This window comes from Serratia sp. CY47280, assembly GCF_052168655.1.
Taxonomy (GTDB): Bacteria; Pseudomonadota; Gammaproteobacteria; order Enterobacterales; family Enterobacteriaceae; genus Serratia; species Serratia bockelmannii.
On record NZ_JBJNMG010000007.1, the window covers coordinates 1 to 115,343 of the forward strand.

The following is a 115,343-nucleotide window of genomic DNA, read 5'->3' on the forward strand; positions in this document are numbered from 1 at the left end:
GCGGCAATAGCGCGGTGGTCCCACCTGACCCCATGCCGAACTCAGAAGTGAAACGCCGTAGCGCCGATGGTAGTGTGGGGTCTCCCCATGCGAGAGTAGGACACTGCCAGGCATCAAATTAAGCGTGCTGATATGGCTCAGTTGGTAGAGCGCACCCTTGGTAAGGGTGAGGTCCCCAGTTCGACTCTGGGTATCAGCACCACTTTATTTAAAGTGGGTTTAGAAGTTCGGCAGAAAAAAGAATTTGCTTGGCGGCAATAGCGCGGTGGTCCCACCTGACCCCATGCCGAACTCAGAAGTGAAACGCCGTAGCGCCGATGGTAGTGTGGGGTCTCCCCATGCGAGAGTAGGACACTGCCAAGCATCAAATAAAACAACAAGCCTCATGCGAAAGCATGGGGCTTTTTGTTTTGTCTGTTATTTGGTGTTCTGCTCGAACATGGGCATGCGAAAGGCCCGTCGGGAACGGGCCTTAACGCCGCTTGCGGCGGCCCCGCAGGGGAGAGTCTCAGGATGAGACGAATACTGTAGGACACTGCCAAGCACCAAATAAGCCAAGAGGCCATCCGAAAGGATGGCCTTTTTGCTTTCAGCGCCTTTCATCCCCCTGCCATACCCTGGCGCCGCTCGTGCAATGAAACATTTTCACCTTTCCGCCGAATGCTCGACATCGACGGAAAAAAACGCTATCTTCGGGCATCTAGAAGTCTAAACGTATAAATGGATGTGTGAGGGTTAAGCAATGCCGATTCGTGTTCCTGATGAGTTACCTGCGGTCAATTTCTTGCGCGGTGAGAATGTCTTCGTGATGACATCCTCGCGGGCAAAAACACAGGAAATCAGGCCGCTGAAAGTGCTGATCCTCAACCTGATGCCAAAGAAGATCGAAACGGAAAACCAGTTTTTGCGCCTGCTGTCCAACTCGCCGCTGCAGATTGATATCCAGCTGCTGCGTATCGATAGCCGCGAATCGAAGAACACGCCGGCCGAGCATCTGAATAACTTCTATTGTGACTTCGAGGATATCCAGAACGAGAACTTCGATGGTTTGATCGTCACCGGCGCGCCGCTGGGGTTGGTCGATTTCTGCGATGTTGCCTACTGGCCGCAGATCGAGCGCGTGATCGACTGGGCTAAGAACCACGTTACCTCCACGCTGTTCGTGTGCTGGGCGGTACAGGCGGCGTTGAATATTCTGTACGGCATTCCCAAGATGACGCGCGAGGTGAAGCTCTCGGGCGTTTATCCGCACCAAACGCTGCAGCAGCATGCGTTGCTGACGCGCGGCTTCGACGAAAGCTTCCTGGCGCCGCATTCGCGCTATGCCGATTTCCCGACCGAGGTGATTCGCCAATATACCGACTTGGACATCCTGGCCGAATCCGAACAGGCCGGAGCCTACCTATTCGCCAGCAGGGATAAGCGCCTGGCGTTCGTCACCGGCCATCCGGAATACGATACGTTGACCCTGGCAGGAGAGTATTGTCGCGACAACGATGCCGGCCTCGATCCTGCCGTACCGCTCAACTATTTCCCCGATGACAACCCCGCACTGACACCGAAAGCCACCTGGCGCAGCCATGGTCACCTCCTGTTTTCCAACTGGCTCAACTATTACGTCTACCAGATCACACCTTACGATCTGCGCCATATGAATCCGACGCTCGACTGATCTTTTCTGCCTGCCGGCGGCTGAATCGAGGCCGCCGCACTGCTCACCCTCTGCACGATCTTCTTTTTACTCGTCAATTCTCCCAAAAAACCATTGCTTAACAACGCGTTAGTCCGTCTTTGCAATTTTATTGGAACCGATTTCCTTACCTGTTGACCGTGTTGTTTATCCTAACCAATTGATAATAAAGTGTTAATAAAATATTTAATAATAAAATGGAAATGGTTTTTGATTTTTATTTTTTGTTGGGTATTCTTAACGCTATCGGGATGAGATCTGACCAGTTTAGGATCGTTCCATCCGCCCTGATCCACAGTGATTTCTGATGAAAATGCGCCGGTCGCTCGGGCGCAACGATGGGAAGGAGCAAGGTCATGACGCAACAGATAGCAGGCACGGAGTTAAGGTTTACGCAGGGTTTCGCCGCTGCGGAGCGCCAGGTGTTAACGGATGAAGCGGTTGAATTTCTGGCGGAACTGGTGGGGAAATTCACGCCGCGTCGCAATGAGCTGTTGGCGGCGCGTGCCCGCTGGCAACAAAATATCGATCGCGGCGAATTGCCTGGGTTTATTTCGGAAACCAATTCCATTCGTGAAGGAAATTGGCAGATCCGCGGCATTCCGCAAGACCTGCGCGATCGCCGGGTAGAGATCACCGGGCCGGTCGAGCGCAAGATGGTGATCAATGCGTTGAACGCCAACGTAAAAGTGTTTATGGCGGACTTCGAAGACTCGCTGGCGCCAAGCTGGGACAAAGTCATCGACGGTCAAATCAACCTGCACGATGCGGTTAACGGCACCATCTCCTACACCAATGAAGCCGGCAAGATCTACCAGCTGAAACCGAATCCGGCGGTGTTGATCGCTCGCGTGCGCGGCTTGCACCTGCCGGAGAAGCACGTACTGTGGCGTGATGAAGCCATCCCCGGCGGCCTGTTCGATTTCGCGCTGTACTTCTACCACAACTATCGCCAGCTGTTGGCCAAGGGCAGCGGCCCGTATTTCTACCTGCCGAAAACCCAGTCCTGGGAGGAAGCGGCCTGGTGGAGCGATGTCTTCAGCTTTACCGAGGATCGTTTCGATCTGCCGCGCGGCACCATCAAGGCGACCGTGCTGATCGAAACTCTGCCGGCGGTGTTCCAGATGGACGAGATCCTGTATCACCTGCGCGATCACATCGTCGGTCTGAACTGCGGCCGCTGGGATTACATCTTCAGCTACATCAAAACGCTGAAGAACCACGGCGATCGCGTGCTGCCGGATCGTCAGTCGGTAACCATGGAAAAACCTTTCCTCAGCGCCTATTCGCGCCTGTTGATCAAAACCTGTCATAAGCGCGGCGCGTTCGCCATGGGCGGCATGGCGGCGTTTATCCCGAGCAAAGACGCCGAGAAAAATGCCTGGGTGCTGAACAAGGTGCGGGCGGACAAAGAGCTGGAAGCCAACAATGGCCACGACGGCACCTGGGTGGCGCACCCGGGCTTGGCGGACACGGTGATGGAGGTGTTCGGCAACGCATTGGGCGATCGTCAAAACCAGCTGGACGTGCTGCGTGAGCAGGATGCGCCGATCAGCGCCGCACAGCTGCTGGAACCGTGCGACGGCGAACGCACCGAAGCGGGGATGCGCGCCAATATCCGCGTGGCGGTGCAGTACATTGAAGCCTGGATCTCCGGCAACGGCTGCGTACCGATTTACGGTTTGATGGAGGATGCGGCGACGGCGGAGATCTCCCGCACGTCTATCTGGCAGTGGATCCACCACGAGAAGAGCCTGAACGACGGGCGCCCGGTCACCAAGGCGCTGTTCCGCCAGATGCTGCAAGAAGAGATGTTGGTGGTGCGTGAAGAAGTAGGGGAAGCGCGCTTTAACGCCGGCCGGTTCGAAGAGGCGGCGCGCCTGATGGAGCGCATCACCACGCAAGATGAATTAATCGATTTCCTGACGCTGCCCGGCTATGAGCTGCTGGCCTGAATTTTCCCAATCAACCCTACATGACTGAAAGGATAAAAATTATGTCTACCTCTCGCTCTCAACAGATCCAGCAGCTGGAACAGGAATGGAAATCGGCCCGTTGGGAAGGCATTACCCGCCCCTATAGCGCCGAAGACGTGATCAACCTGCGCGGTTCGGTCAACCCGGAATGCACCCTGGCGCAAAACGGCGCCGCCAAACTGTGGGCATTGTTGAACGGCAAGGCGCGCAAAGGCTACGTGAACTGCCTGGGCGCGCTGACCGGCGGCCAGGCGCTGCAGCAGGCCAAAGCCGGCGTCGAGGCCATCTACTTGTCCGGTTGGCAGGTGGCGGCCGACGCCAACAGCGCGGCGGCCATGTACCCTGACCAATCGCTGTATCCGGTGGACTCGGTGCCGAAGGTGGTCGAGCGCATCAACAACACCTTCCGCCGTGCCGATCAGATCCAATGGGCGAACCAGATTGAGCCGGGCAGCAAAGGGTACACCGATTATTTCCTGCCGATCGTCGCCGATGCGGAAGCCGGCTTCGGCGGCGTGTTGAACGCCTTTGAGCTGATGAAAGCGATGATTACCGCCGGCGCCGCCGGGGTGCACTTCGAAGATCAGCTGGCGGCGGTGAAGAAATGCGGCCATATGGGCGGCAAAGTGCTGGTGCCGACGCAAGAAGCGATCCAGAAACTGGTCGCCGCGCGCCTGGCGGCCGACGTGCTCGGCGTGCCGACGCTGGTGATCGCCCGTACCGACGCCGATGCGGCCGACCTGCTGACCTCTGACTGCGATCCGTATGACAGCGCCTTCGTCACTGGCGAGCGTACGGCGGAAGGCTTCTTCCGCACCCATGCCGGCGTCGAACAGGCGATCAGCCGCGGCCTGGCCTATGCCCCTTACGCCGATATGGTGTGGTGCGAAACCTCAACGCCGGATCTGGATGCCGCCCAGCGCTTCGCCGACGCCATCCACGCCAAATATCCAGGCAAGCTGTTGGCCTACAACTGCTCGCCATCGTTCAACTGGAAGAAGAACCTCGACGACCAGACCATCGCCCGCTTCCAGCAGGCGCTGTCGGACATGGGCTACAAGTATCAGTTCATCACGCTGGCGGGCATCCACAGCATGTGGTTCAACATGTTCGACCTGGCGCACGCCTATGCGCAGGGCGAGGGGATGAAACACTACGTCGAGAAGGTGCAGCAGGCGGAGTTCGCCGCGGTGGATCGCGGTTACACCTTCGCGTCGCACCAGCAGGAGGTGGGTACCGGCTACTTCGACAAGGTCACCACCGTCATTCAGGGCGGCGCCTCTTCGGTCACCGCGCTGACCGGTTCGACGGAAGAACAGCAGTTCTGATGCGGCAAGCTTGAAGACGTTTCACCCGGAGCCTGCATGCGCAGGCTTCTTTTTCTGGCGGGGGTAAGGATGGCGGCAAAACTGGAGTTGTTGATCGCACAGACGATCCTGCAGGGCTTCGATGCGCAGTACGGCCGCTTTCTGGAAGTGACCGCCGGCGCGCAGCAGCGCTTCGAGCAGGCGGACTGGCCGGCGGTGCAGCAGGCGATGAAAAAGCGCATCCATCTGTATGACCATCACGTCGGCCTGGTGGTGGAGCAGCTCAAATGCATCACCGGGCAGAAATACTTCGATGCCGACTTCCCCAGCCGGGTTAAAGCGGTTTATATCGACCTGCTGCCGGACTATCCGCGTTTCGAGATCGCCGAAAGCTTCTTTAACTCGGTCTATTGCCGGCTGTTCAAGCACCGCGATCTGACGCCGGACAAGCTGTTCGTCTTCAGTTCGCAGCCGGAACGGCGCTTTCGCGACATACCGCGTCCGCTGGCGCGCGATTTTACCCCCAATGGCGATCTGCCGGCGATGCTGCGCAGCGTGCTGAGCGATCTGCCGCTGCGGCTGCCGTGGGAGGACTTGGCACGCGATATTCGCGACATCACTCAGGCGCTGCAACGCGCCTTCAGCGCACCGCAGCTGGCGGGCGCAACCTTCCAGATAGCCAACGAACTGTTCTATCGCAACAAGGCCGCCTGGCTGGTCGGCAAGCTGCGCCTGGCCGACGGTGTTTATCCGTTCTTGCTCCCGATCCACCACAGCGAGTCGGGCGCGCTGTTTATCGATGCCTGCCTGACCGGCAAGGCCGAGGCCAGCATTGTCTTCGGCTTCGCCCGCTCTTATTTCATGGTCTACGCGCCGCTGCCGGCGGCGATGGTGGAGTGGCTGCGCGAGATCCTGCCGGGCAAAACCACCGCCGAGCTGTACATGGCGATCGGCTGCCAAAAACACGGCAAAACCGAATGCTATCGCGAATACCTGACCTTTATGGCGCAGTCGCAGGAGCAATTTATCATCGCACCGGGGGTGAAGGGCATGGTGATGCTGGTGTTCACCCTGCCATCCTTCGATCGGGTGTTTAAAGTGATCAAAGACGAATTCGCCCCGCAAAAAGAGGTGACGCAGGCGCAGGTGATGGCTTGCTATCAGCTGGTGAAAGAGCACGATCGCGTCGGGCGCATGGCGGATACCCAGGAGTACGAGAATTTCGTCGTCGACAAGGCGCGTCTCAGCCCTGAGCTGTTGGCGGAGCTTCGGCGCGAAGTGCCGGACAAGCTGGAAGATCTCGGCGATCGCATCGTGATCAAACACCTGTATATGGAACGGCGCATGACGCCGCTGAACCTGTATCTGGAGCAGGCCAACGACCAGCAAATGCGCGATGCGATTGAAGAGTACGGCAACGCGATCAAGCAGTTGGCCGCCGCCAATATTTTCCCCGGCGATATGCTGTTCAAGAACTTCGGCGTGACGCGCCACGGGCGGGTGGTGTTCTACGACTACGACGAAATTTGCTACATGACCGAGGTCAACTTCCGCGACATTCCGCCGCCGCGTTATCCGGAGGACGAGCTGGCCAGCGAGCCGTGGTACAGCATCGCGCCCAACGATGTGTTCCCGGAAGAGTTCCGCCACTTCCTGTGCGGCGATCGGCGCATTCGGCAGGTGTTTGAAGAGTTGCACAGCGATCTGTTTACCGCGGAGTATTGGCGCGGGTTGCAGCAGCGCATCCGCGAAGGGCATGTGGAAGACGTATTTGCTTATCGCAAGAAGCAGCGGTTCAGCCAGCGCAGCGGGGCGGCGCTGCCGGCCGCCACCGCTGCGATGTAAATCAGGCCTGGGCGCCCGCGACGGCGGCGCGCGCCAGTTCGGTAATGCGCGCGTAGTCGCCGCTTTCGAGTGCGTCCGCCGGCACCAGCCAGGAGCCGCCGATGCACAGCACGCTTTTCAGCGCCAGATAGCTGCGGTAATTGTCCGGCGAGATGCCGCCGGTCGGGCAGAAACGCACCTGCGGGAACGGGCCGCCGATCGCCTGCAGCGCTTTTACGCCGCCGTTGGCTTCCGCCGGGAAGAATTTAAATTCGCGCAGGCCGTAATCCATGCCCTGCATCAGTTCGGAAACGGTGCTGATGCCCGGAATCAGCGGAATGGACCCGGCGGTGGCCGCCTTGAGCAGCTCGTCGGTCAATCCTGGGCTGATGGCGAACTGCGCGCCGGCCTCGGTCACTTCCCGCAGCTGCTGCGGATTGATCACCGTACCGGCGCCGATGATCGCTTCCGGCACCTCTTGGGCGATGGCGCGAATGGCGTCCATGGCGCAGGCGGTGCGCAGCGTCACCTCCAGCACCCGCACGCCGCCGGCGACCAGCGCTTTCGCCAACGGCACCGCATGTTCCAGCTTGTTGATCACGATGACCGGCACCACCGGCCCCGCCGTCAGGATCTGCTCGGCGCTTGTTGTCCACTTGTTCATGCTGACGTTCTCCTCTGTGGCCGCCGCCAGGCGGCGATGCGGCCAGGCTATCGATTAAAATTTGATGCAGCAGGCGCCCTGCTCGGCGCCTGACAGCTGGCTGCGCAGCGCGCCGAACAGCTCGCGGCCGCAGCCGATGTGTTCCGCGCTCAGATCGGGTTGGCATGGCGTGCGCCGCGCCAGCTCGTCGGCGTCGACCAGCACCTGCAGCTCGCCGCTGCGGCCGTTGACGCGGATCGGATCGCCGTCGCGCACTTTCGCCAGCAGGCCGCCGCTATAGGCTTCCGGGGTGACGTGGATGGCGGAAGGCACCTTGCCGGAGGCGCCGGACAGGCGGCCGTCGGTCACCAGCGCCACTTTGAAACCGCGATCCATCAGCACACCCAGCGGCGGCATCAGCTTGTGCAGCTCCGGCATGCCGTTGGCCTGCGGCCCCTGGAAGCGCACCACCACCACGCAATCGCGATCCAGCTTGCCGGCTTCGAACGCCGGCACGATATCGTGCTGGCTGTCGAACACCACCGCCGGCGCTTCGATGATCTGGTTATCGGCGGGCACCGCCGAGGTTTTCATCACCGCGCGGCCCAGATTGCCGGCCATCACTTTGGTGCCGCCATGATGTTCGAACGGCTGGGCCACGCTGGCGATCACGCTGGCGTCGAGCGAGCCGGCCACGCCTTCGCGCCATACCAATTGGCCGTTGTCCAGCCACGGTTCCTGGGTGTAGCGGTGCAGGCCGAAACCGGCCACGGTGTGCACGTCTTCGTGCAGCAGGCCGTGTTGCAGCAGCTCGCGCACCACCAGCGGCACGCCGCCGGCGGCCTGGAATTGGTTGATGTCGGCCGGGCCGTTCGGGTAGATGCGGCACAGCAGCGGCACCGCCTCCGACAGCTCCGAGAAATCGTCCCAGGTGATGATGATGCCCGCCGCCCGCGCCATCGCCACCAGATGCATGGTCAGGTTGGTGGAGCCGCCGGTGGCCAGCAGCGAGACGATGCCGTTCACCACCACTTTCTCGTCCACCAGGCAGCCGATCGGCAGGTAGTTGCCGGCGGTATCGGTCAGTCGGGTCACCTGGCGCGCGGCGGCGTCGTTCAGCGCGTCGCGCAGCGGCGTGTCCGGATGGACGAAGGAGGCGCCCGGCAGATGCAGACCCATCACTTCCATCACCATCTGGTTGGTGTTGGCGGTGCCATAGAAGGTGCAGGTGCCGATGCCGTGATAAGAGGCCGCCTCGGCCTCCAGCAGCGCCAAACGGTCGGCCTTGCCCTCGGCGTACAGCTGGCGCACGCGCACTTTTTCCTTGTTCGGCAGGCCGCTGCTCATCGGGCCGGCCGGCACGAACAGCGCGGGCAGGTGGCCGAAGGAGAGGGCGGCCATCACCAGCCCCGGCACGATCTTGTCGCAGATGCCGAGGAACAGCGCGCCGTCGAACATATTGTGCGACAGGCCGACGGCGGCCGACATGGCGATCACGTCACGGCTCATCAGCGACAGCTCCATGCCGTCCTGCCCCTGCGTCACGCCGTCGCACATCGCCGGCACGCCGCCGGCCACCTGGCCCACGGCGCCGACCGCTTTCAGCGCCTGCTTCAGCCGCTGCGGGTAGTGTTCGTACGGCTGGTGGGCCGACAGCATGTCGTTATAGGCGGTGATGATGGCGATATCGCTGCGCACCATGTTTTTCAGCGACGCCTTGTCATCAGGCTGACAGGCGGCGAAGCCGTGGGCCAGGTTGCCGCAGGCGAGCTGCGCGCGGTGGACGGTTTGGGCGCGGGCCGCCTCGATACGCGCCAGATAGGCGGCGCGGCTGGCCTGGGAACGGTCGATGATGCGCTGTGTGACACGGGACAAGGTTGGATTAATCATGCCTTCCTCACATTGCTGTTGTTATAGTCGCCGCCTGTGGCGGTGCCCCCGGGGGTGATTTGCAGCCCTGGTGTGCAAGGCCGGGGGCGATTCAGGATTTAAAACATCGTGAATGCAATCATGCCGATGGCGCCGCCGACGCTGCCCAGAAGGGTTTCCATCACCGTCCAGGTTTTCAGCGTTTGCAGTTCGTTGGCGCCGGTGAATTTGCCGAACAGCCAGAAACCGGCGTCGTTGACGTGGCTCAGCACGATGGAGCCACCGGCGATGCAGATGGCCAGCGCGGCCAACTGCCCGCCGTTCAGCCCGAGCTGGCTGGTGACCGGCAGCACCAGACCGACGGTGGTCAGGCAGGCGACGGTGGCCGAGCCCTGGATCACCCGCACCATGGCGGACAACGCAAAAGCGGCCACGGCGATGGGCAGGCCGGCGCCGATCATGGCGTCACCGAGCGCCGGCCCTACACCGGAATCCACCAGGATCTGCTTGAACACCCCGCCGGCGCCGGTCATCAGCAGGATGATCCCGGCCGGCTGCACCGCGGCGGAGCAGATGGCCAGGGTCTGTTCGTTGCTCATGCCGCGCGGTTTCGCCAGACCGTAAATCACGATCAGGCAGGCCAGCAGAATGGCGGTGAACGGGTGACCGATAAACTCCAGCCACTGCTGCAGCTGCGAGCCGGGAGTGACCAGCCGCGCGCCGATAGTCTTCATGCCGACCAGTACCAGCGGGCACAGCACCAGCGCCAGGCTGAAGCCGAACGACGGCAGATTGCCCTTGGTCAGCGTCGGCTCGTTCTCTTCCGGCGGCATTGGCCAGTTGACGAAGCGGCTGATAAAGCTGCCGTAAAGCGGGCCGGCGATCAGCATGCCGAGCACGGCCGCCACCAGGCCGATGGCGATCATCCAGCCGAAATCGGCCTTCATCTGCGATGCCAGCAGCATCGGCACCGGCCCCGGCAGCAGGAAGGAGGCGGCAGCGGCCACACCGGCGAACAGCGGGATGGCCAGCTTGACGATATTGCCGTCGGTGCGGCGCGCCACGGCGAACACGATGCCGATCAGCAGCACCACCGCCACGTCGAAGAACAGCGGCAGCGCGCAGATCAGGCCGGCGATGCCGAGCGCGTAGTGCGCCTTGCTTTGTCCGAATCGTTTCAGCAATTGCGCCGCAATTTGATCGAGCGCGCCGACCTCATGCAGGATCTTGCCGAACATCGCCCCGAGCGCCACCACGATCGCCAGGAAGCCCAGCGTGTCGCCCATGCCTTTTTGCATGGTGTCGGCGATGTGTTCCAGCGGCATGCCGGAGAAAATGCCGGCGGCGATGGACACCAGCATCAGCGCGACGAAGGCGTGCATGCGCGCTTTCATCACCAGGAATAACAGCAGTAAAACCGAGCCGACTGCGGTACCGACCAGCGTTACGGTACTCACGCGCACACGTCCTGCGGCAGGAAGCTCTGGATATGGCGCACGGTATCGGCGATCACCGCGTCCAGCGGCTGATTGATGTCGATCGCCATCACGTCGTTCTCGTCGGCGCCCGGTTGCTCCAGCGCGGCGAACTGGGTGACCAGCATCTGCGGCTTGAAGAAGTGGCCGTTGCGCGCCGCCAGGCGGGATTCGATCACCGGGAACTCACCGTGCAGATAGATGAATGACAGGTTGCCGTTGCCGGCGCGCAGGCGGTCGCGATACTGCTTTTTCAACGCCGAACAGACGATGATCGACACGTTGTTGGTGCGCTGCATGGCGAAGGCGGCGTCGTTGAGCGCGGCCAGCCACGGCGCGCGATCGTCGTCGTTCAACGCCTCGCCGGCGGCCATCTTCAGGATATTGCTGCGCGGGTGCAGGAAGTCGCCGTCGAGGAAGCCGGCGGAGAGTTGGCGGGCCGCGGCGGCGGCGACGGCGGACTTGCCGCTGCCGGAAACGCCCATAACGACGTAAATGCGATTTTGATTGTTGGTCATGGTTTGGCTCCAAAACACCGGGTGACGTTACCTTCGTTCAGTCTGATTGTTACCGGTAACATGTTATCGGTAACATTGTCGAAGGAAGTTTGAGCGGTTGCAATGGGCTTTCGCCGTGAGGATCGTTAACTGTGATCGGCTTCAAGCTTTTTGCCTGTGCGCTAAACAGGATGCCGACAGCCTGTTACATGCTGACAACAGAGCATGGCAGGGGAGCAGGGGCGCGCTGGGGCGCCCCTCGGATGGGCGGGATTAGCGCACGCCGCCGTAGGCCAGGCTGATCTCTTTCGCCGCGTGGATCACCAGCGCGCCCAGCTCGATCACGCGATCGTCGGTGATGCGCGACACCGGGCCGGAGATGGAAATGGCGGCGAAGGCTTCGCGGTGCTCGTCGAAGATGCAGGCCGCCACGCAGCGCAGGCCGAGCGCGTGCTCTTCGTCGTCAAAGGAGAAGCCCTGTTTGCGGATCTGCGCCAGCCCCTCTTTCAGGTTGTGTGGCGTCAGGGTATGCGGCGTGTAGGTGTGCATGCCTTTCTTGTGCAGCAGTTTGGTCACCTGATCGTCCGGCAGGGTGGCGAGGAACGCTTTGCCGGCGCCGGAGGCGTGCATCGGCAGTTTGCCGCCGATCGGCGCCGACATGCGCATCAGCGCCGTGCACTGCACCTGATCGATGATGATCGCCTGGTACTCGCTGGTATCCAGCACCGCCAGGTTGACGGTTTCGCCGGACTCCTCCATCAGGTGGCGCAGAGTCGGATGCACCATCGCCAGCAGGTTGCGGCTTTGCAGGAAGCTGCTGCCGACCACAAAGGCGTGCGAGCCGATGGTCCACAGGCCGAGATCGCCGACCTGGCGCACGAATCCCTGCTGCTGCATGGTGGTGAGCAGGCGGTGAGTGGTGGAGTTCGGCAGGCCGGCCTGCTGGGCCAGATCGGTCAGCGCCACGTTGCCCTGGGCTTCCGAAATGTATTCCAACAGTTTCAGGCCACGGGTCAACGATTGTACCTGACCGGTCGCCGCACTGGCGGCGGGGGCTGCTGCGCGGGGCTTCTTGCCGCGCTTGGCGGGAGCAGGGGTGGCCATGGGTGAGATTCCTTTTTCCGTATGATGGAATTCATTTTCGTTTTTTGTCGATGAATTGCAAGCCGCCGTCAGCTCATCGGAGGTGTTGGCGCACAACCTGAAAAACTCTCAATTGTCGCCTGGCCCTTTGTCCTTACAAGCTGTGCTAGGATGACTCGTTGGTTTTTGCGGCAGTTGAGCAATGGGCTGGATGGCAATGGAAGGGGTTACAGTGACGAATCGAGTAGAACAACTGCGCCGCCAGTTAGCGCAGCGCATTTTGGTGTTGGACGGCGGCATGGGCACCATGATCCAGAGCTACCGTCTGGATGAGCGCGATTTCCGCGGTGAGCGTTTCGCCGACTGGCGCAGCGATCTGAAAGGCAATAACGATCTGCTGGTGCTGACCAAGCCGGAAGTGATCACCGCCATTCATTACGCCTATCTTGAGGCGGGCGCCGATATCCTTGAGACCAATACCTTCAACTCCACCTCCATCGCCATGGCCGACTACCACATGGAGTCGCTGTCCGCCGAGATTAACTATCAGGCCGCCTGTCTGGCGCGCGCCTGCGCCGACGAATGGACGGCGCGCACGCCGGAAAAACCGCGCTACGTCGCCGGGGTGTTGGGGCCGACCAACCGCACTGCGTCCATCTCGCCGAACGTCAACGATCCGGCGTTCCGCAACATCTCGTTCGATGAACTGGTGGCGGCTTACCGCGAATCGACTCGCGCGCTGGTGGAAGGCGGCGTCGATCTGATCATGATCGAAACCATCTTCGACACCCTGAACGCCAAGGCCGCTGCTTTTGCGGTGGAAACCGAATTCGAAGCGCTGGGGGTGGAACTGCCGATCATGATTTCCGGCACCATCACCGACGCCTCCGGCCGCACCCTGTCCGGCCAGACCACCGAAGCGTTTTACAATTCGCTGCGCCACGTCAAGCCGCTGACCTTCGGCCTGAACTGCGCCCTGGGCCCGGACGAGCTGCGCCAGTACGTCGCCGAGCTGGCGCGCATCTCGGAGACCTACGTCACCGCGCACCCGAACGCCGGTTTGCCGAACGCCTTCGGCGAATACGATCTGGATGCGGCCGAGATGGCGCGCCAGGTCGGGGAGTGGGCGCAGGCCGGCTTTCTCAATATCATCGGCGGATGCTGCGGCACCACGCCGGAACATATCGCCGCGATGGCCAAGGCGGTCGAGGGCGTGCCGCCGCGCCGGCTGCCGGAGCTCCCGGTCGCCTGCCGCCTGGCCGGTCTGGAGCCGCTGACCATCGACGCCAACACCCTGTTCGTCAACGTCGGCGAGCGCACCAACGTCACCGGTTCGGCGCGCTTCAAGCGCCTGATCAAAGAAGAGAAATACAACGAGGCGCTCGACGTGGCGCGTCAGCAGGTCGAGAGCGGCGCGCAGATCATCGACATCAACATGGACGAGGGGATGCTCGAAGCCGAAGCGGCGATGGTGCGCTTCCTCAACCTGATCGCCGGCGAGCCGGATATCGCTCGGGTGCCGATCATGATCGACTCCTCCAAGTGGTCCGTTATCGAGAAAGGCCTGAAGTGCATTCAGGGCAAGGGCATCGTCAACTCGATCTCGATGAAGGAGGGCGAAGAAGCCTTTATCCATCACGCCAAACTGGTGCGCCGCTACGGCGCCGCGGTGGTGGTGATGGCGTTCGACGAAGTGGGCCAGGCGGACACCCGCGAGCGCAAGTTCGAGATCTGCCGCCGCGCCTATAAAATTTTGACCGAACGCGTTGGCTTCCCGCCGGAAGACATCATTTTCGACCCGAACATCTTCGCCGTCGCCACCGGCATCGAAGAGCACAACAACTACGCCGTCGACTTTATCGAAGCCTGCGCCGACATCAAAACCCACCTGCCGCACGCGATGATCTCCGGCGGGGTGTCCAACGTGTCGTTCTCGTTCCGCGGCAACGATCCGGTGCGTGAAGCGATCCATGCGGTGTTCCTGTATCACGCCATTCGCAACGGCATGGACATGGGCATCGTCAACGCCGGGCAGTTGGCGATTTACGACGATCTGCCTACTGAGCTGCGCGAGGCGGTAGAAGACGTGATCCTCAACCGTCGCGAGGACGGCACCGAACGCCTGCTGGAGCTGGCGGAAAAGTACCGCGGCAGCAAAGACGGCGAAGCGGCGGTGCAGCAGGCGGAGTGGCGCGGCTGGCCGGTGGAGAAGCGGCTGGAATACTCGCTGGTGAAGGGCATCACCGAGTTTATCGAGCTGGACACCGAAGAAGCGCGGCAGCAGGCCGAACGCCCAATCGAAGTGATCGAAGGGCCGCTGATGGCCGGGATGAACGTGGTCGGCGATCTGTTTGGCGAGGGCAAGATGTTCCTGCCGCAGGTGGTGAAATCCGCCCGCGTGATGAAGCAGGCGGTGGCCTACCTGGAACCGTACATCGAGGCCAGCAAGCAGCAAGGCACCTCCGCGGGGAAAATCCTGTTGGCGACGGTGAAGGGCGACGTGCACGACATCGGCAAGAACATCGTCGGCGTGGTGCTGCAGTGCAACAATTATGAAATCGTCGATCTTGGCGTGATGGTACCGACGGAGAAAATCCTGCGCACCGCGCGCGAGGAGAACGTCGACATCATCGGCCTGTCGGGGCTGATCACGCCGTCGCTCGACGAGATGGTCAACGTGGCCAAAGAGATGGAGCGCCAGGGCTTTACGCTGCCGCTGCTGATCGGCGGCGCCACCACCTCCAAGGCGCACACCGCGGTGAAAATCGAGCAGAACTACAGCGGCCCGACCACCTACGTGCAGAACGCCTCGCGCACCGTGGGCGTGGTGTCGGCACTGCTGTCCGCCACCCAGCGCGACGAGTTTGTGGCGCGCACCCGCAAAGAATATGAAACGGTGCGCATCCAGCACGCGCGCAAAAAACCGCGCACGCCGCCGGTCGATTTGCAGAAGGCGCGCGCCAACGCCATGGCGCTGGACTGGGTAGATTATCAGCCGCCGGCGCCGCGGCAGCTCGGCGTGTTTCCGGTGGCGGCCGGCATCGAGACGCTGCGCCACTACATCGACTGGACGCCGTTCTTCATGACCTGGTCGCTGGCGGGCAAATACCCGCGCATCCTGGAGGATGAGGTGGTGGGGGAAGAGGCCAAGCGCCTGTTCCACGACGCCAATCAGATGCTGGATCGGCTGGCCGCCGAGCGCAGCCTCAACCCGCGTGGCGTTTACGGCCTGTTCCCGGCCAACCGCGTCGGCGACGACGTGGAAGTGTACCGCGACGAACGGCGCGGCGAGGTGCTGGCGGTGAGCCGCCATCTGCGTCAGCAGACGGAAAAAACCGACTTCCCGAACTACTGCCTGGCGGACTTCGTGGCGCCGAAAAGCAGCGGCAAGGCCGACTACTTCGGCGCCTTCGCGGTGACCGGCGGGCTGGAGGAAGACGCGCTGGCGGCGGCGTACGACGCGCAGCACGACGATTACAACAAAATCATGGTCAAGGCGTTGGCGGATCGTTTGGCGGAGGCCTTCGCCGAATACCTGCATGAGCAGGTGCGCAAGTTGCACTGGGGCTATGCCGCCGACGAGAGCCTGAGCAACGAGGAACTGATCCGCGAGAACTATCAGGGCATCCGGCCGGCGCCGGGCTACCCGGCCTGCCCGGAGCACACCGAAAAAGCGACCATCTGGCAGCTGCTGGACGTCAACCGCCACACCGGCATGGAACTGACGGAGTCCTTCGCTATGTGGCCGGGAGCGGCGGTATCCGGCTGGTACTTCAGCCATCCTGAGAGCAAGTACTTCGCGGTGGCGCAGATCCAGCGCGATCAGGTGGAAGACTACGCGGCGCGTAAAGGGATGAGCGTGAGCGAGGTCGAGCGCTGGCTGGCGCCAAACCTCGGCTACGACGCCGACTGACTTTCCTCTTCAAGGGCGCAGCGATGCGCCCTTGTCATTTACAGCGCTTCCACGTCGATGTGCAGCGCGTCGTACCGCCAATATTCCAGGTCGCAATCGATCACTCTGTCGTGCTGATCGCGATTCACCCGCGTAATGAACAGCGCCGGGCTGCCGTAGGTCACCTTCAGCATGGCGGCGGCCTGCTGCGGCAGCAGGGTGGGCAGCATGTCGAAACGCACCCGCCCGTAGTGAATGCCGTAGCGCGCGGCGTACAGCGCGGTCAGCGACTGGGTCAGATCTTCGTCCAGAATGCCGGGGAAATAGGCCGGATTGAGGTAGTGCTCGCAGTACAGCACCGCACGTCCGTCGATGTAGCGCAGCCGGCGAATGCGATAGGCCTGCGCGCCGGGAGGCAGCGCCAGACGGCCGGCCAGCGGCGCGTCGAGTGTGACAACCGCGCTGTCGATCGCTTCGGTATGCGCGGCGCGCCCCTGCTGCTGCGCCATGGCGTGAAAATGGCTGCGCTGCAGCGGGTTGTAGATCAAACGTGGCGGCGAGATGAACCAGCCGCGCCGCACCTGGCGGTAGATGACGCCCTGCGCCTCCAACTGGCCGAGCGCCTCCTGCAAGGTAATGCGGGTGGTGGCGAATTGCTCGCTCAGGGCGCGTTCGGAGGGCAGCTTGCCGTCCACGGCGAACTCGCCGGCGGTGATGCGGGCGCTCAGCGTTTGGCAGATGGTGGCGACGGTCGTCGGTGCTTCACTCATACAGCGGGTGTCCCGTTTCAGTGCGTTTGGCCTTCCTTAAGGTAGACCAGCGTCGCGTTTTCGCCGTTGCAATGGGTGATAAAACTGTCGCTTTTTTAAGCTGACATATAATTATCACATTCGTCCGTTAGATTGGTTTGGTCCTTGCTGGACTAGTCCAGCCATCCCCACACTACCACCTGGAGCATCAGTTATGAAACGTTTGTGCGCTTCTGTGTTAACCAGTGCCATCGTGTTATCCAGCCAGATGAGCTGGGCCGCGGATACCGATCTGGCGGCGCTGGAGCAGGCCGCGAAGAAAGAAGGCGAAGTCAACAGCGTCGGCATGCCGGACAGCTGGGCCAACTGGAAAGGCACCTGGCAAGATCTGTTGAGCAAGTACGGCCTGAAGCATGTCGATACCGACATGAGCTCCGCGCAGGAGATCGCCAAATTCGATGCGGAAAAGAACAACGCTACGGCGGACATCGGTGACGTCGGCGCGGCCTTTGGCCCGGTGGCGGTGCAGAAGGGCGTAACGCAGCCCTACAAACCCTCTACCTGGGATCAGGTGCCGGACTGGGCGAAAGACAAAGACGGCCACTGGGCGCTGGCTTACACCGGCACCATCGCCTTTATCATCAATAAACAGCAGGTGAAAGACATCCCGCACAGCTGGGCCGATCTGCTCAAGGGCAGCTATCAGGTCACCATCGGCGACGTCGGCACCGCGTCGCAGGCGGCCAGCGGCGTGCTGGCCGCCACCTACGCCATGGGCGGCAACGAGAAAAACCTCAAGCCGGGCCTGGAATTCTTCGGCAAGCTGGCCAAGGCCGGCCGCCTGAGCCTGAGTAACCCGGTGATCGCATCGCTGGAGAAAGGGGAAGTGCAGGTTGGCGTGGTGTGGGACTTCAACGGCCTGAACTACCGCGATCAGATCGACAAAACCCGCTTTGAAGTGCTGATCCCGTCGGACGGCTCGATCACCTCCGGCTACACCACCATCATCAACAAATACGCCAAGCACCCGAACGCCGCCAAGCTGGCGCGCGAATACATCTTCTCCGACGCCGGCCAGATCAACCTGGCGCGCGGCTATGCCCGCCCGATCCGCGCCGAACATCTGACGCTGCCGGACGACGTCAAGGCCAAGCTGCTGCCGGCCGAGCAGTACAAGAATGCGCACCCGATCGCCGATCCGGCGGCCTGGGAACAGAGCGCCAAAGCGCTGCCGCGCCTGTGGCAGGAAAACGTCATTATGTTTATGCAGCAGTGAGTTAACGCACCATGAAAACGATCCTCGTGCTGCTGGACGGCCTCAACTACCGGGTGGCGCATGACGCCATGGGGTATCTGCAGGCCGAATGTGCGGCGGGACGCGGGCGGTTGTACCTGCTGGAGAGCGAGTTGCCCTCGCTCTCCCGGCCGCTGTATGAATGCATCCTCACCGGCGTCACGCCGGTGGAGAGCGGCGTGGTGCACAACCACGTCTCGCGCCTTTCTCATCAACAAAGCGTGTTTCATTACGCGCGCGCCGCCGGGCTGACCACCGCCGCCGCCGCGTATCATTGGTTCAGCGAATTGTATAACCGCACGCCGTTCGACGCCGCGCGCGACCGCCACACCGACGCTCCCGAGCTGCCGATTCAGCACGGCCATTTCTATTACGACGACGGCTATCCCGATAGCCATCTGTTCGACGACGCCGAAAGCCTGCGCCAGCGTCATCAGCCGGATTTCCTGCTGATCCACCCGATGAACATCGACGACGCCGGGCACCGCTTCGGCCTCTCTTCGCCGCAGTACCGCAACGCGGCGCGGCGCGCCGACGGCTCGCTGTCGCGCTACCTGCCCGAGTGGCTGGCGGCCGGTTATCAGGTGCTGGTCACCGCCGACCACGGCATGAACGACGATCGCAGCCACGGCGGGGTGTTGCCGGAAGAGCGCCAGGTGCCGCTGTTCGTGTTCGGCGCGGGCTTCAGCCTGGACGACGCCGATCCGCAGCAAACCGAGCTGTGCGGCACGATCTGCGATCTGCTGCAGGCGGCGCATGACAAGCCGCGCTGCCGGGCGCTGCTGGCGCAGGATGCGCGATGAACAGCAAAACCAAATGGATCGCCGCACTGTGCCTGCTGCCGTTTATCGTGCTGTTCGGCGCGTTTCAGATCGCCCCGCTGGTGTGGATCGCGGTTCACAGCTTTTTCAGCGAGAGCAGCGGCTGGGGATGGGGCAACTATGTCGATATCCTCACGTCGCCGTTCTACCTGCAGGCCTTTCAGTTCTCGCTGGAGATCTCGCTGTGGTCGAGCGTCTACGGCTTGCTGATTGCATTAGTGGGCAGTTACTCACTTCGCCAGCTCGGCCAGACCCGCTTTCATGACTTCGTGATGTCGTTCACCAACATGACCAGCAACTTCGCCGGGGTGCCGCTGGCGTTCGCCTTCGTCATTCTGTTGGGGTTGAACGGCTGCCTGACGCTGCTGCTGCGCAAATACGGTTTGATGGAGAGCTTCAACCTCTATTCGAAGAGCGGCCTGATCGTGCTGTATACCTACTTCCAGATCCCGTTGGGCGTGCTGTTGCTGTATCCGGCGTTCGATGCGCTGCGCGCCGATTGGCGTGAGTCGGCGGCGCTGCTCGGCGCCGGCCCCTGGCGCTACTGGCGGCATATCGGCCTGCCGGTGCTGGCGCCGGCGCTGATGGGCACCTTCGTCATCCTGCTGGCCAACGCGCTGGGCGCCTACGCCACGGTGTACGCGCTGACCACCGGCAACTTCAACGTGATCCCGATCCGCATCTCGGCGTTGGTGGCGGGGGACATCTCCCTCGATCCGAACCTGGCCAGCGCGCTGGCGATGCTGCTGGTGGTGATGATGGCGTTTATCACGGTAATCCACCAATGGATGCTGCGCAGGAGCTACCTCAATGCGCGCTCATAATCGGATGGAGAATGCGCATGTCGCGTGCTGAACGCCTCTATCACCGCACGGTGACCGGCCTGCTGCTGCTGATCCTGCTGCTGCCGCTGGCGGCGACGCTGATTTATGCGCTGGCCACCCAGTGGGGCGCCACCATTTTACCGGACGGTTTTACCCTGAAGTGGCTGACGGCGCTGTGGAGCGACCCGCGCTTTTTGCAGGCGCTGTGGCACTCGCTGCTGATCTGCTTCGGCACGCTGCTGCTGTCGGTGGTGGTGATCCTGCCGGCGATGTTTGTGATCGCTTACTACTTTCCCAAACTGGACGCGGTGATGAACGTGCTGATCCTGCTGCCGTTCGCCGTGCCGCCGGTGGTGTCGGCGGTGGGGCTGATGCAGCTGTTCGCCGCCGATCCGCTGCCGCTGCTCGGCACCCCCTGGATTTTGGTGGGCTGCTATTTCACCATCGCGCTGCCGTTTATCTACCGCGCCATCAGCAACAACATGCAGGCGATCAACCTGCGCGATCTGATGGACGCCGCGCACCTGCTCGGCGCCAGCACTTGGCAGGCGGCGCTGTGGGTGGTGCTGCCGAACCTGCGCAAGGGCGGAACAATTGCCGTGCTGCTGTCGTTCTCGTTCCTGATCGGCGAGTTCGTGTTCGCCAACCTGCTGGTAGGCAGCCAGTATGAAACGCTGCAGGTCTACCTGTTTAATATGCGCAACGGCAGCGGGCATTTCACCAGCGCGCTGGTCATCTCCTATTTCGCCGTGGTGCTGCTCGTCACCTGGCTGGCGAACTTGCTGAATAAAAACAAGGGCTAACCCGATGGCTTATCTCAACGTCACCCGCCTGAACAAACACTATGGCCAGACCCAGGTGTTTCAGGATATCGATTTCACCGCCGAAGAGGGGGAGTTCGTCACCCTGCTGGGGCCGAGCGGCTGCGGCAAATCGACGCTGCTGCGCTGCCTGGCCGGCCTGACACCGGTCGACAGCGGGCAAATTTTATTGCAGGGCCAGGATCTGGTATCGCTGGCGCCGCAAAAGCGCGGCATCGGCATGGTGTTCCAAAGTTATGCGCTGTTCCCCAATATGACGGTGGAAGGCAACGTGGCATTCGGCCTGAAAATGCAGAAGCTGGCGGCCGGGCAGATCGGCCAGCGGGTGCAGGAGGTGCTGGCGCTGGTGGAGCTGAGCGATCTGGCGAAGCGCTATCCGCATCAGCTGTCGGGCGGCCAGTGTCAGCGCGTGGCGCTGGCGCGATCGCTGGTCACTCGCCCGCGTCTGCTGCTGCTCGACGAACCGCTGTCGGCGCTGGATGCGCGTATTCGCAAACACCTGCGCGAGCAGATCCGGCGCATTCAGCGCGAGCTGAACCTGACGGCGATCTTCGTCACCCACGATCAGGAAGAGGCGCTGACCTTGTCGGATCGCATCGTGCTGATGAACAAGGGGCAGATCGTGCAGAGCGGCGATGCGGAAACCCTGTATACCCAGCCGGCGGATGCCTTCGCCGCCGGTTTTATCGGCAACTACAACCTGCTGAGCGCCGAACAGGCCGGCCGCTTGACCGGGCGCAGCTATGTCGGCAAGGTGGCGATCCGCCCCGAGTCGATCGGCCTGTTGCCGGCCGGACAGGGGATCGGCGGGGTGATCCTGGGTCACAGTTTGCTCGGGAATGTGGTACGGTATCGGATTCAGGTTTGCGAGGTAGAATTGCTGGTTGACGTGCTCAACCGTTCGGTGGCCGACCTGCGGCCCGACGGCGCGGAAATTGGGCTACACTTGGAACCTGTTGTATTGCGGGAAGTTGCATGACTTCGCAGCGCGGCGCCGGGGCCTTCCCGCCGCCGCATTAACCCTTCTCTTCTGCGGTCTGCCGCCCGCCCGCTGTCCTGCCAGACCCACGCCCGGCAGGCGGGACCGCGCACTGTACCCGTCATCCTTTGGCTCGCCTCTCTGCGTCGCGTGACAAGCATCGGGTATCAGCCTCCTTTGGCCGGGCGTTAATGGAGCGTATCTTCCGTGCTGACCCTTCTTCACCTGCTTTCGTCCGTGGCGCTGTTGGTGTGGGGCACCCACATCGTGCGCACCGGGATCATGCGGGTTTACGGCGCCAATCTGCGGCGCGTGTTGAGCGACAGCGTTGAGAAAAAACCGCTGGCGTTCGTTTCCGGCATCGGCGTGACCGCGCTGGTGCAAAGCAGCAACGCCACCGCGCTGCTGGTGACCTCTTTCGTCGCGCAGGGGCTGGTGGGGCTGGCGCCTGCGCTGGTGATCATGCTGGGCGCCGACGTCGGCACCGCGCTGATGGCGCGCGTGCTGACCTTCGATCTTTCCTGGCTGTCGCCGCTGCTGATCCTGGTCGGCGTCTTCCTGTTCCTCAGCCGCAAGCAAATGCGGATCGGCCAGATCGGACGCGTCCTGATCGGCCTTGGGCTGATCGTGCTGGCGCTGGAGCTGATCGTCGCCGCCGCCACGCCGATCACCCAGGCGGCCGGGGTGAAAGTGCTGTTCTCGTCGCTGACCGGCGACGTGATGCTGGACGCCCTGACCGGCGCGCTGTTCGCCATCGTCAGCTATTCCAGCCTGGCGGCGGTGCTGCTGACCGCCACCCTGACCGCCACCGGCGTGATTTCGCTGAAGGTGGCGCTCTGTCTGGTGATCGGCGCCAACCTCGGCAGCGGCCTGCTGGCGATGATCAACGCCAGCGGGCAGAACGCCGCCGGGCGGCGCGTAGCGCTCGGCAGCCTGCTGTTCAAGCTGGTGGGCTGCATACTGGTGCTGCCGTTCGTCTCCTATCTGGCGGATTTGATGGCTCAGCTGCCGGGCGGCAGCGAAGAGCTGGTGATCTATTTCCACGTGTTCTACAACCTGATCCGCTGCCTGGTGATGATCCCACTGGCCGGGCCGATGGCGACGCTGTGCGAGCGGCTGATCGTCGACGAAGCGGCTGACGATCCGCGCATGCGGCCGCGCCATCTGGACGCCAGCGCGCTGGATACGCCGACGCTGGCGCTGGCCAATGCGGCGCGTGAAACGCTGCGCATGGGCGACGTGGTGGAACACATGATGATCCTGCAACGTGAAGTGCTGCACGGTAAGCAGGGGGTCGATAAAGAGGTGCGGCGCCTCGACGATGACGTCGACGTGCTGTACACCGCCATCAAGCTGTATCTGGCGCAGATCCAGAAGGAAGATCTGGGCGAGGAAGACTCGCGCCGCTGGGCGGAGATCATCGAAATGGCGCTCAACCTGGAACAGGCGGGCGACATCATCGAGCGCATGGCCGGCGACGTGGGCGCCAAGTCGCACGCCGCGCGCCGCGCCTTCTCGGCGGAAGGGTTGGCGGAGCTGGACGGGCTGCACGAACGGCTGATCGGCAACCTGCGCCTGGGGCTGTCGGTGTTCCTGTCCGGCGACGTCACCAGCGCCAAACGCCTGCGCCGTTCCAAGCACCGCTTCCGCATTCTGGATCGCCGCTACGCGCACGCGCACGTCGATCGTTTGCACCAGCAAAACGTGCAGAGCATCGAGACCAGTTCGTTGCATTTGGGATTGTTGGGGGACATGAAGCGCCTGAACTCGCTGTTCTGCGCGGTGGCTTACAACGTGTTGGATCAGGATGCCAAGGACGACGATCGCGACTGGGAAGACACCCCGAGCACGCTGTAAAAAAACGCCCCCGGTTTTAACCGGGGGCGTTGTGCAGGAAAGGCGCGTTATTTGCCGCTGAACACGCCGGCTTTGGCATCCGCCTGTTTTGTTGAGGCATGGCCGCTGACGAACGGCACGTTGCCGTCAACGCCCTGTTTCGCCGCACCGGCGGCCAGGCCGCCAACCGTGGCCGCCGCATCGACGCGGCCGCCGCCCTGATAGCGTTGGCCGTTGACGTCCTGCTGGCTGACCTGGCTACCGCCCAGTTCCACCTTGCCTTGCTGGCTGCGGATCTCGCCGCCGGTCAGTTGGGTTTGGCCGCCGACCTGCAGCGCCACGCCGTTCTTACCGGTGATCGCCGATTGCTCGCCGACCGCGTTGTTGTTCACCACGTCGGCATTGACCTTGAGGTGCCCCTGGCGACCGGCCGGCCCGGTGATGCTGTCTTTCACCGCGCCGCCGACGGTGCGTGCGCCGCGATCCCACAGCGGGCCTTGCGGTTTTTCGCCGGTCGGCGTTGCCGGCAGCGTGACTTTGCCTTCGGCCTTGCTGAAGCTGACCGCGCCGGTGGTGTCCTGCTGCGGATCGAGGCGACGCGCCACGCTGTTGTACTTGTCGGTGGTGGCGTCGGCCACTTTGTTCACTCCGGCCTCCAGTTTCTCTTTCACCTTACCGGCGTAACGTGGTGTGCCGACCTTCGACAGCTTGGAGGTGATGCTGCTGCCCGGATCGTTGCTGTGGCTCAGGCCGGCATCCACATCGACCTTCACACCGTTCTCAACGTCTTTGCGGCTTTCAACGTGCAGATTGCCGCCCACCTTGCCTTGTACGCTGTCGGCATCGACACGCGCGCCGGCGAGACGGGTGTCTTTGCCGCTGTTGATCGCCACGTCGCCCGCGGTGATGCCGGTGTTGGCGTGGGTGGTTTTATCCTGCTGTTCCACGCCGACCTTCAGACCGGCACCCAGCGTGTGGGTATCTTTGCCGGTGTTCGGGTCGACCTTGCCGCCGGCGTCCTTGTTGAAGGTTTGGCCGCCTTTGGCGTTGGCTTTGATGCCCAGGCTCCAGTTGTCCTTATGCTGCTCGTTTTTGGCGGACTCCAGCAGGATGCCGCCGTTTTTCGCCTCGAGCGCGGCGCTGCCGCCGCTGACTTTGGCCCCCTGCAGATGCAGTGCGTCATCGCCTTTGCCGTTGGCGGACAGGGTGACCTTGCCGTCTGAGGCGATAGTGGCGCCCTGACGCTCGGTTGTGGACTCATTCACCTTGGCGATGTCGAAGGCGCCGCCGGCGGAGAGGTTGCCGCCGGTTTTTTCCTTGCTGTCGCTGCTGCCGGCGCCCAGATCGATATTGCCGGACAGCTTGCTTTCCTTACGCGTTTGGGTCGATTCCGCCGCCTGCAGTGCGACCTTGTTACCCGCGCTCAGGCTGACGTCGCCCTGGCTCTTGACGTTGGTGCCCTGCAGCGTCAGATCGCGGCCCGCCTTCAGCTCAACGCCCTGTTGGCCACTGACGTTGCCGACCTGCGCGGTGCTGCTGCTGCTTTCGCCGTTGTGGGTGCCGCCGCCGAACCCGGCGCCGAAGTTTTTACTGTCGGCGGTGAAACCGCCCTTGGCGGAGGCTTTGACGTTAAAGCCGCTGTGGCTTTCGCTCTGCTTGTCGCTGGCCTGATCAAGGCGGATATCGCCGCCGGCGTTGACGGCGGTTTTTCCGCTGCCGCCGTTCAGCGCGGTGCCCTGATAGACCGCGTCTTTTTTCACGTTGACGTTGATGCCGTTGGCCGCGTCGATCGAGCCGGTCACCGCCTGGCTGGCGCTGCTGTTGCTGCGCTGGGTGCCGCCTTCGCCCTTGGCGTCCACGGTCAGATCGCTGCCGGTGGAGGTGTAGACGCGCACGCCGGCGCTGCCGCGGGTATCGCGGCTCTGCTCTTCCTGACGATTTGTCGCAGCTTCGCTGCGGTGGCTGTCCGCCGTCAGCGTGACCGCGCCTTTGTTGGCTTGATATTGCGTGCCCTGATCGCGCACTTTGCCTTTGGCGTTGATGTCGATGCTGCCGGCTTTCACCGAGCTGACGACCGCCTGCGAGCTGCTGCTGCGTTTTTCGCTGCTGCCGCCCTGTGCGCCGATATCCAGGCCGACGTTAGGCGCGCCGATGCCGCCGATGTCGTTGATGACGCCGGTGGCGTCCAGCTTGGCCGCCTTGCCGACCGCACGCTCGACCGGACGGGTCACGGCGCTGTAATCGACGTTGGCACCGATGTTCACGCCGACGTCGGTTTTGGTGGTGTTGCTGCTGGTGGTGTCGGCAGCGGCCAGGTGATCGACGTCCGCGGCGTTTTCTTGATAGGTGCCGCCGACGCTGTGCTGCGCACCTTGCTGGGTCAGCTTGTCACGGGCGTTGACAGTCAGGTTGCCTTTGACGTCGCTGCCGGAGGTGACGGCCTTGCTGCTCTGCGCCTGTGTTTTGCTGTTCTCGTAGCCGGCCTCCACACCGCTGCCGAGCTTGTCGATGCCGCCGGTGTAGTAGAAACCACCGCCGACCTTGGTCTGCTCGGTATTCGAGGTGGTTTTGTCGTCCGCCGCCAGGAACGAAACCTTATTGCCGCTGACGCTGGCGTCGCCTTTGTCGGCGACCAATTTGGATCCGCTGAAGGTCACGTTCTTATCCGCGTCGAGTTTCACGCTGCCGCCGCTGAGGGTGGCGCCGCGGTTCTCGGTGCGGGTGGTTTTCTCGCTGTCGCGGGTGTGTTCGATGCGTAAACCGGCGCGGTATTGCTTGTCGCCGGCTTCTTTGGCGTAGCCGTTGACGGTGAGCGCGGTTTTCTGCTCGTCGATGTTCTGCTGCTGCTCGGCGGCCTTGACGTTGATATTGCCGGTCTGCGACGTGACGCTCAGCTCGCCGCCGCTGGCGACCTGGCTGCCGATCACGTCGGTGTCCTTACGGCTGACCAGCTTCAGGTTGGTGTCGGACTTCAGCTCGCTGGCGGTGCTGCTCTGATAACTGTTATCGGCCTTGTGCGAACTGCTGGTGATGTTGAAGGCGGTGCCGGTACGCGCGTCGATTTTGTCCACGGTGGTGCTCAGCGCGTTGTCGATGCGCAGGCCGCCGTGGGTGGCGGTGACTTCGCCGCCTTTCTGGCCGCGCGCCTTGCTGCCGGTAATGGTGACGCCTTGCTGACCGTTCAGGCGCAGGGTGCCGCCGCTGGTCAATTCGGAAGCGTGGCTGACTTCGCGGCGATTGCTGTTGTTCTTGTTGTCGCCGCCGCCGATGCCGCCCCAGGAGGTTTTGTCATCGCGCACCGCTTTGGCGTTGGCGGTTTTCTGCACCCCGACCTGGATTTGGTTATCTGCGTCGATCGTCAGATCGCGCTGGGCGTGGACCTTGGCACCCTGAGTCGAGACATTGCGGCCGGCTTTCACCGTCAGTTCGCCCTGGCTGCGCAGTTCACTGGCCTTCAGGCTTTCGCTTTCGTCGCTGCTGCTCCAACTGCCGGTGCGCAGGCTGGAGGTGTGGTTGCGCTGATAGCCGCGTTCGCTGGACTTATCTTTCTCCACCAGCCCGGCGAGGTGCACATCGCGCGCTGCTTTGACGCTCAACGCCCGGTCGGCGCTGACGCTGGCGCCCAACAGGTTCACGTCTTCCCGAGTACTGACGAGTTTGGCGTTGCCGCTGGCGGCGACGGTGCTGCCCGCCTGCTGCAGTTGCTCGCGTTCGCGGGTGACGTCGTATTGCCAGGAATAGAACCAGCGGTCGTCGGTGTGACCTTGAGTTTGCTTCAACTGCTGGCCGTCGAGCGTCAGCTTGCCGCCCTGCAGGGTGATGTCTTCGCCGCGAATATCGGTGGCGGTGAGGTGCGCGTGGTTATCCGCCACCAGGCTGATGTTCTTGCCTTTCAGCTCGGTGCGGGTCAGCTTCTGGCTGCTGCTGCGATCGTTGACGTAGATGCCGCCACGGTAATTTTGATAGTTATCGCCGCCGTTTTTGTTGCTGCTGGCATCTTCAATGCGGCTTTCGCTGCGAATATCGTAGGCTTTCACCTTGAGTTCGTCGCCGGCAGCCAGCATGCCGGCCAGCTTCACGCCGCTGCCTTGCGCGGTGTTGATGATGTTGATGCGCCCGGCCTGCATGCTGCCGAGGTAGTAGCTGTCCAGCGCGGTCGTCGGCTGTTCGCTGGCCAGCACCTTGCCGTCGCGCGCCACGCGGTTAAGGCCGCTGATGGCGTTGATCGCCGCCGGCGTCACTTTGCCGTTGCGGTGGGTGAAGTCTTGTACGATCACGTCGCCGCGGCTGTCTATCTTCGGTGCGATCAGATCCAGCACGCCGCTGGCGTTCAGGGTGCCGCTGAGGCTCAGGGTATTGCGGTTGCCCAGGGTGCTGTAGCCCTGCAACAGGCCGTTTTCCACCAGCGGGTTGCCGACCACCAGCGAGGAGCGGCTGGTGTTGATGAACCCGCAGCCCTGGCAGCTGATGCCGTTCGGGTTGGCCAGCACGTAGTCGGCCGCCATGCCGAAGATCTCTTGCTGGCCGTGCAGCAGCGACGGGTTGCGGCCGATCACTTCATTAAGGATCACACTGGCTTCGCGTCCGCCCAGATTCGGGTTGGCACCCAGTTGCCCGGCCAGCTGCGACAGCCCCGCCTCGCGGGAGTTGTTCAGCACCGCGCCGGGTTGGTTGACGTTGAAGTCCTGGTATTGGTTATGCGACAGCCCGCTGCCGTTCGGCGCGACGATGTCGACCACCTGGGCGCCGGTGGCGGCGGTGGAAACGCCGGGGCCGTTGGCGCCGTTGGCCGCGACGATCTCTCCGGCGTAGGCGCCGGCGGAAGCGGCGAGAATTATCGCCAGCGCGGCGGCCAGTTTGCCTGCCGCCGAAAGTCTGAAGTTATTATTTTTCATCCATGTATCTCCGTATATTGCCGTGGGGTCCTGCAAAACTGCTGATTAAAAGGTGTAAGAAAAGCGCGCCAGCACCTGAACGGGATCCTCGGGCGTGGCGTGGTTCGACAAGATCCAGCCGCGGCTGACCTCCAGATCGACCAGCGCCTGGCGGTAGCGTAACGTGGCGCCGCTGCTCAGCCCGGCGCTGCTGCGCCAGCCCGAGTTATCCTGACGCGGCAAAATGCGGCCGACGTCGGCGCCAAGGCGCGGCGTCAGCGTGGCGGCGCCTAAATTGAAGCTGCGCGACAGCGTATTCTGCAGATACCAGCCGTTGTCGCCGGACTGGGTACTGCGGCTGAAGCCGCGTACGGCGCTGCGATCGGTGAGGCTCAGCCATTCCACGCCGGGCAGCGGGTCGCGGCTGTACTGGCCATAGAACAGGTTGTTGAGCTGATAGGTGGCGTCACCCAGCTTGAGACGCTGGCTGAGGTTGGCGAACAGCTTGCCTTTGGTGAACTGGCTGTCGAGGTGCACCGAGCTCGGGTGGCGATCGGCGCCCAGCCATGGCAGGCCCTGTTCGACGCTGAGGTTGGCGCTGAACACCCCGTTGGGCAGAATCTGCAGGTGGCTGGCGCTCAGCTCGGCCAGGGTCAGCGTGGGGCTGCTGACCTCGAGGCGCACGCTTTCGAAGTAGTTATCGATGCGCTTGTAGGTCAGCTGTCCGCTCAGGCTGTCTATCTGATCGTGATCGCGGTAAAACACGTAGTCGCTGCGCAGACCGTACTGTTGGGTCTGGCCGTGCAGTTTGACCACGTTGTGCGGCAGTTGCTGGTGGTTCTCATAGGACGAGAAGCTGGCGAACCCGCTGAAGGTGAACGCGCCGTACGGCAGCGAATAGAGCAGGGTATAGGCGCGATTATAGCGGTGGGCCGGGTTTTCCAGCGTGCTGTTGGCGTTCAGGCTGACGAAGTCCGACAGGCCGAACGGGCTGTCCAGCGTGGCGGTGGCACGTGCCAGCCACTGGCCGGTGCTTTTTTGGCCGTAATTATCCGTGCCGGCGGTAATCAGCCAGGGCTTGGCATGCTGATTGCGCAAACGAATGACCGAACCGCCAACCTGATGGCCGGGCAATATATCCAGCTTGGTGGTATTCGATTGCAAACGGTTAGCCTGATCCAATCCCTGGTCGAGATCGGTTAATTTCAACGGCTTGCCTTCCAGCCCCGGAAATAATAAACGGCTGTTGACCCAGCGATCGCCGCCTTCTATTTTCTCGATAAATCCTTCGGTGACGCTTAACCCCAATTCTCCTTGTGAATTAGGGCGAACAATTTGCACGCGCGCGGTGATATAGCCCTTTTGCACATAAAGACGCGTTAATTCACGGGTCAGGCGATTGATATCGTTGCTGCTGATGCACTGTTCCGGCAACGCGCTCAGGGCGGATAAATCGCTCGGCGAGAGCAGGGTGACGCCCTGCAGATAAACGCCGGCGATCGGCAGGCACTGCGCGGACTGCGGCAGGGCGGGCGCGGCCGGCTCCGGCTCCGCCAGCAGGCGCTGCTGCTTCAGCTGCTGGTAACGGCGTTGCTCAATCAACTGGTTGACTTCACGCGTGCTGTCTTGCAGCGCGCGGCGCGACTCGCCCATCGACATATCCCGCATCATGTGGGCATCCGGCAGGGTTTCGGCGGAAAGGGCCGTGCTGACCAACAGCGTCAAGGCGGTGATTTTTTTTATCATTGTAATCCATTATGAGAGGCCGCCGGGGCAGCCAGCCCAATCCATGAGGTTAACCACGGGCGGCCGAGGGCCGGCCCGAAATAATGAGCGACATGCACATTGCGAGGTATCTTGATTTGCCGCAGCAAATAAGACGGTGGGTATATATCTAAATAATAATTAGGCTGCTTCTTTTATGGCGGGCAACCCTGGTGACTTAATTAATTAAAAAAAGTAGAACGTCTCTTCCTCTTGCCAACATTATCGGCATGGATAGGAAGAATCTGAATTTTTATTTTTCACGGATGATAGGGGATGAGGGAAATTATGACAATCCGACCAGTGGGAAATACGAAATTTCGCAGGGAAGAAACGGGACGCAATTGTTTGCGTCCCGACAGGCGGTTTATTTTTTCTTGATAGGGCGGCCGGACCAATACCCTGCCAGCAGCGAACCGGAGAGGTTGTGCCAGACCGAGAACAGCGCGCCCGGCAGCGCGGCCAGCGGCGAGAAATAGATTTTGCCCAACGTGGCTGCCAGCCCGGAGTTCTGCATCCCGACTTCGATCGCCAGCGTGCGGCAGGTGGACTCGTCGAAGCCGAACAGTTTGCCGCCCCAGTAGCCGCTCAGCAGGCCGATGCCGTTGTGCAGGATCACCGCGACGATCACCACCAGACCGACCGAGGCGATATGGCTTTGGCTGCCCGCCACCACCGCGCTGATGATGGCCAGAATGCACACCATCGACAGCGCCGGCAGCAGCGGCTCGATGCGCTTCACCGTTTTGGTCAGGGTATGGTGGACGATCAGGCCCAGGCCGATCGGGATCACCACGATCTGCAGAATGCTTAACAGCATGCCCATGATATCGACGCTGATCTCGGCGTCGACGTACAGGCGGGTCAGCAGCGGCGTGGCGAACACCCCCACCAGCGTTGAGACCGCCGAGATGGTCACCGACAGCGCCACGTCGCCCTTGGCCAGATAGATCATCACGTTGGAGGCGGTGCCGCTGGCCACGCTGCCCACCAGCACCATGCCGGCGGACAGATCCGGCGGCATGCGAAACAGCATCGCCAGGATCCAGGCCGCCAGCGGCATGATCAGATAGTGCAGGAAGATGCCGGCCGCCACCGGGCCGGGGCGCGCCAGCACGCGTTTGAAGTCGTCCAGTCGCAGCGTGACGCCCATGGCGAACATGATCAGCATCAGCAGCGGGCTGACGTAGGGGCCGATGCCGGTAAAGGTGGTCGGGGTGTAATAGGCGGCGACGGACAGCAGTATCGCCCACAGGGGGAAGAGACGCGTGAGTAGAGCCAACATGCAGGTTTTCCTTAGCCAGATTGAGAACGATGGGTGTGGTTGTGTTTTTTGCGGGTTCAGCAGGCTGAACCCCTGCAGGTTTTGAACGGATTTTTTAGACGCAGGGGCGCAGCATGCTGCGCCCGCAATCAGGGATAATGACTTATTCGAACAGGTTGTGATGCAGGGTACGCACCACCTGTTCGGCTTCTTCGCCCGGCACCAGGAAGCACAGGTTATAGCTGCTGGCGCCGTAGCAGATCAGGCGGATATTGAACGGATCGAGCACGCCGAACACCTCTTTGCCCACGCCGCAGGCGCGCGACAGCTGGTTACCGATGATCGCCACCAGCGCCAGGTTTTCTTCCACTTCCACCCGGCACAGCGACGACAGTTCGGTCAGCAGTGAGGTGGTCAGCAGGCTGCCGCCGACGGAGGTGGCGCCGGTGGTGTCCATGGTCAGCGCGATGCTGACTTCCGAAGTGGTGATCAGATCGACGGAGATGTTGTGACGCGCCAGAATGTTGAACACCTCGGCCAGGAAACCGCGCGCGTGCAACATGTTCAGGCTGTGCAGCGTCAGCAGCGTTTGCTTGCGGCGCAGCGCCAGCGCGCGGAACAGCGGCGGATTCTCGGTGGTGTTGCACACCAGCGTGCCGCCGGCCGCCGGATCCTTGCTGGAGCCGACGAACACTGGAATGTCGCTGCGCACCGCCGGCAGCAGGGTGGCCGGATGCAGCACTTTGGCGCCGAAGGTGGCCATTTCCGCCGCCTCTTCGAAACCGATTTTGTCGATGCGCTTGGCCGCCGGCACCACGCGCGGATCGGTGGTGTAGATGCCCGGCACGTCGGTCCAGATATCTACCCGGCCAACGCCGAGCGCCTCGCCGAGCAGCGCGGCGGTATAGTCGCTGCCGCCGCGGCCGAGCGTGGTAGTGCGGCCTTTCGGCTCGCTGCCGATAAAGCCCTGGGTGACCACCAGCGCTTCCTGCAGGCGCGGCTGCAACTGCGTCCGGGCCAGTTCGCTGAGCGCGGCGCTGTCCGGCACGGCGCGGCCAAAGTGATCGTCGGTGCGCATCACTTTACGCACGTCGAACCATTCGGCCTGCACGTTGCGGGCGCGCAGGATTTCCACGAACAGCAGGGTGGACATCAGCTCCCCATGGCTGACCAGCTCGTCGGTCAACGCCGTCGAGGTGGCCAGCGACGCGGCCTCCGACAGCATGGCGATGTTTTCCAGCAGGCGGTCTATCTCGTCGCGGATCACCGCAGGCGCCGCGAGGCGATCGAGGATGGCGTACTGGATGCGACGAATTTCATCAAGCTGGTAGTTGCGCTTGTCGGCCTCGCAGCCTTCGGCCAGGGCGACCAACAGGTTGGTGACGCCCGCCGAGGCGGACAACACCACCAGGCGGACCTGCGGGTTGGCCAGCACGACGTCGGCGCTGCGGTTCATGGCTTCAAAGTCGGCGACGCTGGTGCCGCCGAACTTGGCTACCACGGTGGAATTCTGGGGTACTGCTTGGTTCATGTAGAAACCTCGTGTCAGGGATGCCCGTTTGGGGGCACTGTAATTCCATAGCCTTGGCACAAGGGGAGAGCGGTAAACAGGGGGCAGGCGTAGAGGTCAGGCTACGATACACCCAGAAGCGCCCCACCTTGTCGATCGCCCTGTGGGCGATCCCCTGGTGACAACCCAGGGGATTCAGCCCCTGTAGTCGATACGATAATGGCCGGCCATTATCGTACCTCGGCGTCGCTCCCCCTCGGGTGCCGTCAACGGAGAAACGGCTCCTCTGACACTCTACCTGGGCGACGCGCCTCTTCTGGCTTGCGCACCGGGTGCGCAAGTAGGCTGTTAGGAATAGCCGGTTATTGCCATTCTGTCAACGTACGGACGGTGAGGGATTTTCATCTTGTACCAGCGCGATAAGCGTACAGGGCATCGCGGGCGTGGAACCGGCGCCAATCGGTTGCAGAGAACCGTCTTCCTTTTGGCTGAATAGCGGGATAACGCCCTGATGTTTCTCCAAATACTCCAGCCAACCGAAATTTTCGTTCAATTTGGTCGCTTTGATGGTGGCCCCCCTGGCGAGCAGGCTGCTCAGGCGGCCGTAGGTGGCTTCCTGATTAAATAAAATTTCATGCCGGCGGAAACGCGAACTTTCCGCGCTGGCGCCGCGCCCTTTCAGCGGCGCCCCCGAACGGATGGCAAACACGTGATCCTCGCCGAAGAGATGGCTGAAGTGGTAGACCGCCAGCGCGTTCTGGTGGCGATTGGGCGACAGCGCCAACACCTGGGCGATATTGCTCAGATCGAGGTAGTTCTCGGCGTGTTCGGAGTAGGCGTGGCCATAATAGGCCGGAATGCCGTCCATACGCGCCTGACGGTAGTATTCCCAACTGCTGTCGGTGACGATCACCGGCACGTTCAGCTTGATCAGCGCCTGCGCCAGCATGCGCGCCACGCTGTTGGCGCCGACGATCAGTACGCCGCGCGGCTTTTGCTGCTGCACCCGCAGCCAGCGCGCCATCATGCCGCTGGTCAGGCTTTGCAACACCACGGTACCGATGATGATGGCGAACACCACGGTCACCAGCCGGTCGGCGCCCTGATAGCCGCTGCGCTGCAGCGTCAGCGCGAACAGCGAGCTGACCGCCGCGGCCACGATGCCGCGCGGGGCGATCCAGCACAGCAGCAGCCGATCGCGCCAATGCAGGGAAGAGCGCCAGGTCGAGACCGCGATGCACAGCGGCCGGGCGATAAACTGCACCGCCAGCAGCAGCAGCAGCAGCGGCCAGCCCATGTTCCACAGCGCCTGGATGTCGAGCCGCGCCGCCAGAATGATGAACAGCGCCGAGATCAGGATCGCCGACAGTTCTTCTTTGAACGCCAGAATATCGCTGGTATCGACGTCGCGCATGTTGGCCAGCCAGATGCCCATCACCGTGACGGTCAACAGGCCGGATTCGTCGGCGATGGCGTTGGAAACGCCGAAGGCGGTCAGCATGATCGCCAGCACCGCCAGGTTCTGCAGGTAGCGTGGCAGCCAGACGCGGCGCAGCGCCAGGCCGAGCAGGTAGCCGAACAGCGCGCCGGCGATAAGGCCGACGGCGGCAGTCACGCCCAGCGTCCAAAACAGGTGGGTATAGGACTCCGCATTCTGCTTCAGTACGATGAACTCGAACACCAGCAGGGTGAAGATGGCGCCAACCGGATCGATGACGATCCCTTCCCAGCGCAACACCTGGTTAATGTTGGCGTTCGGTCGCACCACGCGCATCAGCGGAGCGATCACCGTCGGCCCGGTCACCACCGTCACCGCGCCGATCAGCGCCGCAAGCTCCGGCGGGAAATCCAGCAACCACCAGCTGGCGAGGCTGATGACCAGAAAGGTGACCAGCATGCCGACGGTGACCAGATTACGCACCACGCCGCCGAGGCCGCGTATCTCCTCGAAGCGCAGCGTCAGCGCCCCCTCGAACAGGATGATCGCCACCGACAGCGACACCAGTGGAAACAGCAGATCGCCGAACAGCAGATCCGGCTGCACCAGATGCACCGTCGGGCCGAGCACGATGCCGAACAGCAGCAGCGGCAAAATGGCCGGCAGACGCAGCAGCCAGGCCAGCCACTGCGCCAGCAGCGACGCCAGGCCGATAAGCACCAACATAAGTGGGGCGGATAATTCCATAAGCGAGATCCCTTTCAAATGACGAAATAAGTAACGATGACACAGCCTGATGACAATTCGGCAACCCCGATAACAGGCCGTTAGCCAAAAGTATAGAGTGAAAGCTGAAACGAGGCGGCAATGCGTTGACAGTTAGCGCCTATCGCAAGAAAAGCGATCATAATCACAGTCGAACAGGCTACAATCGGACAAACGCGTCATTTTTATTCTCAAGCCTAAGAGTGTTGCTATGAAAAATATCAATCCTAGTCAAACCGCTGCTTGGCAAGCCCTGCAGCAACATTATGCACAGATGAAAGACGTACGGATCGCCGACCTGTTCGCCGAGGACAGCGATCGTTTCTCCAGGTTCTCCGCGACCTTCAACGATCAAATGTTGGTGGACTATTCCAAGAATCGCATCACGCAGGAAACCCTGGAGAAGCTGCAGGCGCTGGCGAAAGAAACCGATCTGCAAGGCGCCATCAAATCGATGTTCGCCGGTGAGAAGATCAACCGCACCGAAGATCGCGCGGTGCTGCATATTGCCCTGCGCAATCGCAGCAACAGCCCGATCCTGGTCGACGGCAAAGACGTGATGCCGGAAGTGAACGCGGTGCTGGCCAAGATCAAACAGTTCTGCGCGCGCGTCATCGGCGGCGAGTGGAAAGGCTACACCGGCAAGCCGATTACCGACGTGGTGAACATCGGCATCGGCGGTTCGGATCTCGGCCCTTACATGGTGACCGAAGCGCTGCGCCCGTATAAAAACCACCTGAACATGCACTTCGTCTCCAACGTTGACGGTACCCACATCGCCGAAACGCTGCAGCCGCTGAATCCGGAAACTACGCTGTTCCTGGTGGCTTCCAAAACCTTCACTACTCAGGAAACCATGACCAACGCCCACAGCGCGCGCGACTGGTTCCTGAGCAGCGCCGCCGATCAACAGCACGTGGCCAAGCACTTCGCTGCGTTGTCCACCAACGGCAAAGCGGTGGCCGAGTTCGGCATCGATACCGACAACATGTTCGAGTTCTGGGACTGGGTAGGGGGCCGTTACTCCCTGTGGTCGGCGATCGGTCTGTCGATCGCGCTGTCCATCGGTTACGACAACTTCGAGCAGCTGCTGAGCGGCGCGCACGCCATGGATAAGCACTTCGCCGAAACGCCGGCGGAGAAAAACCTGCCGGTGCTGCTGGCGCTGATCGGTATTTGGTACAACAACTTCTTCGGCGCCGAAACCGAAGCCATTCTGCCGTACGATCAGTACATGCACCGTTTTGCCGCTTACTTCCAGCAGGGCAACATGGAATCCAACGGCAAGTACGTCGACCGCAACGGCAATCCGGTGGATTACCAGACCGGCCCTATCATCTGGGGCGAGCCGGGCACCAACGGCCAGCATGCGTTCTACCAGTTGATCCACCAGGGCACCAAGCTGGTGCCGTGCGATTTCATCGCGCCGGCCATCAGCCATAACCCGCTGGGCGATCACCACGCCAAACTGCTGTCCAACTTCTTCGCGCAGACCGAAGCCCTGGCGTTCGGCAAGTCGCTGGAGACGGTGGAAGCCGAGTTCGCGGCACAGGGTAAAACCCCTGAACAGGTCAAACACGTGGCGCCGTTCAAAGTGTTTGAAGGCAACCGTCCGACCAACTCGATCCTGCTGCGTGAAATCACTCCGTTCAGCCTGGGCAGCCTGATTGCGCTGTACGAGCACAAGATATTCACCCAGGGCGCAATCCTGAACATCTTCACCTTCGATCAGTGGGGCGTGGAGTTGGGAAAACAGCTGGCCAACCGCATCCTGCCGGAACTGGCGGGCAGCGAGAAAATCAGCAGTCACGACAGCTCGACCAATGCGCTGATCAACCGCTTCAAGGAATGGCGCTAATCGCCTGATCTGAAGCCAATAAAAAACCCGCCGCGGCGGGTTTTTTTACGTCTGCGAAAGTTACAGATTGATTGGCACTTCGAAGCTGACGCCCGCGCCCACGTCATCGGCGGTGCTGTGATCGTTGTCGGTGTACCACAGGCTGGTATCAAACTTAACCTGAGACGGGAAGGTGTAACCCCAGCCGACCTGAATGCCCTTCAGCGTATCGGATTTCGGGAAGGCCTGGTTAATGCTTTGGCTCAGCGGGTTCACCTTGGCGTAAACTACGCGGGTGCTCCAACGCTGGCTGTCGTCCAGCACTAGCTCGACGCGGCCGGACAACATCTGGCCGTCGCCGCCCATCGCATGCCCCAGCGGGTAACCCTGTTGGTAGTAGCCGCCTTTGTAAGTGTAGTGAGTGTACACATAGTTTTTACGGCTCATATCCGAACGGGTGTCTGACCCTTCGATATACCAGTTGATGGTGGTCGGGCCCCATTCCGGGTGGCCTTCCAGACCGAGCAGATAGGTATTTTGCGACGGCAGATAGCCCGCCTCATCTTCACCCACCAACTGACCGTACAGGCTAACCGGCAGGCCGATCAGCGGCTGCATTTTCAGCTTGAAGTCGAAACCGGCGAGCTGGTTGCCCGGATCGTTGCCTTTACCTGAATCATCGTTATCTTTGCCGGTAAATCCATCCCAGAACGAGCTCCATGACTGCGGACGGCCTTCACCACCCCACATCATGATACGCGACGCCCCCAATTCCAGGAAGTCGGTCGGCATCATGGTGAAACGGCCGCCGATCAGTTTGGTGTGCGGTACAGAACTGTACTGCGACAGCTGGCCGGCGGACAATTGATATTGCCAGCGGCCGATCCACGACAGCCACGGGGTTTCAAACGGTGATTGGTCGGCGCGCTGCAGCATAAAGCCGGCCACCGGGCGCGCGGCGTCGGAGCGGATCAGGCTGCCGTCGTAACCCGGGCCCCACCACTGGGAAACCTCGCCGAAGGAGAGCCACTGATTCCAGATTTTCACCGCGCCGTAGGAGCCGTTCATATTGAATTTGGAACCGTCGCTGACGCGCTGATCGCCTTCCACCGAGCCCTGCAGACGCACGTCCCAGAACTCGCCGTTGGCGCCGGCGCCGATGGTCAGGCGATCGTCGGCGTACTCGTTTTGGCCGAAGCCCTGCGGGGTGCCGGGTTTATCGGTCGACGCGTAACCGCTGACGCGGATGTTGGCTTTCAGGGCATCGACACGACGTTGTACGCGGTCAATGACGTTTTTCTCGGTGTTGGTCACCGGCTTGGCCTGCGCGATAACGGAACTGATCTCTTCTTGACTCAGCGGCCAGGTGGACAGGCTGACGTTGATAACGCCGCGGTCAGACAACCAGGCGAGATCGTTACGCAGATCGTTGTCAGGGGCTACAAGGCCGGCGGCGTGGCCGGACAATGCACAGGTAAACAGGCCCGCAGCGACCAGTCCGTTAAGTTTAGCGCGCATAAAGAATTCCCTTGTTAATTCGAGGTTATTGGTTTTATGTAAAGATCTCTGTGACCCATGATAGTTGACATTTCGATTTGCTACAAATCTATAAGCCAGAAACATCTTATTATAACTTTATGAATTAAATGGGGTTTAAAGTGCTTTCGCGCGGGGCATAATTTTTAAGACAATGCCTATATTGGCACGGTTGAATCATATAAGCGGTATTCAGAGAGAGGTTTTATGGCAAAAACGTCGCGTTCGATAATGATAGCGAAAGGACTGCAGCGAGTGCTGAACGTGGGCTTGTTGCTGCTGGCGGCAATTCTGGTGGTGTTTCTGGTCAAGGAAACCATCCATCTGGCGAAGGTGTTATTTATCAACAGCGAAGAGTCGTCTTCTTACCTGTTGATTGAAGGTATCGTGATTTATTTCCTGTACTTTGAATTTATCGCCTTGATCGTCAAGTATTTTGAGTCGGGTTATCATTTCCCGTTGCGCTATTTTATTTACATTGGCATTACCGCGATTATTCGTTTGATTATCGTGGACCACAAAAACCCCATCGATACCCTGATCTACGCCGCGGCGATATTGGTGCTGGTGGTGACGCTCTATCTGGCCAATACCGACCGGCTGAAACGGGAGTAGCGATAAAAATGGCGGCCAAAGGCCGCCAAAGACACAGGATATAATTACCCGTCGTCTTTCAAGCGACAGCGTTGTTGACTGCACTCGCTAACCCCAGTTACTTACTGAAGTAAGCGCCTGGGCTTAGCGAGCTGGTTGCCTAGCTGTAACTTGAAATCCATAGGGTAAAAGATAAGGAAAAACATCAAACGCACTGCAGTGGCACAAATTACCCCTTCACGCCGCCGGCCGTCAGGCCGCCCACCAGCCAGCGCTGCGCCAGCAGGAACACGGCGGTAATCGGTATCGCCGACAGCACCGCGGCGGCGGCGAAATCGCCCCACAGGTAGTTCTGCGGGTTGAGATATTGCTGCATCCCCACCGCCAGCGTGTAGCTGTTCACATCGCGCAGCAGCAGCGACGCGACCGGCACTTCGGTGATGGCGGCGATAAACGACAGAATGAACACCACCGCCAGAATCGGTACCGACAGCGGCAGCAGCACCAGACGGAATGCCTGCCACGGCGTGGCGCCGTCCAGCGCTGCCGCTTCTTCCAGCGAGTTGTCGATGGTTTCGAAATAGCCCTTGATGGTCCAGACGTGCAGCGCGATGCCGCCCATGTAGGCGAAGATCACGCCGCCGTGGGTGTTGAGGCCGATAAACGGAATGTACTGGCCCAGGCGATCGAACAGGGCGTACAGCGCCACCAGCGACAACACTGCCGGGAACATCTGGAAGATCAGCATGCTTTTCAGCAACGTGCTCTTGCCGCGAAAGCGCATACGGGCGAAGGCGTAGGCGCAGGTGGTGGACAGCGTCACGATGCCGATGGCGGTGATCGCCGCGATCTTGATGGAGTTCCACAGCCACAGCAGCACCGGGAACGGCGGCGGCGTCACGCTGCCGTCGGCGTGGGTGACGCTGAAGCCGAGCGCCAGCCGCCAGTGATCCCAGGAGAGGGTTTCCGGTATCAGGCTGCCGGTGGCGAAGTTGCCGGCGCGCAGCGAGATGGCGACCACCATCAGCAGCGGGAACATGATCAGGGCGATAAAGCACAGCATCAATATATGGGTGATCCACAGGCGCAGGCGCTGGGATTTGGGTTGAACCATGGCCATCGTTATTCTCCCTAATCGAAGTTCATCTTGCTGGCTTTTAAATTCAGGATCGCCAGCGCGCCCACCAACAGGAAGATCAGCGTGGCGATGGCGGCCGCCAGCCCGAAGTCTTGCCCGCCACCGCCTTCGAAGGCGATGCGGTAGGTGTAGCTGACCAGCAGATCGGTATAGCCGGCCGGCGTGGTGGTGCCGATCATGTCCGGGCCGCCGTTGGTCAGCAGCTGGATCAGCACGAAGTTGTTAAAGTTGAAGGCGAAGCTGGCGATCATCAGCGGCGTCAGCGGCTTGATCAGCAGCGGGAAGGTGATGCGGAAGAAGTTTTGCCACGGGTTAGCGCCGTCCATCGCCGAGGCTTCGTACAGATCGTCCGGGATCGCCTTCAGCAGCCCCATGCACAGGATCATCATGTAGGGGTAGCCGAGCCAGGTGTTGACGATCAGGATCATGCTCTTGGCGGTGAGCGGATCGCTGAACCAGGCCGGTTTGATGCCGAACAGATGGCTGAGCATCATGTTGATCTCGCCGAAGCTCTGGTTGAACAAGCCTTTGAAGATCAGGATCGAGATGAATGACGGCACCGCATAGGGCAGGATCAGCAGCACGCGGTAGATCGCCTTGCCTTTCAGCGCCTCCCACTGCACCACGCAGGCCAACACCATGCCGACCGCCACGGTGAGGATCACCGTCATCACCGAGAACACGATGGTCCAGATGAAGATCGACACGAACGGTTTCTTAATGCCCTCGTCCTGCAGCACCCGCAGGAAGTTTTTCCAGCCGGTGGTGACGGTATAACCCGGGCTCAGGGTTTCCTGCGCCCAGCCGCCGTCGGCGTTGATCGCCTGATAGAAGCCGGTGTCGCCGTTTGGCCGGTAGCGTACCTGGGTCTGGTTGTTGGTCAGCGTGCTGCCGTCTTTGTCCAGCGCATACAGCGGGCGGGTGCCGGAGAACTGGCGCAGGGAGCTCATGCGCAATTCCCCGCCGTCGGGCAGTTGCGCCACCAGCTGGCTCAGCGCCTGCCGGTTCTGGGTAATCACCCGCAGCGTGGCGCGTTCGCCCTGCGGCGCGGCGTTCTGCGCCGTCAGTTTCAGGGTTTGCGGCGCGGCGGCGTCGAGGCGGAAAGGCTCGGAGATCAGCGGCTGTTCACTGTCCGGTGGCGTCAGCTGCAGGCGCCACTGCTGGTTTTCCGCCGGGTAGAGGCCAAAGGTAAAGGTTTGGCCGCTCTGGAACTGGCGCTGCATCAGCACCGATTGCGCGCGTTCAAAAGTCAGCTGGTTGGTGCTGCTGTAGTTGGTGAAAGCGATGGCGATGGTGCAAATCAGCGGGAACAGGACGAACAGCCCCATGCCGGCGACGCCGGGATACACATAGCGCCAGGCGTAGGCGCGGCGGTTGGCGAAGACGTAAAGCCCGGCGCTGACCAGGATCAGCGTCAGGATGGCGAACAGGTATTCACCCTGTGCATACATCAACACAATCAGGTAGCAGGTCACCAGGCTGAACAGGCCGACCACCAGCCATTTCAGCGCGTCGCTTTGCCACCACTTCGATTTTTTACGCGCGGGCGTCCCGGCGTGAGCGAATTGCATAGGGCGTTCCTTTCTGTGAAGCAACGGCGGGGCACCGTGGCACCCCGCACGACGTCGTTACTTGGTGATACGGGTCTGCACGTCGTCCAGCGCGGCTTTCACCGTCTGACGGCCGCTGACGGCGTTGATCACCGCGCTGCGTTCGGCGTACCAGAAGGCGCTCATCTGCGGGATGTTCGGCATGATTTCCCCGTTTTGCGAGTTCTGCATGGTGGCGGCGATCTTCGGATCTTTGGCCAGCGCTTCCTGATAGGACTTCAGCGCCACCGCGCCCAGCGGCTTGTCTTTGTTGACGTCCGCCAGCCCTTCGTTGGTCAGCAGGTAGTTCTCGAGGAACTCGGTCGCCAGCTCTTTATTCGGGCTGGCGGCGTTGATGCCGGCGGTCAGCACGCCGACGAACGGCTTGGACGGCTTGCCTTTGAAGGTCGGCAGCAGCGTCACGCCGTAGTTGATTTTGCTCTGCTCGATGTTGTTCCAGGCCCACGGCCCGTTGATGGTCATCGCGGTCTGGCCTTTGTTGAACGCGGCTTCGGCGATCGAGTAGTCGGTATCGGCGTTGATGTGTTTGTTTTTCACCAGATCGACGATGAACTGCAGACCGGCCTGCGAACCGGCGTTGGCGACGCCGACATCCTTGATGTTGTATTTGCCGTTTTCATACTTGAAGGCATAACCGCCGTCGGCGGCGATGATAGGCCAGGTGAAGTAGGGTTCCTGCAGGTTCCACATGATGGCGCTCTTGCCGTTGGCGCGCAGCTGTTTGTCCAGCGCCGGGATTTCTTCCCAGGTCTTCGGCGGCTGTTTGACCAGGTCTTTGTTATAAATCAGCGACAGCGCTTCGACGGCGATCGGGTAGCCGATCAGCTTGCCGTCATAGCGCACGGCGTCCCAGGTGAACGGGAACAGCTTGTCCTGGAAGGCTTTGGACGGGTGGATTTCGGCCAGCAGGCCGGACTGCGCATAGCCGCCGAAGCGGTCGTGGGCCCAGAAGATGATGTCAGGGCCGTCGCCGGTGGCGGCCACCTGCGGGTATTTCTCTTCCAGCTTGTCCGGGTGCTCGACGGTGACTTTGATGCCGGTGTCTTTTTCGAATTTCTTGCCGACTTCGGCCAGGCCGTTATAGCCCTTGTCGCCGTTGATCCAGATAACCAGTTTGCCTTCCTCGATCTTGGCGAAGGCGGAAGAAGAGAGCACCAGGGTGGCCAGTGCCGAGAGTGCCAGCGTGCGGGCGAGGGTAATGCTGCGAGTCATAATCCAGTCCTTCTTTTTGTGGGCACATAAATCAAGGAGAGACGTTTCGCGGTAATAGTGGGTCACAACGCGACATATTCTCATCCTCCCCCCCTCTACGCCCCTGAGATGAGGAGTGTGATCCAGTTAACGTTGCGCTCTATTCTGTGGCGTCAGGCACAAAATGGGGGGGCGATTTTTGCCAGCCGGATCACAGAATTGCCTTAAGCGCGGAACTTCTCATCGCCGCGGTCGTTCTCTCATCCTCCCGCCTCCTCCCCCATGAAAAATCTTGTTACGGATGATTACCCTTTCCGGCGACTCCCGCACTATCGGCCCATTGATTTTCAACGCCACGCGCAGCAGGGATACCGGATTTATGTCGTCAATGCCTATCGCTACTCAGCCCACCCTGTACCGGATCCATCCGGCCAGTTTCCGTGACGGAAACGGGGACGGCGTGGGCGACGCGCACGGCATGCTGGCGGCGCTGCCGTATCTGAAAGCGCTGTCGATCGACGGCCTGTTGCTGCCGCAGACGCTGGCGCCGGGGGCCGAGGCGACGGTGACGGGCGAAGGGCTGACGCTGTGGTACGGCGATGAAGCCAACCGCGTTCGCAATGCCGTCGCGCCGCGGCGGTTCGCCCACGGTGCGCTGGCGCTGGACGTGATGCCGTTCAGCGCGGAGACGCTGGTGGCGGTGCTGCACGCCCGTCGTACCACATTGGCGGACAGCCTGTGGAGCACCGGGGACGCCGATCAGCCCCGGGTGGTCAGCCGCTGGGGGCAGGGCGACCTGCGTTCCGCCGCCGCCTTTCTGACGCTGCTGGCGATGCTACCGGCGCCAATCTGCCTGTATCAGGGCGAGGAGCTGGGGCTGCCGCATGCCGCCGGCCTGCAAGATCCGCGCGGCGCGCAAACGCCGATGCCGTGGCACGAAGCCCCCGAACAGGTCACCGCCGGCGAAATCAGCTGGTATCAACAGGTGGCGATCGAACACCGCGCATTGGCCATCAGCCGCCAACAGCACGACAGCCACTCCACCTTACGTTACTGCCAGGCGCTGTTGGCCCTGCGTCGTTCGCCGCTCATCCAGCACGGCGAACTGAACGAAGTCAGCCAGCGCGATGGCGTGGTGCGCTTACTTATTACCCATCAGGATCAATGCCTTGAAGCGCTGATAAACCTGCAGCCTTATACTCAGGCGGCCGCGCCGTCTGAGGCGACCTTGCCGTTGGCATGGCAGCACGGCGCGCAGCAAGAGGGTCATCAATGGGTTTTGGCGGGCTTTGCCTCCGCCATTTTCACACGACATGTTAACTGCGAAAGCAGGGGAGTAACGCATGGCTAGCGTGACACTGCGCAGCGTTTATAAGGCCTTCGGTGAGGCCGTGATTTCCAAAGACGTCAATCTGACCATCGAAGACGGCGAGTTTGTGGTGTTTGTCGGGCCTTCGGGCTGCGGTAAATCGACGCTGCTGCGCATGATCGCCGGGCTGGAGGACATCACCTCCGGCGAACTGCTGATCGGCGAGAAACGTATGAATGAGGTGCCGCCTTCCGAGCGCGGCATCGGCATGGTGTTCCAATCTTATGCGCTGTATCCGCACCTGTCGGTGGCGGACAACATGTCGTTCGGCCTGAAGCTGGCCGGCGCCAAGAAAGCGGAAATCAATCAACGGGTGAACCAGGTTTCCGAGGTGCTGCAACTGGCACACCTGCTCGACCGGCGGCCGAAGGCGCTGTCCGGCGGGCAGCGTCAGCGCGTGGCGATCGGCCGCACGCTGGTGGCCGAGCCGGACGTATTCCTGCTTGACGAACCGCTGTCCAACCTCGACGCCGCGCTGCGGGTGCAGATGCGCATCGAGATCTCCCGTCTGCACAAGCGCCTGCAGCGCACCATGATTTACGTCACCCACGATCAGGTCGAAGCGATGACGCTGGCCGACAAGATCGTGGTGCTCGACGCCGGTCGCGTGGCGCAGGTCGGCAAGCCGCTGGAACTGTATCACTACCCGGCCAACCGCTTCGTCGCCGGGTTTATCGGCTCGCCGAAGATGAACTTCCTGCCGGTCAAGGTGACCGCGGCGGAGCCGCAACAGGTGCAGGTCGAACTGCCCAACCGCCAGCTGGTCTGGCTGCCGGTGGAAGGCGCGGGCGTTCAACCCGGCGCCAACCTGTCACTGGGCATTCGCCCTGAACATCTGCTGCCCGGCGAAGCCTCAGAAGTGCGGCTTACCGGCGACGTACAGGTGGTGGAGCAACTCGGCAACGAGACGCAAATCCACATCCAAATCCCGGCCATCCGTCAAAACCTGGTGTACCGCCAGAATGACGTGGTGCTGGTAGAAGAAGGTGCCACATTCGCCATCGGCCTGCCGCCTCACCGCTGCCACCTGTTCCGTGAAGACGGTACGGCATGTAAACGGCTGCACCAGGAGCCGGGCGTTTAAAGCATCAAAGTCGGTATAACAGGAGAATAATGATGACTACTCTGCGCAAACTTCCTCTGGCACTGGCTGTCGCCGCCGGTGTTCTCTCTACTCAGGCGCTGGCCGTGGATTTCCACGGTTATGCCCGTTCCGGCATCGGCTGGACCGGCAGCGGCGGTGAGCAACAGTGCTTCAAGGCCACCGGCGCCGCGAGTAAATACCGTCTCGGCAACGAATGCGAAACCTACGCCGAACTGAAACTGGGGCAGGAAGTGTGGAAAGAAGGCGACAAGAGCTTCTATTTCGACACTAACCTGGCCTATTCGGTCTCGCAGCGTTCTGACTGGGAAGATGTGACCCCGGGCTTCCGCGAAGTCAACGTGCAGGGTAAAAACCTGATCGAGTGGCTGCCGGGCTCCACGCTGTGGGCCGGTAAGCGCTTCTATCAGCGTCATGACGTTCACATGATCGACTTCTACTACTGGGATATCTCCGGCCCGGGCGCCGGTCTGGAAAACATCGATCTGGGCTTCGGCAAGCTGTCCGCTGCCGTGACCCGCAACTCGGAGTCCGGCGGCTCTTACGGCTACCTGGATAACGAATGGAAACAGCGTCCAACCGTCAACGACACCTTCGACGTGCGCTTGGCCGGGCTGGAGCTGAACCCGGGCGGCACCCTGGAGCTGGGCGTGGACTACGGCCGCGCCAATGCGCAGGATAACTACCGCCTGGCCGACGGCGCCAGCAAAGACGGCTGGATGTTCACCGCCGAACACACGCAGAGTATCCTGAACGGTTACAACAAGTTCGTGCTGCAGTACGCCACCGACTCGATGACCTCGCAGAACAACGGCCGCAACGAAGGCGCCACCATTGATAACAACGGCAAGATGATCCGCGTGTTGGATCACGGCGCCATCGACTTCAACGATCAGTGGGCACTGATGTACGTCGCCATGTTCCAGGACATCGACCGCGACAACAACAACGGCACCACCTGGTACACCGTGGGCGTGCGCCCGATGTACAAATGGACGCCGATCATGAGCACCTTGCTGGAGGCGGGCTATGACAACGTCAAATCCCAGCGCACCGGCGATCGCAACGGCCAGTATAAAGTGACCCTGGCGCAGCAATGGCAGGCGGGCAACAGCATTTGGTCGCGTCCGGCCATCCGCCTGTTCGCCACCTACGCCAAGTGGGACGAGAAGTGGGGCTACGCCACCGGCGATGACACCGGGTATAACGCCGGCACCGCTTACAACGACACCAGCATGCATACCTTCAGCCGCGGCAAGGATGACGAAGTCACCTTCGGCGCCCAGATGGAAATTTGGTGGTAACGACGACAGGACGGGGAGGGCCGCCGGCTCTCTCCCAACCGCATTCGCCGCGGCCGGATCTCTTGCCTGATCCGCCGCGGCGCTGAAAGAGGATATAACGATGAAAAAGAATCTGCTGTCACTCTGCCTGTCGCTGGCGCTGACCGTCGGCGCGCCTTTGGCGGCCAACGCCGAGACGCCGGCCAACGTTTCCGTCGCGCCGGCCATCAGCGCCGCCACGCTGCAAAGCCTGCCGTGGCAGCCGCTGCAGCCGCCGGTGTCGCAAGAGGTGAAGCTCGACGCCGTCAGCCCGCAACTCAATCAGGGCGAGATTCAGGGGGCGATCGCCGCCTATACGCTGCCCGCCGATCGCGGTTCGCTGGAAGTGACGCTGAGCAGCCTTGCCAAAAACAATTCGCTTTATGCGCCGAGCGTGCTGGTGCTGGACGAGCATCTGCGCCCGGCGGCGTATTACCCGAGCAGCTACTTCCCTTACCAGCCGCCGGGGGCGATGTCCTCCGATCGCCTCGAAGGCACGCTGAAACTGACGCCGGCGCTCGGTCAAAAACAGATTTACCTGCTGGTGTACACCACCCGTCAGGACTTGGCGAAAACCACGCAGCTGACTAACCCGGCCAAGGCCTATGCGCAGGGAGTGGGCAACGCGGTGCCGGATATCCCGGATCCAATCGCCGGCCACGCGACGAGCGGCACGCTGAAGCTCAAGGTGACCGCGGAACAGGGCACCGGCAACGTGATGATCGGTATGCTGCAGCCTGCGCCGACCGTGGCGCCGGTGGTGGTAGGATCAACCGCACCGGCCGCTGTGGCGGCGCCGGCACCGACCCCAGAGAAACCGGCGGAGCCGATGCTCAACGATACCGAAAGCTACTTCAATAATGGCATCAAGCAGGCGGTGAAGGCGGGCGATATCGACAAGGCGCTGAAACTGATGAATGAGGCCGAGAAGTTGGGCTCGACCACTGCGCGTAAAACGTTTATCAGCAGCGTTAAAGGCAAGGGGTAACACCCAGCGCTGCCGATGCTGGCTCGATGATTGGTGCGCCTTGGCGCACCTTTTTTCATCCGCGCGCCAGCGTTGCGCCGATCAACGCCAGTAGACGGGCGTTATCGACCTGCTGCATGATGCGCACCGGCTTGCCCTGCGGCGGCGGCATGCCGACCGTCAGGCGTAGGCTGTCCGGCCGCCAACGGCGTGAGCTGCCGCGCGTCAACGCCCCTTCCAGCGCCACATCCACATGGAACATTTCGGTCGTGACCAACTGCGGTTCCAGCAGCCAGGCGATCACCAGCGCATCATGGATCCAGCAGCCCGGCAGGCGCCGCGTATGGCGCGAATAGTCGATCCACGGCTGCGTGGTGGCGCGCAAATAGCGGCACAGCGGCGTATCCGGCTGCGTCAGTGCGGCCAGATCCGCCTGGGTCAGCATGGTCTGGGTGGTGACGTCCAGCGGCGCCAGCGTGATAGCGGCGCCGCTGTTCAGCACCAGCCGTGCGGCTTCCGGATCCAGGCCGAAATTGGTGTCCTTGATGTACCCGTCGACGTTGAATACGCCACCCATGATTACGATCTCTTTCACCGCCTGCGCCATCTGCGGGTAAAGCTGCATGGCGTGCGCAACGTTGGTCAGCGGGCCGATCGCCGCCAGCGTGATCTCGCCGGGATGGCGGCAGATCAGCTCGCCGATGGCGATGGCGGCGTCCGGTGCGGGCGCGTTGGCGAGTGAGGGCGCGGGCAAGTCGCGCCACAGCGCTGCCAGCTTGGGATCGGCGATCGGGCGGTCCAGATGCGCGCGCCACGGCTCCGGCGGCTCACTCAGGGCGCGCGCCGCGCCGAGGGCGACAGGAACCTGATAGCCGCTCTGCGCCAGCAGATCGGTGGCGACGGCGAAGCCCACTTCGCGCGGGGTGTTGCCGGCCACGATGCTGATCAGCTCCAGCTGCAGCTGCGGTTTGGCCGCCAGCGCCAGGGCCAGCGCCAGCCCGTCGTCGACGTTGGCGCCGGGGACGCCATTGCCGGGATCGCAATCAATGATTAAACGCATATAAGGTGTCCTGAAAACCCGCTAACAGCCGCATGAATGGCGGATGCGCAGTTGAAAAGCGAATTCATGCAGCTCGGCGGGCGCGGCACCGGCGGCCAGCATGGCGATGGCCCGCTTGGCCATGGCGTCGATCGGTTGCTCGACCGCGCTGAGCGGCGGCACGCTGAATTCGGATTGCTGCGTGCCGTTAAAACAAATCAGCGCCAGATCGTCCGGTGCGCGCAACCCATGCTCTGCCAGCGCCGACAGGCAGCCGAGCGCCTGCTGTTCGTTAGAGGTGAAAACGGCGCGTGGGCGTGGGCCTTGCACCAGGCACTGGGTGGCCTGGTAGCCGCCTTGGCGGGTGTAGGGCACCTCGAAAATCCACTCGTCGCGCGGCACAATGCCCGCCTCCAGCAGCGCATCGCGCCAGCCGTTCAGGCGATCCTGCGCGTTGAGCATGGTCAGCGGGCCGATAAAAATGCCGATGTCGCGATAGCCGTGCTGCAGCAGATGGCGGGTCGCCTGGCAGGCGGCGTCGCGCTCGTCGACGCGGATGGCGCAGACGCCGGCCTGGCTGTCGATGGTGTCTATCATCACGCAGGGCGTGCCGGAGGCGCGGATCAGCTCGAACCACGGATGGCGATCGACGCTGGTGTACAGCAGGCCGTCGACCTGGCGGCGCAGCAGGTTGTTGATCAGCTCATACTCACGCTGCCGGTCATCGCCGGCGTCACCCAGCAGCAGCACGCGGCCGCGGCTGAAGGCCTCTTGCTGCAGTGCCCGCGCCAACGTGGCGAAGAAAGGGTTGGAAATATCCGGCACCACCAGCCCGTAGGTTTGCGTGCTGCCGGAGGCCAATGCCCGCGCGATGTCGTTAGGCCGGTAGCCGGTCTGCTCGATCGCCGCCAGCACGCGCAGCCGGGTGGCTTCCGCCACCGGGCGCGGGCCGTTGTTGATCACATAGCTGACCACGGCGACGGAGGTGCCCGCTACGCGGGCCACGTCGGCGCGGGTAACGCGTCGCGCGGAGTGATTATCCAAATTGGGTTCCTGTTCGCCTTCTCGCTACGCGGCATCCTGCGGCAGGTTGAGATCGCGGCCGCGGGTTTCGGGAGCAAAGAAGGTGGTGATTAAGCCGATGGCCGCCATTACAACAAAATAGCAGGCGACAGGCCACCAGTGACCGAAACCGGACAGCAGCGCGGTGGCGATCAGCGGCGCGGTGCCGCCGGAGAGGATCGAACCGAGCTCTTTGGCGAACGCCATCTTGGAGTAGCGATTCTTCACGCCGAACAGTTCGACGCCGTAGGCCGCCTGCACGCCGAAGATCCCCAGCGATGCGATGCACATGCCGACCACGATCACCGAGATGACGATCGCTGGTTCACGGCTGTCGAGCAGCCAGAACGCCGGGAAGGCGTACAGCACCAGCAGCAGGCAGAACCAGCGGTAGGTGATGCGGCGGCCGAAGCGATCGGACAGCCAGCCGGCCAGCGGGATCACCAGAAAACCGCACAGCGAGGCGATCAACACCGCCAGCGCCGGCACCGATTTATCGACCATCAGCACCTTAGCGACATAGCCGACGATAAAGCCCTGGCACAGGTAGGAAGGGCCGTTTTCGCCGATGCGCAGGCCGAGCATCACCCAGAACGCTTTGGTGCGCTGCAGGTAGCTGCGCGTATCCGGCGCGGCCTGGGCGGCGTCCAGCATGCGCTGGTGGTTTTGCTGCAGCTCGCGTTCGAACACCGGCGTTTCCCGCACGTGGCGGCGCAGGTACAGCGCCACCCCGGCGATCAGAATGCTGGCGAGGAACGGAATGCGCCAGCCCCAGCTCATCAGGTCTTCCTTGTCCAGCTGCAGTACCAGCAGCCATACCAGCGACGCCAGCAGGGTGCCGCTGTTGGAGCCGATGGCGATGATCGACGCTACCAGCCCGCGCCGCTTGGCCGGCGCGTATTCCGCCAGCATCACCGCGCCGCCGGACAGTTCCGCACCGGCGCCGAACCCCTGCGCGAAGCGCAGGATCACCAGGCAGGCGGGCGCCCAGACGCCGATTTGCGCATAGGACGGGATCAGGCCGATCAGCGTGGTGGAGAGGCCCATCAGCGCCACGGTGGTGATCAGCACCACGCGGCGGCCTTTGCGGTCGCCGATCCAGCCGAACACCAGCGCGCCGATCGGCCGCGCGACGAAGCCGACGGAGTAGGTGGCGAAACTGGCCAGCAGCGCCACCAGCGGCGTGGCTTCCGGGAAGAACACGTCGCCGAACACCATGCCGGCCGCCAGGCCGTACAGCGCGAAGTCGACGTATTCCATGGCGGTACCGAGCCAGCAAGAGAAGGTGGCGCGCCAAAATTGGCTACGCCCCTCTTTGGTTGCCAGGCGTTCATCGGCCGCCAGCGCGGCGTCGGCGGTCTGTGAAGGGGCAAGCGTTGTTTCGCTCATGGCAGTGCTATCCTCTTTTGTTCTGCGCCTGGAGGGGCGCGGCTAAAGATGGTTTCCCTGGTGCCGGCAACAAAGGTGTGCCGACAAATCATGTCGGACGCATGGCGATTCAACGCTGCTGTATCAGGGTATCTACGCGCGTAGATAACACAACGCGAGGAAGCTGAAACTTTGCGGGCGATCACAGAATCGTCAGCGCGCCGGGAAATGAAGATAGAGAATGCGGATGGCAAAAAGATGACAGAACCCCGGTTTTTCCGGCCGATAGGCCTGCCGTTTTCGCCACGAATCAGCCTGCCGCTTTCGCATTTCTGCGCTACAATGGGGGCCTGTTAACAGTTTGTATCGCCTGGCGCGCCACACCGGCCGCGGTTCAGGCGAGGAGTAAAGCAATGTCTGGCATCAGGGATTCCATCCTGCCGCCGCTGGAGTGGTTGTCCGAACAGGATCCTCCGGCGCCCGCCGCCGTCAGCGACTGGCTGATGGAGTTAGGCTCCATGACCCGCCGATTTGAACGCCATTGCGCCCAGGTGCGCGTCGAACCGCAGCGCGAATGCTTCGTCACGCGCGAGGCGCTGGGCGACGAGGCGAACCACCTGCCCGACAGCCCGCGCTACTGGCTGCGCGAAGTGGTGCTGCTGGGCGACGACCAGCCCTGGCTGCTTGGGCGCACGGTGATCCCGGAACATACGCTGACCGGCCCCGATCAGGCGTTGGTGGATCTGGGCACGCTGCCGCTCGGGCGCTACCTGTTCAGCAGCGGCGAGCTGACGCGCGACTATATCCATATCGGCCGGCAGGATGCGCTGTGGGCGCGTCGTTCACGGCTGCGGTTGGCGGGCAAGCCGCTGCTGCTGACCGAACTGTTTTTACCGGCTTCACCGCTGTATTCAGCGGTCCCCGCATAAGAGAGGAGAGCAAGACGTTGGAGGGAAGCGTGACTCAAAGTAAATGGCGGGCTTACAGCCATTTGATGCGCATTGATAAACCGATCGGCACGCTGTTGCTGTTGTGGCCGACGCTGTGGGCGCTGTGGCTGGCCGGGAAAGGCGTGCCGCCGCTGTCGATTCTGGTGGTGTTCGTGCTCGGCGTGTTCCTGATGCGCGCCGCCGGCTGCGTAGTGAATGACTACGCCGATCGCGCGGTGGACGGCTACGTAAAGCGCACCGCCGGGCGGCCGATGCCGAGCGGCCGGGTGAGCGCGAAAGAGGCCAAGGTGCTGTTCGTGGTGCTGGTGCTGATTTCGTTCTGCCTGGTGTTGACGCTGAATGCGATGACCATCTGGCTGTCGCTGGCGGCGCTGGCGCTGGCCTGGGTGTATCCGTTTATGAAGCGGGTGACCAACCTGCCGCAGTTCGTGCTGGGCGCCGCGTTCGGCTGGGGCATTCCGATGGGCTATGCGGCGGTCAGCGAATCGCTGCCGCTCAGCTGCTGGCTGCTGCTGCTGGCGAACATCTGCTGGACGGTGGCCTATGACACGCTGTATGCGATGGTCGATCGCGACGATGATCTGAAAATAGGCATCAAGTCCACCGCTATCCTGTTCGGGCGTTATGACAAGCTGATCGTCGGGCTGTTGCAGTTCGCGACGCTGTTGCTGCTGGTGTGGGTCGGTTATCTGGCGCAGCTCGGCGGCGCGTTTTACTGGTCGCTGTTGCTGGCGGGCGCGCTGTTCATTCACCAGCAAAAGCAGATCGCCGGGCGCGAGCGCGAAGCCTGCTTCAAGGCCTTCCTGCAGAACAATTATGTCGGGCTGGTGGTATTTATCGGCATCGCGCTGAGCTATCTGCCGGCGTAACGGTTTCCTGCAGCAAGAAAAAAGGCACCTCTCGGGGTGCCTTTTGTGTTTCTGCGCCGGGCGAAATCACTCGTCTTGCTCTTCTCCCGCATCGGTTTGCGGCAGGATGGTGGTCTCTTCCGGCATGTTGACGCTTTCGATGGTCAGCTTGATTTCCGGCGTGATCAGATCGCTCAGCATGTTGTACACCTCGAGGGTGTGCTCGCGGATCGCATCGCCGCTGTCGTTGATATAGCCTTCTTCGCGCAGCGTCGCCACCAGGGTGGAGAATACCGCCTTGTCGAAGAACTCCGGCGCGTTGATGCCGTGCAGCACCGACAGACGCTGCGCCATGATGCGGCTCTCTTTCTCCAGCGCGCCGCGGTTGATGCTCGGGTTGGCGCTGAGGATCGACATGGTGATGGCGTAGCGTTGCAGGGTTTCGCGCACCCCGGCGGCCAGCAGCTGCAGCGGGCGAATGCGCGCCGGGTTCAGCACCAGCTCGTCGCCTTTGTCGCAGATAAGCTGTTGACGGATCAGCTCGTCGATCATCGGCCGCAGCACGTCCGGCAGCTGCTCCTTGTCGTTATGCAGGAACAGCTCGGCTTTCAGCATCGGGTAAATCATGCCAATCTGGCGCAGCAGTTCGGCGCGCGATACCCGGCGATGATGCATGACGATGCTGGCGATCAGCGACGGCAACACCAGCAGGTGGTGGATGTTGTTGCGGTAATAGGTCATCAGCACCGCCTGCTCGCGCGGCAGGATGATGATGTCGCCGATGTTGTCCTTTTCCACCTCGAACTTGTTCATGTTCAGCGCGTGATCCAGCAGCTCGTCCGGCGTCTGCGATGGTACGGTGACGTCATGGGCGTAAGGCGCGTTGCGCATCAGCTGCAGGTAGCACTCGAGCTGCTCGAGCAATTGTTCGCGGGTCAGCGAACGCTGGCGCGAGGCCAGCAGCGCGGTGGAACACAGGTTCATGGCGTTGGCCGCGGCGGCGTTGTTGATGCGCACCATGATCTGGCCGGCGAGATCGTTGACCGTCGGCGTCAACCAGCTTGGGCGCTGAGCTTCGATCGGATCGATCGACTCGCGCCACTGCGGCACGTGCTGGTTGAGGTAAGCTGTCAACGGCAGCGGTTCGCCGAAGTTGACGTAACCCTGGCCCAGGTTACGCAGCTTGCGCAGGCCGCGCAGCATCTGCAGCAGGCTCTCTTTTTCCTTGGTGGCGCCGCGCAGCTCTTTGGCGTAGGTACCCACTTCCATCACGTGCTCGTAGCCGATGTAGATCGGCACCAGCGTGATCGGACGGGTGCCGCCGCGCAGCATCGCCTGGATGGTCATCGACAGGGTGCCGGTCTTCGGCTCCAGCAAGCGCCCGGTGCGGGAGCGGCCGCCTTCCACGAAGTATTCCACCGAGTAACCGCGGGTGAACAGCTCGCCGAGGTATTCGCGGAACACCGTCGAGTAAAGCTTGTTGCCCTTGAAGGTGCGGCGGATGAAGAACGCGCCCAGGCGACGGAAGATCGGGCCGGCCGGCCAGAAGTTGAGGTTGATGCCCGCGGCGATGTGCGGCGGCACCAGGCCCTGGTGATACAGCACGTAGGACAGCAGCAGATAGTCCATGTGGCTGCGGTGGCAGGGCACGTAGACGATCTCGTGGCCGTCCTGCGCCAGCTGGCGCACGCGCTCGGCGTTGGTGACGTTGATGCCCTGATACAGCCGGTTCCAGGTCCAGCTCAGCACGCGGTCGGACAGACGCACGGTTTCGTAGGAGAAATCGGCGGCGATCTCTTCCATCAGCGCGATGGCGTTCTGCTGGGCCTTCTCGTGCGAGATCTTCTTGCTGCGCGCTTCGTCCTCGACCGCTTTTTCGATCGCTTTGGACGCCAACAGCTTGTTGAACAGGTCCTGACGGGCCGGCAGGCTCGGGCCTACCGCGGCCAGGCGCTGACGCGAGAAGTGCATGCGCGCCACGCGCGCCAGTTTCTGCGCGATGGTTTTATCCGTGCCGTGCTCGGTGGCCATGCGGCGCAGCGAAACGGTGTTGGAGAAACGCACGAAGCTGTCGCGGCCGAGCCACAGTACGGCGAAGAATTTCTGCACGCCGTTCAACAGACGCAGGTGTGGCGTGCCGTGACCTTCGCGGCCCGGCGAACGGCCGAACATGACCGAAACCGGCAGCATCTGAATGTCGAGATCCGGATTGCTGCGATGCAGATCCAGATAGTCGTGGAACAGCTTTACCGACTCTTCTTTCGGGGTGTAGTAGCGGAACACGCGCGGGCCGTCGTGAATGAACACGTAGCTCGGCAGCACGGTGCCGTCGATCTCCAGCGCGTTGAGCGGATCGGGCAGATCCTGCGCCAGGCACTGGGTGCGCAGCGTCAGCAAATCCGCCTTGGAATTGTAAGGTAAAACATACAAAATCGGCCGTGAGGGATCCAACCCTAGCTCGGTAACCGGATCTGAAGGGATGACCTTACTTCTTACCAACAATTTAAGTGGTAAATTCAATATTTTATAATAAATTTTACGCCAACCTGACATAACAACGTGAAGCCTCTTGTTAGCAATGCGCCGCAAGCATACCAGAAACCGGGTAGCAGATCTGTGGTGTTCGAAAACCGAGAGCCGTCAGCGCGGACTGTTCTAGACTCTTTTTATTATGACCGACCTCTGAGAAAGGCACGAAAACATGGCAAACCAAGCAACCGGATTGACCCGCATCATCAAGGCCGCCGGCTATTCTTATAAAGGGCTTTCCGCCGCCTGGCAACACGAGGCGGCGTTCCGCCAGGAACTGGTGGTGACCCTCCTGGCTATCATACTGGCTGTCTGGCTGGACGTGGGTGCGATAGCGCGCATTTTATTGATCGGATCGGTGGCGCTGGTGATGATCGTCGAGATCCTGAACAGCGCGATCGAGGCGGTGGTGGATCGCATCGGCAGCGAACACCATGAGCTGTCCGGGCGGGCCAAGGACATGGGATCGGCGGCGGTGTCGCTGGCGATCGTGCTGGCGCTGTTCGTATGGGGCACGGTCTTGTGGCAGCATTTTGGCTGACGAAAGTCGCCTACTGACTGATTTTTATTTATTCTTCGGTTCCCAATCCGCGCTTACCTGTATATACTCACAGCAAGACTGTATAAACAAACAGGGGGCGGAATGAAAGCACTAACTACCAGACAGCAAGAGGTCTACGATCTGATTCGCGATCATATTTCGCAAACGGGCATGCCGCCAACGCGTGCCGAGATCGCGATGCGTCTGGGGTTCCGTTCGCCTAACGCCGCCGAAGAGCACCTGAAGGCGCTGGCACGCAAAGGCGTGATCGAAATCGTCTCCGGTGCGTCGCGCGGTATCCGCCTGTTGATGGAAGAAGAAGAAGGGTTGCCGCTGATCGGTCGCGTCGCCGCCGGCGAACCGCTGCTGGCGCAGCAGCACATCGAAGGGCACTACCAGGTGGATCCTTCCCTGTTTAAACCGAGCGCCGATTTCCTGTTGCGGGTGAACGGCATGTCGATGCGCGACATCGGCATTCTGGACGGCGATCTGCTGGCGGTGCACAAAACGCAAGACGTGCGCAACGGCCAGGTCGTGGTCGCGCGCATCGAAGACGAAGTGACGGTCAAGCGCTTGAAAAAGCACGGTAACGTGGTTGAGCTGCTGCCGGAGAACAATGAATTCCAACCGATCGTGGTCGATCTGCGCCAGCAGAATTTCACGATCGAAGGGCTGGCGGTCGGCGTGATCCGCAACGGCGACTGGATTTAATCGCCGCGCCATCACCGCCGCTCCCTGTATCAATCGCCCCTGTTTTGGGGCGTTTTTGTTTCTGACTTCGCCCTTTGTCACTCTGTCACAGGAACATCCCATCATGCGCCTGATTTCCGCCTTCACCAGCGACACCGATAAAGCCCTGTGGCGCCTCGCCCTGCCGATGATTTTCTCCAATATCACCGTGCCGCTGCTCGGGCTGGTGGACACCGCGGTGATCGGCCACCTCGACAGCCCGATCTATTTGGGAGGCGTGGCGATCGGCGCGGTGGCGACCAGCTTCCTGTTCATGCTGCTGCTGTTCCTGCGCATGAGCACCACCGGCCTCGCGGCGCAGGCGCTGGGAGCGAAGAACCCGCAGGCGCTGGCACGCGCCTTTATGCAACCGCTGCTGCTGGCGTTGTTGGCCGGGGGGGCGATCGTCCTGTTGCGCTACCCGCTGATTGAACTGGCGCTGCGGATCGTCGGCGGCGATGGCGAGGTGCTGGAGCAGGCGCGGCGTTTTCTTGAGATCCGCTGGTTGAGCGCACCGGCGGCGCTGGCCAACCTGGTGCTGCTGGGCTGGCTGCTCGGCGTGCAGTACGTGCGTGCGCCGGTGATCCTGCTGATCGTCGGCAACCTGCTGAACATCGTGCTGGATATCTGGCTGGTGATGGGCCTGGGCTGGAACGTACGAGGGGCGGCGGCGGCCACCGCCATCGCCGAATATGCCACGCTATTGCTCGGCCTGTGGCTGGCGTGGCGAGTGATGCGTCTGCGCGGTATTACCCTGGCGATGCTGCGTCAGGCCTGGCGTGGCGATCTGCGCCGCCTGCTGGCGCTCAATCGCGACATCATGTTGCGCTCATTGCTGCTGCAGCTGTGTTTTGCGTCGCTGACCATTTTCGGCGCTCGCCTGGGGAGCGATGTGGTGGCGGTTAACGCGGTGTTGATGAACCTGCTGACGTTTACCGCCTATGCGCTCGACGGCTTCGCTTATGCGGTGGAGGCCCATTCCGGCCACGCCTACGGTGCCCGGGACGGCAGCCAACTGCGTAAGGTGTGGCACGCGGCCTGCAGGCAGGCTGGGCTGGTCGCGTTGGCTTTCGGCCTGGCGTATGCCGTTACCGGCCAGCAGATCGTGGCGGCGTTGACCTCCTTGCCGGAGCTGCGTGCGTTGGCCGCCCACTATTTACCGTGGCAGGTTATTCTGCCGCTGGTCGGGGTGTGGTGCTATTTGCTGGACGGCATGTTTATCGGTGCCACGCGCGGCGCCGAGATGCGTAACAGTATGGCGGTGGCCGCGGCAGGATATGGTCTGACGCTGTTCAGCGTGCCGCTGCTAGGCAACCACGGGCTCTGGCTGGCGCTGGCGGTGTTTCTGACGTTGCGTGGCGTGGCGCTGGGTTGGATTTGGCACCGTCATCAGGTGCGCGGCAGCTGGTTTGCTGCACGTTAGACCGGACGCTTTGTTGGGTTAATTATTAATTTATCTTATGTTTTTATTCATGTTTGCTTACATGTTTTCAGCCTGAATATTTCCGGTTTAGTTCGTTGTTTGTTAGCGTTTTTTGTGTTTATTTTTCTTTTTAATGGTTTTTTATTCTGATGTTTGGCTTTTTTATTTCCATGTTTAACTAGAATGAATCATGTGGCTGGTGAATGAAGGGGAGCGGTGCTTCTTAAGGTGAAGGGAGTATCAACCAGAAAAACTTCTGTTTAACCCCGGCCGGCGACAGGGATCACTGATTCACCACAGGTTAACGGAGAGACTATGAATAAAGATCAAGCCGACGGTAACTGGAAGCAGCTGAAAGGCAAAGTGAAGGAAAAATGGGGCAAGCTGACCGATGACGATCTGACGGTCATCGAAGGGAAACGCGAACAGCTAGTCGGTAAAATCCAGGAGCGCTACGGTTACCAGAAAGAGGCGGCCGAGAAAGAGGTGAAAGCCTGGGAAGATCACACCAAACACCGCTGGTAACACGCAGGGCCGCCACTGACGGCGGCCGGCAACAGCGCAGGCCGGCGTCGCTCCATCCTCTGGCGCCCCGGCTGCAGGTACAGGGAAGTACCTGACTTCGTATTATTTCTTCTTGATGGCGATGCTGTGATCGTGTTCGGCGCAATCATGCTTGCTGTCACAAGCCTCAACTTCAACGCAACCGGCGCACAGACCGTGCGCTTCCACCACGCTGTGCCGCAGTGCAAATCCGGCTTCCTGTGCCAGCTTCTGCAGCGTTTCCTCCACGCCTTCGGTGGTGCGTTCGGTCACCTGGCCGCAGCGGTCGCAGATAAACAGCGCGGATGTATGCATCGGCTGTTCGAAATGGTGGCACAGCACGTAGCTGTTGGCCGATTCCACTCTATGGATAAACCCTTGCTCCAGCAGAAAATCCAGCGCGCGGTAGACCGTCGGCGGCTTGGCCTGCGGTTCGGCGACGCGCAGCAGATCGAGCAGGTCATATGCGCTGATTGCACCGGGTTGCTGAGTCATCAGACGCAGCACTTCCAGCCGTTGCGGCGTCAATCGCACATTGCGTTGCTGGCAGAGGCGTTCAGCCTGCGCCAGCAGCTTTTCCTGGGTGGTTGAGTTCATCGCAAATATCCCGGTACGTAAAAAAGCCGATTTTACCATGATTACGGCGAATCGCCGAGAGTTGCCCCCTTTTCCCCTGAGGATAGCGCAAGGAAAAGCGCGCCGGTCGCGCGAAAAGAGAGTTGCATCACAACTTTTCCCCGCCGTCGGGCGGCAAATCAACGTTGCCGGTTTTAGCGCTGGAGAGCGGGGGACGAGAGCGGTATAACGCCTTTCACCCGCGTGATGAGCAGGAGCCCTGTGTGATGACGGAAAGAGAGAAGCTGTTAGGCGGCCTGGAGTACAACAGCCGCGATGAAGAACTGATCGCCCTGTACCATCGAGCGAGGGCGTTGACCAAAAGCCTGGGGGCGCTGGACTCGCATCAGGCGGACGAGAAAAACCGCCTACTCGGTGAGCTGTTCGGTGCTTGGGGTGAGGCGAGCTGGATTGAAACACCGTTCTGGTGTGACTACGGGCAGCATGTCCGCATCGGTAAAAACTGTTTTATCAACGTCAACGCGGTGTTCCTCGACTGCAATACCATCACCATCGGCGACAACACGCTGATCGGCCCCAACGTGCAAATCTATACGCCGAGCCACCCGCTGAAGGCCGCAGAGCGCTTCACCGGCGATCCGGATTTTCCTTTCCGCACCTCGGCGCAGCCGGTGTCCATCGGCAACAACGTCTGGATCGGCGGTAATGTGGTGATCCTGCCGGGAGTGACCATCGGCGACGGCACGACCATCGGCGCGGGCAGCATCGTCACCGGCGACATCCCGGCCAACGTGCTGGCGCTGGGGCAGCCATGCCGGGTTATCCGCTCGTTGGAATAGGGCGTTATCGACGAGCAGGAGGCAAGGGGGCGGGATGGCTCTCTTTGCGGTGCGGGCCGTCGTTTGCCAACGGGCGGTCATCGGCCAACGCCAAGCGTGCGGCCGCCAGGCGGCTCATGACGGTGCCGATTGGCACCGCCAGCACTTTCGCGGCCTCCCGATAGGATAGCCCTTCGATATACACCAGAAACAGCGCGTTGCGCTGAGCCGCCGGCAGCCGGCTGACGCGTCGCATCACTTCATGGAGCCAGACCGGCTGTTCACCGTTGTCCGCATCGCCCAGCTCTTCCGCCGCCATGCAGCCTTGCCCCTGGCGAAGATGTTGGGCGCGAACTTCATTGAGCCAGATGGAGTGCAGGATGGAAAACAACCAGCGATCCAGGTGCGAACCGGGAGTGAATTGCGCAGCGCGCTCCAGCGCACGCAGGCAGGTCGCCTGCACCAGATCGTCGGCGATATCCCGCCGGTGCGAAAGCACCAGCGCATAGCGCCACAGGCGGGAGAGATAGTGGCCGAGTTCATCGCGTATCGCATCGCCGCTGATAGTCACCTCCGCAGGCGCGTCGGATCAAGATTCCGGGTGGCGGTCGATGGCCGCCGCCAAATCGCGGTACTCCTCGCATTTGGTGCCGCACAGCGACTGGATCACCTGCAGCTGCTGGCGCGCCAGATCGGGTCGGCCTTTCAGCATGTAGGCTTCCCCCAGGTACTCGCGCACTTTAGGGTATTTCGGATCGAGGGCTACTGATTTTAAATAATAGCCGATCCCTTCATCGGTGCGGCCAAGTTTGCGCGTGGCGTAGCCGCGATAGTTCAGCGCAACGGCGGTGTTGGGATCTTTCAACGTATTGAGCATATCGAGCGCTTCCTGATAGCGGCCGCTTTTCGCCAGCGCATAGGCGTAGTTAGTGCGGTCGGCGTCGTCGACCTTGCCGCTTTTATCTACCATGCAGGTCTGAGTTTTGCTGTCGTAGACCTGGCCTTTCGGACAGGTTGGCGGGGTTTGGCCGCTGCCGTCGCCGCCCATCGCCAGCGCCGCGCCGGAAAACAGCAGGCAGCCGGCAATGGCCGATGCCAGCAGGCGTTTAATGAAGCTGTTCATGGTTATGTCCTCAAGGCAGAGGCGCCGTGCGCGCCCGTAATGAGATAACACCTGAACGAGTGGGTTTATTCGCCTTGTCTCCGCTTATTTTTGCCGGCGGCAAGCGGGTTTTCCCAACGGCGCCGATTGTCGTTATAATAGCCGTTTGCGGCCGCGCGCCGTTCGTTGAACCCAGACAGACTCAGGTAGCCAGTAACTCAGCATGACGAAAGACAACCACGCCCCAACCTACGCCGCCAATCGTTTCTCCATCGCGCCGATGCTCGACTGGACCGATCGTCATTGCCGTTACTTCCACCGCCTGCTGACCAAGGAAACGCTGCTGTACACCGAAATGGTGACCACCGGCGCGATCATCCACGGCAAGGGCGACTATCTGGCCTACAGCGAAGAAGAGCATCCGGTGGCGCTGCAGCTGGGTGGCAGCGATCCGGCCGCGCTGGCGCACTGCGCCAAACTGGCGGAGCAGCGCGGTTATGACGAGATTAACCTCAACGTAGGCTGCCCGTCCGATCGCGTGCAAAACGGCATGTTCGGCGCCTGTCTGATGGGCCAGGCGGCGCTGGTCGCCGACTGCATCAAGGCAATGCGCGACGTCGTATCGATACCGGTGACGGTGAAGACCCGCATCGGCATCGACGATCAGGACAGCTACGCCTTCCTGTGCGACTTTATCCAGACCGTCGCCGGGCGCGGCGAGTGCGACATGTTCACTATCCACGCTCGCAAAGCCTGGCTCTCCGGCCTCAGCCCGAAAGAGAACCGCGAAGTGCCGCCGCTGGACTACCCGCGCGTTTATCAGCTGAAGCGGGATTTCCCGGCGCTGACCATCGCCATTAACGGCGGGGTGAAAACGCTGGAAGAGGCGCGGCAGCATCTGCAGCATCTGGACGGTGTGATGATGGGGCGCGAGGCGTATCAGAATCCGGGTATCCTGGCGCGGGTCGACAGCGAACTGTTCGGCGCGCAGACCGCGGTGCCGGACAGCGTGGCGATCGTCGAAGCGCTGTATCCGTATATCGAGCGCGAGCTGTCCAACGGCACCTATCTCGGCCACATCACCCGTCACATCCTCGGTTTGTTCCAGGGCGTGCCGGGCGCGCGCCAGTGGCGTCGCCACCTGAGCGAGAACGCCCACAAGCCGGGCGCCGATGCGCGGGTGGTGGAGCAGGCGCTGGCGCTGGTGCGTCAGCCGCGCGTCGAAATGGCGTAACCCGCAAAAAATTTGACCAACAGTTAGTCTTTTTCGCCAGGCATTCGGTGAGTTACCGGATGCTTGTCCTATTTTTTCAATAGGTTAGCCCTTCCGCCATTCTGGCACGCTTCTTGTAATCCACTCTGCAGATACGTTGTATTGCAAAGGAGCAATCATGTTGGAAATCTTCTTTCTCATTGGCTTTGTGGTGATGCTGATGGTGACCGGCATCTCGCTGCTGGGGATCTTCGCCGCGTTGTTGGTGGCGGCGGCGTTCATGCTGTTGGGCGGGTTGTTCGCGGTGGTGATTAAGCTGCTGCCGTGGCTGATTTTGGCGGTGGTCGGGGTATGGATTTACCGTTCGATGCAGAAACCGCAGGCCAGGCGTTACTGATTTTTTGCTGAATAATCAGTCAGTCGCGATGAAACTTGCATAACTGCCCGCCACGCTAATGCGGCAGCGATCACAGCTTGGCAGTTTTCCCCGGCGGTGTGGCACATAAAGCGTGTTTTTTGCCGCACGGGGCTGTTAGGATGTTGGTCGATGCAGTGATGCGACTGATTTCATCACCGTGAGAGACAACCAAAATTCGTGTTGCTAAAGCAACCCCTGTCTCTGGCGGACTCTGCTCTACCCCTACAAAACGCAGTAACAGAAAGGGCTCCGCAAGGAGCCCTTTTCTTTGGCCGCGATCAGGGGATCAGCAGGCTGGAACCGCTGGTGCTGCGGCTTTCCAGCACCTGGTGCGCACGCTGGGCGTCGGCCAGCGCGAATTTCTGCTCGTCTCTCACCTCCACCCGAATGGCGCCGCTGCCGATCAGCGAGAACAGCTCGTTGCTGGCGTACTGCAGCTCGGCGCGGTTGGTGATATAGCCGTTGAGGGAAGGGCGGGTGACGTACAGCGAGCCCTTCTGATTCAGCAGCGCCAGATCGACGCCGGTCACCGGGCCGGACGCGTTGCCGAAGCTCACCATCAGGCCGCGACGCTTCAGGCTGTCGAGCGAGGCCAGCCAGGTGCTTTTACCCACCGAATCGTACACCACGCCGACCTTCTCGCCCTGCGTCAGCTCGGCCACCCGCTGGGCGATATCCTCTTTGTGGTAGTTGATGGTGGCCCAGGCGCCGGCCTGTTTCGCCAGTGCGGCCTTCTCGTCGGAACCGACGCTGCCGATCAGGCGCGCACCCAGCGCTTTCGCCCACTGGCAGGCGATCAGCCCGACGCCGCCGGACGCGGCATGGAACAGGAACACTTCACCCGGTTGCACGTCATAGGTCTGGCGCAGCAGGTAGTATACCGTCAGCCCTTTGAGGAAAGAGGCTGCACCCTGTTCAAAGCTAAGGTTGCCCGGCAGCAGCGCCACGCGTTCTGCCGAGACGTTGTGGATCTCGCTGTAGGCGCCGAGCGCCGATTGCGCATACACCACCCGGTCGCCCGGTTTGATCGCGCTGACCCCGGCGCCGACCTTGGTCACCACGCCGGCCGCTTCGGTGCCGAGGCCGCTCGGCAGGCTGGCCGGCGCGTACAGTCCGCTGCGCACATAGGTGTCGATGTAGTTGATGCCGATCGCCTTGTTCTCGATCTGCACTTCGCCGGCAGCCGGATCGAGCGGTGTAAAATCAACGTATTGCAAGACTTCCGGCCCGCCGGTGGCGGAGAATTGAATGCGCTTGGCCATGTTCTACCCTCATTTGGTTATCTGAATTCACCCTATGCCTTTTGGCTGCGGAGATCTAGCCTGCCCGTGCGCCGGCCTGTGGCAATTATGCGGCGGAATCGTGCGGAAAAATCACGTATACTCTTGCGTCAGCAGCCTCACCCTCATTCGCAACCGGATAAAGACTACGTTTCATGGCAGGAAAAAAACCAACCAACAAAACAAACGCGGACGAAACCAGAGAGCGTTCCAGAGATCGTCAGATGGAAGGGCTGAAGATGCCGCCGCACTCGCTGGAGGCCGAGCAGTCGGTGTTGGGCGGTTTGATGCTGGATAACGAGCGTTGGGACAACGTGGCGGAACGCGTGGTCGCCAACGACTTCTTCAGCCGCCCGCATCGCCTGATCTTTACCGAGATGCAGCGTCTGCTGGAGATGAGCAAGCCTATCGACCTCATCACCCTGTCCGAATCGCTCGAGCAGAAGGGTGAACTGGACTCGGTCGGCGGCTTCGCCTACCTGGCCGAGCTGTCGAAAAACACCCCGAGCGCCGCCAACATCGGCGCCTACGCCGACATCGTGCGCGAGCGCGCGGTGGTGCGCGAAATGATCTCGGTGGCTAACGAAATCGCCGACGCCGGCTACGATCCGCAGGGGCGCAGCAGCGAAGACCTGCTCGATCTGGCGGAATCCCGCGTATTCCAAATCGCCGAGAACCGCGCCAGCAAAGACGAAGGCCCGAAGGGCATCGAACGCATCCTGGAAGACACCGTATCGCGCATCGAGCAGCTGTATCAGCAGCCGCACGACGGCGTGACCGGGGTCGATACCGGCTATCAGGACCTCAACAAGAAAACCGCGGGCATGCAAAAGTCCGATCTGATCATCGTCGCCGCCCGTCCATCGATGGGGAAAACCACCTTCGCCATGAACCTGTGCGAAAACGCCGCGATGACCCAGGAAAAACCGGTGCTGATCTTCAGCCTGGAGATGCCCGGCGAGCAGATCATGATGCGTATGCTGGCGTCGCTGTCGCGCGTGGATCAGACGCGCATCCGTACCGGCCAGCTCGACGACGAGGACTGGGCGCGCATTTCCAGCACCATGGGTATCCTGCTGGAGAAGCGCAACATGTACATCGACGATTCCTCCGGCCTGACGCCGACCGAAGTGCGCTCGCGCGCGCGGCGCATTTTCCGCGAGCACGACGGGCTTAGCCTCATCATGATTGACTACCTGCAGCTGATGCGCGTGCCGGCCCTGTCCGACAACCGTACGCTGGAGATCGCCGAGATTTCGCGCTCGCTGAAGGCGCTGGCGAAAGAGCTGCAGGTGCCGGTGGTGGCGCTGTCGCAGCTGAACCGTAGCCTGGAGCAGCGCGCCGACAAACGCCCGGTTAACTCCGACCTGCGTGAATCCGGCTCTATCGAGCAGGACGCCGACCTGATTATGTTCATCTATCGTGATGAGGTGTATCACGAGAACAGCGATCTGAAAGGGATCGCGGAAATTATTATCGGTAAGCAGCGTAACGGCCCGATCGGTACCGTGCGCCTTACCTTTAACGGCCAGTGGTCGCGTTTCGACAACTACGCGGGGCCACAATACGATGACGAATAATCAGCTAAGGAACTGAAATGAAAGCGGCAACCGCTGTAATCGACCGCCGCGCTCTGCGACATAATCTGCAACAGGTGCGCCGCCAGGCGCCGCAAAGCCGCCTGATTGCCGTTGTGAAAGCAAACGCTTATGGACATGGCCTGCTGGAAACAGCACACACCCTGCAAGACGCCGACTGCTACGGCGTGGCGCGCATCGACGAGGCGCTGATGCTGCGTTCCGGCGGCATCGTCAAACCGATCCTGCTGCTGGAAGGCTTCTTCAGTGCCGAAGATCTGCCGGTGCTGGTGGCGAACAACATCGAAACCGCGGTGCACTGCATCGAACAGCTCGAAGCGCTGGAGCAGGCCGAGCTGGCGCGCCCGGTGCCGGTGTGGATGAAGCTCGATACCGGCATGCATCGGCTGGGGGTGCGCCCCGAACACGCGGAGGCGTTTTATCAGCGCCTGTGCGCCTGCCGCAACGTGGCGCAGCCGGTCAATATCATGAGCCACTTCAGCCGCGCCGATGAACCGGAGTCCGACACCACGTTGAAACAGATCGCCTGCTTTGAGCAGTTCGCGCGCGGTAAACCGGGCCAGCGCTCGGTCGCCGCCTCCGGTGGCACGCTGCTGTGGCCGGATGCCCACAATGAGTGGGTGCGCCCCGGCATCATTCTGTACGGCGTGTCGCCGCTGGATAACGGCAGCGGCGCCGAGCATGGTCTGCAGCCGGCGATGACCCTGAAATCCAGCCTGATCGCGGTGCGCGAGCACAAGGCCGGCGAAGCGGTCGGCTACGGCGGCACCTGGGTCAGCCCGCGCGATACCCGGCTGGGCGTGGTGGCGATGGGATACGGCGACGGTTACCCGCGCAGCGCGCCGACCGGTACGCCAATCCTGATCAACGGCCGCGAAGTGCCGATCGTCGGCCGGGTGTCGATGGACATGATTTCGGTCGATCTCGGGCCGGACGCCGCCGATAAGGTGGGGGATGAAGCGGTGCTGTGGGGCCAGGCGCTGCCGGTCGAACGCATCGCCGCCTGCACCGGCATCAGCGCTTACGAACTGATCACCAAGCTCACGCAGCGTGTGGCGATGGAATACATCGGCGACTGATGCGCCGCAGGGGCCGACGCGCGTCGGCCCCGTTTCTCAGCGGGTTACTTCTTTACCGCCAACCACTTGTCGATAACCTTCTGATACTCGCCGGTCGCCTTGGCCAGGTGCAGCCACTGATCCACATACAGTTTCCAGCTCAGATCGTCGCGCGGCAGCATGTAAGCCTTCTCGCCGTACTGCATCGGTTTGGTCGGATTCACCGCGCACAGCTTCGGATAGCGCTTCTGCTGGTACAGCGCCTCGGAGGCGTCGGTGATCATCACGTCCGCCTTGCGATCCACCAGCTGCTGGAAAATGCTCATGTTGTCGTGCGTCAGCGTCAGTTTGGCCTTCGGCAGATAGGCGTGCACGAAGGCTTCGTTGGTGCCGCCCGCCGGTTCCAACAGACGCACCGACGGCTTGTTGATCTGTTCGAGAGTGCGGTATTTCTTCACGTCGGTGCAGCGCACCAGCGGGATTTTGCCGTCGGTATCCAGCTTGTCAGCGAAGAACACCTGTTTTTGCCGCTCCAGCGTGACGGAGATGCCGCCCATCGCGATGTCGCACTTGCCGGAGGCGAAGTCCGGCGTCAGGGTTTTCCAGCTGGTTTTCACCCACTTCACGTTGGCGCCCAGGCTCTTGGCCAGCGATTGCGCCATGTCGATGTCGATGCCTTCATAGCTGCCGTCTTCCTTGAGGAAGGTATAGGGCTTGTAGTCGCCGGTGGTGCAGACCTCCAGGGTCTTTTGCTGCAGCACTTTGTCCAGGTGGGATTGCGCGCTGGCGCTGCCGGCGGCGAGCAGCAGCGCGAGGGGGAGTAGCTTTTTCATCTGGCGTCCTTTTTATACATTCGTGGTTTTATGCGTTACTTCGCCGTTAATTGTCGTTTGTCTGCATGAGTTAGCCGTTTTTTATGCCGCTTACCGGCGAAAACGTCGGGCGTTGCTGCTGTACGCGATTCAAGCGCCAGGGTGTGACGTCGGCAACGGTAAAAAAACTGGTAGGCTGTAACGTCAACATTTATTAACACAGTTTACAGGTGGCTATGTACAACATTGACGATTTTGATATGAAAATCCTGACGCTGTTACAGGCCAACGGCCGTTTGACCAATCAGGAGCTGAGCGAACTGGTGGGGCTCTCGGCCTCCCAATGTTCTCGGCGGCGCATCAGCCTGGAACAGGCGCAGCTGATCCGCGGCTACCACGCGCGGCTGGCGCCGGAGGCGGTCGGCCTGGGGCTGGTGGGGCTGATTGAAGTCAGCCTGATCACGCACGCGCAGGAGCAGATCGACAGCTTTCATCAGATGCTGGAGGACGTGGACGCGATCCTTGACGCTTACAAGACCACCGGCGACGCCGATTACCTGCTGAAAGTGGCGGTGGCTGACCTGCCGGCGCTGAGCGAATTCATCAGCCAGACGCTGTCGCCGCACAAAAGCGTGGCGCATATCAAAACGGCGGTGGTGCTCAATCGCATCAAGGAAAACGGTTTGTTGCCGGTGACGCGAGAAAGCTGAAACCGAATGCGCTTTTCCGTCTATATTAGGAACGTAACGCTGTGCCTAAACCACAATAAATAAACCAGGAGAAAAACCCCGTGTTCCAGAACGTTGACGCCTATGCCGGCGATCCCATTCTGTCGCTGATGGAAAAATTCAAACAAGACCCGCGCGCGCACAAGGTGAACCTGAGTATCGGCCTGTACTACGATGCGCAGGGCATCATCCCCCAGATGCGGGCGGTCGCCGCGGCGCAAGCGCAGTTGAACAGCGTCGAGCACGGCGCCTCGGTATACCTGCCGATGGAAGGGCTGCAACCCTATCGCTCCGCCATCCAGCAGCTGCTGTTCGGCGCGCAGCATCCGATGCTGCAGCAGGGGCGCATCGCCACCATTCAGACCGTTGGTGGTTCCGGCGCGTTGAAAGTGGGCGCCGACTTCCTGAAAAGCTACTTCCCGGATTCGCAGGTGTGGGTCAGCGATCCGACCTGGGAAAACCACGTCGCCATCTTCAGCGGCGCCGGTTTCAAAGTGAATACCTATCCGTATTTCGACAGCGAAAGCCTGGGCGTGAAGTTCGACGCCATGCTCGCTGCGCTGAAACAGCTGCCGAAGCACAGCATCGCGCTGCTGCATCCGTGCTGCCACAACCCGACCGGTTCCGACCTGACCCCCGCCCAGTGGGATGAGGTGGTCAAGGTGATCGCCGATCGTGAAATCATTCCGTTCCTTGATATCGCCTATCAGGGCTTCGGCGGCGGCATGGAGCAAGACGCCTACGCCATTCGCGCCATCGCGGCGGCCGGCCTGCCGTGCCTGGTGAGCAACTCGTTCTCGAAGATCTTCTCGCTGTACGGCGAGCGCGTCGGCGGCCTGTCGGTGGTGTGCGAAAGCGAAGAGGCGGCCGGGCGCGTGCTGGGCCAGCTGAAGGCCACCGTGCGCCGCAACTACTCGAGCCCGCCGAACTTCGGCGCGCAGCTGGTGGCCAAGGTGCTGAACGACGCCCAGCTGAAAACCCAGTGGCTGGACGAAGTGGAGAGCATGCGCACCCGCATTCTCGAGATGCGTCACGCGCTGGTGGACACCCTGAAGAGCGCGCTGCCGCAGCGCAATTTCGATTACCTGCTGGCTCAGCGCGGCATGTTCAGCTACACCGGCTTCAGCGCGGCGCAGGTCGATCGCCTGCGTGAAGAGTTTGGCGTCTACCTGATCCACAGCGGCCGCATGTGCGTGGCCGGCCTGAACCACAACAATGTGCGTCAGGTGGCCGAGGCGTTTGCCGCGGTGCAGTAACGCCTGTTAGTCTGAACGGACGTTCATCGGGGAGCGATAGCGATATCGCTCCTTTTTTATTGCCGGTGCGCCGCCGAAGTTGCCGCAAACCGGAGAGAGAATATACTGATTGAGGGGCGCTCACTCATGTGGCATCAGCAAACGCTAATCCTCAGCGCAAAAGCGCGTGGCTTTCATCTGGTTACCGACGAGATCGTCAACCAGTTAACCCACTTACACCGCCTGCAAACCGGCCTGCTGCATCTGTTGCTGCAGCATACCTCGGCCTCGCTGACGCTCAACGAGAACTGCGATCCCACGGTGCGAGCCGATATGGAGCAGCATTTCCTGCGCCAGGTGCCGGAAAACGCACCCTATCAACATGACTACGAAGGGCCGGACGACATGCCGGCGCACATCAAATCCTCGCTGCTGGGCGCTTCCTTGACGCTGCCCGTCAGGCACGGGCGGCTGATGTTGGGCACATGGCAGGGCATCTGGCTGGGGGAGCACCGCATCCACGGCGGAGCACGCCGTATTGTGGCCACATTACAGGGGGAATAACCCAATGAATAACAGCGCATTGCTGGAGTACTGCATGGCGAAGCCGGGCGCGGAGCAGAGCGACCAGAACCAGTGGCAGGCCAGCCAGATCAAGGTGGGCGACGTGATGTTCGCGATGGTGTGCGAGGTCGAAGGGCGGCCGGCGCTGGCAATCAAGTCCAGCCCGGAGCTGGCGGAAAGCCTGCGCGAGCACCACCCGGAGATCGTCGCCTGCGACGGCCTGAACAAGGCGCACTGGAATACGGTGTTTCTCGACGGCAACCTGCCGAACTCGCAGTTTTATACGCTGATCGACAGCTCCTATCAGCTGGTGGTGGAAGGCCTGCCCGAACACGTGCGCCAGGAACTGCGCGCCTGATTGCCGGGCGGCGGCACCGCCCGTTTTTCTCCTGCTTTTTCGTGTTAAATCGTGATCGCGGCTTTAAATTGGGAACGTTCCCTTTTTGTCGTCAGGAAAAAACGGCTACGCTTGGGCATTCAAGAAACGCGGATAAGATTAAGGAGGCCGACATGGCCATCAGCGAAGAAAAGCGCAAGATGATCGCCGGGGAGCTGTACGACGCCGGTGATGACCTGCTGCGCAGCGAACGTCGGCGCGCGCGCCAGTTGACGCATCGCTATAACCACTCCTCGCCGGAAGAGGGCGAGCTGCGCAAACAATGGCTGGACGAGCTGCTGGGCGGCTATCAGGGCGGCACCATCGAGCCGACCTTCCGCTGCGACTACGGCTATAACATCTATCTCGGCAAGAACTTCTACGCCAATTTCGACTGCGTGATCCTCGACGTGTGCGAGGTGCATATTGGCGATAACTGCCTGCTGGCGCCGGGCGTGCATATCTACACCGCCACCCATCCGCTGGACGCCGAGACCCGCGTCGGCGGCGCGGAGTTCGGCAAGCCGGTCAAGATTGGCGACAACGTGTGGATCGGCGGGCGCGCGGTGATCAATCCGGGCGTGACCATCGGCGATAATGCGGTCGTGGCCTCCGGCGCGGTAGTGACCAAAGACGTGCCGGCCAACTGCGTGGTGGGCGGCAACCCGGCCAGGGTCATCAAGCAGCTATAAAAAAACGGGCGCCGCCGGGCCCCGCTGTCATCAGGCTCGCAGCGAGTCGATATCCACCACGAAGCGGTACTTCACGTCGCTTTTCAGCATGCGCTCATAGGCCTCATTAATTTGCTGCATCGGGATCAGCTCGATATCGGACGTGATGCCGTGTTGGCCGCAGAAGTCCAGCATCTCTTGCGTTTCCGCGATGCCGCCGATCAGCGAACCGGCGATACGGCGGCGCTTCATGATCAGGTTGAACACCTGCGGCGACGGATGATCGTGCTCCGGCGCGCCGACCAGCGTGAGGGTGCCGTCGCGGCGCAGTAAGTTGAGGAACGGGTTCAGATCGTGCTGAGCCGCTACCGTGTTGAGGATGAAGTCGAAGCTATTAACGTGCTGCGCCATTTCATCTGGGTTGCGTGAAATCACCACTTCATGGGCGCCGAGGCGCTTGGCGTCTTCTATTTTCGACGGCGAGGTGGTGAACAGCACCACGTGCGCGCCCATCGCCCGCGCCAGTTTGACGCCCATGTGCCCCAGCCCGCCGAGGCCGACGATGCCGACCTTTTTGCCTGGCCCCGCGCCCCACTGGCGCAGCGGCGAATAGGTGGTGATGCCGGCGCACAGCAGCGGCGCGACCCCGGCCGGATCGAGATTTTCCGGCACGCGCAGCACGAAGTCCTGATCTACCACCAGATTGGTGGAGTAGCCGCCATAGGTGACGGCGCCGGTCTGGCGATCCTGGCCGTTATAGGTGCCGGTAAAGCCGTTCTCGCAATACTGTTCCAACCCCTCATCGCAGCTCGGACAGCTGCGGCAGGAATCCACCATGCAACCGACGCCGACCAGATCGCCGACCCGGTAACGCGAGACATGGCCGCCGACGGCGCTGACGCGCCCGACGATTTCATGGCCTGGTACCACCGGGTAAATCGTATTGCTCCATTCGTTGCGAGCCTGATGCAGGTCCGAATGGCAGACACCGCAGAACAACACCTGAATTTGCACATCGTGGTCGCGCAGGGCGCGCGGTGGGTAATCGAAAGGCACCAGCGCAGATTTCGCATCATGCGCGGCATAGGCATGGGTAATGTTCATGGTCGCTCCAGTTATCAATGTATGGGGACAACGCTTGGCCGGCAGCGGAGTGCCGGTAAGATGCGGCCTGAATCAGACAGGGCGGCCGCCGAGGGAACATTGATGATAAAAGCGGTGAGTGCGGAGGGAAATGCCTGAAAATGTCGAAATCTTGCCCGTTTCTGTTTGATTGCAATGAAACGGGTCAGCGTGCGGGTCGCCTGAACGACGGCCCGCACGTTGGCGATATTACTTGTTCAACAGCGGTTTCAGGAAGCGCGCGGTGTGCGATTTTTCACACTCGGCCACGGTTTCCGGCGTGCCGGCGACCAGGATCTCGCCGCCGCCGCTGCCGCCTTCCGGCCCCAGATCGACGATCCAGTCGGCGGTCTTGATCACGTCCAGGTTATGCTCGATGACCACGATGGTATTGCCCTGATCGCGCAACTGATGCAGCACCGCCAACAGCTGTTGGATATCGGCGAAGTGCAGGCCGGTAGTCGGTTCGTCGAGAATATACAGGGTCTGGCCGGTGCCGCGTTTCGACAGCTCGCGCGCCAGCTTGACGCGCTGCGCCTCCCCGCCGGAGAGCGTGGTGGCCGACTGGCCGAGGCGGATGTAGGACAGGCCGACATCCATCAGGGTTTGCAGCTTGCGCGCCAGCGCCGGCACCGCGTCGAAGAACTCACGCGCTTCTTCGATGGTCATCTCCAGCACTTCGTGGATGCTCTTGCCCTTGTACTTCACTTCCAGCGTTTCGCGGTTATAACGCTTGCCCTTGCACTGGTCGCACGGCACGTAGATGTCCGGCAAGAAGTGCATTTCGACCTTGATCACCCCGTCGCCCTGGCAGGCTTCACAGCGCCCACCCTTGACGTTGAAGCTGAAGCGGCCCGGCGTATAACCGCGGCTGCGCGATTCCGGCACGCCGGCGAACAGCTCGCGCACCGGGGTGAAGATACCGGTGTAGGTGGCCGGGTTGGAGCGTGGCGTACGGCCGATCGGGCTCTGATCGATGTCGATCACCTTGTCGAAATGTTCCAGGCCGGTCACTTCGCGGAACGGCGCCGGCTCGGCGATGGTGGCGCCGTTAAGCTGGCGCTGGGCGATCGGGAACAGCGTATCGTTGATCAGCGTCGATTTGCCGGAGCCGGACACGCCGGTGATGCAGGTAAACAGACCGACCGGCAGCGTCAGCGTCACGTCCTTCAGGTTGTTGCCGCGCGCGCCGCTCAGCTTCAACACTTTGGTCGGATCGGCCTGCACACGCTGCGCGGGAATGGCGATCTCGCGCTTGCCGCTGAGGAACTGGCCGGTCAGCGATTCCGGCTGCGCCATGATGTCGTCGACGGTGCCTTCTGCCACCACCTGGCCGCCGTGCACGCCGGCGCCGGGGCCGATGTCGATCACGTGGTCGGCGGCGCGGATGGCGTCTTCGTCATGCTCCACCACGATCACTGTGTTGCCGAGGTTGCGCAGGTGGATCAGCGTTTCCAGCAGGCGCTCGTTATCGCGCTGGTGCAGGCCGATCGACGGCTCATCCAGCACGTACATCACGCCCACCAGGCCGGCGCCGATCTGGCTGGCCAAACGAATACGCTGCGCTTCACCGCCGGAGAGCGTTTCCGCCGAACGGGACAACGACAGGTAGTTCAGGCCGACGTTCACCAGGAATTTCAGGCGATCGCCGATCTCTTTCAGCACTTTCTCGGCGATCTTGGCGCGCTGGCCGCTGAGCTTCATGTTCTGGAAGAAGGTCATCGCATGGCCGATGCTCAGATCGGAGATTTCCGGCAGCGTGGTGTCTTCGACGAACACGTTGCGCGCTTCTTCACGCAGACGGGTGCCGTGACACGAGGCGCAAGGGCGGTTGCTGATGAACTTCGCCAGCTCTTCGCGCACCGCGCTGGATTCGGTCTCTTTATAGCGGCGCTCCATGTTGTGCAGCACGCCTTCGAACGGATGGCGGCGCACGGTGGTGTCACCGCGATCGTTGATGTATTTGAATTCGATCGACTCTTTGCCGGAGCCGCTCAGTACCGCCTTCTGTACGTCGGCGCTCAGGGTGTTGAACGGCGCTTCGACGTCGAACTCATAGTGCTCCGCCAGTGAACGCAGCATCTGGAAATAGTAGAAGTTGCGGCGATCCCAGCCGCGGATCGCGCCGCCGGCCAGCGACAGCTCGGGGTTTTGCACCACGCGATCCGGATCGAAGAACTGCTGCACGCCCAGGCCATCGCAGGTCGGGCAGGCGCCGGCCGGGTTGTTGAAGGAAAACAGGCGCGGTTCCAGCTCGCGCATGCTGTAGCCGCAGATCGGGCAGGCGAAGTTGGCGGAGAACAGCAGCTCGTCCGCTTTTTCGTCGTCCATGTCCGCCACCACCGCGGTGCCGCCGGACAGCTCCAGCGCGGTTTCGAACGATTCGGCTAGGCGTTGCGCCATGTCGTCACGCACCTTGAAGCGATCGACCACCACTTCGATGGTGTGTTTTTTCTGCAGCTCCAGCTTCGGCGGATCGGACAGATCGCACACTTCACCGTCGATGCGCGCGCGGATATAGCCTTGGGCGGCCAGGTTTTCCAGCGTTTTGGTGTGCTCGCCCTTGCGATCTTTCACTACTGGCGCCAGCAGCATCAGGCGCTTGCCTTCCGGCTGGCTCAGCACGTTATCGACCATTTGGCTGACGGTTTGCGCCGCCAGCGGCACATGGTGATCCGGGCAGCGTGGCTCGCCTACGCGGGCGAACAGCAGGCGCAGGTAGTCGTGGATCTCGGTGATGGTGCCGACCGTGGACCGCGGGTTGTGCGAGGTGGATTTCTGCTCGATGGAGATCGCCGGTGACAGACCTTCAATATGGTCGACGTCCGGCTTTTCCATCAGCGACAGGAACTGGCGCGCATAGGCGGAGAGTGATTCGACATAGCGCCGCTGCCCTTCGGCGTACAGCGTATCGAAAGCCAGCGAAGACTTGCCGGAACCGGACAGGCCGGTGACGACGATCAGTTTGTCACGCGGGATGATCAGGTTGATGTTTTTCAGATTATGGGTTCGAGCACCACGAACTTCGATATTGTCCATTTACACTTCCCGTCTTGATGATACACCGCGCCTGTCGCGATTTTTGCGGGGGATTTTGTGATGGATCTCGCAAAAAACCGGCACAGCCTGGTCGAAACGCATAATTATGACACAAAAAAACCTGAATGAATATCCAGTATGAGAATGCAACAAGGTCGATCGAAAAGACAATTCTGGAATGCAATTCGCACTTATCAACACGGGTGTGGTTTCGCACTCAGCGTGGTAAACTGACGCGTTTATACTGTGTAGAAATCAATCATCGGGAGAAGTGCTCATGGCCAGCAGAGGCGTAAACAAAGTAATTCTGGTCGGGAATCTGGGTCAGGATCCAGAAGTCCGTTACATGCCGAACGGCGGCGCAGTGGCCAACATTACCCTGGCGACCTCCGAAAGCTGGCGTGACAAGGCGACCGGCGAACAGAAAGAAAAGACCGAGTGGCACCGCGTCGTACTGTTCGGCAAACTGGCTGAAGTGGCGGGCGAATACCTGCGCAAAGGCTCTCAGGTCTACATCGAAGGCTCCCTGCAGACGCGTAAATGGACCGATCAGGCCGGCGTGGAAAAATACACCACCGAAGTGGTGGTTAACGTCGGCGGCACCATGCAGATGCTGGGCGGCCGTCAGGGCGGCGGCGCACCGGCAGGTCAATCTGCCGGCGGCCAGGGCGGTTGGGGCCAGCCTCAGCAGCCACAGGGCGGCAACCAGTTCAGCGGCGGCCAGCAGCAGTCTCGTCCGGCGCAGAACAGCGCTCCGGCGGCCAGCAGCAACGAACCGCCAATGGATTTTGACGACGATATCCCGTTCTAAGCCTGGCGACAGTGCTAAAAAAACCCCGCTCAGGCGGGGTTTTTTGTGGGCGCTCGCTGCCGATTTTCTGCGGCGGTGTCGCCAATCAGTAAATTGCTACCGGGTTGATGTTGACCTGCGTTGAACCGACATACAGCGGTTGCCCCAGCACGAACAGGAATTCCCAGGTTTTCGTGCGCACCAGTGGGCGGCTGTCGATCAGTTCCAGGTTATAGACGCCGCGCTTGGCCAGCAGGTATTGGTTGACCGGGAACTCTTCGTCATTTTTCGGGTTAGGGTACACTTCGGAAGCCCAGGTATCACCGCCAAAGGCCACGATGCCTTGGTCAGCCAGCCACTTCGCCGCTTCCATGCCGATACCCGGTTCGACCTCCAGGAATTTTTTATTGTCCTTACCAATCAGCTCCAGCCAACCGGTATTAAATAAAACAACGTCGCCTTTTCTTAAGCTAATGCCCTGCTTCTTAAGCACCGCTTGAATATCCGCAACGGAAAATTCGGTGCCGCCCGGAACGATGTCTTTATGATAATAAGCCGTCATATCGAGCACTACGCCGCGGGTGACCATGGGCGGCACTTTTTCCACGCCCAATTTTTTCACGCCATCAACGGTGACGAAGTCCGCCGCCTTATTGCCGTTATAATAAACGTTGTCGATGCCGATATGGCCTATACCGTTCAACTGGGTGCCGACGCCGGTCCAGGCATTCACCAATTCATCATTAAAGGTGAATTTATTTGGGCCAAGCGTTTTGCCGTCCTGCTGACCAGGCTGAATATTATATAAACGGAAGCTACGGTGGCGGAACGCCGGGAAATCTTTATCGACGGGAACCGCTAATGACAATGTCTTGCCCTGTTTTACCAGTTGCACGGACTGTAGTACCCCTTCCGGCGTGAGCAGGTTGGCGGCGCCGATTTCGTCTTTTGCACCGTAAACAGAAGGGTACCAGTCTGACGGCTGAGCGGCGGACTCTGCGGCCTGTGCAGGCACTGTGGCAAGCAAAGGCAGCAAGAGGGAGAGGCGATACAATGATTTCATCAGTGACTCATCCTTATAACGACGTAGTGCAGGGTGAATGAAAATGAACCGTCCGGACATAGGCGACGTCAGGCCGCCGAATAATAACCGGTGGAGAAAGAGGCTCATTTTTAGTACGCGGGTGCTTTAGCGTAATGCTTTATAAAGCGTGGCGAATAACCACCCGACGATGACTTCCTTATGCGGAAATAAATAACGCCGTGCGAGCGGCGTCATTGATATTATTTTTTCAGCTCTGCACTCATGGTGACGAAATTGCCCATGTAGGCGCTGGTGATTTTGTAGCCGCTTGCACCGGCCTCTTGCGCTTTTTTAGCGATGAGAGCTTCGGTGGAGTCCAGCGTTCTACCGGTTGCGGTAACGCTTTCTGCTGCGGCGTTAAACGACAACATGGAAAACAGAGCGAGTGAAATAACGGTGGTCATGGTTTTCATATCTTTATCCTGTGTTCGACAATTCGAAAAATAAGGGTGTCCGGTACGACACGATGGAGCGAAGGATAAAGGGGACGGTGAGGTGAATAAATAACAGAATCGTCAATAAACTATTCCGTTTTTGTGCATAAACTGATTCGATTGTTGTCTTTCAAGCGGTATTGGTGGGGTATAGCGGGGGTGGCGAACGGGTATGTATCGACCTTTAGGCTTACACTCCGCGACAGGCGAATAAATAAAAAGCCCCTTACGGGGCTTGGACGTTACGCCGAGAAACCGCCGTCGATGCTCAGGCTGGCGCCGGTGATGTAACCCGCCTGCGGGCCGGCGAGGTAGGCGACGAAGCTGGCGATCTCTTCATCTTTGCCGTAGCGGCCGATCGCCATCAGCTGCTTGAGTTGATCGGCGAATTCGCCGGCGTCCGGGTTCATCTCGGTGTCTACCGGGCCGGGCTGCACGTTATTGACGGTGATGCCGCGCGGGCCGAGATCGCGCGCCATGCCTTTGGTCAGGCCGATCAGTGCCGATTTGCTCATCGCATACACCGCCGCACCGCCGAACGGCACGCGCTCGGCGTTGGTGCTGCCGATGTGGATGATGCGCCCGCCGTCATTCATGTGGCGCGCCGCTTCCTGGCTGGCGACGAACACGCTGCGCACGTTGACCGCTAGCATGCGATCCAGATCGTCCAGCGCCAGCGCTTCGGTGCTGCCCAGTGTAAACACCCCGGCGTTGTTCACCAAAATATCCAGGTTGCCGAAGTGGCTGACGGCCTGACGCACCGCCTGCTGCAGCGCCGCCGCATCGGCGCTGTCGGCCCTGATGGCGAGGGCTTTGCCGCCGGCGGCGGTAACGGCGCTTGCCACCGCTTCGGCGCGATCGGCCGAGGCGGCGTAGGTAAAGGTGACCGCGGCCCCTTCACTCGCCAACCGTTTCACGATGGCGGCGCCGATGCCGCGTGAGCCGCCCTGGACGAATGCGACTTTGCCTTGCAGAGGATGTGCTGTGGTCATGTTATTTCTCCAAAGTGGGTGAGGGTAAGGCGTTATTCCCAGTATCGGTGAAATGTCCGGCGGCCACTGTTCACAAAGAGCTTTGCCTGCCCACAACGAGAAAAGCCCCTTGCGGGGCTTCTTTCTTCCGTCGGTTGGCTGTTCGACGATCAGTTGAAGATTTCTGCGGTGCCGTACAGTTTGTTCTGGCCACCGGCGGCGACGATGCGGTAGGAACTGGCGCCCGACGCGGCGGCTTTGCTGGCCAGTTCGCTTTCCAGCGCGCTCAGGTTGGTGGCGCCGCTAACGGAGACTACGCCGATTTTTTGGGCGTCTGCAGCGGGTTGGCTGGAAGGCAGGTCAGCGGCGAAGGTAGCGAAAGAAGCGGTAGCCAGCAGCGCAGCGGTAGCAAAAATTTTGACGTTTTTCATGATGTGTTCCTCAGAGTATTTGTTAGGTGAGAGCCCGTTGCCTCTCGATGTGTTAAATAATAGTGCACCGGGTGTGAATAAAAAATCGGAGAGTTTTGAGTATCTCTGTCAAATAAACTGATTGTTTTTCACCCGCTGGCGCGCGGTAAAAATCGCCACTACCCTTTACAGAGGATCTTTAACCGGAGAAGCGTAATGACGGTAAACGCGTTTATCGGCAGCTGGGCGCTGGTGTCGTCGGTGTTCAAAAACCAGAACGGCGAGCTGAATTACCCGCTGGGCGAGCAGGTGTTGGGGCGCATCCACTATGAGGCCAACGGCACGATGGCGGCGCAGCTGTATAGCGCCGTGCGGCCGCGTTTCGCCGCCGACGATTTGGCGCAGGGGTCTGAGCGGGAGATCCGCGCCGCCTTCATCAATATGATTTGCTACTTCGGCCACTATCAGGTGGAGGAAAGCGAACAGCGGGTGGTGCATCAGGTCGAAGGCTGTTCGTTCCCCAATTGGGTAGGCAGCCGTCAGGTGCGTTTTTACGCTTTCAGCGGCGATCGGCTGACGTTGCGCACGGTGCCCTTGCAGCTCGGCAACGGCGTGCAGGTTGGCGAACTGGTGTGGCAGCGGACAGAGGCTTCGTCATGATCATTGTTCATCATCTCAACCACTCGCGATCGCAGCGCATTCTGTGGTTTTTGGAAGAGCTGGGTGTGCCCTATCAGGTGCAACGCTACGAGCGCGATCCGCAGACCCTGCTGGCGCCGGCGGCGCTGAAAAAGATCCATCCGCTGGGCAAATCGCCGGTGATCGTCGACGGCGATCTGACGCTGGCGGAATCCGGTGCCATCATCGAATACTTGCAGGAAGCCTATGACGCGCAGGGCATGTTCATGCCGACCGACTTCCACGCGCGCCAGCAGTATCGCTATTGGCTGCACTACGCCGAAGGATCGCTGATGCCGCTGTTGGTGATGAAGCTGGTGTTCAGCCGCCTTGGCCAGCCGCCGATCCCCTGGCTGCTGCGGCCGGTGGCCGGCGCGATCGGCAAGGGCGTGCAGCGCGAATACCTCGACAAACAGATCGCGCCGCACTGCGAATACCTCGAACAGCACCTGAACAAGGGCAGCTGGTTTGTCGGCAACGATTTCAGCGCGGCGGATATTCAGATGAGCTTTCCGCTGGAGGCGATGGCGGCGCGCGGCGCGTTGGACAATTGCCCGAAACTGCGCGGCTTCCTGCAGCGCATTCATGCCCGGCCCGCCTACCAGCGGGCATTGGAGCAGGGCGGCCCTTACGACCTGCTGAGTTAAGCGGATGGGCTATACTCGATGGGGTCATTCTTCATCGGAGGTAGCCCATGGCTACGCAAATCTTCGTTAACCTACCCGTACGCGATCTGCCCGCCTCGATGGCGTTTTTCACCCACCTGGGGTTCGCTTTCAACCCGCAATTTACCGACGATACCGCCGCGTGCATGGTGGTCAGCGACACGATTTACGTGATGCTGCTGACCCATGACAAATTCAGGATGTTTACCCCGAACCCGATCGGCGACGCCAAACAGGCCACCGAGGTGCTGGTGTGCCTGTCGCAACCCAGCCGGGCGGCGGTGGACGAACTGGTGCGCAAGGCGATCGCCGGCGGCGGCAACACTTATCATCAGCCACGCGACTACGGCATGATGTATGGCCATGGCTTTCAGGACCTGGACGGCCATATCTGGGAATTGATGTATATGGATCCCGCTGCGGTACAGGCGCAATAATCTCGCCGGGGCGTCCGTCGCCCCGGTTTTATCGTGCAGACGCCATTCCCGCCACTTTCTGCATAAATTGCCGCGATCTTTAGTTGATTAGACGCCATGGAAGGCAGGATAATCGTTTGCCTTGAATAAACCACCATAAATTACCCGTACCGCGCGCTGCGAGTTAAACGTTTGCCTTGGTGCGCATTGCCGTTGGCGATGCGACGGAAGGGCAAGGAAGCGGAACGTGACGTAAACGATTACGTGGCGATCGGGCGCGGGCGAGATGACAGGCCTGCTGTGACGGGCCGATTAATGAAACACAGGGGAAGTAACCTATGTCGAACTCTCAAGCGAACCACGCCGCAAAACCAACCGGCGGGCTTGATGGCTATTTTAAAATTTCCGCGCGCGGCAGCAGCGTGCGACAGGAAGTGGTGGCGGGGCTGACCACCTTCCTGGCGATGGTGTACTCGGTGATCGTGGTGCCGAGCATGCTGGGCAAAGCGGGCTTCCCGCCGGCGGCGGTGTTTGTCTCTACCTGCCTGGTGGCCGGGCTGGGCTCGCTGCTGATGGGGCTGTGGGCTAACCTGCCGATGGCCATCGGCTGTGCGATCTCATTGACCGCTTTCACCGCCTTCAGCCTGGTGCTGGGTCAGCACATCAGCATTCCGGTGGCGCTGGGCGCGGTGTTCGTGATGGGCGTGCTGTTTACCGTCATCTCGGTCACCGGCATCCGCGCCTGGATCCTGCGTAATCTGCCGATGGGCGTGGCGCACGGCACTGGCATCGGCATCGGTCTGTTCCTGCTGCTGATCGCCGCCAACGGCGTTGGCCTGGTGGTGAAAAACCCGCTGGATGGCCTGCCGGTGGCGCTCGGCGCCTTCACCTCTTTTCCGGTGGTGATGACGCTGGTCGGCCTGGCGGTGATCTTCGGCCTGGAGAAACTGCGCGTGCCCGGCGGCATTCTGCTGGTGATCATCGCCATTTCCATCATCGGCCTGATCGTTGACCCGGCGGTGAAATACCAGGGGCTGTTCGCCATGCCGAGCCTGGCGGACGCTGACGGCAAATCGTTGATCTTCAGCCTGGATATCATGGGCGCGTTGCAGCCGGTGGTGTTGCCGAGCGTGCTGGCGCTGGTGATGACTGCGGTGTTCGACGCCACCGGCACCATCCGCGCGGTGGCCGGGCAGGCCAACCTGCTGGATAAAGACGGGCAGATCATCAACGGCGGCAAGGCGCTGACCTCGGATTCCCTGAGCAGCATCTTCTCCGGCCTGGTGGGCGCCGCGCCCGCCGCGGTCTACATCGAGTCCGCTGCCGGCACCGCCGCGGGCGGCAAAACCGGCCTGACCGCCACCGTGGTCGGCATCCTGTTCCTGCTGATCCTGTTCCTGTCGCCGCTGGCCTATCTGGTGCCGGTCTACGCCACCGCGCCGGCGCTGATGTACGTCGGCCTGCTGATGCTGAGCAACGTCACCAAGCTGGACTTCAACGACTTCGTTGACGCGATGGCCGGCCTGCTGTGCGCGGTGTTCATCGTGCTGACCTGCAACATCGTGACCGGCATCATGCTGGGCTTCAGCTCGCTGGTCATCGGCCGCATCTTCTCCGGCGAATGGCGCAAGTTGAACATCGGCACCGTGCTGATCGCCGTGGCGCTGGTGGCGTTCTACGCCGGGGGCTGGGCGATTTAAGCCCCTTGGGTTTCCCTCGCCCGCCGGGCGGGGGAGCCTGTGACGGCAATTCCCTTCTTAAGATAAGTCTTCTTCTGCTCTGCACCGCGTTTTGAAAGGCACAACAAGCTTTAACGGCTGTAAAAAAAGTGATCTACTATCGGGACCAACGCAGGCCCTGAGCCGATGTCGTCTGAATCGTAGAGTCTAAGGAAAGCATGGAAATCTTTTTTACAATCCTCATTTTGATCCTGGTGGTCTCCCTGTCCGGGGTGGTGACGCGCATGTTGCCGTTCCAGGTGCCGCTGCCGCTGATGCAAATCGCCATCGGGGCCCTGTTGGCCTGGCCGCATTTCGGGCTGCACGTCGACTTTGATCCCGAACTGTTCCTGGTGCTGTTCATCCCGCCGCTGCTGTTCGCCGACGGCTGGAAAACGCCGACGCGCGAGTTCCTGCATCACGGGCGTGAAATTCTCGGCCTGGCGCTGGTGCTGGTGCTGATCACCGTGGTCGGCGTCGGTTATCTGATCTACGCCATGGTGCCGGGCATTCCGCTGGTGGCGGCCTTCGCGCTGGCGGCGGTGCTGTCGCCGACCGATGCCGTGGCGCTGTCCGGCATCGTCGGCAAAGGGCGGATTCCCAAGCCGATCATGGGCGTGCTCGAGGGCGAGGCGCTGATGAACGACGCGTCCGGCCTGGTATCGCTCAAGTTCGCCATCGCGGTGGCGATGGGCACCATGGTGTTCACCGTGGGCGGCGCGACCCTTGAATTCCTCAAAGTGGCGATCGGCGGCCTGTTGGCCGGCGTGGCGGTCACCTGGACCTACAGTAAATCGCTGCGGGTGATGAGCCGCTGGAGCGGCGACGATCCGGCGACCCAGATCGTGTTCCTGCTGCTGCTGCCGTTCGCTTCTTACCTGATTGCCGAACACATCGGCGTCTCCGGCATCCTGGCGGCGGTGGCGGCGGGGATGACCATCAGCCAATCCGGCGTGATCCGCAACGCGCCGCTGGCGATGCGTCTGCGCGCCAACAGCGTATGGGCGATGCTGGAGTTCGTGTTCAACGGCATGGTGTTCATCATGCTGGGCCTGCAGCTGCCGGGCATTCTTGAAACCTCCATCCTGCAGGCGGAGCTGGATCCGACCATCCAGACCTGGTATCTGTTCGCCGACGTGGCTACCATCTACGCCGCACTGCTGGTGCTGCGTTTCACCTGGCTGTGGGTGATGAAGAAGGCCAGTAACCGCTTTATGAAAAAGCGTCCGCTGCAGTTCGGCGATTACAGCACGCGTGAGCTGTGGGTGGCGTCGTTCGCCGGGGTGCGCGGGGCGATTACCCTGGCCGGCGTGCTGTCGATACCGCTGTTGCTGAGTGACGGCACCGCCTTCCCGGCGCGCTATCAGCTGGTGTTTATCGCCGCCGGGGTGATCCTGCTGTCGCTGATTGTCGGCGTGCTGGCGTTGCCGCTGCTGCTGCGCGGCGTGCAGGTGGCCGACAAGAGCGCCAGCAAGCACGAAGAGCGCATGGCGATCGCCATGGCGGCCGAGGTGGCGATCGAGAGCGTGAATAAAATGGAAGAGCGCCTGGTTGCCGATACCGAAGAGAACCTCGATCCGCAGGTGTTGAAAGAGGTCAGCTCGCGGGTAACGGGCATGCTGCGGCGGCGCATCGCGTCGAAAGACGATATCGAGAATGCGCTGGCGATGGAAAACCTCGAGCGGCGTTTCCGCCTGACGGCGCTGCGCGCCGAGCGCGGCGAGCTGTACCACCTGCGCGCCACGCAGAAAATCAGCAACGAGACGCTGCAAAAACTGCTGCACGATCTCGACCTGCTCGAAGCGCTGTTGATCGAACGCGAAGGGTAAACCCCAGAAGAGGAATAAACGTTTTTCCTCTTTATTTCTGTCCTGAAGGGCCGCCTGTGCGGCCCTTGTTTTTTGGCTACTTGAGCGGCGGCCAATAGTCGCGGCAGCAGGCGATCCAGGCCTGCGCGCTGTGCGACAGGTAGCTGCCCTGACGCCAGATCAGGCCGATTTTCCACTCCATGAGCGGCTCCAGCGGCAGCCAGACCAGGTTTTCCTTGTCCAGCCAGCGGCAAACCGGCTCCGGCAGCATGGCGATGCCCACGCCGGCCTGCACCATCGAGGCGAGGAAGTCCCATTGGCCGCTGCGCACCGCGATTTGCGGTTCAAAACCGGCCTGGCGAAACGCCTTCATCAGCATCTTGTAAAGCGCAAAGTCTTCGTTATAAATCAGGATCGGGCTGTCGGCCAATTCGGCGATATTGATGCGGGTGCGGTTGAGCCACTGCGGCGTGCGCGGCGCCACTACGCACATCGGATGGCCCAGCAGCGGCAGAAAGGTCAGCGGCTGTTCCGAATCGAAGGGTAACACCGTCATCGCCAGATCCAGTTCGCCGGACATCACCGCCTGTTCGACCGACAGCCCGCCCAGCTCGGAAATCTTCAATTCGATACCGGGGTAGGTTTGGCGAAAGCGGCGGATCAGATCGGCGATCTGCCTGCCCACCATTGGCGGAATGCCCAGCCGCAGCACGCCCTTTTTCACCGAGCTGATGTCTTCCAGCTCCGCCTCCAGTTGCCGGAATTCGTCGAGGATCGTCAGGCCGCGCTGATACACCGCCTGGCCGCTGTCGGTCAGGCGCAGCTTGCGGCCTTCGCGGATCAGCAGCGTGCACTCCAGCTCCTCCTCCAGATGCCGCAGCATCTTGCTGATGGTGGGCTGGGTGACGAACAGTTTTTCCGCGGCGCGGGTGAAGCTTTGCTGGCGCACCACTTCAACGAAGTAGCGCAGGGTGCGGACATCCACGTTAGGGTTCTCCTTGGGGACGCTACCGGCGGGAAACTATTCCCGGACGGCATGATGTCGATAATTTTAATTCATTTCAGGCGTGGTTTCCCGGCTGCGTATACTGTAGGCCGTTAATTTATTGTTTGAGGTCATCTTTCATGTCTCTGGCGTTACGCCGCGTTGCCCCCTCCCTGCTGACCCGCTTGCAGGTGCCGATTCAGGTGGCGTTGTATGCGGCGCTGTTCCTGATCGCCGATCGTCTGGTGCAACAATTCCACCTGCCGCTCCCCGCCAATATCGTCGGCATGTTGATGCTGCTGGCGCTAATCCTGCTGCGCATTCTGCCGCTGAGCTGGGTTAAGGCCGGCTCCCGCTGGCTGCTGGCGGAAATGCTGCTGTTTTTCGTGCCGGCGGTGGTGGCGGTGGTCAACTATGCCCAGCTGTTGATGGTCGAGGGCTGGAAGATCTTTTTGGTGATCGCGGTCAGCACCATGCTGACGTTGGGCGCCACCGGGCTGGTGGTGGACAGGGTGTATCGGCTGGAGATTTGGCTGCAGCGCCGGAAGCAGCGTCATGAATGATTTTATCCTTAGCCTGGCCTGTTTTCTGGCGACGCTGGCGCTGTACTTCGCCAATAAGAAGCTGTATCGCCGCCGGCGCACGCTGTTGCTGATGCCGCTGGTGCTGACGCCAATGATCCTGGTGCTGCTGCTGGTGGTCACCCACATCTCCTATCAGGACTATATTGGTGAAACTCACTGGCTGCTGTGGCTACTGGGGCCGGCAACCATCGCTTTCGCGGTGCCGGTGTATGAGAACCTGCATATCATCCGCCGCCACTGGCTGTCGCTGACCGCCGGCGTAACGACCGCGGTGCTGGTGGCGGTGTACAGTTCGGTGTGGCTGGCGCGCCTGCTGACGTTGCCGGAAGAGGTGCAGCGCAGCCTGGCGGTGCGGTCGATCACCACGCCGTTCGCGCTGGAGGCCGCCAAACAGATGGGCGGGCAGCCGGATCTGGTGGCGCTGTTCGTGGTGATCACCGGGGTGTTCGGCATGGCGGTGGGGGATATTTTGTTTTTGCGGCTGGCGGTGCGCAGCCGTCTGGCGAAGGGCGCCGGATTTGGCGCCTCGTCGCACGGTGCCGGCACCGCTCGCGCTTATGAGCTGGGGCCGCAGGAGGGCGTAGTGTCGAGTTTGGTGATGATGCTGGCCGGCATCATTACGGTCGTGGCCGCGCCATTGATCGGCCGGCTGATGTGGTAAGACCTCTCGGGGCGGGCTCTGCCGCCCCTTTTACGTTATCTGTCGTTGGGAACGGTGCCGTTGGTGGACGCCAGAAAAAACGAAGAAATTTTTCAGCATAATTTTTCTCATCGTTATAACAAAAAACGATAGATGCGCCGCAGGCAAAATCGCCGTCCATTTTAATTGGAAGTAAATTAATTAAAAAATAAATTATTATCATTAAAACAATAAAGTATAACTTATTGATATCGAGGGGCTCTTACCGTAAGTATTGTTGCACATTAACTGTGGTGAATAATACAAAATAATATTAATCCCTCCATAATTATATCGAGTTAATAAAAACGGAATACGCTCGTCATCCCTGAGTAATATCGGGGAAATAAAATGATCATTTATCCCCTTTCGCACATTTCGCCAAAAAAAATATCCTCTCCTATACTTCACACCTCAGCAAATTGAGGCACAGGGGGAACCTCTGGATTAACCATTTCATTCTTTCTTAGTTGGGGGAGACCCAGCTTTTCTACGGTTTTTTATTCTGACTTGAACTGTCGGACGGCCAGGCTTTGCCTAAATCCGGACGGACCCTTTCATTAACGTAATGAAAACGTGCTAGAGAATATTATGAACAAACAAACTGATGTGAAGAGTGGGGAATTCCGTACGGGTGCTCATATTTCGTTGGAAAAAGTCGAACTGCATGAAATTACCACCGCTCAGCGCGAGCTTTGGCTGAGCGCCAGCATGTCTGAAGGCTTGCCATTCAATATGTGGGGATACGGCACGATACAAGGGCCGTTGCAGATAGCCCTGCTGCGCCAGGCGATAGACGCGATCATTGAAGAAACGCCGGCGATGCAGGCCCATTTCACCGAACAAGACGGCGAGCTTTATCAATACCGTGCGGCGCGCAGTCATGACCCGCTTTCCGTGCATGACTTCAGCAGCCAGGAATACCCTGAGCTGGCGGCGCAGCGCTGGATGCGGCAAGATGCCGATCGCGTGATCTCCGCGCTGGATCAGGACCTGTTCGGTTTTGCCTTACTGACGTTGGCGCCGGGCAACTATATCCTCTACCGACGTTTTCACCACATGCTGGTAGATGGCCGCAGCGCCGAAGAGTTTATGCGTCGTATCGCGCTGTATTACAACGCATTAGCTGAGAAAAAAAACATTCCTGAATTCAGCAATTGCAGTTTTACCCGGCTCTATGAACACGACCTGCAGTACCGCGATTCTTCCCGCTTCGCCACCGATAAACAGTTCTGGCAAGGCTATACGCTCGCCGCGCCTTATAGCCTGACGCGTCAGGAGAAACTCGTCCCTTATTCGTCCATGCAAATCAGCAATCACACATTAAAAATAAATGAGATAGCGGCGATTGATCGGGGGGCGGAAAAAGCCGGCGTACATCGCGCTCATATATTGGCGGCGGCTGTCGCATTATGTTTCCATAGTATTACTGGTCAGACCTTATTGAATTTCAGCCTGCCGGTGACCGGTACGCGAGAGCGAAACAGTATTGGTATGACTGCGAATGTGGTGCCACTGATTTTAGCCATTAACCCTGAAAGTCGTCTGGCTGATTTTGCACAACAGGTCGCTGCGGAAATAGCCAAAGTGGTTCGTCGGCAATTATATCGCGGTGAGGATATTCGTCGCGATCGCAGCACCATGAGTTCATCCTGGTTTGGTCCCGCCATCAATATCGTTTCCTTCGATCATGGCGATCCGTTTTGGGGATGTAAGACACGTTGGTACTACGGTGGCAACATCGCCGTCAGCGATATGCAAATTCTGTTTTACGAAGATCAGCAGGCGCAAGAGTTGGACGTCATGTTTGCCGATGCGCCGCATGCCCATTCATTAAGCCAGCTTGAGAGTTTACAACGGCGTTTCCAATTTATTCTGCGGCTCCTCTCTGAACAACCTGAAGGCAGCATTGCCCAGGTGATGCAACAGATCTCTGCGCAGCCTGAAGCGGACGTCAGCGGCAGTTTCTATGATCTCCGTCGACTGCCGCCGGCCGCCGGCTTCATCCGCTGGGATCGCCCTGCTGCTGAGCTGGTGCGCCTCGCGACGTCACTCGGCCATCCTGCGGGGAATTGCCCGCTGAAAATCCTGTTGGCCGACCGGGCGCTGGGCGTTGGGCGCCTGGAAATGCTGCCTGACGCCGACAATGCGCCACCCGGTACGCTGCTCTGCGTCGACGATGCGGGTTGGAATATCGCCACGGCGGAAGGGGCGGTGCGGATCGGGGGCTGGTTCACCGCCGAAGGCGAGCTGACGGCGGGGGAAGCGCTGGCGCAGCTGCACGGTTTGACGGTGGGCGAGCCGTTACCGTTGCTTGATCCTTCGCAGGCGAAACGATTGGAGGAGCGACAGGCGGCCGGTGGGCATCATGCGGCCTTCTGGCAACCGCGATTGGCGCAGTTTGCCCCGGCGGCGTTCCCGGTGGCCTGGCAGCGCGAAGCCCGGCCGGCATGGCAGGCTACGGCCTGGCAACACGCGGGCAAGATCGAGGTTGAAGCGGTGTTGACCGGGCTGGCGCTGTATCTGGGATTGATGGGCGGCGAAAGTGATTTCCAACTTGGCTGGCTGAACGCGACGGACGACGTCATCGGCGAACCGGGCCAGGTTTGGACACTGCCGCTGCAGATCTCGCTGAATCCGACGCTGGGTTTCGCCGAGGCGCAGGTGCAGATGCGACGCGAATGGCAGCAGGCGCGCGCGCGTCGCGCCTACCATCCGGCATTGCTCGGCCTGGACACGCGTTCGCGCGCCTGGTCAACCGTCGTGACGCTATTGCGCCGCGACACCTCGCCGGGATTCGACGACAGTCAGGAGGGCGCAGCGGCGGTGAAACGCTCCGGCGCTCGGGCAGTGCTGCAAATCTGTGAAAGCAACGCCGCTTTCCGTTGGGTGTACGACAGCGCTGCGGTGGGGGACGAGCAGATGCTGCGTGCCGCGCAGCATCTGCTATTGCTGCTCCGGCAGGCCGCTGCGGCGCCGAATGCGCCGGTGCGAGGCGATCGTTTACTGAGCCAGGCGGAGCGAGAGCTATTGCTCAACGTGCGCAACCGCACGCACCGGGCTTTCCCGCAGGCGTCGAGCGTGTCGGCCCTGTTTGAAGCGCAGGCGCGGCGTACGCCGACGGTGCCGGCGCTGTCTCAGGGGGCGATGTCGCTGAGCTATGCGGAATTGAACGCGCGCGCCAACCGGCTGGCGCATTACCTGACGGCACGCGGCGTAGGGCCGGAAAGCCGCGTAGCGGTCTGCGCCGCGCGCAGCCCGGAGATGATCGTCGCACTGCTGGCGATCCTGAAAGCCGGCGGCGCCTATGTGCCGCTGGATCCGGCTTATCCCGCTGAGCGTCTGCACTATATCGTGCAGGACTGCGCGCCGGCGCTGCTGTTGGCGGATAGTACCGGCCGCGCCGCGCTGGGGGCGGTAGCAGCGCCGTTGTTGGCGCTGGAAGACGCGCTGCCAGAGCAGGATCACGACCTGCCGCCGCGCGCGCAGCCAGGCAGCCTGGCGTATGTGGTTTACACCTCGGGCTCGACCGGCAAACCGAAAGGGGTAATGGTGGAGCAGGCGCACCTGATCAACCTGATCATGTGGCACTGCGAAGCGACCGGTTTGCAGGCTGGTGAGCGAACGACCAGCATGGCGGGGTTGGGTTTTGACGCCAGCGTTTGGGAAATCTGGCCGACGTTGACGCAGGGGGCGACGCTGCTGCTGCCACCGGCAGAGGCGGCGGGCAATGGCGAAGCGCTGCTGCAATGGTGGCGCGGCAGCGGTGTGCAGGTCGGGTTTATGGTGACGCCGCTGGCTGAGATCGCACTGATGGGCGAGATGCCTGCCGATTTGCGGATGCTGCTGATCGGCGGCGACAGCATTCGCCGCTGGCCGCTGCCGGCGCCGCCTGGCGTAACCATTGTGAATAACTATGGGCCGACGGAGACGACCGTGGTAGCGACTTCGGGCGAGCCGGCGGTCGGTACGGCGATGCCGTCTATCGGCCGGCCTATCGCCAACGGCCGGGCGTACTTGCTGGATGACGATGGCCAGCCGGTGCCGCTGGGCGCCGTGGGTGAACTGTATATCGGCGGCGCGCAGGTGGCGCGCGGTTACCTGAACCAGCCGGCGCTGACGGCGGAGCGTTTCCTGGCCGATCCTTTCGCGCCGGGCGGCCGCATGTACCGCACCGGCGATCTGGCGCGCTATATGCCGGATGGCAGCCTGGAGTATCTGGGCCGCAACGATCTGCAGGTAAAAATTCGCGGCTTCCGCATTGAATGCGGTGAAATCGAGTCGCAGCTGGCTATGCATGCCGCCGTGCGCGACGCGGTGGTGGATGCGCTCACGGATGGCGAAGGCGACAAACGTCTGGTGGCCTGGGTCGTGCCGCAGCCGCAGCCGCAGCCGGAGGCGGAGCGTGAGGCGCTGGCGCAGACGTTGCGCCGGGCACTCGCTACAACGTTGCCGGATTATATGGTGCCGACGGCCTTTGTGTGGCTGGAGGCGCTGCCGCTGTCGCCGAACGGCAAACTGGATCGGCGCGCGTTGCCGGTACCGGCGCCGGATGCCTCCATGCGCGAAGCCTATGTCGAGCCACAGGGGGAAACCGAAACGCTGCTGGCTCAGATTTGGCAGGGGTTGCTGAGCGTTGAACGCGTGGGGCGTCACGACAACTTCTTCGAGTTGGGCGGCCATTCGCTGCTGGCGGTGAAGCTGATGGCGCAGCTGCGCCAGGCCGGGCTGTCGGCGAGCGTTCAGGCGCTGTTCTCCACGCCAACGCTGTCGGCTCTGGCGCAAACGCTGGTGTCGCAGCAGCGGATTCAGGTGCCGGAAAACGTGATTGCGCCGGGCTGCCGTGCAATCACGCCGCAGATGCTGCCGCTGGCCGATCTGACTCAGGCGGAGATCGATCAGATCGTCGACGGTGTGGAGGGGGGCATCGACAACGTACAGGATATCTACGCCCTTTCCCCGTTGCAGGAAGGGATCTTGTTCCACCACATGCTGGCGGAAGAGGGCGACCCCTACCTGCTGTCGGCACTGCTGCGTTTCGACAGCCGGGCGCGTTTCGATCGCTGGCTGGCGGCGATGCAGCAGGTGGTGGAGCGTCATGACATTTTGCGCACGGCCTTTGTCGGTGCGGGGCTGTCCGAACCGGTACAGGTTGTCTGGCGTCGGGCGCGTTTAGCGGTGATCGAGCTGGCGCTGGATCCGGCCGAGGGGCCGGTCGGCCGTCAGCTGGAAGCGCGCTTCGACCCCCGACGGATCCGGCAGGATCTGACGCGGGCACCGCTGCTGTATTACGTTATCGCCGAAGAGAGCGACGGCAGCTGGTACGTCTTGCAGCAGTGGCACCACCTGATTGGCGACCACTCGACGCTGGCGATGATGGGAGAAGAAGTCAACGCCATTCTGGCCGGGCGCGGCGATACGCTGGGCTGCGCGCAGCCGTTCCGCAATGCGGTGGCGCAAGCGCGTTTGGGGCTCAGCGAACAGGAACATGAGCGTTTCTTCCGCGGCATGCTGGCGGATATCGACGAACCGGTGCTGCCGTTCGGGCTCGGCAACGTACACGGCGACGGACAGTGCGCCAATACCGGCCGTCTGGCGCTGGCGCCTGCGCTGAATGCCGGCCTGCGTCGACAGGCGAAGCGATTGGGCGTCAGCCTGGCCAGCCTGTGTCATCTGGCCTGGGCGCAGGTGCTGGCGCGCACCAGCGGGCGTGATGCCGTGGTGTTCGGCACGGTGCTGCTGGGCCGCATGGAATCGGGCGAAGGCGCCGACCGGGCGCTGGGGCTATTCATCAATACGCTGCCGCTGCGGCTGGATATGGACGGGCGCAGCGTTGAGGCGTCGGTGCGGCAGGCGCATGCGCGCCTGAGCGGCTTGCTGGCGCATGAGCACGCCTCGCTGGCGTTGGCGCAGCGCTGCAGCGGCGTGAAAAGCGGTGCGCCGCTGTTCAGTGCGCTGCTGAACTACCGCCACAACGACGGGGAAGCCTTGGCACTGCCGGAAGGGGTCAGCCTGATCGGCGCGGACGAACGCACCAACTACCCGTTCGTGCTGTCGGTGGACGACGGCATGGATTCGCTGGCGTTGACGGCGCAGGTCATCGACCCCATTGAAGCCTCGCGGGTGTGCCGCTATATGCAACAGGCGTTGACCGCTCTGGTGAATGCGCTGGAACACACGCCGGAAATGCCGGTGCGTGAACTGTCGATTCTGCCGGACGACGAGTACGCCTTGCTGATCAATGGTTGGAACGCAACGGCACAGCCTTATCCGCAGGACGTTTGCCTGCATGGGCTATTTGAAGCGCAGGTGCGCCGCACGCCGGACGCCGTGGCGCTGGTTTGCGGCGACGCCGAACTGAGCTACGCCCAACTGAACGCGCAGGCCAATCGCCTGGCGCACGCGCTGATGCAGCGCGGCGTCGGGCCGGATTGCCGGGTGGCGGTGTGCGCCGAGCGCAGCCTGGCGATGGTGACGGCATTGTTCGGCATCCTCAAGGCCGGCGGCGCCTATGTGCCTCTGGATCCGGCTTATCCGGGCGAACGTCTGCAATATATCCTGCAGGACGCCGATCCGGTGCTGCTGCTGGCGGACGCCGCCGGCCGCGCGGCGCTGGGCGAACACGCGGTGCCGCTGCTGGCGCTGGATGAACCGTTGCCGGACGATCTGAACGCCGATAACCCGGCGCCGCGCGCGCAGCCCAATCATTTGGCCTACGTGATTTATACCTCCGGCTCGACCGGAAAACCGAAAGGCGCGATGAATGAGCATCGCGGCATCGTTAACCGCCTGATCTGGATGCAGCAGGCTTATGGGTTGACGCCGGCGGATACGGTGCTGCAGAAAACGCCGTTCGGCTTCGACGTCTCGGTGTGGGAATTCTTCTGGCCGTTGATGTATGGCGCGCGCCTGGTGATGGCGCGCCCGGAAGGCCACAAGGATCCGGAGTACCTGAGCCGCGCCATTGAACAGTATGGCGTGACAACGCTGCACTTTGTGCCGTCGATGCTGCAAAGCTTCCTGCTGTATGAAGGCGCGAGCCGCCGTTGTGGGCAGGTGGTGCGCGTCATGTGCAGCGGCGAGGCGCTGCCCGCCTCGCTGGTGGCGGAGTTCTACCGCCAGATGCCGCATGTCGAGTTGCATAACCTCTATGGTCCGACCGAAGCGGCGGTGGACGTGACCGCTTGGCACTGCACCCGCCAACCCGGGCTGGTGTCGGTGCCCATTGGGCGGCCGGTGGCCAATACGCGGATCTATCTGCTTGATGAACAAGGGCAGCCGGTGCCGCTGGGGGCGGTTGGCGAGCTGTATATTGGCGGCATCCAGGTAGCGCGCGGCTATTTCAACCGGCCTGAACTGACGGCGGAGCGCTTCCTGGCCGATCCGTTCGATGCCGGCCACGGCGGCCGCATGTACCGCACCGGCGACGTGGCCCGCTACCTGCCGGACGGCAATATCGAGTATCTGGGCCGCAACGATCAGCAGGTGAAGATCCGCGGTTTCCGTATCGAATGCGGCGAGATAGAGGCGGCGCTGGCCGCGCATCCGCAGGTGCGCGAAGCCGTGGTGGATGCGCGCGGCGGCGACGGCGGTGAGAAACGCCTGATCGCCTGGGTGGTGCCGCAGCCAGGTGCCGATGAGGCGTCGCTGGCGGAGGTGCTGCGCCGGCATTTGGCCGACAAACTGCCGGATTACATGGTGCCGGCCGCTTGCGTGCTGCTGGAGGCGCTGCCGCTGTCACCAAACGGCAAGCTCGATCGCCGCGCATTGCCCGACCCGTCGGGCGAGGCCTATCGTCGTGAAGCCTACGAGGCGCCGCTGGGGGACGTCGAGCAGCGTCTGGCTGCGCTGTGGGAAGAACTGCTGGGCGTGGATCAGGTTGGCCGCAACGACAGCTTCTTCGCCCTGGGCGGCCATTCGTTGTTGGCGGTGCGTTTGGCCAACCGCCTGCAGCAAAGCGGGTTGCCGCTGTCGCTGCAGGCGCTGTTCGCCAACCCGGTCCTGCAGGCGCTGGCGCGCCAGATCACGCAGGCGGAAAGCCTGCCGCCGATTCTGCCTGCGCCGCGCGATGCGGCCTTACCGCTGTCGTTCGCTCAGCAGCGCCTGTGGTTCCTGACCCAACTGGACGGCATGAGCGAAATTTACCACATGCCGCTGGCGCTGCGGTTGCGTGGGCCGCTGAATCTGGCCGCCTGGCAGAGCAGCCTCGACGCGCTTTATGCGCGCCACGACGCGTTGCGCACCGTCTTTATCAGCCGCGACGGCCAGCCGCAGGCGCTCATTTTGCCGATCGCCGGTTTGCCGCTGACAATCCACGATCTGCGCGGCGTCGCGGATGCGCAGGCGCGCGCCGCCATGCTGATACGGGAAGAGGCTGCGGCGCCCTTTGATCTGGCCGGGGGCCCGCTGTTGCGCGCCAGCCTTATCCGGCTGAGCGACGAGGAACAGCTGTTCGCGTTGACCTGCCACCACATCATTTCCGATGGTTGGTCGAACGGCATATTGCTGCGGGAGCTGGGTGCGTTGTATGGCGCGTTGTGTCGCGGCGAACCATCGCCGCTGCCGCCGCTGGCGTTGCAATACGCGGATTACGCCCACTGGCAGCGGCAATGGCTGCAGCCGGCGCGCTTGTCGAAGCAGGCCGATTATTGGCGCCAGACGTTGGGCGATGCGCCAGCGCTGTTGACGCTGCCGACCGACCGTCCGCGCCCGGCGGTGCAGTCATTCGCCGGGGATCGGGTGGCCGTCTCGCTCGATGCCGAACTGACTGCAGCGCTGAGGCAATTCAGCCTGCGTCAGGGATGCACGCTGTTCATCACGCTGTTGACGGCGTGGAGCGTCGTGCTGTCCCGTTTGTCGGGGCAGCGCGATCTGGTGATCGGCACGCCGGAGGCCAACCGTCGCCGGCTGGAAACGGAACCGATGATTGGCTTCTTCGTCAGCACCTTGGCGCTGCGCATCGATCTGTCCGACGATCCGGATTTGTCGACGTTGGCGCTGCGCGTGCGCGATACGCTGCTGGCGGCGCGCGATCATGGCGATCTGCCTTTCGAGCAGGTGGTTGAACAGGTGAACCCGCCGCGTCATCGTGGCCATACTCCGTTGTTCCAGGTGATGCTGAGCTGGCAGGACGGTTCGGTGCACGACATCGGCCTGCCGGGGCTGCAGGCGGAAGCGATCGATGCCGGCTATGCCGCGGCGAAATATGACATGACGCTGGATCTGACCGAGATCGGCGAAGAGATCGCCGGTTCGCTGTATTACGCCACGGCGCTGTTCGATCGTGAAACCGCCGAGCGCTACGGGATCTATCTGCGCCAGGTGTTGCAGAGCATCGCGTTGGCGGCGCCGCAGCCGGTTTCGCAGCTTGCGCTGTTGCCGCAGAACGAACGGCAGCGGTTGTTGCATGGCTGGAACCGGACGCCGGACGAACCGCAGGCGGATCTCTGCCCGCACCATCACCTGGAGCGGCTGGCGCTGCGCACGCCAGAGGCGATCGCCGCGGTGTGCGGAGAAGAACGCCTCAGCTATCGGGCGCTCAATGAACGAGCCAACGCGTTGGCGCAGGTGTTGATCGCGCGCGGCGTCGGGCCCGATCGTCTGGTGGCGCTGTGTGCGGAGCGCAGCACGCCGATGCTGGTCGGGTTGCTGGCGATCCTGAAAGCGGGCGGCGCTTATGTGCCGCTCGATCCGGCTTATACCGGCGAACGCCTGGAGTACATTTTACACGATGCCCGGCCGGTGTTGCTGCTGGCCGACGCCGCAGGGCGTTCGGCGCTGAGCGGGGCCGATGTGCCGACGATGGCGCTGGAGGAAGACTGGGGCACCGAGGCCGCCAATCCGCAGGTTGCGGGGCTGACGGCGGCCAATCTGGCCTATGTGATCTATACCTCCGGATCGACCGGTAAGCCGAAAGGCGTGATGGTGGAACACCGTCAGGTTGAGCGCCTGTTTACCGCGACCGACGCCGGGTTCGGCTTTGACGCCGGGGATGTCTGGTGTCTGTTCCACTCGTTCGCCTTCGATTTCTCGGTATGGGAAATCTGGGGCGCGTGGCGCCACGGCGGCCGGTTGGTGATCGTGCCGCAGGAAACGGCGCGCTCCGCCCCCGCGTTCTATCAGCTGGTTTGTCACCAGGGCGTGACGGTGCTGAATCAGACGCCAAGCGCCTTTAAAGCGTTCATTCAGGCTCAGGACGACACGCCGCATCGGCTGCGCTACATCGTCTTCGGCGGCGAAATGCTGAATCCGGCCGATCTGGCGCCGTGGTATGCCCGTAATCGGCCGGACGCGCCGCGGTTAATCAATATGTACGGCATAACGGAAACGACGGTGCACGTCACCTACCGGGAAATGTCTCCGGCGGACATCACCGGCAGCGGCAGCCCGATCGGCCGGCGCATCCCGGATCTGCGCCTGTATCTGCTTGACGAACACGGTCAGCCGGTGGCGCAGGGCGCAGTGGGTGAGCTGTATGTCGGCGGGCTGGGCGTGGCGCGCGGCTACCTGAATCGGCCGGAGCTGAATGCGCAACGTTTCCTCGACGATCCTTTCGTGGCGGGAGAACGGATGTATCGCGCCGGCGATCTGGCGCGCTATCTGCCGAACGGTGAGCTGGAGTACCTGGGGCGCAACGACCAGCAGGTGAAAATTCGCGGTTTCCGCATTGAGTGCGGTGAGGTGGAGGCGGCGCTGCTGGACCATCCTGAGGTCCGCAGCGTGGCGGTTGACGCCTGGCAGGACAACGGCGGCGACAAACGTTTGGTGGCCTGGGCGGTGCCGGGCGAAGGGGGAGATCGGGAAACGCTGGCGCTGCGGCTGCGCCAGCATCTGGCCGGCCGTCTGCCGGACTATATGGTGCCGACGGCCTTTGTGTGGCTGGACGCGTTGCCGCTGACCACCAACGGCAAACTGGACAAACGCGCGCTGCCGGCGCCTGAGCTGGGGGCCGCCGCGCGCGCTGTTTATGAAGCGCCGGCCAATGAACGAGAACGCCTGCTGGCGTCCATCTGGCGTCAGTTGCTGAATGTTGAACGCGTAGGTCGTCATGATGATTTCTTCGCTCTGGGCGGACATTCGCTGCTGGCGGTACAGTTGGCCAATCGGGTACAGCAGGCCGGCTGGCGGCTGCCGCTGTCGGCGCTGTTCGCTGCGCCGGTGTTGCAGGCGCTGGCGCAGTGGCTGGAACGGGAGGGGGCGGCGCAGCCGACGGCCATCGTGCCGACCCCACGTCACGACGCATTGCCGTTGTCGTTTGCCCAGCAGCGGCTGTGGTTCCTGAGCCAAATGGGCGGGATCGGCGAGACTTACCATATCCCTCTGGCGTTGCGCCTTGACGGCGACCTGGATGCGCCGGCGTTCCAACGCAGCCTCGACGCGCTGTATGCCCGCCACGAAGCCTTGCGCAGCGTGTTTGTTTGCCAGGATGGGCAACCTCAGGTGCGGATCTTGCCGGAGGCGGCCATGCCGCTGGCGCATCACGACTTGCGCGGCGAGCGTCATGCGGAGCAACGTTTGCACGCGCTAGCCGAAACGGCGATGAAAGCGCCGTTCGATCTGGAAAGGGGGCCGCTGGTGCGGGCTTGCTTACTGCAAGTGAGCGAGCGGCGGCATCTGTTCCTGCTGACCTGCCACCATATCGTTTCCGACGGCTGGTCTACCGGGATCCTGATGCGGGAGTTGAGCGCATTGTATGGCGCCTTCCAACGCGGTGAACCGTCTCCGCTGCCGCCGCTGGCGGTGCACTATGTCGATTATGCCGTTTGGCAGCGCCAGTGGCTGACGCAGGAACGGTTGGCCGAGCAGGCGGCGTTCTGGCGCCAGACGCTGGGCGATGCGCCGGCGCTGCTGACGCTGCCGACCGATCGGCCGCGTCCGGCGATGCAGTCGTTCGCCGGCGGTGAGGTGCCTCTGGTTATCGACGCGGCGCTCACCGACGCGCTGCGGCGGTTGAGCCGCCAATACGGCGGCACGCTGTTCATGACGGTGCTGGCCGCCTGGAGTTTGGTGTTGTCCCGCATGGCCGGCCAACCGCAGGTGGTGATTGGCACCCCGGAGGCCAACCGCAGCAGTCTGGAAATCGAACCGCTGGCCGGCTTCTTCGTTAGCACGCTGGCGATGCATGTCGATCTGCGCGGTGAGCCGACGCTGAAAATCTTGCTCGAACGCGTGCGCGAGACGGTATTGGCGGCGCGGGAAAACGGCGATCTGCCGTTTGAACAGGTGGTGGAGGTGGTCAATCCGCCGCGCCAGCTGGACGCGACGCCGCTGTTCCAGGTGATGCTGGCCTGGCAGGACGGCTCGGTGCGCGATATCGCATTGCCGGGCCTGCAAACGACGGATGCCGGGCTGAGCTATGACGTCGCGAAATTCGACATGACGCTCGAGTTGGCGGAAAGCGGCAGCGGCATTGTCGGCTCGTTGAACTACGCCAGCGCCTTGTTCGATCGCGACACGGCGGTGCGCTTCGGCGCGTATCTGCAGCAGGCGCTGCGAGCGATGGCGGCGGATCTTGACCAGCCGGCGGCGCGCGTCGATCTGCTGCCTGCGGCCGAACGCCAGCTGCTGCTGCACGAGTGGAACCGCACCGAGCGGGCGTATCCGGCCCAGGCGTGCGTGCATCAACTGTTCGACGAGCAGGCGCGGCGCACGCCGCAGGCGACGGCGTTGGTCGATGGCGAGCAGCTTATCTGCTACGCGCAGTTGGCGGAGCACGCCAATCGGCTGGCCTGGCGCCTGATTAAGGCGGGCGTGGAGCCCGGCCAGCGCGTGGCGGTCCGGTTTGAGCGCAGCGCCGCCCTGGTGATCGCCCAATTGGCGATCCTTAAGGCCGGTGCTGCCTATGTGCCGGTTGATCCGCAGCTGCCGGCCGGCCGCCAGAACTGGATCATCGCCGACAGCGGTGCAGTACTGTTGCTGAATGGCGGCGAGGACGACGCGCAGATCGGCGTCGGCGTCGCTCGTCTGCCTCAAAGCGATGACGCGGACCTGCCGTCCGATGCGCCGATATTGGCGAACAACAGTCTGGATCTGGCCTACATCATGTACACCTCCGGCTCAACCGGTAAGCCGAAAGGCGTGATGGTGCCGCATCAGGGGATCAACCGACTGGTGATCAATAATGGTTATGCGGAGTTCAGCGACTCGGATCGTATCGCTTTCGCCATCAACCCGGCGTTCGATCCGGCGACGCTGGAAGTTTGGGGAGCCTTGCTGAACGGCGCCGCGCTGGTGGTAGTGCCGCCGGCGGTCTTGCTGGACGCCTCGGCGTTCGCCGATTTGCTGACGCGCCAGGCGATTACGGTGCTGGTGCTACCAACCTCGCTGTTCAATCAGCATGCGCATAGCATTCCCGCGACGTTAGCGGGGCTGAAATACCTGATCAGCGGCGGCGAAGCGGCGGATCCTCATGCCTATACCCGGGTGCTGAAGGAGGGGGGCCGGGTGCAGCTGATCAACGGATACGGCCCGACGGAAGCCACCACTGCCGCTACCTCGGCGCGCATCACCGTGGCGGCGGGGCGGCACCGTTTGCCGATTGGCCGGCCGATCGGTAATACGCGGGTGTATCTGCTGGACGAACATCGCCAGCCGGTGCCGCTGGGCGCGATCGGCGAGCTGTATATCGGCGGCGTGGGCGTGGCGCTGGGTTACCTTAATCGCGAAGACCTCACGGCCGAGCGTTTCCTGGCGGATCCGTTTAACGAGGGAGGCCGCATGTATCGCACCGGCGATTTAGCGCGCTATCTGCCGGACGGCAACCTCGATTACTGCGGACGCAACGATCAGCAGGTGAAGATCCGCGGCTTCCGCATCGAGTGCAGCGAGATTGAAGTCCTGCTGGAAACGCACCCGGCGGTGCGCGAAGCGGTGGTTGACGTGCGCGGTGCGCATCCTGCGTTGATCGCCTGGATCGTGCCGCAAGCCGAGGCCGAGGGCCGCGATCTGACCGACGAGCTGCGGCGGCATTTGGCGGCGCAGCTGCCGGACTACATGGTGCCGGCGGCCTGTCTGATGCTTACCGACTTGCCGTTGACCCCGAATGGTAAAGTGGATCGCCGCGCGTTGCCGACGCCACAGGCCGGCGATTTTGCGCGCGTGGGCCATGAAGCGCCTCAGGGCGACACGGAAACCCTGTTGGCGGCGATCTGGGGCGAATTGCTCGGTCTGCCGAATGTCGGCCGACATGACAATTTCTTCGAGTTGGGCGGGCATTCGCTGCTGGCGGTGAAACTGATCGCGGAGCTGCGTCGCTACGGCCTGACGGCGAACGTGCAAACGCTGTTTACCGCCCCGACGCTGGCCTCGCTGGCGGAGGCGCTGGAGGCGCGCTGCGAAATCGAGATCCCCGAGAACCTGCTGCGGCCGGATAGCGCGCGCATCACGCCTGAGTTGCTGCCGCTGGCCTCGCTGAACCAGGTTGAGATCGACAGCATCGTGGCGCGCGTGCCGGGCGGGGTGGCCAACGTGCAGGATATCTATGCGTTGTCGCCGTTGCAGGAGGGGATTCTGTTCCACCACCTGTTGGCGGAACGGGGCGATCCGTACCTGCTGTCTACGCTGTTGCGCTTTGAGAACCGCGAGCGTCTGGAGCGTTGGCGGGCCGCGATGCAACAGGTGATCGATCGCCACGATATTCTGCGCACGGCGTTCATCAGTGAGGCGATCCGCGAGCCGGTACAGGTCGTTTGGCGCGCCGCCGCGCTGCCGTGGACTGAGCTGACGCTCGATCCGGCGCAGGGGGCGATTGGCGATCAACTGCTGGCGCGCTTCGATCCGCAGCATGCGCGTCTGGATCTCAGCCGTGCGCCGCTGCTGAACGTCGTGGTGGCGCAAGATAGCGATGGCAGTTGGTGGATGCTGCAACAATGGCATCATCTGGTGGGGGATCATTCCACGGCGGCATTGATCGAAGAAGAGATCGCCACGATCCTCGCCGGCAAAGGCGCCGAGCTGGGCGCCGCGCCGCCGTTCCGCAATGCGGTGGCGCAGGCGCGTTTGAGCGTCAGCGCGCAAGAACATGAAACCTTCTTCCGCGCCATGCTGGCGGACATCGAAGAGCCGGTGCTGCCGTTCGGGCTCGGCAACGTGCGCGGCGATGGCAAGGGCGTCACCACGGCGCACCAGCCTATCGACAAGGCGCTGAACGAACGTCTGCGGCATCAGGCCAAACGGTTGGGCGTGAGCCTGGCCAGCCTGTGCCATTTGGCCTGGGCGCAGGTCTTGGCCCGCACCAGCGGCCACGACCGCGTGGTGTTCGGTACCGTGCTGCTGGGACGCATGCAGGCGGGGGAAGGCGCCGAGCGAGCGATGGGGCTGTTTATCAATACCTTGCCGCTGCGCCTCGACATCGGCGATGACGATGTGGCGACGGCGGCGCGCCAGGCCCACGCGCGGCTGAGCGGGTTGCTGCAGCATGAGCACGCGCCGCTGGCGCTGGCGCAGCGCTGCAGCGGCGTGGCGGCGGGGATGCCGCTGTTCAGCGCGTTGCTCAACTATCGCCACAACAACGGCAGCGAGCTGGTGTTGCCGGAAGGCATGACGCTGTTGAGCGCGCAGGAGCGCACCAACTATCCGTTCGTCCTGTCGGTGGAAGACGGCGGCGACTCTCTGGGGCTGACGGCGCAGGTCAGCGAACCGGTGCCGGCGGCGAGGATCTGCGGCTATATGCAACAGGCGCTGGCCTCATTGGCGCAGGCGTTGGAAAGCCAGCCGACCCTGCCGGCGAGCGAGCTGGAGATCCTGCCGCCGTCTGAGCGCCGGCTGCTGCTGGAGGAATGGAATCAGACGACGGCGCCTTATCCGGCAGAGCTTTGCGTGCATCAGCTGTTTGAACGCCAGGCGCAGCGTGCGCCGCAGGCTGTCGCGATCGTGCAAGGCGACCGTCGGATCGGCTATGCGGCGTTGAATGCCCAGGCTAACCGGCTGGCGCATGCTCTGATCGCCCACGGCATTCAACCGGGCGAGCGCGTGGCGACGCGTCTGACGCGCAGCATCGATCTGGTGGCGACGCAGCTGGCGATCTTCAAGGCCGGCGCGGTGTATGTACCTATCGACCCGCAGCTGCCGGCGGCGCGTCAGCAGTGGATCCTGGAGGACAGCGGCGCGCGCCTTATCGTCGGTGAAGCGACGGACGGGGATACCTTGCCGCTGCTGCGGCCGGCAATCTCCGGCGGTGACGAGAACGACCCGGCGCTGTCGCTGTCGAGCGCTGAGGTGGCATACATCATGTACACGTCCGGCTCCACAGGGCTGCCTAAAGGTGTGATGACGCCGCACCAGGGCATCACTCGGTTGGTGATCAACAACCGTTATGCGGCGTTCGATGCGACCGAACGGGTGGCTTATGCCGCTAACCCGGCCTTCGACGCCGCGACGATGGAGGTGTGGGCGGCGCTGTTGAACGGCGGCGAACTGGTGGTGATCCCGGCGGAAACCGTGATGGATGCGGCGCGCTTGAGCGCCGCATTGACGCAGCATCGCGTGACGACGCTGTTCCTGACGACCGCGTTGTTCAATCAGTATGTGTACAGCATGGGCGCGACGCTCGCCCAGCTGCGCTATCTGATCTGCGGTGGGGAAAAGGAGGAGCCGAGCGCCTTCGAACGCCTGCTGCAGGAAGCGGGGCCGGTACAGCTGATCCATGCCTATGGGCCGACGGAAGCGACGACCTTCGCCACGACGGCGGCGATTGCCGAGGTGCAAGGCGCCATGCGTTTGCCGATCGGTAAACCGATCGGCAACACCCGCGCCTATGTGCTGGATGCGCGCGGCCGACCGGCGCCGCTGGGCGTGATTGGCGAGCTGTATATCGGCGGCGTCGGCGTGGCGCTGGGGTACCTCAACCGGCCGGAACTGACCGCGGAACGTTTCCTGAACGATCCGTTTAACCCGGGCGGGCGCATGTATCGTACCGGCGATCTGGTGCGTTACCGGGCGGACGGCAACCTCGAGTATCAGCGACGCAACGATCGTCAGGTGAAAATTCGCGGCTTCCGTATCGAGATGGGAGAGATAGAGGCGCGCCTGGCGGCGCACCCGGCGGTGAACGAAGCGGTGGTCGATGTCTGCTGCGTCGGTGCGGATACGCGGTTGATCGCCTGGATCAGCGTGCGTGAGAATGTGGCGAGCGACGGGTTGGCCGGTGAGCTGCGTCAGCACCTGGCGGCGCAGCTGCCGGACTATATGCTACCTGCGGCCTTTGTCTGGCTGGCGGCGATGCCGCTGACGCCAAACGGCAAGATTGATCGGCGGGCTCTGCCGGCGCCGGAGATGGCCGCCGCCGCAGGCGAAGCCTACGAAGCGCCGCGCGGCGATACCGAGACGCTGTTGGCGCAGGCGTGGGCGGAGTTGCTGGGGCTGCCGCAGATCGGCAGACACGACAACTTCTTCGAACTGGGCGGCCATTCGCTGCTGGCGGTCCGTCAGGCCAGCCTGGCGCAGCAGTGGGGGATCGCACTGCAGGTGCAGGCGATCTTTGACCACCCGGTGCTGGCGGATCTGGCGGCGCATGTCGAGCAGCGCACGGGCGGACAGCCGCTCAGGGCATTGCCGGCGCGCCGCAGCGGCCAGCGCCCGCCGGTCTTCTTCATGCCGACCGGTTATGGCGATCACTCCTATGTTTATGAGATAGCCAAAGAGATCGATGCGGACTTCCCGATTTATGCCGTGCCGTGGCCAGAGATGACCGACACGCCGCCGGCAACGATGGAGGCGGTGGCGGAGATCGTTGCCGGCGTCATCCGGCAGGTGCAAGCCAGCGGGCCGTATCACCTGTTCGGTTACTCTTCGGGCGGGATCTTGACCTACATGGTGGCGGAACGGCTGCAGGCGGAGGGGGAAGAGGTGGCGCTGGTGGGCCTGCTCGACACCCTGCGGCCGCAGCAGGCGATGCGCGATGCGACACAGCTATTCCTCAGTTGGCTGGAGGTGGAACATCCGACGCTGGAGGCGCCGCTGTTCTCCCGCCTGCAGCCGCTGTCGGTGGAGGAGGCGTTGGCGGTGCTGCACGGCCAGGGCATCAGCACTTTCCTCGACGATCCGCTGAAGGAAGCCGCGTTATGGCGCAAGCGTTATCACTATGCGACCCTGGTCGGCGCCAGCGTCATCCGGCCGCTCGGCCTTAATCTGCACCTGTTTAAAGCGGTGGAGGAGATGCCCGGCTTGCTGAACGACGATCTGGAAGCCTACTGGCAGCGCATCAAGCCGGCGGGTTACAACCGCCGCGACGGCTCGGCACTCGGCTGGGAGGGGCATTTGCCGGCGTCGGCGGTGACGGTCAACCTGGTTGATGGCGATCATGTCACCATGATGTCGGAAGCCGTGAACCGGCGCGGCTTAGGGGAGCGCATCAGCGCCGTGCTGAATTCGCTCGTCCGACGCTGACCGCGTTGCTTGTCAATGAAGCCCTCGCAGGAGGGCTTTTTTTTACCCGTTGGCGGCTGTTTTGACGAGTTCCACCACCAGCGGTGAAAGCTCGCCGCGCAGCGCGGCGCGTTCCGACTGGAACAGCGTGGCGACGTAAAAACGCCGGCCCGGCAGTTCGATGGCGCGCACGTCGCCTTCGCTGTCGTGGCCGCTGATGATCAGCGGGAAGCGCTCAAGATCGGCGACGAATTCCGGATTCACGCCGAAGTTGCAGTGGTAGCCTTCATGGGTGTTCAGGCTGCCGTAGGCCTGTGCGACGCGGGTGTCGGGCTGAAAAACGATGTCGCCGGTTTTTTCCACCAGCGAGCAACTCAGCGGGGCGATCACCAGCCGGCCACCGCTGTCGGTTTCCGCATGGCCGGCGTCGTGCCAGCCCATCACGTTGCGGGCGTATTCGACGATGGCGTATTGAAAACCACCGCAGGAGCCGAGGAACGGCACGTCGTTTTCCCGCGCATGACGGATCGCCATAAAGGCGCCGTCGTCGTAACGATACGGGCTGCCTGGCACCACCCAGATGGCGTCGAAATTTTGCAGCGTTTCGGGGGAGATCAAGGTTTCGGTCGGTAGCCACTGGGGCTGCACGTCAATATCGAGATGGGCGGCGGTGAGCTGGAGCGCCACGGGGATGGCCTGATGGGCCACGGCTTGCGGGTTGTAATCACCGACCAGAGCAATGCGAACTTGAGCTTTCATCATTTCCGTTCCTGTGCGGGTAAAGAAGGAGATTACAGGAAAGTAGAGTGTCGAGCCGCCGTTTTTTTAAAGGTGGCGCACAAAAAAGCCCGGCATTGGCCGGGCTGAAAAAAAAGGTCAGTACAGCGAGGGCGCACCAGCCGGTCGGGTTTTGAAACGGCGGTGCAGCCACATGTATTGCTCCGGCGCTCGCATGATCTCTTTCTCGATCACTTTGTTCATGTAAGCCGCCGCCGCCTGTTCGTCGCTGAGTGGATAGTCTTCCAGGGCCGGCTGGATCAGCAGGTCGTAGCCGCGGCCGCCTTCGCGGCGGATCAGCACTACCGGCACCAGCGCCGGGTTGGCCATGCGCGCCAGCATAAAGGTGCCGCTGGTGGTAGCGGCCTGATCGACGGCGAACAGCGGGGCGAATACGCTGCCGCGCGGGCCGTAGTCCTGATCCGGCGCGAACCATACCGCCTCGCCGCGCTTGAGCGCGTGCACCATGCCACGCAGATCTTTGCGGTCGATCATCGCCTTGTTGGAACGCATGCGGCCTTTGGTCTGCGCCCACTCCATCGCTTTATTGTTGTGCGGACGGTACATCGCCATCATCGGCTGGCACAGGCCCATTGCCCGGCCGCCCAGCTCCAGCGACATGAAGTGCACGCCGATCACCAGCACGCCGCGATCGTCGCGCTGCGCCATTTTGAGGTGGTTGATGCCGGAGACGTTGAACCAACGTTTGACGCGTTTATCCGACCAGAACCAGGCCATGCCGGTTTCCAACAGGCCCATGCCGAGCGATTCGAAGTTGCCCACCACCTTGCGCTCGCGCTGCGCTTCGTCCATCTCGGGGAAACACAGCTCGAGGTTGCGACGAGTGATGGTGACGCGGCGTTTGAGAAATCGCATCGAGGTACGCCCCATCCACACTCCCAGCCGATTGAGCAACGGGTAGGGGAGCTGGACCAGCAGGAACAGCAGGGCGAGGCCGAACCAGGTTAACCAGTAGCGCGGGTGCAGCAAGGCCAGTTGAAATGCTTTGGCTGATTTCATAGAAACTCTTTTTATACGTTAAAAGGGGCAGCAAGCTGTAACGCATATAAAGGTTCCACTCGATAGCGATACGACTACTCAGACACCCAGGTACGGCCAGGGTTTAGTCGGAATTCCATAATTGACTAAACATTTACATTCGAAGGGCGGTTTGCGCTGCTATCAGGCTTCGGAGGGATAGCTGTTGGCCAGCGGAGGCGGCTCTAGGAACGTGTATGTTAACACAGGGTACGGGGTGTGGCGGAAGAGGGGCATGCGAATATTCTCATTCGCGTTGCCCCTGTGTTGACGATTGGCGACGGTTTACAGGCTGGGGAGGATGATGGCGGCGAAAATAGCGACGATCACCAGCCACTTCAGCAGGTAGTAACCACGGCGGTTGCGCGCTTTCAGGCGTTGGCCGGCATCGCGCACTGCGTTGACGTACTTGAAGATGCGGTTGATGCCGCCGGTGCGGTCCTGATCGTCGTTCGGCGAGCTGGCTGCCGACATCAGCGTGGCGCCGACCCAGTGGTTGACCGCCTGCGCCCAGCGCCATTTCATCGGCCGTTCGACGTCGCAAAACAGAATGATGCGCGTCTGATCGGTGGCGTTCTGCGCCCAGTGCACGTAGGTTTCATCAAAGATCACCGCCTCGCCGTCACGCCAACTGTGCTGCTCGCCATCGACCTCGATGAAGCAGCGATCGTCGTTGGGCGTCATCAGCCCCAGATGGTAGCGCACCGAGCCGGCGTAAGGATCGCGGTGTTTACCTAAATGGCTGCCGGGCGGCAGCTCGGCGAACATCGCGGCCTTGACCGACGGGATGCGGTTGAGCAGCTCGACGGTTTTCGGGCACAGCGTTTGCGCCGAAGGGTGGCTGTCGCTGTACCACTTCAGATAAAAACGTTTCCAGCCGCGCTTGAAGAAGGTGTTGAATCCGGCGTCGTTGTGCGACTGCGCCTTTTTGATGTGATCCTGCAAGCGCACCGCTTCCTCGCGGATCACCTGCCAGTTGTCGGTCAGCGTCTGCAGCTCCGGGAAGCCTTTTTCGTCGAAATAGGGCTGTTTGGCGGGCAAACGGGAGAAGCCGGTCATAAACATGTTGATCGGCCCCATAAAGGTGGAGTGATCGAACAGTTGGCGGGTAAGCTTTTGTTTCTCTTTGCCGCGGGAGTGTGCGTAGAGGAAGCTGATGATAAAAATGCCGATAATGATCGCGGCAACCATAGAATCCATCCCTGTTGGTGCTTGTTAAAAATTCGTACAAATTATAGTTTTGTGACAGGAAAAATTTAACTTTTTCGTGCGCTTTCCCCCGCTCATACTGCTTGGTGGCATAAAAAATCAATAAAACCGTTGGTAATAAAATTTTGTATCGATTTTTTTGGTTTTAGTCCTATTCTTAAATCGTTCAAGGGGCATTTCATGCCATCTTGTTTCATGACGAATGGCACGTATCTGAGAAAAGAGGGACTTATGAAGAAATCAATCATTGCCTTGTCTGCACTGCTGCTCGCTTCCCCGGTGTTCGCTGCTGAAACTGCGACCGACACCGCCGCTCACGCCAGCAACGAGGTCGTCGCTGAGGCGCATAAAGGGGCGGATACCGCCAAAGAAAAGCTGCACCAGTCTCAGGACAAGGGTGAAGAGCTGAAGCTGAAAGCCAAGCACGCCGCCGAAGGCAAGAGCGACAGCGTCGGCAGCAAAGTGAGCGAAGGCTCGCAAAAGGCCTGGCACTCCACCAAACAGGGTACGGAGAAGGCTTGGGACAAGACCAAGCAAGGGGCGGAAAGCCTCAAGAACAAAGCGACCGAATAAGGTCTCCGCTTTTTACCCCAAGGGCCGCGTTGCGGCCTTTTTTATTGCCCGCAAACCAGAACCTATGCCCCCGCTTTGTCGCCCCGAGTAAAACGTGAGAGTATTCTTCATCGATTGGCGACTCAATCGTAAGCAAGGAGGAAGCTCTATGAGATCCCACTGGGTAAGGCGTTTATTGACACCCTCACCAACCTGGACAGGCAGAGCATCGGTTATCTTGGGTCTGCTGGTGTTTGGGGTGTTGAGCGGGCTGGATAGCCTGGGTGTGGAGTTGGACGGGTGGAAGCGCTCCGTGATGGTCGCGGCCGTGGCGGGTATTTGCTATTTCATTGCCGGATATATTGATAAGCGCATTCCGCGCAAAGCCCCGCCAATGTAGGCATAAATCAGACAAAGAAAAAGGCGCTTATCAAATGAGATAAAGCGCCTTTTCAACACGTTAACTGACTAGTATCAGTTCATGCCGTATTTTTTCAGCTTCTTGCGCAGCGTGCCGCGGTTGATGCCCATCATCAGGGCTGCGCGGGTTTGGTTGCCACGGGTGTATTGCATCACCATGTCCAACAGTGGCTGTTCAACTTCAGCCAGTACCAGCTCATACAGGTCATTTACGTCTTGACCGTTCAGTTGAGCAAAATAGTTCTTCAGTGCTTGTTTAACCGAGTCACGCAGAGGCTTTTGAGTCACCTGATCTTGTGAGTTAACGGTAGAAACGGTCAGTACGTCAGAATTTACGCGTTGTTCGAACATAGTTCTGTCAGCTCTTTTTTTACGCTAAGATTTTCGAAATATGCCTCCAACGCCTCCAGCTGTTCGCTGGCATCCTCTATGGCGTTGAATGTGCGCCGAAACTGGTCATTCGGAGCGTGTTCCTGGAGATACCAGGACACGTGCTTACGAGCAATCCGGAATCCCTTGCCTTGGCCATAAAAGCCGTGCAATTCCCGAATGTGCCCAATCAACAAGCGCTTCACCTCGCCAAGCGGCAGCGGCGGCAGCAACTCCCCAGTGTCCAGATAATGCTGGATTTCCCGGAAGATCCAGGGTCTCCCCTGAGCAGCGCGGCCTATCATCAGGGCATCGGCCCCGGTGTAGTCGAGCACTGCTCTGGCTTTATGCGGGTCAGTAATATCCCCATTCGCGATAATCGGAATGGAAACACTCTGCTTAACTGCCCGAATGCTGTCGTATTCCGCGTTGCCGTTAAACAGACAGGCGCGGGTTCGGCCGTGAATCGTCAGGGCCTGAATACCACAGTCTTCGGCCAGTTGGGCAATCTCTACACAGTTACGATGCTCTGGCGCCCAGCCGGTGCGAATCTTCAGCGTTACCGGCACATCCACTGCGTCAACCACCGCGTGGAGGATCCGTTTAACCAGATCCGGGTACTGCAACAAAGCGGACCCGGCAAGCTTCCGGTTCACTTTTTTGGCCGGGCATCCCATATTGATGTCGATGATCTGCGCGCCGCTGGCCACGTTGATACGCGCGGCGGCGGCCATATCATCAGGATCGCATCCGGCAATCTGCACGGAGCGGATCCCTGGTTCATCGCTATGCACCATACGCAGACGCGACTTATCCGTCCGCCACACCTCCGGGTTGGAGGAGAGCATTTCGGATACAGCCATCCCAGCACCCATTGCATGACAGAGGGTTCTGAACGGGCGATCTGTAATACCGGCCATCGGGGCCGCAATCAGGCAATTAGTAAGCTGGTGGTGTCCAATGCGCATAGACAAAGAGTGACCATACTGTGTCCGCAAGGGCGCGTATATTACGCATTTTTGCGTCGAGATGAAAGGCCAAACTTTAACCAATTGGCCCTGTATTAGGGCGAAAAATGCGCTACGCGGCGATTCATAAAAATATTATATATATTTTACAATGAGTTGACGAAAAGTGCTTATTTTGTGTGCGGCAAAATATTCGCCTTTGTGCAGAATATTATCTGCATTCGCCCGCTATTTTTGCTGGTATAGCCTGCCTGGAAGGCGCATTGTCAGGGCGATCCGTCGTTGAACGGCAAAAAATTGCATAAAATTTTGTCTCGTCCGTCTGGCGATCGCCGGACAAAAAAAATCCACCGGCGCAGGGTCGGTGGATGAGGGGGCAATAGACCGTGACGCTTACTTGCGGCGGCCGGTGATACGGCACCACTCTTCGCGCTCGGCGACCGGATCGAGCGTGAACTTCTCTTCGTAGGCTTCCGCTACGCTGCTCGCCTGGCTGGCCAGCACGCCGGACAGCCCCAGATGACCGCCGGCCTTCGGCAGGCAACCAATCAGCGGCGCCAGCTCGCGCAGCGGGCCGGCGAGGATGTTGGCGACCACCACGTCCGCCAGCAGGTCCGCCGGCTGGTCTTTCGGCAGATACAGCTCCAGACGCTCTGAAACGCCGTTACGCTGTGCGTTATCGCGGCTGGCCTGAATGGCCTGGGGATCGATGTCGATGCCGATAGCGCGCGCCGCACCCAGCTTCAGCGCGGCGATTGCCAGGATGCCGGAACCGCAGCCGAAGTCGATGACGGTTTTGCCCGCCAAATCGAGGCCGTCCAGCCACTGCAGACACAGCGCGGTGGTCGGGTGGGTGCCGGTGCCGAACGCCAGGCCCGGATCGAGCATCACGTTAACCGCGTCGGGATCGGGAACGTCGCGCCAGCTCGGGCAGATCCACAAGCGCTCACCGAAGCGCATCGGGTGGAAGTTGTCCATCCACTCGCGCTCCCAGTCCTTGTCTTCCAGCTGTTCTATCTTGTGGCGGAAACCGGTGCCCAGCAGCGGGTGCTGTTCCAGCATCGCCACCACCTCGGCCATATCGGTTTCGGCGTCGTACAGGCCGATCACGTCGGTATCGCCCCACAGCAGGGTTTCACCCGGCAGCGGTTCGAACACCGGGTTGTCGTGGGTGTCCTGGAAGGTCACCGACACGGCGCCGCTTTCCACCAGCGCGTCGCTCAGGTCTTCCGCCTGGCTGCCGGTGGTGTTCAGTTTGAGTTGGATCCAAGGCATAGCAATTCTCTTTAAGAGGGGAATGATGACGCCGCCCGGCGCTTTTCGCCGACGACGTTACCGAGATAAAACGCCAACAGGCTGAGCAACAGCGAAGGCACGATAGGATGCAGCCCCGCCGGTTGCAGGTTGAAGCTGGCCAATAGCGTATAGCATACCGCACCCGACACCATTGAGCTAAGCGCTCCCTGAGCATTGGCGCGTTCCCAATACAGGCCCAGCACCAGCGGCCACAGGAAGACCGCCTCCAACCCGCCGAAAGCCAGCAGGTTGAGCCAGATGATCATCTCTGGCGGCCGCCAGGCCGCCAGCAGCACCAGCAGACCGAGGATCAGCGTGGTCAGGCTGGAGAAGCGCTTGATCAACCGCTCGTTGTGGATCTGCTGTGGGCGTACGCCCAGATAGAGATCCTTGATGATGGTGGCGGAGGATTGCAGCAGCTGGGCGTTGATGGTCGACATGATCGCCGCCATCGGCGCCGCCAAAAAGATCCCGGCGGCGTACGGCGGCAGCACGGTGATCATCAGCGTCGGGATCACCTGATCGGGGATCTTGAGGTCCGGCAAGACCGCGCGGCCGAGCGCGCCGGCCAGGTGCATGCCGAACATCAGCACCGCCACCACCACGGTGCCGAGCAGAATGCCGCGATGCACCGCCTTGCTGTCTTTGTAAGAGATGCAGCGCACGGCGGTGTGCGGCAGGCCGATCACCCCGAAGCACACCAGGATCCAGAACGACGCCATAAACGGCAGGCTGAGGATTTGATCGCCGCCCTGCGGCGACACTAGCGCCGGATCGATCTGCTGCAGCTTGTCCACCGCGCTGTGCAACCCACCGGCGGCGTGGATCACCGCCACCAGCAGCAGTACGGTGCCGAGTAGCATCACCAGCCCCTGCATGGCGTCGTTCAGCACGCTGGCGCGGAAGCCGCCGAAGGCGGTGTACAGCGCGATGCTGATGCCGAAGATCAGCAGGCCGGTGTCGTAGGGAATGCCGGCGGCGGTCTCCAGCAGGCGGGCGCCACCGATAAACTGCACCGTCATGGCGCCGAGGAACGCCACCAGCAGACTGAGGCTGGCCAGCCACACCAGCAGGCGGCTTTGGTAGCGGCCATACAGCATGTCATTGAGGGTGATGGCGTTGTAGCGCCGCGCCAGGATGGCGAATTTCTTGCCCAGCACGCCGAGCGACAGCCACACCGCCGGTAGCTGGATCATCGCCAGCAACACCCAGCCCAGGCCGTATTTATAGGCGGCGCCGGGGCCGCCGATAAACGAACTGGCGCTGATGTAGGTGGCGGTCAAGGTCATCGCCAGCACAAAGCCGCCCATCGAGCGGTTGCCGAGAAAGTATTCGCTGAGGAAATTCCCGCTCTGGCGGCGGCTGTAGGCATACACCGACAGGCCGAATACCAGCAACAGGTAGGCGACCAGCGGCAGGATCACTTCAGTTTGCATCGCTGTCCTCCAGCGAAATGTCGCGGAACACCGTGCGCACCATCAGCCAGCACAGGCCGGTGAACAGCAGCGGGACCAGCAGGCAGGCCATTTCGAACCAGTGCGGCAGGCCGGTGACGCCGATGGCGCTGTCCGGCAGGTAGGCCGCCAGCCCCCAGGCCAGGAGGTAGAGCAGCGTCAGCCCCAGCGCCCAGCGCGCTTCGCGGTGCGCCTGAATAAAGCGTTTGTCCATCCGTGTCTCCCATAGGTTTACGGTGATGGATTCATCAAAGGTAGGGAATTTTACGGCATGACGGCGTTTTGCCAAGCCGTTACTGGCGCAGCGCCAAAGAAAAAGGCCGGTGATTAACCGGCCTTTCGTCAGACGATGCTGCGTGGCTGCCTTAGGTTTCCTGCAGACCCAGCTTCTTCTCCAGATAGTGGATGTTGGTGCCACCGTGCTGGAAGTTTTCGTCGTTCATGATCTTCTGCTGCAGCTCAACGTTGGTTTTGATGCCGTCGATGATCAGTTCAGCCAAGGCGTTTTTCATGCGGGCAATCGCCACGTCACGGTTTTCGCCGAAGGTGATCAGTTTGCCGATCATGGAGTCATAGTACGGCGGTACGGTATAACCGGCGTAGATATGAGATTCCCAACGCACGCCGAAACCGCCTGGCGCGTGGAAGCGGGTGATCTTGCCCGGGCTCGGCAGGAAGGTGTTCGGATCTTCGGCGTTGATGCGGCATTCTACCGCGTGGCCGTGGATCTTCACTTCTTCCTGTTTGATCGACAGCGGCTGACCGGCAGCGATGCGCAGCTGCTCTTTGATCAGATCCACGCCGGTGATCATTTCGGTAACCGGGTGTTCTACCTGAATACGGGTGTTCATTTCGATGAAATAGAACTCGCCGTTTTCATACAGGAACTCGAAGGTGCCCGCACCGCGGTAGCCGATTTCCACACAGGCTTTCGAGCAGCGCTCGCCGATGTAGCGGCGCATTTCGCTGGTGATGCCCGGCGCCGGCGCTTCTTCGACCACTTTCTGGTGGCGGCGCTGCATGGAGCAGTCGCGCTCGGCCAGATAGATGGCGTTGCCCTGGCCGTCGGCCAATACCTGAATCTCGATGTGGCGCGGATTCTCCAGGTATTTTTCCATGTACACCATGTCGTTGTTGAAAGCCGCTTTGGCTTCCGCTTTCGTCATGTTGATGGACTGCTCAAGGTCTTTGTCGCTGCGCACGACGCGCATGCCGCGACCGCCGCCGCCGCCGGAGGCCTTGATGATCACCGGATAACCGATGCGCTTGGCGAAGGCACGGTTTTTATCCATGTCGTCGGTCAGCGGGCCGTCGGAGCCCGGTACGCAGGGCACGCCGGCTTTTTTCATGGCGTTGATCGCGGAAACCTTGTCGCCCATCAGGCGGATGGTTTCGGCTCTCGGGCCGATGAAGATGAAGCCGGAGCGTTCAACCTGCTCGGCGAAGTCGGCGTTCTCCGACAGGAAGCCGTAGCCCGGGTGGATCGCCACGGCGCCGGTGATTTCCGCCGCCGAGATGATGGCCGGGATGTTCAGGTAGCTTTTTACCGATGGCGCAGGACCGATGCAGACGGTCTCGTCGGCCAGCAGAACGTGTTTCAGATCGCGGTCGGCCGCGGAGTGAACCGCAACGGTCTTGATGCCCAATTCTTTACAGGCACGCAGTATGCGAAGCGCGATCTCGCCGCGGTTGGCGATAACAATTTTATCAAGCATGGGGGCGCCTCGTTATTCGATGACGACCAGCGGCTCGTCATATTCGACCGGCTGGCCGTTTTCCACCAGGATGGCTTTCACGACGCCGGACTTGTCCGCTTCGATCTGGTTCATCATTTTCATGGCTTCAACGATGCACAGGGTATCGCCGGCGTTCACTTTCTGGCCCACTTCCACGAAGGCTTTCGCGTCCGGGCTTGGGGTGCGGTAGAAGGTGCCTACCATTGGGGAACGAACGACATGGCCACTCACGGCCGCCGGTGCTGCAGGGGTTTCTGCCGCAGGCGCGGTGGCAACGGCGGTAGCCAGGGCTGGCTGCTGCTGTGCCGGCATCGCGTAGGCCTGCTGCATGACGGGATAAGCCTGCGCCGGTGCGGCACGGCTGATGCGAACCGATTCTTCGCCTTCAGAGATTTCCAGTTCAGAAATACCTGATTCTTCAACCAGTTCGATCAGT

84 protein-coding genes, 1 tRNA gene, 2 rRNA genes and 1 riboswitch (1 of these 88 running past the window's edge) are annotated in these 115,343 nt (G+C 61.5%); of the genes, 46 read left to right on the forward strand and 41 right to left on the reverse strand.

All coding sequences use genetic code 11. The annotated features are described in order from the left end of the window. The 7 genes from rrf (ACJ8J4_RS20860) to aceK all read left to right on the forward strand — a co-directional run. Positions 1 to 112 (forward strand): 5S ribosomal RNA (gene rrf / locus ACJ8J4_RS20860); the annotation flags it as partial. A gap of 14 nt (positions 113 to 126) precedes the next feature. Further along, positions 127 to 202 (forward strand) — tRNA-Thr (locus tag ACJ8J4_RS20865). Positions 203 to 247: 45 nt separating this feature from the next. Beyond that, positions 248 to 363: ribosomal RNA gene (gene rrf / locus ACJ8J4_RS20870) — 5S ribosomal RNA — on the forward strand. A gap of 379 nt (positions 364 to 742) precedes the next feature. Next, entirely contained in the window at positions 743 to 1,672 is a 930-nt protein-coding gene (metA, locus tag ACJ8J4_RS20875; protein ID WP_043139603.1) for a homoserine O-acetyltransferase MetA, read from the forward strand. A 374-nt stretch (positions 1,673 to 2,046) separates the two neighbouring features. Further along, a complete protein-coding gene (aceB, locus tag ACJ8J4_RS20880) occupies positions 2,047 to 3,645 on the forward strand; it encodes a malate synthase A (protein WP_042785479.1) in 1,599 nt (532 codons plus the stop codon). 41 nt (positions 3,646 to 3,686) lie between these two features. Continuing rightward, entirely contained in the window at positions 3,687 to 4,994 is a 1,308-nt protein-coding gene (aceA, locus tag ACJ8J4_RS20885) for an isocitrate lyase (protein ID WP_025304483.1), read from the forward strand. A 69-nt stretch (positions 4,995 to 5,063) separates the two neighbouring features. Further along, complete coding sequence (gene aceK / locus ACJ8J4_RS20890; protein ID WP_043139613.1) at positions 5,064 to 6,818, forward strand: bifunctional isocitrate dehydrogenase kinase/phosphatase; 1,755 nt, start codon at positions 5,064 to 5,066, stop codon at positions 6,816 to 6,818. A gap of 1 nt (position 6,819) precedes the next feature. Here aceK and ACJ8J4_RS20895 read toward each other — a convergent pair whose 3' ends face one another. The 5 genes from ACJ8J4_RS20895 to iclR form a co-directional block, all read right to left on the reverse strand. Beyond that, positions 6,820 to 7,461 (reverse strand): bifunctional 4-hydroxy-2-oxoglutarate aldolase/2-dehydro-3-deoxy-phosphogluconate aldolase, encoded by a 642-nt coding sequence (locus ACJ8J4_RS20895; protein WP_025304481.1) that lies wholly within the window; start codon positions 7,459 to 7,461, stop codon positions 6,820 to 6,822. Positions 7,462 to 7,515: 54 nt separating this feature from the next. Further along, complete coding sequence (gene edd, locus ACJ8J4_RS20900) at positions 7,516 to 9,330, reverse strand: phosphogluconate dehydratase (protein WP_043139616.1); 1,815 nt, start codon at positions 9,328 to 9,330, stop codon at positions 7,516 to 7,518. A 98-nt stretch (positions 9,331 to 9,428) separates the two neighbouring features. Next, on the reverse strand, positions 9,429 to 10,766 hold the full coding sequence (gene gntU / locus ACJ8J4_RS20905) for a gluconate transporter (RefSeq protein ID WP_043139712.1): 1,338 nt from the start codon (positions 10,764 to 10,766) through the stop codon (positions 9,429 to 9,431). Then, positions 10,763 to 11,302 carry a gluconokinase gene (gene gntK / locus ACJ8J4_RS20910; RefSeq protein WP_004936645.1) on the reverse strand — a complete coding sequence of 180 codons (540 nt, stop codon included), beginning with the start codon at positions 11,300 to 11,302 and terminating at the stop codon, positions 10,763 to 10,765. Before gntK ends, gntU begins: the two co-directional genes overlap by 4 nt. A gap of 252 nt (positions 11,303 to 11,554) precedes the next feature. Further along, positions 11,555 to 12,385 carry a glyoxylate bypass operon transcriptional repressor IclR gene (gene iclR, locus ACJ8J4_RS20915; protein ID WP_043139619.1) on the reverse strand — a complete coding sequence of 277 codons (831 nt, stop codon included), beginning with the start codon at positions 12,383 to 12,385 and terminating at the stop codon, positions 11,555 to 11,557. A gap of 196 nt (positions 12,386 to 12,581) precedes the next feature. Between iclR and metH the strand changes: the two genes are divergently transcribed. Further along, positions 12,582 to 16,277 (forward strand): methionine synthase, encoded by a 3,696-nt coding sequence (metH, locus tag ACJ8J4_RS20920; RefSeq protein ID WP_152561303.1) that lies wholly within the window; start codon positions 12,582 to 12,584, stop codon positions 16,275 to 16,277. Positions 16,278 to 16,315: 38 nt separating this feature from the next. On the opposite strand, the gene ACJ8J4_RS20925 is transcribed toward metH, so the two are convergent. Then, positions 16,316 to 17,026 (reverse strand): UTRA domain-containing protein, encoded by a 711-nt coding sequence (locus ACJ8J4_RS20925; RefSeq protein ID WP_042785476.1) that lies wholly within the window; start codon positions 17,024 to 17,026, stop codon positions 16,316 to 16,318. A gap of 193 nt (positions 17,027 to 17,219) precedes the next feature. Between ACJ8J4_RS20925 and ACJ8J4_RS20930 the strand changes: the two genes are divergently transcribed. The 6 genes from ACJ8J4_RS20930 (at position 17,220) to ACJ8J4_RS20955 (ending at position 23,601) form a co-directional block, all read left to right on the forward strand. Further along, positions 17,220 to 18,281, forward strand: coding sequence for an ABC transporter substrate-binding protein (locus ACJ8J4_RS20930; protein ID WP_004936660.1), 1,062 nt, complete (start codon positions 17,220 to 17,222; stop codon positions 18,279 to 18,281). Positions 18,282 to 18,292: 11 nt separating this feature from the next. Further along, positions 18,293 to 19,102 carry an alkaline phosphatase family protein gene (locus ACJ8J4_RS20935; protein WP_043139627.1) on the forward strand — a complete coding sequence of 270 codons (810 nt, stop codon included), beginning with the start codon at positions 18,293 to 18,295 and terminating at the stop codon, positions 19,100 to 19,102. Next, on the forward strand, positions 19,099 to 19,944 hold the full coding sequence (locus ACJ8J4_RS20940; protein ID WP_016930298.1) for an ABC transporter permease: 846 nt from the start codon (positions 19,099 to 19,101) through the stop codon (positions 19,942 to 19,944). Before ACJ8J4_RS20935 ends, ACJ8J4_RS20940 begins: the two co-directional genes overlap by 4 nt. Before the next feature lie 17 nt (positions 19,945 to 19,961). Further along, entirely contained in the window at positions 19,962 to 20,747 is a 786-nt protein-coding gene (locus ACJ8J4_RS20945; RefSeq protein ID WP_025304475.1) for an ABC transporter permease, read from the forward strand. A gap of 4 nt (positions 20,748 to 20,751) precedes the next feature. Further along, complete coding sequence (locus ACJ8J4_RS20950; RefSeq protein WP_197836093.1) at positions 20,752 to 21,744, forward strand: ABC transporter ATP-binding protein; 993 nt, start codon at positions 20,752 to 20,754, stop codon at positions 21,742 to 21,744. A gap of 207 nt (positions 21,745 to 21,951) precedes the next feature. After that, positions 21,952 to 23,601 carry a Na/Pi cotransporter family protein gene (locus ACJ8J4_RS20955; protein ID WP_016930295.1) on the forward strand — a complete coding sequence of 550 codons (1,650 nt, stop codon included), beginning with the start codon at positions 21,952 to 21,954 and terminating at the stop codon, positions 23,599 to 23,601. Positions 23,602 to 23,648: 47 nt separating this feature from the next. Here ACJ8J4_RS20955 and ACJ8J4_RS20960 read toward each other — a convergent pair whose 3' ends face one another. The 5 genes from ACJ8J4_RS20960 to ACJ8J4_RS20980 all read right to left on the reverse strand — a co-directional run bounded on the left by ACJ8J4_RS20960 (position 23,649) and on the right by ACJ8J4_RS20980 (position 35,177). Continuing rightward, positions 23,649 to 28,475: a hemagglutinin repeat-containing protein gene (locus tag ACJ8J4_RS20960; protein ID WP_197836089.1), complete on the reverse strand. Its 4,827-nt coding sequence runs from the start codon at positions 28,473 to 28,475 to the stop codon at positions 23,649 to 23,651. Positions 28,476 to 28,520: 45 nt separating this feature from the next. Next, complete coding sequence (locus tag ACJ8J4_RS20965) at positions 28,521 to 30,200, reverse strand: ShlB/FhaC/HecB family hemolysin secretion/activation protein (RefSeq protein ID WP_049296296.1); 1,680 nt, start codon at positions 30,198 to 30,200, stop codon at positions 28,521 to 28,523. A 385-nt stretch (positions 30,201 to 30,585) separates the two neighbouring features. Next, positions 30,586 to 31,503 (reverse strand): ketopantoate/pantoate/pantothenate transporter PanS, encoded by a 918-nt coding sequence (gene panS / locus ACJ8J4_RS20970; RefSeq protein WP_025304471.1) that lies wholly within the window; start codon positions 31,501 to 31,503, stop codon positions 30,586 to 30,588. A 142-nt stretch (positions 31,504 to 31,645) separates the two neighbouring features. Further along, complete coding sequence (gene lysC, locus ACJ8J4_RS20975; RefSeq protein WP_164099892.1) at positions 31,646 to 33,013, reverse strand: lysine-sensitive aspartokinase 3; 1,368 nt, start codon at positions 33,011 to 33,013, stop codon at positions 31,646 to 31,648. Between the two features lie 108 nt (positions 33,014 to 33,121). Continuing rightward, positions 33,122 to 33,316, reverse strand: a riboswitch (Lysine riboswitch). A 52-nt stretch (positions 33,317 to 33,368) separates the two neighbouring features. After that, on the reverse strand, positions 33,369 to 35,177 hold the full coding sequence (locus tag ACJ8J4_RS20980; protein ID WP_060434721.1) for a cation:proton antiporter: 1,809 nt from the start codon (positions 35,175 to 35,177) through the stop codon (positions 33,369 to 33,371). A gap of 229 nt (positions 35,178 to 35,406) precedes the next feature. On the opposite strand from ACJ8J4_RS20980, the gene pgi reads away from it, so the two are divergent. After that, complete coding sequence (gene pgi, locus ACJ8J4_RS20985; protein WP_025304468.1) at positions 35,407 to 37,053, forward strand: glucose-6-phosphate isomerase; 1,647 nt, start codon at positions 35,407 to 35,409, stop codon at positions 37,051 to 37,053. Between the two features lie 60 nt (positions 37,054 to 37,113). Here pgi and ACJ8J4_RS20990 read toward each other — a convergent pair whose 3' ends face one another. Further along, positions 37,114 to 38,550 carry a capsule assembly Wzi family protein gene (locus ACJ8J4_RS20990; RefSeq protein ID WP_025304467.1) on the reverse strand — a complete coding sequence of 479 codons (1,437 nt, stop codon included), beginning with the start codon at positions 38,548 to 38,550 and terminating at the stop codon, positions 37,114 to 37,116. A gap of 225 nt (positions 38,551 to 38,775) precedes the next feature. On the opposite strand from ACJ8J4_RS20990, the gene psiE reads away from it, so the two are divergent. Next, the gene (gene psiE / locus ACJ8J4_RS20995; protein WP_015379238.1) at positions 38,776 to 39,183 is read left to right on the forward strand and encodes a phosphate-starvation-inducible protein PsiE; all 408 of its coding nucleotides are present in this window, start codon (positions 38,776 to 38,778) and stop codon (positions 39,181 to 39,183) included. 208 nt (positions 39,184 to 39,391) lie between these two features. On the opposite strand, the gene malG is transcribed toward psiE, so the two are convergent. The 3 genes from malG to malE are packed head-to-tail and all read right to left on the reverse strand — an operon-like array spanning position 39,392 to position 43,122. Then, entirely contained in the window at positions 39,392 to 40,282 is an 891-nt protein-coding gene (gene malG, locus ACJ8J4_RS21000; RefSeq protein ID WP_025304466.1) for a maltose ABC transporter permease MalG, read from the reverse strand. A gap of 11 nt (positions 40,283 to 40,293) precedes the next feature. Continuing rightward, the gene (malF, locus tag ACJ8J4_RS21005; RefSeq protein ID WP_149570345.1) at positions 40,294 to 41,871 is read right to left on the reverse strand and encodes a maltose ABC transporter permease MalF; all 1,578 of its coding nucleotides are present in this window, start codon (positions 41,869 to 41,871) and stop codon (positions 40,294 to 40,296) included. A gap of 57 nt (positions 41,872 to 41,928) precedes the next feature. After that, the gene (gene malE, locus ACJ8J4_RS21010; RefSeq protein ID WP_025304464.1) at positions 41,929 to 43,122 is read right to left on the reverse strand and encodes a maltose/maltodextrin ABC transporter substrate-binding protein MalE; all 1,194 of its coding nucleotides are present in this window, start codon (positions 43,120 to 43,122) and stop codon (positions 41,929 to 41,931) included. 358 nt (positions 43,123 to 43,480) lie between these two features. Between malE and ACJ8J4_RS21015 the strand changes: the two genes are divergently transcribed. The 4 genes from ACJ8J4_RS21015 to malM all read left to right on the forward strand — a co-directional run bounded on the left by ACJ8J4_RS21015 (position 43,481) and on the right by malM (position 47,882). After that, complete coding sequence (locus ACJ8J4_RS21015) at positions 43,481 to 44,452, forward strand: alpha-amylase family glycosyl hydrolase (protein ID WP_049296322.1); 972 nt, start codon at positions 43,481 to 43,483, stop codon at positions 44,450 to 44,452. Further along, the gene (gene malK / locus ACJ8J4_RS21020; RefSeq protein ID WP_025304462.1) at positions 44,445 to 45,554 is read left to right on the forward strand and encodes a maltose/maltodextrin ABC transporter ATP-binding protein MalK; all 1,110 of its coding nucleotides are present in this window, start codon (positions 44,445 to 44,447) and stop codon (positions 45,552 to 45,554) included. The genes ACJ8J4_RS21015 and malK overlap by 8 nt, the downstream gene beginning before the upstream one ends. 32 nt (positions 45,555 to 45,586) lie before the next feature. Then, positions 45,587 to 46,876 carry a maltoporin gene (locus tag ACJ8J4_RS21025; protein ID WP_025304461.1) on the forward strand — a complete coding sequence of 430 codons (1,290 nt, stop codon included), beginning with the start codon at positions 45,587 to 45,589 and terminating at the stop codon, positions 46,874 to 46,876. A 100-nt stretch (positions 46,877 to 46,976) separates the two neighbouring features. After that, positions 46,977 to 47,882 (forward strand): maltose operon protein MalM, encoded by a 906-nt coding sequence (gene malM, locus ACJ8J4_RS21030; protein ID WP_025304460.1) that lies wholly within the window; start codon positions 46,977 to 46,979, stop codon positions 47,880 to 47,882. Positions 47,883 to 47,937: 55 nt separating this feature from the next. Here malM and ACJ8J4_RS21035 read toward each other — a convergent pair whose 3' ends face one another. From ACJ8J4_RS21035 to ACJ8J4_RS21045, 3 genes are read right to left on the reverse strand one after another with little or no spacing between them, the layout of a single operon-like run. Then, positions 47,938 to 48,921: a nucleoside hydrolase gene (locus ACJ8J4_RS21035; RefSeq protein ID WP_043139664.1), complete on the reverse strand. Its 984-nt coding sequence runs from the start codon at positions 48,919 to 48,921 to the stop codon at positions 47,938 to 47,940. A gap of 21 nt (positions 48,922 to 48,942) precedes the next feature. Then, positions 48,943 to 49,944, reverse strand: coding sequence for a LacI family DNA-binding transcriptional regulator (locus ACJ8J4_RS21040; RefSeq protein WP_049204318.1), 1,002 nt, complete (start codon positions 49,942 to 49,944; stop codon positions 48,943 to 48,945). A gap of 24 nt (positions 49,945 to 49,968) precedes the next feature. Continuing rightward, a complete protein-coding gene (locus tag ACJ8J4_RS21045) occupies positions 49,969 to 51,351 on the reverse strand; it encodes an MFS transporter (RefSeq protein WP_033651213.1) in 1,383 nt (460 codons plus the stop codon). A gap of 392 nt (positions 51,352 to 51,743) precedes the next feature. Here ACJ8J4_RS21045 and ubiC point away from each other — a divergent pair, with 392 nt between their 5' ends. After that, positions 51,744 to 52,259, forward strand: coding sequence for a chorismate lyase (gene ubiC / locus ACJ8J4_RS21050; RefSeq protein ID WP_025304456.1), 516 nt, complete (start codon positions 51,744 to 51,746; stop codon positions 52,257 to 52,259). A gap of 17 nt (positions 52,260 to 52,276) precedes the next feature. Beyond that, the gene (gene ubiA, locus ACJ8J4_RS21055) at positions 52,277 to 53,149 is read left to right on the forward strand and encodes a 4-hydroxybenzoate octaprenyltransferase (protein WP_025304455.1); all 873 of its coding nucleotides are present in this window, start codon (positions 52,277 to 52,279) and stop codon (positions 53,147 to 53,149) included. 66 nt (positions 53,150 to 53,215) lie between these two features. Here ubiA and plsB read toward each other — a convergent pair whose 3' ends face one another. Further along, positions 53,216 to 55,681 carry a glycerol-3-phosphate 1-O-acyltransferase PlsB gene (gene plsB / locus ACJ8J4_RS21060; protein ID WP_060434712.1) on the reverse strand — a complete coding sequence of 822 codons (2,466 nt, stop codon included), beginning with the start codon at positions 55,679 to 55,681 and terminating at the stop codon, positions 53,216 to 53,218. Positions 55,682 to 55,829: 148 nt separating this feature from the next. Between plsB and ACJ8J4_RS21065 the strand changes: the two genes are divergently transcribed. From ACJ8J4_RS21065 to ACJ8J4_RS21080, 4 genes are all read left to right on the forward strand, one after another. Further along, on the forward strand, positions 55,830 to 56,198 hold the full coding sequence (locus ACJ8J4_RS21065; RefSeq protein WP_015379225.1) for a diacylglycerol kinase: 369 nt from the start codon (positions 55,830 to 55,832) through the stop codon (positions 56,196 to 56,198). Between the two features lie 102 nt (positions 56,199 to 56,300). Then, positions 56,301 to 56,909: a transcriptional repressor LexA gene (gene lexA / locus ACJ8J4_RS21070; protein ID WP_025160136.1), complete on the forward strand. Its 609-nt coding sequence runs from the start codon at positions 56,301 to 56,303 to the stop codon at positions 56,907 to 56,909. A 103-nt stretch (positions 56,910 to 57,012) separates the two neighbouring features. After that, on the forward strand, positions 57,013 to 58,350 hold the full coding sequence (gene dinF, locus ACJ8J4_RS21075; protein ID WP_025304452.1) for an MATE family efflux transporter DinF: 1,338 nt from the start codon (positions 57,013 to 57,015) through the stop codon (positions 58,348 to 58,350). A gap of 315 nt (positions 58,351 to 58,665) precedes the next feature. After that, entirely contained in the window at positions 58,666 to 58,875 is a 210-nt protein-coding gene (locus ACJ8J4_RS21080) for a CsbD family protein (RefSeq protein ID WP_004936743.1), read from the forward strand. 102 nt (positions 58,876 to 58,977) lie between these two features. Here ACJ8J4_RS21080 and zur read toward each other — a convergent pair whose 3' ends face one another. Next, positions 58,978 to 59,490, reverse strand: a complete 513-nt coding sequence (gene zur, locus ACJ8J4_RS21085; RefSeq protein ID WP_015379223.1) for a zinc uptake transcriptional repressor Zur — start codon at positions 59,488 to 59,490, stop codon at positions 58,978 to 58,980. A gap of 245 nt (positions 59,491 to 59,735) precedes the next feature. On the opposite strand from zur, the gene ACJ8J4_RS21090 reads away from it, so the two are divergent. Beyond that, positions 59,736 to 60,308 (forward strand): sugar O-acetyltransferase, encoded by a 573-nt coding sequence (locus ACJ8J4_RS21090; RefSeq protein ID WP_049296288.1) that lies wholly within the window; start codon positions 59,736 to 59,738, stop codon positions 60,306 to 60,308. Positions 60,309 to 60,312: 4 nt separating this feature from the next. Here ACJ8J4_RS21090 and ACJ8J4_RS21095 read toward each other — a convergent pair whose 3' ends face one another. After that, positions 60,313 to 60,858: an RNA polymerase sigma factor gene (locus tag ACJ8J4_RS21095; RefSeq protein ID WP_038629948.1), complete on the reverse strand. Its 546-nt coding sequence runs from the start codon at positions 60,856 to 60,858 to the stop codon at positions 60,313 to 60,315. 18 nt (positions 60,859 to 60,876) lie between these two features. Next, entirely contained in the window at positions 60,877 to 61,410 is a 534-nt protein-coding gene (locus ACJ8J4_RS21100; RefSeq protein ID WP_197836085.1) for a tetratricopeptide repeat protein, read from the reverse strand. A gap of 202 nt (positions 61,411 to 61,612) precedes the next feature. Here ACJ8J4_RS21100 and dusA point away from each other — a divergent pair, with 202 nt between their 5' ends. Both dusA and pspG read left to right on the forward strand, forming a co-directional pair. Then, positions 61,613 to 62,623 (forward strand): tRNA dihydrouridine(20/20a) synthase DusA, encoded by a 1,011-nt coding sequence (dusA, locus tag ACJ8J4_RS21105; RefSeq protein ID WP_042785464.1) that lies wholly within the window; start codon positions 61,613 to 61,615, stop codon positions 62,621 to 62,623. Between the two features lie 157 nt (positions 62,624 to 62,780). Beyond that, positions 62,781 to 62,999: an envelope stress response protein PspG gene (pspG, locus tag ACJ8J4_RS21110; protein ID WP_025304448.1), complete on the forward strand. Its 219-nt coding sequence runs from the start codon at positions 62,781 to 62,783 to the stop codon at positions 62,997 to 62,999. Between the two features lie 299 nt (positions 63,000 to 63,298). Here the strand turns inward: pspG and ACJ8J4_RS21115 are convergent, their stop codons facing one another. Beyond that, the gene (locus ACJ8J4_RS21115) at positions 63,299 to 64,282 is read right to left on the reverse strand and encodes a quinone oxidoreductase (protein ID WP_089196306.1); all 984 of its coding nucleotides are present in this window, start codon (positions 64,280 to 64,282) and stop codon (positions 63,299 to 63,301) included. A 173-nt stretch (positions 64,283 to 64,455) separates the two neighbouring features. Here ACJ8J4_RS21115 and dnaB point away from each other — a divergent pair, with 173 nt between their 5' ends. Both dnaB and alr read left to right on the forward strand, forming a co-directional pair. Next, a complete protein-coding gene (gene dnaB / locus ACJ8J4_RS21120) occupies positions 64,456 to 65,880 on the forward strand; it encodes a replicative DNA helicase (protein WP_025160134.1) in 1,425 nt (474 codons plus the stop codon). 17 nt (positions 65,881 to 65,897) lie between these two features. Beyond that, positions 65,898 to 66,977: an alanine racemase gene (gene alr / locus ACJ8J4_RS21125; RefSeq protein WP_049204323.1), complete on the forward strand. Its 1,080-nt coding sequence runs from the start codon at positions 65,898 to 65,900 to the stop codon at positions 66,975 to 66,977. Positions 66,978 to 67,021: 44 nt separating this feature from the next. On the opposite strand, the gene ACJ8J4_RS21130 is transcribed toward alr, so the two are convergent. Continuing rightward, a complete protein-coding gene (locus ACJ8J4_RS21130; RefSeq protein WP_060434701.1) occupies positions 67,022 to 67,789 on the reverse strand; it encodes a transporter substrate-binding domain-containing protein in 768 nt (255 codons plus the stop codon). Positions 67,790 to 68,004: 215 nt separating this feature from the next. Here ACJ8J4_RS21130 and ACJ8J4_RS21135 point away from each other — a divergent pair, with 215 nt between their 5' ends. The 5 genes from ACJ8J4_RS21135 to maa all read left to right on the forward strand — a co-directional run bounded on the left by ACJ8J4_RS21135 (position 68,005) and on the right by maa (position 71,363). Continuing rightward, positions 68,005 to 68,478 (forward strand): Lrp/AsnC family transcriptional regulator, encoded by a 474-nt coding sequence (locus tag ACJ8J4_RS21135; protein ID WP_025304444.1) that lies wholly within the window; start codon positions 68,005 to 68,007, stop codon positions 68,476 to 68,478. 80 nt (positions 68,479 to 68,558) lie between these two features. Continuing rightward, entirely contained in the window at positions 68,559 to 69,752 is a 1,194-nt protein-coding gene (locus ACJ8J4_RS21140) for an amino acid aminotransferase (protein ID WP_043139687.1), read from the forward strand. A gap of 126 nt (positions 69,753 to 69,878) precedes the next feature. Next, a complete protein-coding gene (locus ACJ8J4_RS21145; RefSeq protein WP_004936779.1) occupies positions 69,879 to 70,295 on the forward strand; it encodes a secondary thiamine-phosphate synthase enzyme YjbQ in 417 nt (138 codons plus the stop codon). A 4-nt stretch (positions 70,296 to 70,299) separates the two neighbouring features. Continuing rightward, positions 70,300 to 70,653, forward strand: a complete 354-nt coding sequence (locus ACJ8J4_RS21150) for an MmcQ/YjbR family DNA-binding protein (protein ID WP_025304442.1) — start codon at positions 70,300 to 70,302, stop codon at positions 70,651 to 70,653. Positions 70,654 to 70,805: 152 nt separating this feature from the next. Beyond that, positions 70,806 to 71,363 (forward strand): maltose O-acetyltransferase, encoded by a 558-nt coding sequence (gene maa / locus ACJ8J4_RS21155; RefSeq protein ID WP_025304441.1) that lies wholly within the window; start codon positions 70,806 to 70,808, stop codon positions 71,361 to 71,363. A gap of 30 nt (positions 71,364 to 71,393) precedes the next feature. Here the strand turns inward: maa and ACJ8J4_RS21160 are convergent, their stop codons facing one another. Next, positions 71,394 to 72,446, reverse strand: coding sequence for an NAD(P)-dependent alcohol dehydrogenase (locus ACJ8J4_RS21160; RefSeq protein WP_043139692.1), 1,053 nt, complete (start codon positions 72,444 to 72,446; stop codon positions 71,394 to 71,396). Positions 72,447 to 72,674: 228 nt separating this feature from the next. Next, positions 72,675 to 75,503, reverse strand: coding sequence for an excinuclease ABC subunit UvrA (gene uvrA, locus ACJ8J4_RS21165; protein WP_060434697.1), 2,829 nt, complete (start codon positions 75,501 to 75,503; stop codon positions 72,675 to 72,677). A gap of 277 nt (positions 75,504 to 75,780) precedes the next feature. On the opposite strand from uvrA, the gene ssb1 reads away from it, so the two are divergent. Continuing rightward, entirely contained in the window at positions 75,781 to 76,314 is a 534-nt protein-coding gene (gene ssb1, locus ACJ8J4_RS21170) for a single-stranded DNA-binding protein SSB1 (RefSeq protein WP_060448016.1), read from the forward strand. 85 nt (positions 76,315 to 76,399) lie between these two features. Here ssb1 and ACJ8J4_RS21175 read toward each other — a convergent pair whose 3' ends face one another. The 4 genes from ACJ8J4_RS21175 to bhsA all read right to left on the reverse strand — a co-directional run bounded on the left by ACJ8J4_RS21175 (position 76,400) and on the right by bhsA (position 79,213). Further along, positions 76,400 to 77,356 carry a cyclase family protein gene (locus ACJ8J4_RS21175; protein WP_025304437.1) on the reverse strand — a complete coding sequence of 319 codons (957 nt, stop codon included), beginning with the start codon at positions 77,354 to 77,356 and terminating at the stop codon, positions 76,400 to 76,402. A gap of 221 nt (positions 77,357 to 77,577) precedes the next feature. Continuing rightward, positions 77,578 to 77,790, reverse strand: coding sequence for a DUF1471 domain-containing protein (locus tag ACJ8J4_RS21180; RefSeq protein WP_004936800.1), 213 nt, complete (start codon positions 77,788 to 77,790; stop codon positions 77,578 to 77,580). 263 nt (positions 77,791 to 78,053) lie between these two features. Beyond that, the gene (locus ACJ8J4_RS21185) at positions 78,054 to 78,803 is read right to left on the reverse strand and encodes a 3-oxoacyl-ACP reductase family protein (RefSeq protein WP_025304436.1); all 750 of its coding nucleotides are present in this window, start codon (positions 78,801 to 78,803) and stop codon (positions 78,054 to 78,056) included. A 149-nt stretch (positions 78,804 to 78,952) separates the two neighbouring features. Beyond that, positions 78,953 to 79,213: a multiple stress resistance protein BhsA gene (bhsA, locus tag ACJ8J4_RS21190; protein ID WP_025304435.1), complete on the reverse strand. Its 261-nt coding sequence runs from the start codon at positions 79,211 to 79,213 to the stop codon at positions 78,953 to 78,955. Between the two features lie 195 nt (positions 79,214 to 79,408). On the opposite strand from bhsA, the gene ACJ8J4_RS21195 reads away from it, so the two are divergent. The 5 genes from ACJ8J4_RS21195 to ACJ8J4_RS21215 all read left to right on the forward strand — a co-directional run bounded on the left by ACJ8J4_RS21195 (position 79,409) and on the right by ACJ8J4_RS21215 (position 84,498). Further along, a complete protein-coding gene (locus ACJ8J4_RS21195; RefSeq protein WP_025304434.1) occupies positions 79,409 to 79,852 on the forward strand; it encodes a lipocalin-like domain-containing protein in 444 nt (147 codons plus the stop codon). Further along, positions 79,849 to 80,517 carry a glutathione S-transferase family protein gene (locus tag ACJ8J4_RS21200; RefSeq protein ID WP_025304433.1) on the forward strand — a complete coding sequence of 223 codons (669 nt, stop codon included), beginning with the start codon at positions 79,849 to 79,851 and terminating at the stop codon, positions 80,515 to 80,517. The genes ACJ8J4_RS21195 and ACJ8J4_RS21200 overlap by 4 nt, the downstream gene beginning before the upstream one ends. A 47-nt stretch (positions 80,518 to 80,564) precedes the next feature. Further along, a complete protein-coding gene (locus ACJ8J4_RS21205; RefSeq protein ID WP_025304432.1) occupies positions 80,565 to 80,972 on the forward strand; it encodes a VOC family protein in 408 nt (135 codons plus the stop codon). A gap of 317 nt (positions 80,973 to 81,289) precedes the next feature. Beyond that, the gene (locus tag ACJ8J4_RS21210; protein WP_025304431.1) at positions 81,290 to 82,651 is read left to right on the forward strand and encodes an NCS2 family permease; all 1,362 of its coding nucleotides are present in this window, start codon (positions 81,290 to 81,292) and stop codon (positions 82,649 to 82,651) included. Positions 82,652 to 82,848: 197 nt separating this feature from the next. Beyond that, positions 82,849 to 84,498, forward strand: coding sequence for a Na+/H+ antiporter (locus ACJ8J4_RS21215; RefSeq protein ID WP_025304430.1), 1,650 nt, complete (start codon positions 82,849 to 82,851; stop codon positions 84,496 to 84,498). Between the two features lie 76 nt (positions 84,499 to 84,574). On the opposite strand, the gene ACJ8J4_RS21220 is transcribed toward ACJ8J4_RS21215, so the two are convergent. Then, positions 84,575 to 85,462 (reverse strand): LysR family transcriptional regulator, encoded by an 888-nt coding sequence (locus ACJ8J4_RS21220; protein WP_197836083.1) that lies wholly within the window; start codon positions 85,460 to 85,462, stop codon positions 84,575 to 84,577. 140 nt (positions 85,463 to 85,602) lie between these two features. On the opposite strand from ACJ8J4_RS21220, the gene ACJ8J4_RS21225 reads away from it, so the two are divergent. The 3 genes from ACJ8J4_RS21225 to ACJ8J4_RS21235 all read left to right on the forward strand — a co-directional run bounded on the left by ACJ8J4_RS21225 (position 85,603) and on the right by ACJ8J4_RS21235 (position 105,109). Next, a complete protein-coding gene (locus ACJ8J4_RS21225; protein ID WP_004936830.1) occupies positions 85,603 to 86,025 on the forward strand; it encodes a CidA/LrgA family protein in 423 nt (140 codons plus the stop codon). Then, complete coding sequence (locus tag ACJ8J4_RS21230) at positions 86,018 to 86,707, forward strand: LrgB family protein (RefSeq protein ID WP_004936833.1); 690 nt, start codon at positions 86,018 to 86,020, stop codon at positions 86,705 to 86,707. Before ACJ8J4_RS21225 ends, ACJ8J4_RS21230 begins: the two co-directional genes overlap by 8 nt. Positions 86,708 to 87,316: 609 nt before the next feature. Further along, positions 87,317 to 105,109 (forward strand): amino acid adenylation domain-containing protein, encoded by a 17,793-nt coding sequence (locus tag ACJ8J4_RS21235; protein ID WP_442516105.1) that lies wholly within the window; start codon positions 87,317 to 87,319, stop codon positions 105,107 to 105,109. Between the two features lie 42 nt (positions 105,110 to 105,151). Here the strand turns inward: ACJ8J4_RS21235 and ACJ8J4_RS21240 are convergent, their stop codons facing one another. The 3 genes from ACJ8J4_RS21240 to lpxO form a co-directional block, all read right to left on the reverse strand. Beyond that, positions 105,152 to 105,850, reverse strand: a complete 699-nt coding sequence (locus ACJ8J4_RS21240) for a CTP synthase C-terminal region-related (seleno)protein (RefSeq protein WP_169540440.1) — start codon at positions 105,848 to 105,850, stop codon at positions 105,152 to 105,154. Between the two features lie 114 nt (positions 105,851 to 105,964). Then, a complete protein-coding gene (gene lpxP / locus ACJ8J4_RS21245; RefSeq protein ID WP_016930250.1) occupies positions 105,965 to 106,885 on the reverse strand; it encodes a kdo(2)-lipid IV(A) palmitoleoyltransferase in 921 nt (306 codons plus the stop codon). Between the two features lie 303 nt (positions 106,886 to 107,188). Next, entirely contained in the window at positions 107,189 to 108,094 is a 906-nt protein-coding gene (lpxO, locus tag ACJ8J4_RS21250; protein ID WP_025304427.1) for a lipid A hydroxylase LpxO, read from the reverse strand. Between the two features lie 249 nt (positions 108,095 to 108,343). On the opposite strand from lpxO, the gene ACJ8J4_RS21255 reads away from it, so the two are divergent. Further along, positions 108,344 to 108,685 carry a hypothetical protein gene (locus ACJ8J4_RS21255; RefSeq protein WP_016930249.1) on the forward strand — a complete coding sequence of 114 codons (342 nt, stop codon included), beginning with the start codon at positions 108,344 to 108,346 and terminating at the stop codon, positions 108,683 to 108,685. Between the two features lie 453 nt (positions 108,686 to 109,138). Here the strand turns inward: ACJ8J4_RS21255 and fis are convergent, their stop codons facing one another. The 7 genes from fis to accB form a co-directional block, all read right to left on the reverse strand. Then, on the reverse strand, positions 109,139 to 109,435 hold the full coding sequence (gene fis, locus ACJ8J4_RS21260; protein ID WP_000462905.1) for a DNA-binding transcriptional regulator Fis: 297 nt from the start codon (positions 109,433 to 109,435) through the stop codon (positions 109,139 to 109,141). Then, entirely contained in the window at positions 109,417 to 110,421 is a 1,005-nt protein-coding gene (gene dusB, locus ACJ8J4_RS21265; protein WP_025304426.1) for a tRNA dihydrouridine synthase DusB, read from the reverse strand. Before dusB ends, fis begins: the two co-directional genes overlap by 19 nt. 393 nt (positions 110,422 to 110,814) lie before the next feature. After that, positions 110,815 to 111,696, reverse strand: coding sequence for a 50S ribosomal protein L11 methyltransferase (gene prmA, locus ACJ8J4_RS21270; RefSeq protein WP_049208300.1), 882 nt, complete (start codon positions 111,694 to 111,696; stop codon positions 110,815 to 110,817). An 11-nt stretch (positions 111,697 to 111,707) separates the two neighbouring features. Further along, positions 111,708 to 113,153 (reverse strand): sodium/pantothenate symporter, encoded by a 1,446-nt coding sequence (gene panF / locus ACJ8J4_RS21275; RefSeq protein ID WP_197836077.1) that lies wholly within the window; start codon positions 113,151 to 113,153, stop codon positions 111,708 to 111,710. Continuing rightward, entirely contained in the window at positions 113,143 to 113,385 is a 243-nt protein-coding gene (locus ACJ8J4_RS21280) for a YhdT family protein (protein WP_025304424.1), read from the reverse strand. Before ACJ8J4_RS21280 ends, panF begins: the two co-directional genes overlap by 11 nt. Positions 113,386 to 113,536: 151 nt before the next feature. Further along, positions 113,537 to 114,886 carry an acetyl-CoA carboxylase biotin carboxylase subunit gene (gene accC / locus ACJ8J4_RS21285; protein ID WP_019453177.1) on the reverse strand — a complete coding sequence of 450 codons (1,350 nt, stop codon included), beginning with the start codon at positions 114,884 to 114,886 and terminating at the stop codon, positions 113,537 to 113,539. A 12-nt stretch (positions 114,887 to 114,898) separates the two neighbouring features. Next, positions 114,899 to 115,343: the 3' portion of an acetyl-CoA carboxylase biotin carboxyl carrier protein gene (gene accB / locus ACJ8J4_RS21290; RefSeq protein ID WP_004936889.1), read on the reverse strand. The gene runs 23 nt beyond the window's last position; only the last 445 of its 468 coding nucleotides appear in the window; its start codon lies beyond the right edge, outside the window — the gene reads right to left on this strand; it ends in the stop codon at positions 114,899 to 114,901.

What these genes read in the sequence shown, in the direction of transcription:
- metA (WP_043139603.1), top strand. Translation starts at nt 743, where the DNA reads ATGCCGATTCGTGTTCCTGATGAGTTACCTGCGGTCAATTTCTTGCGC.
- aceB (WP_042785479.1), top strand. Translation starts at nt 2,047, where the DNA reads ATGACGCAACAGATAGCAGGCACGGAGTTAAGGTTTACGCAGGGTTTC.
- aceA (WP_025304483.1), top strand. Translation starts at nt 3,687, where the DNA reads ATGTCTACCTCTCGCTCTCAACAGATCCAGCAGCTGGAACAGGAATGG.
- aceK (WP_043139613.1), top strand. Translation starts at nt 5,064, where the DNA reads ATGGCGGCAAAACTGGAGTTGTTGATCGCACAGACGATCCTGCAGGGC.
- ACJ8J4_RS20895 (WP_025304481.1), bottom strand. Translation starts at nt 7,461, where the DNA reads ATGAACAAGTGGACAACAAGCGCCGAGCAGATCCTGACGGCGGGGCCG.
- edd (WP_043139616.1), bottom strand. Translation starts at nt 9,330, where the DNA reads ATGATTAATCCAACCTTGTCCCGTGTCACACAGCGCATCATCGACCGT.
- gntK (WP_004936645.1), bottom strand. Translation starts at nt 11,302, where the DNA reads ATGACCAACAATCAAAATCGCATTTACGTCGTTATGGGCGTTTCCGGC.
- iclR (WP_043139619.1), bottom strand. Translation starts at nt 12,385, where the DNA reads ATGGCCACCCCTGCTCCCGCCAAGCGCGGCAAGAAGCCCCGCGCAGCA.
- metH (WP_152561303.1), top strand. Translation starts at nt 12,582, where the DNA reads ATGGAAGGGGTTACAGTGACGAATCGAGTAGAACAACTGCGCCGCCAG.
- ACJ8J4_RS20925 (WP_042785476.1), bottom strand. Translation starts at nt 17,026, where the DNA reads ATGAGTGAAGCACCGACGACCGTCGCCACCATCTGCCAAACGCTGAGC.
- ACJ8J4_RS20930 (WP_004936660.1), top strand. Translation starts at nt 17,220, where the DNA reads ATGAAACGTTTGTGCGCTTCTGTGTTAACCAGTGCCATCGTGTTATCC.
- ACJ8J4_RS20935 (WP_043139627.1), top strand. Translation starts at nt 18,293, where the DNA reads ATGAAAACGATCCTCGTGCTGCTGGACGGCCTCAACTACCGGGTGGCG.
- ACJ8J4_RS20940 (WP_016930298.1), top strand. Translation starts at nt 19,099, where the DNA reads ATGAACAGCAAAACCAAATGGATCGCCGCACTGTGCCTGCTGCCGTTT.
- ACJ8J4_RS20945 (WP_025304475.1), top strand. Translation starts at nt 19,962, where the DNA reads ATGTCGCGTGCTGAACGCCTCTATCACCGCACGGTGACCGGCCTGCTG.
- ACJ8J4_RS20950 (WP_197836093.1), top strand. Translation starts at nt 20,752, where the DNA reads ATGGCTTATCTCAACGTCACCCGCCTGAACAAACACTATGGCCAGACC.
- ACJ8J4_RS20960 (WP_197836089.1), bottom strand. Translation starts at nt 28,475, where the DNA reads ATGAAAAATAATAACTTCAGACTTTCGGCGGCAGGCAAACTGGCCGCC.
- ACJ8J4_RS20965 (WP_049296296.1), bottom strand. Translation starts at nt 30,200, where the DNA reads ATGATAAAAAAAATCACCGCCTTGACGCTGTTGGTCAGCACGGCCCTT.
- panS (WP_025304471.1), bottom strand. Translation starts at nt 31,503, where the DNA reads ATGTTGGCTCTACTCACGCGTCTCTTCCCCCTGTGGGCGATACTGCTG.
- lysC (WP_164099892.1), bottom strand. Translation starts at nt 33,013, where the DNA reads ATGAACCAAGCAGTACCCCAGAATTCCACCGTGGTAGCCAAGTTCGGC.
- ACJ8J4_RS20980 (WP_060434721.1), bottom strand. Translation starts at nt 35,177, where the DNA reads ATGGAATTATCCGCCCCACTTATGTTGGTGCTTATCGGCCTGGCGTCG.
- pgi (WP_025304468.1), top strand. Translation starts at nt 35,407, where the DNA reads ATGAAAAATATCAATCCTAGTCAAACCGCTGCTTGGCAAGCCCTGCAG.
- ACJ8J4_RS20990 (WP_025304467.1), bottom strand. Translation starts at nt 38,550, where the DNA reads ATGCGCGCTAAACTTAACGGACTGGTCGCTGCGGGCCTGTTTACCTGT.
- psiE (WP_015379238.1), top strand. Translation starts at nt 38,776, where the DNA reads ATGGCAAAAACGTCGCGTTCGATAATGATAGCGAAAGGACTGCAGCGA.
- malG (WP_025304466.1), bottom strand. Translation starts at nt 40,282, where the DNA reads ATGGCCATGGTTCAACCCAAATCCCAGCGCCTGCGCCTGTGGATCACC.
- malF (WP_149570345.1), bottom strand. Translation starts at nt 41,871, where the DNA reads ATGCAATTCGCTCACGCCGGGACGCCCGCGCGTAAAAAATCGAAGTGG.
- malE (WP_025304464.1), bottom strand. Translation starts at nt 43,122, where the DNA reads ATGACTCGCAGCATTACCCTCGCCCGCACGCTGGCACTCTCGGCACTG.
- ACJ8J4_RS21015 (WP_049296322.1), top strand. Translation starts at nt 43,481, where the DNA reads ATGTCGTCAATGCCTATCGCTACTCAGCCCACCCTGTACCGGATCCAT.
- malK (WP_025304462.1), top strand. Translation starts at nt 44,445, where the DNA reads ATGGCTAGCGTGACACTGCGCAGCGTTTATAAGGCCTTCGGTGAGGCC.
- ACJ8J4_RS21025 (WP_025304461.1), top strand. Translation starts at nt 45,587, where the DNA reads ATGACTACTCTGCGCAAACTTCCTCTGGCACTGGCTGTCGCCGCCGGT.
- malM (WP_025304460.1), top strand. Translation starts at nt 46,977, where the DNA reads ATGAAAAAGAATCTGCTGTCACTCTGCCTGTCGCTGGCGCTGACCGTC.
- ACJ8J4_RS21035 (WP_043139664.1), bottom strand. Translation starts at nt 48,921, where the DNA reads ATGCGTTTAATCATTGATTGCGATCCCGGCAATGGCGTCCCCGGCGCC.
- ACJ8J4_RS21045 (WP_033651213.1), bottom strand. Translation starts at nt 51,351, where the DNA reads ATGAGCGAAACAACGCTTGCCCCTTCACAGACCGCCGACGCCGCGCTG.
- ubiC (WP_025304456.1), top strand. Translation starts at nt 51,744, where the DNA reads ATGTCTGGCATCAGGGATTCCATCCTGCCGCCGCTGGAGTGGTTGTCC.
- plsB (WP_060434712.1), bottom strand. Translation starts at nt 55,681, where the DNA reads ATGTCAGGTTGGCGTAAAATTTATTATAAAATATTGAATTTACCACTT.
- ACJ8J4_RS21065 (WP_015379225.1), top strand. Translation starts at nt 55,830, where the DNA reads ATGGCAAACCAAGCAACCGGATTGACCCGCATCATCAAGGCCGCCGGC.
- lexA (WP_025160136.1), top strand. Translation starts at nt 56,301, where the DNA reads ATGAAAGCACTAACTACCAGACAGCAAGAGGTCTACGATCTGATTCGC.
- dinF (WP_025304452.1), top strand. Translation starts at nt 57,013, where the DNA reads ATGCGCCTGATTTCCGCCTTCACCAGCGACACCGATAAAGCCCTGTGG.
- ACJ8J4_RS21080 (WP_004936743.1), top strand. Translation starts at nt 58,666, where the DNA reads ATGAATAAAGATCAAGCCGACGGTAACTGGAAGCAGCTGAAAGGCAAA.
- zur (WP_015379223.1), bottom strand. Translation starts at nt 59,490, where the DNA reads ATGAACTCAACCACCCAGGAAAAGCTGCTGGCGCAGGCTGAACGCCTC.
- ACJ8J4_RS21090 (WP_049296288.1), top strand. Translation starts at nt 59,736, where the DNA reads ATGACGGAAAGAGAGAAGCTGTTAGGCGGCCTGGAGTACAACAGCCGC.
- ACJ8J4_RS21100 (WP_197836085.1), bottom strand. Translation starts at nt 61,410, where the DNA reads ATGAACAGCTTCATTAAACGCCTGCTGGCATCGGCCATTGCCGGCTGC.
- dusA (WP_042785464.1), top strand. Translation starts at nt 61,613, where the DNA reads ATGACGAAAGACAACCACGCCCCAACCTACGCCGCCAATCGTTTCTCC.
- pspG (WP_025304448.1), top strand. Translation starts at nt 62,781, where the DNA reads ATGTTGGAAATCTTCTTTCTCATTGGCTTTGTGGTGATGCTGATGGTG.
- ACJ8J4_RS21115 (WP_089196306.1), bottom strand. Translation starts at nt 64,282, where the DNA reads ATGGCCAAGCGCATTCAATTCTCCGCCACCGGCGGGCCGGAAGTCTTG.
- dnaB (WP_025160134.1), top strand. Translation starts at nt 64,456, where the DNA reads ATGGCAGGAAAAAAACCAACCAACAAAACAAACGCGGACGAAACCAGA.
- alr (WP_049204323.1), top strand. Translation starts at nt 65,898, where the DNA reads ATGAAAGCGGCAACCGCTGTAATCGACCGCCGCGCTCTGCGACATAAT.
- ACJ8J4_RS21130 (WP_060434701.1), bottom strand. Translation starts at nt 67,789, where the DNA reads ATGAAAAAGCTACTCCCCCTCGCGCTGCTGCTCGCCGCCGGCAGCGCC.
- ACJ8J4_RS21135 (WP_025304444.1), top strand. Translation starts at nt 68,005, where the DNA reads ATGTACAACATTGACGATTTTGATATGAAAATCCTGACGCTGTTACAG.
- ACJ8J4_RS21145 (WP_004936779.1), top strand. Translation starts at nt 69,879, where the DNA reads ATGTGGCATCAGCAAACGCTAATCCTCAGCGCAAAAGCGCGTGGCTTT.
- ACJ8J4_RS21150 (WP_025304442.1), top strand. Translation starts at nt 70,300, where the DNA reads ATGAATAACAGCGCATTGCTGGAGTACTGCATGGCGAAGCCGGGCGCG.
- maa (WP_025304441.1), top strand. Translation starts at nt 70,806, where the DNA reads ATGGCCATCAGCGAAGAAAAGCGCAAGATGATCGCCGGGGAGCTGTAC.
- ACJ8J4_RS21160 (WP_043139692.1), bottom strand. Translation starts at nt 72,446, where the DNA reads ATGAACATTACCCATGCCTATGCCGCGCATGATGCGAAATCTGCGCTG.
- uvrA (WP_060434697.1), bottom strand. Translation starts at nt 75,503, where the DNA reads ATGGACAATATCGAAGTTCGTGGTGCTCGAACCCATAATCTGAAAAAC.
- ssb1 (WP_060448016.1), top strand. Translation starts at nt 75,781, where the DNA reads ATGGCCAGCAGAGGCGTAAACAAAGTAATTCTGGTCGGGAATCTGGGT.
- ACJ8J4_RS21175 (WP_025304437.1), bottom strand. Translation starts at nt 77,356, where the DNA reads ATGAAATCATTGTATCGCCTCTCCCTCTTGCTGCCTTTGCTTGCCACA.
- ACJ8J4_RS21180 (WP_004936800.1), bottom strand. Translation starts at nt 77,790, where the DNA reads ATGAAAACCATGACCACCGTTATTTCACTCGCTCTGTTTTCCATGTTG.
- ACJ8J4_RS21185 (WP_025304436.1), bottom strand. Translation starts at nt 78,803, where the DNA reads ATGACCACAGCACATCCTCTGCAAGGCAAAGTCGCATTCGTCCAGGGC.
- bhsA (WP_025304435.1), bottom strand. Translation starts at nt 79,213, where the DNA reads ATGAAAAACGTCAAAATTTTTGCTACCGCTGCGCTGCTGGCTACCGCT.
- ACJ8J4_RS21195 (WP_025304434.1), top strand. Translation starts at nt 79,409, where the DNA reads ATGACGGTAAACGCGTTTATCGGCAGCTGGGCGCTGGTGTCGTCGGTG.
- ACJ8J4_RS21200 (WP_025304433.1), top strand. Translation starts at nt 79,849, where the DNA reads ATGATCATTGTTCATCATCTCAACCACTCGCGATCGCAGCGCATTCTG.
- ACJ8J4_RS21205 (WP_025304432.1), top strand. Translation starts at nt 80,565, where the DNA reads ATGGCTACGCAAATCTTCGTTAACCTACCCGTACGCGATCTGCCCGCC.
- ACJ8J4_RS21210 (WP_025304431.1), top strand. Translation starts at nt 81,290, where the DNA reads ATGTCGAACTCTCAAGCGAACCACGCCGCAAAACCAACCGGCGGGCTT.
- ACJ8J4_RS21215 (WP_025304430.1), top strand. Translation starts at nt 82,849, where the DNA reads ATGGAAATCTTTTTTACAATCCTCATTTTGATCCTGGTGGTCTCCCTG.
- ACJ8J4_RS21225 (WP_004936830.1), top strand. Translation starts at nt 85,603, where the DNA reads ATGTCTCTGGCGTTACGCCGCGTTGCCCCCTCCCTGCTGACCCGCTTG.
- ACJ8J4_RS21230 (WP_004936833.1), top strand. Translation starts at nt 86,018, where the DNA reads ATGAATGATTTTATCCTTAGCCTGGCCTGTTTTCTGGCGACGCTGGCG.
- ACJ8J4_RS21235 (WP_442516105.1), top strand. Translation starts at nt 87,317, where the DNA reads ATGAACAAACAAACTGATGTGAAGAGTGGGGAATTCCGTACGGGTGCT.
- ACJ8J4_RS21240 (WP_169540440.1), bottom strand. Translation starts at nt 105,850, where the DNA reads ATGATGAAAGCTCAAGTTCGCATTGCTCTGGTCGGTGATTACAACCCG.
- lpxP (WP_016930250.1), bottom strand. Translation starts at nt 106,885, where the DNA reads ATGAAATCAGCCAAAGCATTTCAACTGGCCTTGCTGCACCCGCGCTAC.
- lpxO (WP_025304427.1), bottom strand. Translation starts at nt 108,094, where the DNA reads ATGGTTGCCGCGATCATTATCGGCATTTTTATCATCAGCTTCCTCTAC.
- ACJ8J4_RS21255 (WP_016930249.1), top strand. Translation starts at nt 108,344, where the DNA reads ATGAAGAAATCAATCATTGCCTTGTCTGCACTGCTGCTCGCTTCCCCG.
- fis (WP_000462905.1), bottom strand. Translation starts at nt 109,435, where the DNA reads ATGTTCGAACAACGCGTAAATTCTGACGTACTGACCGTTTCTACCGTT.
- dusB (WP_025304426.1), bottom strand. Translation starts at nt 110,421, where the DNA reads ATGCGCATTGGACACCACCAGCTTACTAATTGCCTGATTGCGGCCCCG.
- prmA (WP_049208300.1), bottom strand. Translation starts at nt 111,696, where the DNA reads ATGCCTTGGATCCAACTCAAACTGAACACCACCGGCAGCCAGGCGGAA.
- panF (WP_197836077.1), bottom strand. Translation starts at nt 113,153, where the DNA reads ATGCAAACTGAAGTGATCCTGCCGCTGGTCGCCTACCTGTTGCTGGTA.
- ACJ8J4_RS21280 (WP_025304424.1), bottom strand. Translation starts at nt 113,385, where the DNA reads ATGGACAAACGCTTTATTCAGGCGCACCGCGAAGCGCGCTGGGCGCTG.
- accC (WP_019453177.1), bottom strand. Translation starts at nt 114,886, where the DNA reads ATGCTTGATAAAATTGTTATCGCCAACCGCGGCGAGATCGCGCTTCGC.